Raw genomic sequence first — 113,925 nt, forward strand, 5'->3', positions numbered from 1 at the left:
TGCACGCGGTGCGGCCGACGGCCGACGCGGTGCGGGTCGCCCGCGCCGTCGAGGGAGCCGCGTGAGCACCCCGCGCGACGAACACGAGGAGGCGGCCGCCGACATCGCGGCGGTCGAGCAGGCCAACACCGCGTTCTACGAGGCGATGGAGCGCGGCGACCTCGACGAACTCTCCGGGCTGTGGCTGCCCGGCGAGGACCTCACGGTGTCCTGCGTCCATCCGGGCTGGCCGGTGCTCACGGGCCGCGGCGAGGTACTGCGGAGCTATGCGCTGATCATGGCGAACACGGAGTACATCCAGTTCTTCCTCACCGATGTCGGGGTCGCCATGACCGGCGACACCGCCCTGGTGACCTGCACCGAGAACATCCTCAGCGGTGGCCCCGCGGAGGAGGGAAACTCGCTCGGACCGCTCGTCGGCCAGCTCGTCGTCGCCACCAATGTGTTCCGGCGCACACCGGACGGCTGGAAGCTCTGGTCCCATCACGGCTCCCCCGTACTGGCCGAAACCGGTGAGGAAGAGGACGAAGAACCTACTGCCTGAGCGGGCGGAGCGGATTGCGGGGATTGAGTCCCCCGGCCACGGGGTATACGCGGCTACCAACCCCCTGCCGGGCCGGTCCGTGCCCCCGCGGGCGGGCCCTGTCGGTGCTCGCGGGTAGATTCGAAAGACGGCACCGCACCGCCCGCACGCGGCCAGGTGCCTCCAGAGACGACGAACAGCAGGAGTGATTCGCGTGGATCGTGTCGCGCTGCGCGGCCTCAAGGCCCGTGGGCACCACGGTGTCTTCCCCCGGGAGCGGGCAGAAGGCCAGACCTTCATCGTGGACCTGGTGCTCGGCCTCGACACCCGCCCCGCGGCAGCCGCCGACGACCTGTCGAAGACCGTGCACTACGGCGTGGTGGCGGAAGAGGTCGTCGATGTCGTCAAGGGTGAACCCGTCGATCTGATCGAGACTCTCGCGGAACGCATCGCGCAGCAGTGCCTCAAGCACGAAGGGGTCGAGGAGGTCGAGGTCGTCGTCCACAAGCCGGATGCCCCGATCACCGTCCCGTTCGACGACGTGACCATCACCATCACCCGGAGCCGAGCATGACTGCATTTTCCACCGAGGGGCAGAGCGACCCGACCGTACAGCCGGTTCCCGCCGCAGTCGTCGAGCAGGTCGACGCGGCCGACGTCACCCTGTCCAACCCCAAACGGGCCGTGATCTCCCTCGGCTCCAACCTCGGCAACCGGCTGGAGACGCTCCAGGGCGCCATCGACGCCCTGGAGGACACCCCCGGCCTCCGGGTCAAGGCGGTCTCCCCGGTCTACGAGACGGAGCCCTGGGGCGTCGAGCCCGGTTCCCAGCCCTCGTACTTCAACGCGGTGATCGTCGTGAAGACGACTCTGCCCCCGTCCTCGCTCCTGGAGCGCGGCCAGGCCATCGAGGAGGCCTTCGACCGCGTCCGCGAGGAGCGCTGGGGGCCGCGCACCATCGACGTCGACATCGTGTCGTACGCCGAGGTGGTCTCCGACGATCCTCTGCTGACCCTCCCGCACCCGCGCGCCCGTGAACGCGCCTTCGTGCTCGCTCCGTGGCACGACGTGGACCCGGAGGCCCAGCTCCCCGGCGCGGGCCCCGTGGCCGACCTGCTGGCCGGTGTCGGCCGCGAGGGTGTGCTTCCCCGGCCCGACCTGGAACTCCGTCTCCCCGAGTAGTCGTTAGGCTCAAGGACGACCGGTCACGGTCGCCCAGCACGGGCGACCTGCACGGGGCGACCGGCACGGCAACGGCGACGAAGGGCGGCACTCTCGGTGAAGCAACTACGGCTCGGGCTCCTGGCCGGACTCTTCGCCGGCGCCGGCGTGCTGTCCTGGGGCGCGGCCCGCCTCTGGGACTCCCTGGGGACCCTGCCGAGCGTCCCTCTCGCCGCGCCCGTCGTGCTGGCCGTGATCGCCGTCGTCCTGCTCGCCACGGCCCTGTCGATCCGGGCACGGCTGCGCGCCCAGCGGGAGCGCCGCCCGGGGGCGAAGGGCGTGGAGCCGATGATGGCGGCGCGCGCCCTGGTCTTCGGCCAGGCGAGCGCGCTGGTCGCCGCGCTCGTCGCGGGGATGTACGGCGGCACGGGCGTCTTCCTGCTCGGCTTCCTGGACGTCCCGCCCCGTCGGGACCAGGCCATCTACGCGGGCGCGGCCGTGCTGGCAGGCTTCGGCGTCATCGCGGCCGCCCTGTTCCTGGAGCGCGTCTGCCGCCTCCCGGAGGACGGCGACGACGACAGGAACACCGCCCGGGCCGCGTGAGAGCAACCCCTGCCGCGCCGTGAGGTGCCAGGGCACGCACGCGCCGCGGCCCGCTCCGGACGAACGGCTCTAGCGCGCCATGATGAGGCTCATCGCCTCGGCGCGCGTGGCCGGATCGCGCAGCTGGCCACGGACCGCCGACGTGATCGTCTTGGCGCCGGGCTTGCGGATGCCCCTCATCGACATGCACATGTGCTCGCACTCGACGACGACGATGACCCCCCGCGGCTCCAGTATCGCCATGAGGGACTCGGCGATCTGGGTGGTGAGCCGCTCCTGGACCTGGGGCCTGCGGGCGTAGACGTCGACCAGCCTGGCCAGCTTCGAGAGGCCCGTGATCTTGCCGCTGGTCGCCGGGATGTACCCGACGTGGGCGACACCGTGGAACGGCACCAGGTGGTGCTCACACGTGCTGTACACCTCGATGTCCTTGACCAGCACCATCTCGTCGTGACCGAGGTCGAACGTGGTCGTCAGGACGTCCTCGGGCTCCTGGTGGAGGCCGGCGAATATCTCCTTGTACGCACGTGCCACCCGGCCCGGGGTCTCCCGCAGCCCCTCACGGTCAGGGTCCTCCCCCACGGCGATGAGGAGCTCCCGTACGGCCGACTCGGCCCGCTTCTCGTCGAATACGCCGATCGAGCCCTGCCCGTCCAGCGTCACCGGGTCGGTCATCTGTGCCTCGTTCCTCTGTGCAGTCACATGCGCGGGCCCACCCGGACCTCACGGAAGTCGGCAGGCAACGCAGGCATACGGAAAAGCCGCGCCCCCACAGGCTAGAACCTGGGGGGCGCGGCATCCATTCCGGGCCTGGTGGGGCCCCCGTGACAGGGGCCACACCTGGTCGGGCAGAGTCAGCTCTCGGGGCGGTCCTCGGGGAGCGCCTCCGGTGATGAGCTGCCGGTGTTCTTCGTGATGTCCGTCGGAGCGATCTCCGGAGTACCCGAGCCATTGGCAGAGCCGTTGGTGAGGGCGAGCTCCTTGGGGGAGAGCACGGGCGGACGCGTCGACGGGGTACGCCGGGCTGAACCGGTCCACGCCGGGCGAGCCGGGCGCCTCACGATCGGGGCGAAGATCTCGGCGATCTGCTCCTTGTTGAGCGTCTCCTTCTCGAGAAGCTCGAGGACCAGGGCGTCGAGGATGTCGCGGTTCTCGACGAGAATCTCCCACGCGTCGTTGTGCGCGGTCTCGATGAGCTTCTTGACCTCTTCGTCGACGAGCGCCGCGACCTCTTCCGAGTAATCGCGCTGATGGCCCATCTCCCGGCCCACGAACGGCTCGGTGTTGTCTCCACCGAACTTGATCGCGCCGAGACGCTCGGTCATGCCGTACTGCGTGACCATCGCGCGGGCCGTGGCGGTGGCCTTCTCGATGTCGTTCGCAGCACCGGTCGTCGGGTCGTGGAAGACCAGCTCCTCGGCCGCGCGCCCGCCCAGCATGTACGCCAGCTGGTCGAGCATCTCGTTGCGCGTCGTGGAGTACTTGTCCTCTTCCGGGAGCACCATCGTGTAACCGAGGGCACGGCCGCGGGAGAGAATCGTGATCTTGTGGACCGGGTCCGACTGGGGGGAAGCCGCCGCGACCAGGGCGTGTCCGCCCTCGTGGTACGCGGTGATCTTCTTTTCCTTCTCGGACATGATCCGGGTCCGCTTCTGCGGGCCCGCCACGACGCGGTCGATGGCCTCGTCGAGCATGTGGTTGTCGATCAGCTTCTTGTTGCTGCGCGCCGTGAGGAGCGCCGCTTCGTTCAGCACGTTCGACAGGTCGGCACCGGTGAAGCCGGGCGTCCGACGCGCGACCGCGTTGAGGTCGACGTCCTCCGCGACCGGCTTGCCCTTCTGGTGCACCTTGAGGATCTCGAGGCGGCCCTGCATGTCCGGCCTGTCGACGGCGATCTGCCGGTCGAAGCGTCCGGGACGCAGCAGCGCCGGGTCCAGGATGTCCGGCCGGTTCGTGGCGGCGATCAGGATGACGCCGCCCTTCACGTCGAAGCCGTCCATCTCGACGAGCAGCTGGTTGAGCGTCTGCTCGCGCTCGTCGTGACCGCCGCCCATACCGGCACCGCGGTGCCGTCCGACGGCGTCGATCTCGTCGACGAAGACGATCGCCGGGGCGTTCGCCTTGGCCTGCTCGAAGAGGTCACGCACTCGGGACGCACCGACACCGACGAACATCTCGACGAAGTCGGAACCGGAGATCGAGTAGAACGGGACGCCCGCCTCGCCTGCGACGGCGCGAGCGAGCAGCGTCTTACCCGTACCGGGCGGCCCGTAGAGCAGGACACCCTTGGGGATCTTGGCGCCGACGGCCTGGAACTTCGCCGGCTCCTGGAGGAATTCCTTGATCTCGTAGAGTTCCTCGACGGCCTCGTCCGACCCCGCCACATCGGCGAACGTCGTCTTCGGCGTGTCCTTGGTGATGAGCTTGGCCTTGGACTTGCCGAACTGCATGACCTTGGAGCCGCCGCCCTGCATCTGATTCATCAGAAACAGGAACACGACCACGATCAGGACGAAGGGCAGCAGGGAGAGAAGGATCGAGACGAACGGGGACTGCTTCGACGGCGAGACGGTGTAACCCTTCTCGATGTCACCGCTCTCGAACTTCTTCTGCAGCGTGTCGGCCAGCTCGACACCCTGGTTGCCGATGTAGCTCGCCTGGAACTTGCTGCCGGACTCGCCCTTGAGCTTTTCCTTGTCCTTCAGCTCGATCTTCAGGATCTGTTCGTCACCGGTGGTGAGCTTGGCCTCCTCCACCTGGTTCTTACTGATCGCCTGGATCACCTTGCCGGTGTCCACCGTCTTGTAGCCGCCGGACGAGCCGACGACCTGCATCAACACGACCACGGCGAGGACGGCCAGCACGATCCACATGACCGGCCCACGGAAGTATCGCTTCACGTCCATCCATACGGAGCGAAGTCGCCCCGTCCCTCCTGCCCGTAGGTAAATGCTGCTGTGAGAAAAGACTGTTCTTCGGACGGTACCCCAGCATTGTCACCCGTGACCGCAGGGGAGGTCCGGCAAACCCGTCTTCGAAGGCTCCAACGGCCCGAACGCCACAAGGGTTCCCGGGACTCCGGCCGGGTTCGGCCGGGCGCCCCCGGTTCCACCGGTGCCGCCGGTTCCTGTCGGGGCGGTGGCCTCAGCCGCCGTAGACGTGAGGCGCGAGCGTACCGACGAAGGGGAGGTTGCGGTACTTCTCCGCGTAGTCCAGCCCGTAGCCGACGACGAACTCGTTGGGGATGTCGAAGCCGACCCACTTCACGTCGATCGCGACCTTCGCGGCGTCCGGCTTGCGGAGCAGCGTGCAGACCTCCAGGCTCGCGGGTTCACGCGAGCCGAGGTTGGTCAGCAGCCAGGACAGCGTCAGACCGGAGTCGATGATGTCCTCGACGATCAGGACGTGCTTGCCCTTGATGTCGGTGTCGAGGTCCTTGAGGATCCGGACGACGCCCGAGGACTGCGTGCCGGCTCCGTACGAGGAGACGGCCATCCAGTCCATGGTGACGGGGGTGGACAGCGCGCGGGCCAGGTCCGCCATGACCATCACCGCGCCCTTGAGCACGCCGACGATGAGCAGGTCCTTGCCCGCGTACTCCGCGTCGATCTTCGCTGCCAGCTCGACGAGCTTCGCGTCGATCTCTTCCTTGGTGAGGAGCACCGACTGAAGGTCGGTGCCCATGTCCTTCTCGTTCACCCGCGTCTCTTTCTCTGCCCTGCCGGCCGGACTCTTCCCCGGGCCGGACCGGCGTTTCGCCTGCACTTAAGCCGCTTGCGCTTCAGCTCTGCCGAATCACCAGTCTGCCACCCTGCCGCCGCACCTCGACGCGGCCGGGCAGGTTGATGGCGCCCTGGCCCCGCCAGCCGGTGATGAGCCGGTCGACTTCCTCGATGTGGCGGGCGAAGAGCGAACCGGCGGGGGAACCGGCGTCGATCACGGCCCGGCGCAGCACCCGGCGGCGTACCGCGGGCGGCAGGACCGAGAGCTTGGCGCACTCCAGACGTCCGTCGTCGTCGCGGACCGAACGCGCCGCCTCGGCGGCCCAGGTGTCGAGGGCGTCCGCGTCGTCGCGGGAGAGCTGCGCCGTACGGGCGAGGGCCTCCACGACCCCCTTGCCCAGCGCCTTCTCCAGGGCGGGCAGGCCCTCGTGGCGCAGCCGGGAGCGGGTGTAGGCGGGGTCGATGTTGTGGGGGTCGTCCCAGACGGGGATCGACTGGACCAGGCAGGCCTTGCGGGCGGTCTGCCGGTCGAGCTGGAGGAACGGGCGGCGATAGCGGCCGGCGGGGCCCGACGCCGCGGCCATCCCGGACAGCGAACGGATGCCCGAACCACGGGCGAGGCCCAGCAGGACCGTCTCGGCCTGGTCGTCGCGGGTGTGGCCGAGGAGCACGGCGGCGGCGCCGTGGCGTTCCGCGGCGGCGTCCAGGGCCGCGTAGCGGGCGTCGCGGGCGGCGGCCTCGGGGCCGCCGTCGCGGCCCACCCGCACGGCGACCGCCTCGACCGGGTCGAGGCGCATCTCGGCGAGGCGGGCGACGACCTCGTCGGCGCGGAGTCCGGAGCCGGGCTGGAGGTTGTGGTCGACGGTGACGCCGCCGGCGCGGACGGGAAGCTTGCGCGACTCGAAGGCGAGGGCGGAGGCGAGGGCCATGGAGTCGGCGCCCCCGGAGCACGCGACGAGCACCAGGGGGGTCTCCGGCCGTTCGGGAAGCGCGGAACCGCGCCCGCCCGACCCTGCTTCGGCGAACTCGCCGCGTGCGGCCTGTTCGGGGTGGCGGTTGTATTCGGTGACGACGTCGTGGAGTACGCGGCGGACCGCCAGGCGTATCGCCGCGACCGCAGGATGGGGACCCATGTCCGGTGCCCTTCGGGGTGAAGTTTTGGGGGGTGCCTCCGAGTGCACGGAACGGAGTCCCGTCACTCAGAGTGCGTCGATGGTGACAGAGCCAAGCTGTCCATCGAGCATTGCACGCCTTCCCATGCCCCTATGGTCCCTCGGATGGGTGATTGGAGAGGCAATCTCGCGCCACCGGGCCGCCCGGGATCACGAGTCCGCTTTACGGTGCACCCTCGCCACCCAGTCCGCCGGTGCCGCGATCTCGGCCTTGGTGGGGAGGGTGTTGGGGGAGGTCCACACCCGGTTGAAGCCGTCCATGCCGACCTCGTCCACGACGGCGCGCACGAACTTCTCGCCGTCGCGGTACTGCCGGAGTTTGGCGTCGAGCCCCAGGAGCTTGCGCAGCGCCAGGTCCAGCCGGCTCGCGCCACGCGCCCTGCGCTGCTGGAACTTCTCCCGGATCTCGGCGACGGAGCCCACCACATCGGGGCCCACACCGTCCATCACGAAGTCCGCGTGTCCTTCGAGCAGGGACATCACCGCGGTGAGGCGGCCCAGGATCTCGCGCTGGGAGGGCGTCTGGACGATCTCCACGAGGCTGCGCCCGCCGTCGTCGCCCTCCTCGCCCTCGGGGCGGCTGCCTCCCGAGAAGGCCTGCGCGGCCTCGCGGAGGCGTTCGAGCATCGTCATCGGGTCGACGTCGGTCTCGTCGAGGAACGACTGGATTTCGCCCTGCAGATGGTCCCGGAGCCAGGGGACCCCGGTGAACTGGGTGCGGTGCGTCTCCTCGTGGAGGGCCACCCAGAGCCTGAAATCGTGCGGGTCGACCTCGAGTTCACGTTCGACGTGGACGATGTTGGGGGCCACCAGCAGCAGCCTGCCGCCCCCCTTCGAGGACGCGGGCAGCTCCCGGGTGGCGGGGGCGAAGGTCTCGTACTGTCCGAGGACCCGGGAGGCCAGGAACGACAGCAGCATGCCCAGTTCGACACCGGTCACCTTGCCGCCGACCGCGCCGAGCACGGCGTTGCCGGGCCCGCTGCCGCGACGGTCCTGCATCTTCCCCAGCAGCGGACGGAGCAGCTCACGGAAGCCCGCCACATTGGCCCGGATCCAGCCGGCCCGGTCGACGACCAGGACCGGGGTGTCCTCGGGTTCGTGCCCCTCCGGGATCATCCGGGTGAACGAACGGACGTGCTCCTCCGAGGCCTTGGCATGCCGCCGGAGCTCCGCGACCACGGCGCGGGCCTCCTCACGGCTGATCTCGGGACCCGGCCGCACGAACCGGGCCGCAGTCGCGACCGCGAGATTCCAGTCGACCATCTCGGCACCACCGATGCTCGTCATGCGTCAACCGTACGTGAGGTGGTCGCTCCGTGGTGGGGTGTCAGCCGCTCACCGGGTGCCCTGGGTGAGCGTGGTGGCCAGGGCGTCGAGAGATGCCTCCGCGTCGTCGGCCGATGTGGTGCCCGAGGCCAGGAAGGCGAAGGTGAGCAGCCGGCCCTGTGCGTCGACCGCGGTCCCGGCGAGGCTGTTCACCCCCGTGAGGGTGCCCGTCTTGGCCCTGATCAGGCCGGTCGCCCGGGACGTCGCCGCATAGCGGTCGCCGAGCGTGCCGCTGAATCCGGCGACCGGCAGGCCGGTGAGTACGGGGCGGAGCTCCGGGTGATCGGGTCCCGCGGCGAGGGCGAGCAGCCGGGCCAGGAACCCCGCCGTCACCTTGTCCGCGCGGTCGAGGCCGCTGCCGTCTGCGAGCCGGGCACCGCCCAGGGGCAGACCCAGCGACTTCAGCCGGGCGGTGACTGCCCGGCGGCCCCCGGCGAAGGAGGCGGGCTCCCCGGCCTTCAGCGCGGTCTGTCGCGCCAGGGCCTCGGCGATGTCGTTGTCGCTGTTGGTCAAGGCCCGCTCCACCAGGACGGAGAGCGGCTTCGACAGATGCGTCGCCACCGTCCGCGACTCGGCCGGGGCCCGTCCGGACGCGGGGTCGGACCGGGTGGTCACACCGGCGTCGTCGAGAAGGCCGGCGAAGGTGCGCGCGGCGTCCCCCGCCGGGTCGTCCGTACGGGGAGCCGGCCCCCGGTGGCTCCCGTCGAGGCGGCCTTCGTCGGCCATGAGCGCGCTGACGGGCGCGATGTTCTCGTTCGGACCGATGGGGTGCAGTGCCGGCCCGGAGTAGCGCGACGCGTCGTACAGCAGCCGCACGGGTCCGGCGCCGGCGTCGCGCAGGGAGCGCGCCGTGCCGGCTGCCAGGGCGCGCAGGGCCGCCTTGTCCAGGGTGGGGTCGCCGCCGCCGACGAGGGTGAGGGTCCGGGAGTCCGGGGACAGCTTGACCGTCGTCGCGATGCGGTGGGCGGGGCCGAGCGCGGAGAGCGCGGCGGCGGCCGTCGCGATCTTCACCGTGGACGCGGGGGTCATGGGCGTCGCCGCGCCGCGGGCGTAGAGCTGTTTCCCGGTCGCCGCGTCGACGACCACGGCGGTGCGTACGGTGCCGAGGGCGGGCGCGTCCAGCAGGGGCGTGAGGGCGGCGTCCAGGCCGCTCGCGCCCGCCGGGGCAGTGAGGCCGTCCGCGGTGCCGAGGGCCCTCAGGACGGCCGGAGCGCTGGCGGCGGGCCGCGGACCGTCCGGCGTGGCCCCTTCGTGATGTGCGCCACCTGCGCGCTGCAGGGCGGCGGCCCGGTCCCGCTCGGCCTTACGCTGACCGGAGTCCCAGGGACCGGTGGCCAGGACGGCACCGGCGGCGACCACCAGGCCGAGCACCGCGGAGCCTGCGACGAGCCGGAGGTCGTTCCGTCCGCTCCCACGCTTCAGGTACTTCGGGACCTTCCACTTGCCCCGCCTGTTCAACGGTCCGTCCGTCGGTTTCTCCACCGGCTCGGCCACCGTTGACCAGCCCCTTTCGCGAGCACTCATCTGCGTGAGGGACACTTAACCACCAGTCGTATGTGTTGATCATGGAGGAGCCACCCGTGGAGTTCGACGTCGTTATCGAGATTCCGAAGGGTTCGCGGAACAAGTACGAGGTGGACCACGAGACCGGTCGGATCCGTCTGGACCGTCGACTCTTCACCTCGACCAGTTACCCGGCGGACTACGGTTTCGTCGAGAACACCCTCGGCGAGGACGGCGACCCGCTGGACGCGCTGGTCATCCTGGAGGAGCCGACGTTCCCCGGCTGCCTCATCAAGTGCCGCGCCATCGGCATGTTCCGGATGACCGACGAGGCCGGCGGCGACGACAAGCTGCTGTGCGTCCCGGCGTCCGACCCCCGGGTGGAGCACCTGCGCGACATCCACCACGTGTCGGAGTTCGACCGCCTGGAGATCCAGCACTTCTTCGAGGTCTACAAGGACCTGGAGCCCGGCAAGTCCGTCGAGGGTGCCGACTGGGTCGGCCGCTCCGAGGCGGAGGCCGAGATCGAGGCCTCCTACAAGCGCCTCGAGGCGCAGGGCGGGAAGCACTGACGTAATCCCACGGTTCCGCCCCCGGGCGGGACGGCGCGGATCGCGGCGCATGGGCCGACCGGCCCAGCCGGTCGTACGGACAACGGGCGGCGCACCTTCACCGGTGCGCCGCCCGTTGCGCGTGGCGGCCCATGTCCGTGCACATACTGGGCAGAAGCGCTCCGTAACGAGCGGTCGCGGAGGAACGAGGTCGAGTGGTGGCGGAACAGGGCGGTCCGGAGGACCAGAAGCCCCAGTCCGACGAGGCGCGCAGCGCCTTCGTCCCGCCGGCCGGTGTGGAGCAGCCCGCGGCGCCGTCCGAGGACGACCATCCGACATCGGAATTCGCCCTTCCGGCCGGAATCCAGAGTGATCCGTCGGGGTCGTCCGGCCCCGGTCCCGGGCCGGGGAGCGGGCCGGGGTCCGACACGCTCTCGTCCGCCTTCGTCCCGCCGAGCGGGTACGACGCACAGCAGCAGCCGCCGGCGTTCACTCCCGCGCACGGCATTCCGATGGTCCGGCTGACCAAGGAAGCTCCCTGGCAGGACCGGATGCGCACGATGCTGCGCATGCCGGTGACGGAACGTCCGGCACTCGAGAGCGTGCAGCAGACCGACGACTCGAGCCCCGCCGTGCCGCGCGTGCTCGACCTGACCCTGCGTATCGGGGAGCTGCTCCTCGCGGGCGGCGAGGGCGCCGAGGACGTCGAGGCCGCGATGTTCGCGGTGACGCGCTCGTACGGACTCGACCGCTCCGAGCCGACGGTCACCTTCACCCTGTTGTCCATCTCGTACCAGCCGTCACTGGTCGACGACCCCATCACGGCGAGCCGCACGGTGCGCCGCCGGGGCACCGACTACACCCGGCTGGCCGCCGTGTTCCGGCTGATCGACGACATCACCTCGGCGGAACACGTCGAGGTCTCGCTGGAGGAGGCCTACCGGCGCCTCGCCGAGATCCGCCGTAACCGGCACCCGTACCCGGGCTGGGTGCTGACGGCCGCCGCCGGTCTGCTCGCCGGCTCGGCATCGGTGCTGGTCGGCGGTAACGCGCTGGTCTTCGTCGTGGCGGCGGCGGGCGCGATGCTCGGCGACCGGCTGGCCTGGCTCTGCGCCGGGCGCGGGCTGCCCGAGTTCTACCAGTTCATGGTGGCTGCCATGCCCCCCGCCGCGATGGGCATCGCCCTGACCCTCACCCATTCGACGGATGTGCGGCCCTCCGCGGTGATCACCGGTGGACTGTTCGCCCTGCTGCCCGGACGGGCTCTCGTCGCCGGGGTGCAGGACGGCCTGACCGGCTACTACATCACCGCGGGAGCCCGGCTCCTGGAGGTCATGTACTTCTTCATCGGCATCGTGGCGGGCGTCCTGCTGATGCTCTACCTGGGCGTCCAGCTCGGTGCGCAGCTCAACCCGGAGGCGCGGTTCGTCGCCAACGACCGTCCGGCGCTCCAGATCCTGGTCTCGATGACCCTGACACTGGCGTTCGCCATCCTGCTCCAGCAGGAGCGGTCCACGGTGCTGGCGGTGACCCTCAACGGGGGCGTGGCCTGGGTCATCTTCGGCGCGATGGCCCGCGAGGGCGGTATCTCGCCGGTGGCCGCCACGGCGGTGGCAGCCGGCCTGGTGGGGCTGTTCGGCCAGCTGTTCTCGCGCTACCACTACAGCTCGTCGCTGCCCTACATCACGGCTGCGATCGGCCCGCTGCTGCCCGGTTCGGCGACCTACTTCGGTCTGCTGGGCGTCGCGCAGAACGAGGTGGACACCGGTCTCGGCTCGCTCTTCACGGCGGTCGCCACGGCGCTGGCGATCGCCATCGGCGTCAACCTGGGAAGCGAGATCTCCCGGCTCTTCATGCGGGTGCCGGGCGCGGTCGGGGGCGCGTCCCGTCGGGCGGCCAAGCGGACCCGCGGCTTCTGACACGCGCGCGGCGCCCCGGCCCCTGGGCGGATTCTCGGGGGCCGGGGCGCCGTCGGTGCGCTCGGGAGGGTCAGCGCCTGTCCTGCCACCCGTACTGACCCGGGTCGCCCTCCTGGCTGTCGTCCGGGCCGGCCGCGGGGCGCTCGCCGTAGGGTCCGCCGGTGTACGGGCCGGGCTGCTGCCCGCTGCCGTACCCGGCGTCGTATCCGCCGTTGTACGGGGCGGCCTGGGGGCTGCCGTACTGACCGGCCTGGTGGGCGTCGCCGTACTGAGCGCCCTGGTGGGCGTCGCCGTACTGACCGGCGCCGTACTGGGCGCCCTGGCTGCCGTACTGACCACTCTGGCCGCCGCTGTACTGCCCGCCGTACTGACCGCCCTGCTCCGGGCTGTACTGCCCGCCGTACTGACCGCCCTGCTCCGGGGCGTACTGCCCCTGAGCCCCGCCGTACTGACCGTTGCCACCCTGCGGCGCACCGTACTGGCCGTTGCCACCCTGCGGCGCACCGTACTGACCGTTGCCACCCTGAGCCCCGCCGTACTGACCGTTGCCACCCTGAGCCCCGCCGTACTGACCGTTGCCACCCTGCGGCGCACCGTACTGACCGGCTCCGTACGGGGCGTCCTGGCCGCCGTACTGGCCGTTGCCGTACTGCGCGCCCTGGCCGGTGCCGTACGGGGCCGGCTGGTCGCCGGTGTGCCGGTACGCGGCAGGGCCCTGGCCGTCCTCGTCCGCTCCGCCGTAGGGGCCAGCGGCGGGCCCGCCGTCCAAGGGGCCCTCGTCGTCCCCTCCGCGCGCGGCGGCTTCCTTCTTCGACCTGCTGCGCGCCCGCAGGAACTCGATCGCGATCGGCACCACGGAGACCAGCACGATCAGGATGAGGATCATCTCGATGTTCTCGTGCACGAAGTCGATCTTGCCGAGGACCGCGCCGAGCAGCGTCACGCCGACGCCCCAGAGCACGCCGCCGATGATGTTGAACGTGATGAACGAGCGGTAGTCCATCCGGCTCACACCGGCGATGATCGGCGTGAAGGTCCGGACGACGGGCACGAAGCGGGCCAGCACCAGCGACTTCGGGCCGTACTTCTCGAAGAACTCGTGGGCCTTCTCGACGTTCTCCTGCTTGAAGAGACGGGAGTCCGGGCGCTTGAAGAGCGCCGGCCCCACCTTGCGTCCGAAGAGATAGCCGACCTGGTCACCGATGATCGCCGCCAGGGCGATCAGGAGGCAGACCAGCCACAGCGGGTACTTCAGGTCGCCCGTCGTCACCAGCAGGCCCGTGGTGAACAGCAGGGAGTCGCCGGGGAGGAAGAAGCCGATCAGAAGCCCGGACTCGGCGAACACGATCAGCAGGAGGCCGGGAAGCCCGAAGGTGTTGAGCAGATAATCCGGGTCCAGCCAGCTCGGGCCGAGCGCAAGCGTATTCAAGGGTCCGGGCTCCAGGGTTGGTCGATGTGCGCGGCTGCGTGGCCGCCCCAAGCTATCAACGCTGAGGCGGACGCCTGGGTTCCACTGGCGTAAGCAAGGATGCGCGCGGAACGAACCGGGGCAAAGCTTTCCGCAGGAGGTGCCTCATCATGAGCATCGAGGACTACGGCGGCGGACAGACGCCCCAGGCGGACGTCCTGGTCGTCACCACGAACGACGTACCCGGACACCAGGTGACGCAGGTCATCGGCGAGGTGTTCGGGCTCACGGTCCGCTCCCGCCACCTGGGCAGCCAGATCGGCGCCGGCCTGAAGTCGATGATCGGCGGCGAGCTGAAGGGGCTGACCAAGACGCTCGTCGAGACCCGCAACCAGGCGATGGAGCGGCTCGTCGACCAGGCCCGGGCGCGCGGCGCGAACGCGGTGCTGATGATGCGGTTCGACGTGAGCGAGGCGGCCGACGTGGGCACCGAGGTCTGCGCCTACGGCACGGCGGCCGTGATCAGCAGGTCCTGACCGGCTCCCTCTCCCCCTCTTCCATCCCCCCGGAGGTCCCGCATGCCCACGCCCGTCAACGTCGCAGTCGTCTACTACTCCTCCACCGGCACCGTCTCCACGATCGCCAAGGCCATCGCCCAGGACGCCGAGCACGCCGGCGCACAGGTACGCCTGCGCAAGGCCGCCGAACTCGCCCCCCAGGCGGCCATCAACTCCAACCCGGTCTGGGCCGAGCACGCCAAGGCGACCGCCGGCATTCCCGAGGTCTCGCCGGACGACATGGTCTGGGCGGACGCGGTGATCTTCGGTACGCCCACCAGGTACGGCAATGTCACCGCCCAGCTCAAGCAGTTCCTCGACACGCTGGGCGGCCTCTGGCAGGCGGGGCAGCTGGCCGACAAGGTCTACAGCGGTTTCACCGCCAGCAGCACCACACACGGCGGCCAGGAGTCCACCCTGCTGGCGCTGTACAACACCGTGTACCACTTCGGCGGCATCCTGGTCCCGCCCGGTTACACGGACGCCACGAAGTTCGTGGACGGCAATCCGTACGGCACCTCCCATGTCTCGGGGCAGGGCGACATCCCGGTCGGCGAGCAGACCCTGACCGCCGCGCGGGTCCAGGCGGAGCGCGTCGTGAAATTCACCCGGGCCGTCAAGGCCGGGCTCGCGGCCGAGAACTGAGGAGTCCGCCCATGCCGCTCCACAAGGGTCCGCACGGCGGGGCCGCTGCGTCCGACGAGCACCGCAGACTCGCCCTCAACCCGTTCTTCGGAGAGGCCGATCCGACCGCCCCGATGGTCGCGGCGCCGCCGACGCACCGCCTCCCCGACGGCCCGCTGCCGCCGTCGACGGCCTACCGGCTCGTCCACGACGAGCTGATGCTCGACGGGAACTCCCGGCTCAATCTCGCGACCTTCGTCACCACCTGGATGGAACCCCAGGCCGGTGTGCTCATGGGCGAGTGCCGGGACAAGAACATGATCGACAAGGACGAGTACCCGCGCACCGCCGAGCTGGAGCGGCGCTGCGTGGCGATGCTCGCCGACCTCTGGAACACCCCCGATCCGGCCGCCACGGTGGGCTGCTCGACCACGGGTTCCAGCGAGGCATGCATGCTGGCGGGGATGGCGCTGAAGCGCCGGTGGTCCACCAGGAACGCCGACCGCTATCCGGCGTCCGCCCGGCCCAATCTGGTGATGGGCGTCAATGTGCAGGTGTGCTGGGAGAAGTTCTGCACGTTCTGGGAGGTGGAACCCCGCCAGGTCCCGATGGAAGGCGAGCGCTTCCATCTGGACCCGCAGGCGGCCGCCGAGCTGTGCGACGAGAACACCATCGGTGTGGTCGGGATCCTCGGCTCCACCTTCGACGGTTCGTACGAGCCGATCGCGGAGCTGTGCGCGGCGCTGGACGACCTCCAGGAGCGCACGGGCCTGGACATCCCGGTCCATGTGGACGGGGCGTCCGGCGCGATGGTGGCGCCGTTCCTCGACCCGGACCTGGTGTGGGACTTCCGGCTGCCCAGGGTGTCCTCGATCAACACCTCGGGGCACAAGTACGGCCTGGTCTACCCGGGCGTGGGCTGGGCGCTGTGGCGTTCACCGTCCGAGCTGCCCGAGGAGCTGGTCTTCAGGGTCAACTACCTGGGCGGCGACATGCCGACCTTCGCGCTGAACTTCTCCCGGCCCGGCGCGCAGGTGGTCGCGCAGTACTACACGTTCCTGCGGCTGGGCCGGGAGGGTTACCGGGCTGTTCAGCAGGCGTCCAGGGACATCGCGGGACACCTCGCGGACGGGTTCGGGTCCCTGGACGACTTCAGGCTCCTGACCCGGGGTGACGAACTCCCGGTGTTCGCCCTGACGACGCAGCCGGAGGTGAAGGCGTACGACGTCTTCGACGTGTCCAGGCGGCTGCGGGAGCGCGGCTGGCTGGTGCCCGCCTACACCTTCCCCGCCAACCGCCAGGACCTCTCCGTGCTGCGCGTGGTCTGCCGCAACGGCTTCTCCTCGGATCTCGCGGAGCTGCTGCTGGACGACCTGCGCGGGCTCCTGCCCGAACTGCGCGCCCAGGCACACCCGCTGAACCGGGACCGGGCGGCCCAGACGGCCTTTCACCACTGAGGGGACCGGACCACCAGGAACCTGATCAGCGCACATCCCCGGGGCCTGTGGCGAAGGGATTCTCCTGTCCCTCGGCGAGCACCCCGACGAACGGTTCGCCCTCACCCGCGAAGGTGTACGCCCCCGCCTCGATCCGCGCGATCAGCCCACGGGTCCACTCGGCCCCCGTGTCCGCCGAGTGCACCCACATGTTCATGATCTCGCCGATGTGCCCGAGCGACTCCGGGCCGTCCTCCGGCGTGTAGTGCTCCGTGACCGTGGCCCGCCAGCCCTCGATGGCGGCGATGCGCTTCCTCAGGAGCTCCACCGCCTCGGCCCGCTCCAGGTCGACCATGCAGCCCAGGGCCGCCGAGAGCACGTCCACGCTCTTGTCGTACGAGGTCAGCGAGGCCCGCAGCAGGGTGAAGTACTCCTGGGTGCCCGCGTCGGTGACCTCGTACTCGGTGCGGGGCGGGCCTCCGGCCGTGGACGGGGCGACCTCGTGGGCGAGGAGCATCCCCTGCTTCGCCATCTGCTTGAGTGCGTGGTAGATCGACCCGGGCTTGGCCGTGGACCACTCGTGGGCGCCCCAGTACTCCAGGTCGTTGCGCACCTGATAGCCGTGCGCGCGGCCGTGCTGACGCACGGCACCCAGGACCAGGAGACGGATCGCCGACATACCACTCACCCTTTGTAGTCAACTTTGACCAGGGTAGCCCGCCCCTGTGGACCCATCGGGCCGGGCCCTTTCCTCGGTCCGCGCGTCGGAAAGGGTCAGAAGGGGAAGACCGTGCGCCCGTGCTGCACCGAGATCCACTTCCGGGTGGTGAACGCCTCCACGGCGGCCTCGCCGTTCAGCCGCCCCATGCCCGACCGTTTCTCGCCCCCGAACGCGACCGCCGGGTCGTCCTGCACGGTCGCGCCGTTCACATGGAACATCCCGCCCCTGATGCGCCTGGCGAACCGCACCCCACGCTCCGCGTCCGCCGTGTGGACGGCGCCGCTGAGCCCGTAGGGGCTGTCGTTGACGATGCGGACGGCGTCGTCCTCGCCGTCGAACGGCACCAGGAGCGCCACGGGCCCGAAAATCTCCTGCTCCAGCAGTGGCGATCCCTCCGGCAGCCCGGTCAGCACGGTCGGCTCGACGAGGCTGCCGTGTGTGCGGCCCCGCACGAGTGCGGTGGCACCGGCCTCGATCGCCCCGTCCACCAGCGCGGTGAGCGCCTCGGCCTGGAACGCGTCGACGACCGGCCCGATACGGGTGCCGGGGTCACGCGGGTCCCCCGAGACGAGGGCGGCCACCGCTGCGGTGAACCGTCCGGTGAACTCCTCCTCCACGGCACGGTCCACCAGGATGCGGTTGGCGGCCATGCTGACCTGGCCCTGGAACAGGAAGCGGCTGTAGACGGCCGCCCGGACCGCGTGGTCGAGGTCGGCGTCCTCCAGCACGACCAGGGCGCTGTTGCCGCTCAGTTCGAGGATGGTCCGCTTGAACAGCCCGGCGGCGACGGCGGCGACATGACGGCCGACCCGGTCCGAACCGCTGAACGAGATCACCTTGGGCACGGGGTGCTGGATGAAGGAGTCACCGATCTCGGCGCTGTCGGTGATCAGGACGTTGAGGAGCCCCGCGGGCAGCCCCGCGTCCTCGAAGATCCGGGCGACCAGGCTTCCGCCGGCGATCGGGGCGTTCTGATGGGGCTTCACCACGACCGCGTTGCCGAGCGCGAGCGCGGGGGCGACGGTCTTCATCGTCACCAGGAAAGGGAAGTTGAAGGCACTGATCACACCGATGACTCCGACCGGCAGCCGGTAGACCCGGTTCTCCTTGCCGTCGGCGGCCGAGGGCAGCAGCTGGGCCGAGGGCCGCATCGTCTGTCCCACCGCCTCGCGCAGGAACTCCTGCGCGGTCCGCACCTCGAATTCGGCCCTCGCCCTCGTGCCGCCGAGCTCGTCGATGATCAGCTCGGTGATTTCGTCGCGGCGCTCCCCGACGAGCCGCACGGCGTTCTCCAGAACGGCGCGCCGCGCATGAGCGCCGGCCACCGCCCATTTCCGTTGCGCGCGTTCGGCGGCCCGGTAAGCAAGGTCGACTTCCGCCGCGGTGGCCACGGTGACGGAGCAGAGTTTCTCGCCGCTGTAAGGATTGAAATCGATGATGTCCCACGCACCGTTGCCGGTCAGCCACTCGCCGTCGATGTACTGGCGGGCCAGTTCACTGGGGAAGGACATGCAATCCCTTACTGCAGGCGCAGACTCCTGTCGGTCACTCATCGTACTGGCGAATCACGTCAGTTGAAGGAGTCCCCGGAGAAGATCCCGGCTCTCCTCGGGGCCCGGGCTGTCCTCGTGGAGGCGGACCATGGCCTTTTCGTACTGGGCGACTTCTTCGGCCTTGTCCAGATAGAGCGCACTTGTCAGCTGCTCCAGATAGACGATGTCCGACAGATCGGATTCCGGAAAACGCAGCATCGTGAATGCCCCGCTCTCACCGGCATGACCGCCGAAGCTGAAGGGCATCACCTGGAGAGTGATATTCGGCTGCTCCGACATATCGATCAGATGCCGCAATTGCGCACGCATCACCTCACGCCCGCCGTACGGGCGGCGCAGCGCCGCCTCGTCGAGCACTGCGTGGAAGCGCGGGGCACGTTCGGAGACCAGCGCCTTCTGCCGCGCCAGGCGCAGCGCGACCCTGCGGTCGATCTCGGCCGCCGGGGCACCGGGCATGCCGCGCGCGACGACGGCATGGGCGTACGCCTCGGTCTGCAACAGCCCGTGGACGAACTGGACTTCGTAGATCCGGATGAGCGAGGCCGCCCCTTCCAGTCCGATATACGTCTGGAACCAGCCGGGCAGCACATCGCCGTAACTGTGCCACCAGCCCGCCACGTTGGCCTCACGGGCCAGGCCGAGGAGTGAATCCCGCTCCGCCTCGTCCGTGACTCCGTACAGCGTGAGCAGATCCTCGACGTCCCTGGCCTTGAAGCTCACCCGTCCCAACTCCATGCGGCTGATCTTCGATTCGGAGGCGCGGATGGAGTAGCCGGCCGCCTCACGGGTGATGCCCCGCGACTCGCGCAGGCGCCTGAGCTGTGAACCCAGGAGGATGCGCCGCACCACAGAACCACTCGACTCGCCTGCCGACACCGGCTTCCCAGCCCTCCCCATCGCTTCCCGTGCTTCGGGGTCCCCCCGAACCCCGGAGGCGGATTCTGCCACCAAAACGCTTCACCCCGTACTCATTCGATTACAGAGATGGCAAGACTTTCCGAAAGCTTCAAAACTGTGAAGCGGAAGAAATGTCTCGAACCGGTACGCTACCGGGCAGACCCCGCGCGTGCACGTGCATCTGCCCTTGCATCTGCCGTACGCATTCGGAACCATGGGCCCCGCGCACCTGCGTGCTCGTTCGTGTTGTGCCGCTGTACCCGCAGTGCCCGCCAGAAGCAGTGCCGCTACAGCCGCGAATCCCGGGAGTGCCTCGCATGGGGACGAATGGATCGACGATGCTCGAGCCGTTACGGCAGGGGCTTCCGCCCATCGACCCCTCGGCGGTCGCCGGCTCGGCCTCCTGCACGCTCCCGGCCCGGTTCGAAGCGGTGGGCGGCGCACGGAGGTTCACCCGTACGACGCTGAACTCCTGGGATCTGGGCGACCGCTTCGACGATGTCGCCCTGGTCGTGTCCGAGCTGGTCACCAACGCGCTGCGGCACGCCCTTCCGGCCGATACGGCGCGGGAGCGGCAGGACTCCTCCGTACGGCTGCACCTGATGCGCTGGTCATCCCGCCTGGTGTGCGCGGTGCGCGATCCCAGCGAGAAGGGGCCGGTCGCGGGCGAGGCGCCGGATTCGGCCGAGTGCGGCCGGGGCCTGTTCCTCGTCGAGTCGTTCAGCGACTGCTGGGGCTGGCACCCCTCCCCCGTACCGGTCGGCGACACCCCGCCCGACGGAAGGTTCGGCAAGGTGGTCTGGGCCCTGTTCCGGCTGACGGACCACACGGCGACGGAGCGCCTCGTCCCGGTCGACGCGTACCCCGACAGCCTGTAGTACGGCGCACCCCGGCACATACGGGCGTGCGCCCGGGCGACGCCCCGCGATCGGCCGCCGTACGCGGGCCGCGGCGTGCCGTGCGCTCAGCCGCCCGCGGCGAGGTGGTCGAACTCCCCGTCCTTGACGCCCAGCAGCAGCGCCTCGATCTCCGCCGGCGTATAGACCAGCGCGGGCCCGTCGGGGTGGCGCGAGTTCCGCATCGCCACATTTCCGCCGGGCAGTTTCGCGAACTCCACGCATGATCCCTGTGAGTTGCTGTGTCTGCTCTTCTGCCAGACGACCCCGCGAAGCTCTGTGGCCGCCATGCCGTTGTACACGTGGTGCACAGGACGCTCCCCGAGTTGCAAGGTGCAAGTGTCAACTAGCTCGGATCATAGCTGTGTTCATATGCCAATGCATGAGCAGATGCACGTGCACGGCGGGTGCGCACGCGATTACAGTTTCACCCCCGATCCCCCGGCCCTCTGTTCACCCGTCTTCCACCTCTATGAGGAACAGACGAACGACAAGCCAATTAGGCTCCCACTTCCCCGAGTTGCTCTCTTCACCCCTGGTAGCTTGGCGCGGTCTTTCGGCAGTGAATCCACAAGGGGGAAACTCACCTATGGACAGGTTTCCGCGCTCCGTCGCTCTTGTCGCCGCAGGTCTCGTCGTCGCGTTCGCTCTGACGGCGTGCGGCAGTGACGATCCCGCCGGTGACAAGGCCCCGGACACCGCATCGAGCTCCGGGCAGCCCTCGTCACCCGGAGCCGGCGGCGAGGAGGGCGGCTCCGGGGGTGCGGACGCCGCTGCGCTGGAGGGGACCTGGACGGGCACGGCCGACGGCGGGCCCGTCACGCTCTCGGTCGCCTCGGGCAAGGTGGCGCTCTCGGCCGGCCGGCACATCTGCCAGGGCGAGGTGAAGGACATGGGCGGGGTGATGATCGCGCTGAAGTGCCTCGACGGGAACACCGACCGCACGATGGGCTCCGTCGAGTCCAACGACGGCGAGAAGCTCGTCATCTCGTGGGAAGCCGGGGCCGAGGACACCCTGTCCAGGGCCGACCTCTCCGAGCTGCCCACGGACCTGCCGGATGTGCCCGCTCCCTGACGCCCGCTGCCTCAGGCCCGCCCGCTGCTGATCTCCAGCGCCCGCGAGAAGTCCTCCAGAGCACGGAGCAGCAGGGTGGCCCCGTTGCGTACGAAGGAGTCGGGCGGCGGCCCTTCGGCGGTGTCGCGGCGCGCGAGCGCCTCCCTGACCGGGGCCCAGTCCGGGACGCGGCGTTCCCGTACCGCCTTCGCGCCCTCCTCGGTGGCCCGGCGCAGCGCGTCGGCCAGCCCGGCGGCCTCGGGTACGGGGGTGGCGGAGGCGGCGGGCAGATGGGCCTCCATGAGCATGGCGACGCGGCCGAACTGGGCGAGCGCGTCCTGGGCGTCCGCGGCGGAGGTCCGGGAGATGCCCCGGTGGCGTACGGGTTCGTGCTGGGCCGTCTCCAGCGCCTCCTGCCAGGCGACGCGTGCCTCCCGGGTGGTGAGGAGGGTGGCGCGCACCTCCTCCAGGGTCCTGGACGCGGGATCGGCGTACCGGTCGAGGACCGTGGCGGCGTAACGCCCGTCCGTGATCAGCCAGGTGGCGAGCCTGTCGCGCAGCCGCGGGGTCTCCCAGGCCGGGTAGAGGGCGTACGCCACCATCGCGAGCAGACCGCCCAGGAGGGTCAGCACGACCCGCTCGGGCACGGTCTGGGACCAGTCGTCGCCCGCCATCCCGAGCAGGAAGACGACGTAGGCGGAGACACAGACCTGGCCGACCGCGTACCCGGTGCGCATCAGCAGGTACATCAGGGCGGCGCTGACGAGGGCGAGCGCGGCGGAGAGCTGCGCGTTCGGATGCGAGGCCTGCACGATGCCGGTGGCGAGGGCGACGCCGATCACGGTGCCCATGAAGCGGCCCACGGACCGCGAGTACGTGTGGGTGAACTCCGGGCGCATCACCATCACCGCGGTCATGGGCGCCCAGTAGCCGTGGCCGAACGGCAGCGCCAGACCCATGAGGTAGCCCACCGCGGTCACTGCCGAGACGCGGACCGCGTGACGCAGGACCGTCGATCCCCGGCGCAGTTCGCGGCGCATGGAGCGATGGACGACGGGGACCAGCTTCAGCAGAGTCGGCCGGCGGCGGTGCGGGACGAGCGGCTCGCCGGGCGTCCGGTCGTCCGTGCCGGTCCCCTCGGCGATCTCGATGACGTCGGCGAGCAGCGAGGTGAGCCGGTCGGCGGCCCTGCGCGGCGGGCCGGTGAGGATCACCTCGGTGTCGGGGGACTTCAGCACGGAGAGCGCCGTCTCGTCGAGCCGCACCGGGTCGCCCTGGCGGACCGCCCGGGCGGCGGAGTCGAGCAGGGATCCGGCGGCGCCGAGGATCTCCTGCGCCCAGTAGCGTTCGGGGCCCTCGGCCGGGACCCCCAGGGCGGGGTCCGCCAGCGAGGCGAGGACCGGCCGCAGCCGCTCGGCGACGCCGCGCGCGCCGTGCAGGTCGGCGGGGCGGCGCCGGGCCTGGCGGGGGGTGACGGCGGCGGCGTTGCGCGCGGTCATCAGCGGCACGGGGTCGAAGGGCGCCACCGGGTCGTTGCGCAGCCTGCGGGCGTAGTCGGCCTCGGCGGCCAGGGCGTCCGCGAGCGCGTCGCGCTGGGCACCCCATCTGCGGACCGGGAACAGCACGATCAGCGCCGCCTGGACGAGCCCCCCGAACGCCATCATCGCGGCGTGGGCGGCGGCGTCGGCGGCCGAGGTGGGCAGGGTGACCGTGACCAGCATGATCGCGACGTTCGAGCCGGCGATGATGCCGGCCGTCGAACCCGCCGCCCACGCCATCCCCGCGGTGAACGTCCAGAGGATCAGCAGGGCCAGGAACAACAGGGTGTGGGACACGCTGAGATAGCCGACGAAGGTCGACACGGCCAGGCTGGCTCCGGAGACCAGCGCGAGGACCGGCCGGGGGCGCCAGCTGCGCTGGAAGCTGGCGATGGCCGCCTGGTGCGCGCCGAACGCGGAACCGGCGGCGATCACCGGGCCGAAGAGCGCCAGGCTCACCCCGACGACGAGCGCGAGGCCCGCGGCGCCGCGCAACGCGATGAGCGGTTCGAGACGCCGCCGCTCGATCGTCAGCCCCGAGCGGGCGGTCTCCTTCAGCGCCCGGAGCCAGCTCATGGACCGAGCCTAGCCGGAGGACGGACAACCCAGACTTATGCCGCTCCGCCGACCTATCGGCGGATTTCCGGCCCTCGCCCGCCCATCCGGGCCCGGTCGGCCGCGGCCGTGCCGTGGTTCCATCCCTCCGCGTCGGTCGCCCCGCGCAGCCGGGTCGTGGTGGTCCTCGGGAACATCTGCTCCGCCGTGTCGGTGACGGCGACGTCCCGGGCCGCCAGGACCGGCAGCAGGGCGCCGGCGTCACCGTCGCGGCCTTCCGCACCGGTCTGCGAGCCGGCCGCGGCGGTGACCCGCTCGGTGTCAGCCGCCAGGCGGCTGCCCAGGCGCTGGGCGTACGCCATCAGGAAGGACTGCCGGAAGGTCTTGGTCCGTCTGCGCCCGCCGGCCCGCTGTCCGGCCTCCGCCTTCGTCATCGCCGCGGTGCCCTGCACCAGCAACGAGGTGAAGAGCAGTTCCACGGCCTCCAGGTCCGGCTCGAAGCCCACGACCGTGGTGAAGCCGAGATCACTGTTCCAGACGGCACGGCAGCGGTTCGCCGAGGCGACGGAGTCGAGCAGGACGGCCTTGGCGCTCTCGTACGGGGCGTCGACCCCGATGCGTACGGCACCAGGGGTGTCGGCGCTGTGCGTACGGGCGGCGAGGAGCGCCTCGTCGATGCTGTGCCGGGCCATCAGCTCCTGCGCCTTGGTGGTGAGCGCCTCGGCCTCCTCCGGGAAACCCGTCGCCTCCGCCTTGGCCAGCAGCGCCCGGATCCTGGTGAGCATGCGCGGTTCACCGTGGGCCGGCGGCCGGTACGGAGCGTCGGCCGCCGCGCCGGGCACCGGCCCGACCGGCTCGACGACCGGGAGCCGCAGCAGCAGGCGGTACAGCTCCAGGAGCGCGGAGGCGTACGTGAAGCGGTCGGGCCGGTTGCGCGGCGCCGGAGCGGGCATGGCGGCGAGCTGGTCCGCCCAGCGCGGGGGCAGCCGGGCGTAACCCGCCGTCTCCCCCGTGATCAGGGCGGAGGCCAGAGCGGCGCCGTCCTCGTCCAGCTCACGGCGGACGGTCCGTACGACGTCGGCGGGCTGCCAGCCGCGCGTCCAGGCGCGCCGGACGAACTCCTGGCCCCGCCGGTGCAGCTCCTCGTCGGCGGACGGGTCCGCGGCGAGGAGGGAGGCGCCGGTGTCCAGGCCCGCGTCGCCTTCCGAATACAGGGCCGCGGCACACGCCCGGTCGATCACCGATTCCATCCGGCCAGCGTAAGGGCTGTCCCCCGGGCGGCCGGGCGCTCAGTGTTCGCCGGGGAGCAGGACGAGCTTGCCGCGCACGTGTCCGGCCTCGCTCAGTTCCTGGGCCCGTGCCGCCTCAGCGAGCGCGAAGGTCCGCTCCACGGGGATCCGCAGACCGCCGACCGCGGCCGCCTCCGCGTACTCCGCGAGCCGCCTGCCCTCGTCGGGACCGCTCCCGCCGCCCGCGGAGAAGGCCACCCCGTAGTGAGCCGCGTCCGGGTCGGCGATGGTGGTGATCCGGTCGGCCGTACCGCCGCGCAGCTCGACCGAGTCCGCCAGCGCACCCCTGCCCGCCACGTCGAACACGGCGTCCACGCCCTGCGGCGCGGCTTCCCGCACCCGGTGCACCAGCCCCTCCCCGTACGCCACCGGGACCGCGCCGAGCACCCGCAGATAGTCGTGGTTGGCCGGTGAGGCGGTCCCGATGACCGTGGCGCCCCGGGCGGCGGCCATCTGGACGGCGGCGGAACCGACCGCGCCGGACGCCCCGTGCACCAGCAGGGTCTCGCCCGCGGCCACCGCGAGTTCGTCGAGCACCCGGGCGGCGGTCGCGGTCGCCACGGGCAGCGCCGCCGCCTCCGCCCAGCCCAGCCCCTCGGGCTTGGGCGCGACGGAGCCCACGTCGGCCAGGACGTACTCCGCGTAGGCGCCGGTCGTGCTCCGGCCGAGGACCTCGTCGCCGACCGCGAACTCCGTGACACCGTCACCGGTCTCGTCGACTGCACCGGCGAACTCGCTGCCGGGCGTGGCGGGCAGGGGGGTGGGGAACGCCGCCTCCATCCAGCCGTTGCGGATCTTGTGGTCGACCGGATTGACCCCGGCGGCCCTGACCTCCACCCGGATCTGCCCGGGGCCGGCGTGGACGTCGTCGACCCGGGCCGGACGCAGAACCTCGGGCCCGCCGAACTCCTCGTACACGATCGCTTCCATCACCGTCTCCTCCACGCCTGCCGTGGCCCCGGTGCGCCCCGCGCGCACCACACTCCGATCCTCGCGGCAGCCGGGCGCGTCCGCCCGGCGAGGCGGGGCCCCTGTCAGTGGCGGGTGCAAGACTCGGCCCATGACCGAACGCTGGGCTCTGGCCGTCGCGGAAGGCGGCGGCGCGCTCCTCGCGCCGCTGACGCGCGAAGGCCTGCCCGCCGGTCCCGTACTGGCCGAGCCCGACCTCGCCCAGTCCGTCCGTTCCCGGCCCGGGGTGGCCCGCTGGGTCTGGCGCTCGACGGCCGGCGTCTACCCCCGGCTGCTCGCCGCGGGCGTGCGGGTCGACCGGTGCTACGACATCGAGTGCGCCGAGCTGCTGCTGCTCGGCCACGAGGGGCGGCTCGGGGAGCCCCGATCCGCGGCGGCGGCCTGGGCACGGCTGCGCCGGGCTCCGGTGCCGCCCGATCCGCCGCCCCGCTCGGCGGAGCCCGGCTCCCAGTCCTCCCTCTTCGAGCCGCGCTCCGGCACCGATCTGCCCTTCGAGGCGCTGATCGAGGTCTACGCCGAGCAGCTGCGCCGCCACGAGGCGACGGAGCACCCTGGCAGGATGCGGCTGCTCACGGCCGCCGAGTCCGCGGGCATGCTGGTCGCCGCCGAGATGAACAGATCCGGGCTCCCCTGGCGCGCCGATGTCCACCGTGAGGTGCTGGACGGCCTGCTCGGCGAGCGTTACGCGGGCGGTGGCGAGCCCCGGAGACTGGCCGAGGCCGCGGAGGAGGTGTCGGCCGCCTTCGGCAGACGGGTGCGGCCCGATCTGCCGGCCGATGTCGTGAAGGCGTTCGCGCAGGCCGGGATCAAGGTCAGGTCGACCCGGCGGTGGGAGCTGGAGGAGCTCGACCACCCGGCGGTGGAACCGCTGATCCGCTACAAGAAGCTGTACCGCGTCTGGACGGCACACGGCTGGAGCTGGCTCCAGGACTGGGTGCGTGAGGGCCGCTTCCGCCCCGAGTACCAGCCGGGAGGCACGGTCAGCGGGCGCTGGACGACCAACGGCGGCGGGGCGCTGCAGATCCCCAAGGTGATACGCCAGGCGGTCGTCGCCGACGAGGGCTGGCGGCTGGTGGTGGCGGACGCCGACCAGATGGAGCCCCGGGTGCTGGCCGCGATCTCCCGCGACCGGGGGCTGATGGAGGTGGCCGGACACGAGGGCGACCTCTACAAGGCCCTGTCCGACCGGGCGTTCCACGGCGACCGCGACCACGCCAAGATCGCGCTGCTGGGCGCGATCTACGGGCAGACCTCGGGCGACGGCCTGAAGAACCTGGCGGCGCTGCGGCGACGGTTCCCGCACGCCGTCGGCTACGTCGACGACGCGGCCAGGGCGGGCGAGGAGGGCCGTCTCGTCCGCACCTGGCTGGGGCGCACGAGCCCGCCCGCCGCCGGGGCGGAAGAGGACGGGGAGGCCGGCATCCCGCAGGAGAGCGACGAGCCCCCGGCCGGGGAGAGCACCGGCACCTACGGCTTCACCCCGGGCTATGCCTCGCCGAACGCCCGGGCGCGGGGCCGCTTCACCCGCAACTTCGTGGTGCAGGGAAGCGCGGCGGACTGGGCGCTGCTGCTCCTTGCGGCGCTCCGGCAGAGGCTCACCGCCGAGGGGATGCGGGCGGAGCTGGTGTTCTTCCAGCACGACGAGGTGATCGTGCACTGCCCGGCCGGGGAGGCGCCCGCGGTGGTGGAGGCGATCCGCGAGGCCGGTGAGCTGGCGGGCCGCGTCACGTTCGGGGAGACACCGGTGCGGTTCCCCTTCAGCACGGCGGTCGTCGAGCGCTACTCGGACGCGAAGTGACGGCACCGCCCGCTGCGAGGGGCCGCCCGCGCTGGGCCACGCCGGAAGCCCGGACCGGGGACGGAGTCCCGGCCCGGGCCGCTGCCGCGTATCTACCCGCGCTCCCACAGCGCGGGGACCAGCGGCGGTTCCCACCCGGCGATGGCGGAGTGTGCCTGGAGACAGCGGAAGGAGACGCCGTCGTAGGTCACCCGGTCACCGGCCCGGTAGGAGGTCCCGGCCCTCCAGGTGCCGCCCGGCGGATCGGTGGGCGGATCGGTGGGCGGATCGGTCGGGTCCGGCTGCTGGTCGACATCGAGCACGAAGTCGAAGGTGCCCTGCCGCCCGGACCCCGCGGTGCGCACGTTCATCAGCAGCGCCGGATCGTAGAGGGCGTCGGTGGCGTTGCGCGGTTCACCCGGGAAGTAGAGCTGGGTGGTGAGCACGGGGCGCCCCGGCGCCTGGGCCTTCACATGGACGTGCCGGGTGCGCCCGGGATACAGGCCCGCCACCACCGTGGTGAGCGTGAAGGCCCCCTTCGCGTCGGTGAACTGGTGTCCGCGGAAGGCGAACCCGCTCATGTCGTACGCCCCGCCGGCGTCCGCCTGCCAGAAGTCGAGGAGCACTCCCGGCAGTGGCTTGCAGGCCCTGCCGAACACATACCCGCTGACGGTGAGCGGGGTGCCGGGGGTACCGGACGTCACCAGGCTGGTCCTGAGCGGGGAGTCGGGCTTGAAGTAGGGCCCCTCCATCTGCTCGGGGGTGGGGTCGTCCCCGTCGTCACAGGCGGGCGTGAGCGCCAGGGGGGCGCCGCCGGCGCCGGTGTCACGGGCCAGGGCGATGCCCCCGCCCGCGATCAGCGGCACGGCGCTCGCCGCGACGGCGGCCCGCAGGAGGTTCTTGCGGCTGATCGGGCGGCCGGGAGGTCCGGCCTCGGAGGATGAACTCTCGGTCATGGCTGCTTCCTCGGTGTACGGGGTTTCCCCGGACGCGGGTGTCTTGTGAGCCTCGGCTGCGCGCCTCGTGCGCGGAGCGGCCGTCAGACCCGCTGCCAGAGCGCGGGCACGTTCGGCGGCTGCCAGCCGGCCTGCGCCTGGTGGCCCTGCAGACAGCGGTAGCTCGCACCGCCGTACGTCACCATGGCGCCGGCGGCGTACGTCGTCCCCGCGGCCCAGGTGCCGCCCGGCTCGGTCGGCGGGTCGGTCGGATCGGTGGGCGGGTCGGTCGGCGTACCGCTGGTGACGAGGGTCAGTCCGTAGGCGGCCAGTGCCGGGTTGACCGGCTGGTAGTACGTCGTACCGCCCTGTGAGCAGTTTCCGGAGCCGCCGGAGGTGACTCCCTGCGCCTGGCTGCCCGAGATGAACGAGCCTCCGGAGTCACCGGGTTCGGCGCAGACACTGGTGCGCGTCACACCGGAGATGGTGCCCTCCGGGTAGGTGACGCTGGTGCCGTGCTGCTGGATGGTGCCGCAGTGCCAGCCGGTCGTGGAACCGGAGCGGCAGACCGAGGAGCCCACAACGGCCTGGGTGGACCCGGTGACGGTGACATCACCGTTCCCGTATCCGTTCACCAGGGCGCGGGGCGTCCAGTTGGCGTTGGTGGCGACCCAGGCGTAGTCACGGCCGGGGAAGGTGGAGCCCTGGAAGGAGCCCTGGGCCTGCTGGTTGGACCCGGTGGTGGTGACACCCGGCGTTCCGCAGTGCCCTGCGGTGACGAAGCCGTTCTGGGTGCCGCGCTTGACGGGGAAGCCGATGGAACAGCGGCCGGTGCCGTTCATGTAGTACGCGTCGCCGCCGCGCAGATCCGCGTAGGTGCGCGGCTGTTCGGCGGAGCGGTTGACCTGTACGAGATCGCGGGAGACCCCCGCCCCCGCCAGGAAGCTGTCCGCCGCCGACGTACGGGCGGCGTTGACGACCACGCGGTTCGTGCGGACGTCGACGTACCAGGACGGCACGTCCTTCGGTGCCTTCTTGAGCGCCACCGCGTCAAGCGCCGCCTTGGCGGCTTCGAGGCGGTCCAGGCCGTGGCCCACGACCTCCGCGCGGGCTCCCGCGGCGGTGATCCGCCCGACGTCGGCGCGGTCGGTGGTGGCGACGACGAGGACGGCGGCCCCGTCGCTCAGCCGGGCTCCGGCGAAGTCCGCGCCGAGGGACTTCTCCAGCGCCGCCGCGACGGCCGCCGCCCGGTACTCGTCCGCTATCCGGTCCTTGGCCTCGTCGGCGTCGAGGCCGAGGTCACGGCTCATGGCTTCGATCAGTCCCGGCGAGAGCCGGTCGGCGGCGGCAGGAACGGCGCCGGCCGGCTGGTCGGCCGAGGCGACACCGGTCAGACCGGCGAGGGCGAGCGCGCCCACCGCCACGGCGGCGGCTCCTGCGGCGAACGCGCGTCTGCGGAGCACGGTTGTCTCCACGTCACTCTCCTTGTGTTCGGGGGGCGTCGGGCTCCGGGGGAGCGGAGCCCGGGTGCGAACTGCCGAAAAGGTAGCCGCGAACAGGCCGGGGACAGGAGATCCCGTCCGCCCCCTACCACCGCGTTATGGGGCGCGCCCGGAGCCGTGCCCGGGCAGGGCGCCGCACCGCTATAGGCTCCGGCCATGGCGACGCACGAGCACGAGATCACCGAGCCCGTCGACCTCTGTCTGTCCGACGGCAGCCTGAACCCGGCGGCGGTCGGCTGGTCCAGGAAGCCGCTGCACCGGGCCAATCTGCGGGGCTGGGGCCGGACGAAGCGGTGGGAGTACTGGTGCGTGACCACGCCCACCCATCTGGTGGCCCTGACGGTGAGCGACCTCGACTTCCTGGCACTGAACACGGTCTACGTGCTGGAATTCGGCCCCGGAGGACGCGAGTTCGAGTGCTCCTCGATCGTCCCCGCCGGCCGGGGCGTCCACCTCCCCGACACCGTCGCGGGGGCACCGGGCTCCGAGGACGTGGTCGTCGGCCCCGCCCGCCCGACCGGCGGCAAGGTGCGCGTCGAGATCCGTGACGAGAACGCCGGCACGAGGCTCCGGGCCCGGTGTCTGACCCCGGAGCGGCTGCCGCTGGAGGTCGGCCTCCTGGTGTCGCGGCCGGAAGGACACGAGTCGCTCTCCGTCGTGGTGCCGTGGAGCGAGCAGCGCTTCCAGTACACCTCCAAGCACACCGCGCTCCCCGCCTCCGGCCGGGTGCGGATCGGCAACGATCTGCTGACGTTCGGCGGGGAGGACACCTGGGCCGTCCTGGACCACGGCCGCGGACGCTGGCCTCGTACGGTCGACTGGAACTGGGGCGCCGCGTCCGGCCGTACGGACGGGCACACGGTCGGCCTCCAGTTCGGCGGACGCTGGACGGAGGGCACCGGCTCCACCGAGAACGGCCTCTGTGTGGACGGCCGGCTCACCAAGATCGGCGAGGAGCTGGACTGGCGGTGGTCCGTCTCCGACCCCCTGGCCCCCTGGACCCTCCGTACGCCCTCGTCCGGCCAGGTGGACCTGACGTTCACGCCGTTCCACAACCGGGCCGTGCACACGGACGTCGGCCTGATCGCCAACCGCACCGACCAGTGCTTCGGTCACTACGACGGCCGGATCCGTACCGACGAGGGGACCGAGATCGCCGTGGAGCGGCTGCTGGGCTGGGCCGAGGACGTCCACATGCGCTGGTGACTCCCCCGCGCGGGACGGCACGGGTAGGTTTCCCCTCATGCATATAGGCCCGCTCCTGGGCTCGGGACGCACCGCCGACGTGTACGCACTCGACGGCCCCTGGGTCCTGCGCCGCTACCGCGACGGCATCGACGCCACCGGTGAACTGGCCGTGCTGTCCTACCTCTCGGCCTCGGGCTACCCCGTCCCCCGCATCGGCCCGCCGGCCGAGGAGGCGCTTCCCACCGATCTGGTGATGCGCCGTCTGACCGGGCCGACGCTGGCCGAGGCGCTGCGGGCGGGCACGGTCACCGAGGGGACGTGCGCCGAGCTGCTGGCGCGGCTCCTGCGGGAGCTGCACGCGCTCCCTCCACGGCTCTCCCAGGACCCGGATGACCGGATCCTCCACCTGGACCTCCACCCGGAGAACGTCGTCATGACCTCCGGCGGCGCCGTGGTGACCGACTGGCTGACGTCCGGTGAGGGCCCGCCCGAACTGGACCGAGCCATGACATCGGTGATCGTGGCTCAGGACGCCCTCGATCCCACGTCCCCCGCCGGCGATCAGCTCCGGGAGCTGCTGGCGGCGCTGCTCTCCCGGTTCGCGGACGACGGCGGCGTGCCCGCCGACGCCCTCGCCCGCGCCACCGCCCTGCGTGCGGCGGACCCTCGGCTCACCGCGCACGGGACGGCGGTGCTGGACGAGGCGGCGGAGCTGGTCGCCTCGCTGGCGGCCTGACGTCGCTCCCGGGGCCGGTCAGCCGTTGAGCGCGTACACCAGAGTGACCACCGGGAAGGGCCACACCACCGCGCCGAGCAGGGCCAGCCGGCCCATCGGGGTCATGCGGCTCAGCGGAGGCGAGCGGTACAGGCCGGTCAGTACGGCCGCCCCCGCGGCGAGAACCCCGGCCGCCCCCAGCAGGAACGCCACGGGTGACTCACCGGAGGCAGCGCCCCACACCGACACCATCAGCACCATGCACCCGAGGAAGAACAGCGCGGCGAGGGGCACGGACCAGATCAGGGCGACCAGGAGTACCTGGCCGTTCGTGGCGGGACGGGGGCGGGGCGCGGGCGCCGTGGAGGCGGGAGCGGGGAGTGCGGGGAACATGCGCGGGCTGCCTTTCAGCACTGCGGAGTACGTGCCTCCACTCTGCGGCGGCCGGCTCCCCGCGGCATGCGCGCGCATACTCAGGTCCTGCGGGCCACGGCACTCATTCCCCGGGGGAGGGCGCGCTGCGGCTGCCTACGGGCCCGTCACAGCCGGGAGTCCGGACGGCCGGCCCCACTCGCTCCACGATCCGTCGTACACGGACACCTCGCCGTAGCCGGCGAGTTCGGCACCCAGTGCGAGGACGCATGCGGTGACGCCCGAGCCGCAGCTGACGACCAGGCGCTCACGCTCGCCGAGCAACGCGCCGAACACCGCGCGCAGTTCGGTGGCCGGGAGCATCCGGCCGTCGCGCTGGATCTCCCCGAACGGCAGGTTCAGCGCCCCCGGCATGTGGCCCCGGCGGAGCCCCGGCCGGGGCTCGGCCACCGTACCGGCGAAGCGTTCCCGGGTACGCGCGTCGAGAACAGCCGATCCCGGGTCGGCCAGGGCGGCCGCCACCGCATCGCTGCCGACCAGCATCCCCTCACGGGGGCGGGCGGTGAAGTCCCCGGTACGCCCGGCACAACCGGGAGCAGGACCCTCCTCCACCGGAAGCCCGGCCGCGGCCCAGGCGGGCAGTCCGCCGTCGAGCACCGCGACCCGGCCGAAGCCCATGGCGCGCAGCATCCACCAGGCGCGGGCACCGGAGTAGACACCGGCGGCGTCATAAACGACGACGGTGTCGGTGCCGTCGACCCCGAGGGCGCGCATCTCCTCGGTGAAGCGCCGGGCGCCGGGCATCGTGTGCGGCAGTGGCACGGTGTGGTCGGACATCGCGCCGTCGATGTCGAAGCGCCGGGCCCCCGGGATCCGCCGCTCCGTCGCGCGGTGCGCTCCCACCGATGCGTCGAGGACCACGAGCCCACCCAGCCGTGCCGCGAGCCATTCGGGACCGACGAGCGGCCCGGGCAGGCCCCCCGCGTCGTCTCCGGTCATGACTGTCCGCCCTCCTCCGCCCTTACCAGCCGTCCGATCCTAAGCCCGGGTCAAAAGCGCCTCAAGCGATCCGGATCTTACGGAGCAGCGCCCAAGTGGCCGCCGCCCAGGGCTTTTTCATCACCGTACGCCCGGTTGCCAGGCCGAGGGATCTGCGTACCATCGAGCTCCAACGGCGGCACACTCCACAGGACGAGAGCGCTCTCAGAACGCTCCTGCCCCTCCGCCGGCTCCGTGTCCTGTTCTCCCCCCACAGAAAAGGTACGCAGACATGGCCTCTCACCGCGCACGCAGATGGTCGCCCGTCGGGCTGGCTCTCCTGCTCTCCGCCGCACTCGTCGCCGCGTTCCTCCTCACCACCACCGGGCCGGGCATCCACCGGGCGGACGCCGCCGCGCAGACATGGGCCGACGAGTTCGACGGCGCCGCCGGCAGTGCTCCGGACTCATCGAAATGGACCCTGGAGAAGGGAGGCTCGGGCAACGGGAACAACGAGTTGCAGTACTACACGGACAGCACCCGGAACGCGTCCCTGGACGGGAACGGCAACCTGGTGATCACCGCTCACCGGAACAGCGACTCCGGCCTCCAGTGCTGGTACGGCACCTGCCAGTACACCTCCGCCCGGCTGAACACCGCGCAGACGTTCACCCAGGCGTACGGCCGCTACGAGGCCCGGATCAAGATCCCGCGCGGCCAGGGCATCTGGCCGGCCTTCTGGATGCTCGGCGACGACCTCGGCAGTGTGGGATGGCCGAACAGCGGCGAGATCGACATCATGGAGAACGTCGGCAAGGAGCCGGGCACCGTCCACGGCACCATCCACGGCCCCGGCTACTCGGGCGGCGCCGGCATCGGAGCCGCGTACAGCCTGCCGGACGGCCGGGCCTTCGCCGACGACTTCCACACCTTCGCGGTGGACTGGAGCCCTAACGCCCTGGTCTGGTCGGTCGACGGCCAGACCTACCAGACGCGCACCCCCGCCGATGTGAACGGCAACAAGTGGGTCTTCGACCATCCCTTCTTCATCGTCCTGAACCTGGCCGTGGGCGGTAACTGGCCCGGCAGCCCCGATGGTTCCACCTCTCTCCCCCAGACGATGACCGTCGACTACGTACGGGTCTCCGCCTCGGACGGTTCCGGCGGCGGCTCGGGTACGCCCGGCCCGATCAAGGGCATCGGCGGCATGTGCGTCGACGTCGCCGGCGCCTCGGACGCCGACGGCACCCCGATCCAGCTGCACGGCTGCAACGGCGTCGACGCCCAGAAGTGGACCTTTGCCGACGACGGATCCGTACGGGCCTTCGGCAAGTGCCTGGACGTGCGGGGCGGTTCCACCGCCGACGGAGCAGCCGTCCAGCTCTACACCTGCAACGGGACCGGGGCACAGAAATGGGTCCACACCCAGGCCGGCGACCTGACCAACACCGGGGCGGACAAGTGCCTCGACGCCACGGGCGGCTCCTCGGCCGACGGCACACGGCTCCAGATCTGGACCTGCACCGGCGCGGCCGGCCAGAAGTGGACCGTCGGCTGACCACCGGGGCCGCCAAGGTCCGCACCGTCGGCACCCTGCGCGACGGGGGACGGGCGCAGGCCTTCCGGTCCCGTCGCCGCTGATCACCCCCTGCTCGAAGGCCGTCCACGCGGCGACGCCGGACGGCAAGGTGTACGGCTTCGCCTACGCCGACGTGGCCGACTCACCTCGCACCTCCAGGACACCGCGCCCACCGGGGGGCTGACGCTGACGCCGTTCTGGACGGCGGCCGGTGTCCGCTCCCCCATCGGCGTACGGAAGCCCCAGGTCACGGGGGCCTGGGGCTTCCGTACGCCCGCATGTCGCGCCGGCCCGAGTTCGGCATCCTCGCCCTGCTGCCCCTGTGGCTCCGGTACGCCCTGGGGCATCCAGTACGCCCTGGGGCATTCCGCGGTCCGACCGGGCTGATGGTCTTCGTCGGGAGAGACCACGGGCAGCGCGGCGACGCACGTGACCCCGGCGCAGGCCCCAGCACAAGCAAAAGCCCCAGGTCACGGCGAGTGAGTCCTGAGGCTTCTACAGAGCCGCCTTCGGGATTCGAACCCGAGACCTACGCATTACGAGTGCGTTGCTCTGGCCAACTGAGCTAAGGCGGCACGCTCTGGCGCACCATGGTGCGGTCAGCAGCGACGCCAAGTCTACACAGTTTCCAGGGGTGCTCCGCACCACCCGGCGCCGCTGCCGTATCCGCAGGTCAGGTGCACTTCTTGCCGTCCTTGGGCGGCGTGCCCTCCAGGAGGTAGGTGTTGATCGCCGTGTCGACACAGTCGCTGCCCCGGCCGTACGCCGTGTGCCCGTCGCCCTCGTAGGTCAGCAAAGTGCCGGAGGAGAGCTGCTCCGCGAGGGACTCGGCCCACTTGTACGGGGTGGCCGGGTCCCGGGTGGTGCCGACCACGACGATCGGGGCGGCGCCCTCCGCCTCGGTGCGGTGCGGGGTGCCGGTGGGGTCCACGGGCCAGGAGCCGCAGTTCAGCGCGGCCCAGGCGAAGCCCCTGCCGAAGACCGGGGATGCCTTCTCGAATTCCGGGACCGCGTTCTCCACCTCTGCGGGGCCGGCGAAGGCGGGGGCCAGGTCCAGGCAGTTCACGGCGGCGTTGGCGAACATCAGATTGGCGTACTCGCCGCTCGGCTCGCGCTCGTAGTAGCTGTCTGCCAGCGAGAGGAGGCCGGCGCCGTCACCGCGCTGAGCCGAGGCGACGGCCTCGCGGAGCTGGGGCCAGGCGGACTCGTCGTACATGGCGGCGATCACACCCGTGGTCGCCAGGGATTCGGTCAGCTTCCGGGTCTCACCGGTCGGCACCGGCTCGGCGTCCAGATCACCGAAGAGCTTCTTCAGGGCGGTCGCGGCCGCCGTGGTGGACGTGGTGCCGAGCGGGCAGTCGGCCTGCTTCACACAGTCCGCGGCGAACGACTGGAAGGCCGTCTCGAAACCGGCGGTCTGATCGCGGTTGATGTCCACCGCGGGGAGCGAGGGGTCCATCGCCCCGTCCAGGACGAGGCGCCCCGCCCGGGCGGGGAACAGATCGGCGTAGGTCGCGCCGAGGAACGTGCCGTACGAGGCGCCGACGTAGTTCAGCTTCTCGTCTCCGAGCAGGGACCGCAGGATGTCCATGTCACGCGCCGTCTCGACCGTGGACACATGCGGAAGGATCTTGCCGGAGCGCTTCGCGCAGCCGTCGGCGAACTTCTTGAAGGACTTGTTCAGCTCGGTGACCTCGCCCTTGTCGTCCGGAGTCTGGTCGACCTGGGTGTAGGCGTCCATCTCCTTGCCGGTGAGGCACTCGACCGGTTCGCTGCGGGCCACTCCGCGCGGGTCGACGGCCACCATGTCGTACCGGGCGCGGACCGGGGCGGGATAGCCGATGGCCGCGTACCCCTGGAGGTAGCCGACGGCCGAGCCGCCGGGACCGCCGGGGTTGACCAGGAGCGAACCGATCCGCTTGCCCGGTCCGGTGGCCTTCTTCCGCGAGACGGCCAGTTTGACGTCCCCGCCGTCGGGCTTCGCGTAGTCGAGCGGTGCCTTCATCGTGGTGCACTGGAAGCCCTCCACGCCGCAGTCCCGCCAGCGCAGCTTCTGCGCGTAGTACGGCTCGAGTTCCTCGGCGACGGCCGAACCCGTCGCCGACGCGCTCGGCGCCGAACTTCCGCTGCTGCAGCCGGAGACGAGGAGGCCGGCAGTGCCGAGCGCGGTGGCGAAGATGCGTAGCAGGCGCCTGGTGTCCATCCCCGGAGCGTAGCCGCCGTGTGACGACTCGTCCGATTCCCTGCTCATACGGGTGAATTCGCACCCCGGGGCGGTCCACAGGTGGACGCCGGCTCAGCCCGCCCGGAGCGCGACCGCCATGGCCTCCACGGCAAGCAACGGCGCGACGTTACGGTCGAGGGCGCGGCGGCAGGCGATCACGGCCTCTATCCGGCGCAGGGTGCGCTCAGGGGTGGACGACTCGGCGATCCGGTCGAGGGAGTCCCGGACGTCGGTGTTGGCGAGGGCGATCCGGGAGCCGAGCTGGAGTGCCAGCACATCGCGGTAGAAGCCGGTGAGCTCGCTGAGCGCGAGGTCCAGGCTGTCGCGCTGCGTACGCGTCCTGCGGCGCTTCTGCCTGTCCTCCAGCTCCTTCATCGCACCCGCCGTCCCGCGAGGCATCCGGCCCCCCGCGACGCCGCCGAGCGCCGCCTTCAGGTCGTCCGTCTCCTTGACGTCGACCTCCTCGGCGACCTGTTTGGCATCGTCGGTCGCCGTATCGATCAGCTCCTGGGCCGCCTTGAGGCAGCCGCCGACGTCATGGACGCGCAGCGGAAGCTTGAGCACGGCGGCGCGGCGGGCACGGGCCCGCTCGTCCGTCGCCAGGCGTCGCGCCCGGCCGATGTGCCCCTGGGTGGCACGGGCGGCCGACGCGGCCCGCTCGGGGTCGATGCCGTCCCGCCTGATCAGCACCTCGGCCACGGCGTCGACCGGGGGCGTACGGAGCGTGAGGTGACGGCAGCGGGAGCGGATCGTGGGCAGCACGTCCTCGAGGGAGGGCGCGCAGAGCAGCCACACCGTGCGGGGCGCGGGCTCCTCCACCGCCTTCAGCAGGACGTTGCCCGCGCCCTCGGTGAGGCGGTCGGCGTCCTCCATGACGATGACCTGCCAGCGGCCCACGGCGGGGGACAGCTGGGCACGGCGGACCAGCTCACGGGTCTCCTTCACACCGATCGAGAGCAGATCCGTCCGGATCACCTCGACGTCGGCGTGGGTACCGATCAGGGCCGTGTGGCAGCCGTCGCAGAAGCCGCAGCCGGGAGCCCCGCCCAGGGCGCGGTCGGGGCTGGTGCACTGGAGCGCGGCGGCGAAGGCACGGGCGGCCGTGGACCTGCCCGAGCCGGGCGGGCCCGTGAACAGCCAGGCATGCGTCATCTTGGAGCCGGGCGGCACCGGCTCACCTGCGGACACGGCGGTCACCAGGACATCGGCGTCCCGGGCGGCGGCACCGAGCTGCTCCTGCACCCGGTCCTGTCCGACCAGGTCGTCCCAAACGGTCATGGTCACCGCCCTTCCGGTGGCGTGGTGCTGGAACGCCGGAACCCCGGCGCCTCCCTATTGTGCGGGAAGGGTCCGACAGTCCCGGCGTTCCGAGCCCGCGCCCGGCGTCCGCCCGTCAGCGGCGGGGCCGGCGTCCGCCGCGTCCGGAGCCGCCCTGGTCGTCGTCGCCCCCGAGCAGTTCGTCGGCCAGGGAGGGCAGATCGTCGAGCGGCGTCTCCTCGGCCCAGTCGGGACGCGGACGCTTCTGGCGACCGGAAGCACCCTGCGCCGCCGGCCCCGCCTGCGGGTCGTCGCTGATCTGGGGCAGCTCGCGTGTCCGCTCGTTCTCGCTCTCGGGGCGGGAGGCCCCGCGCTCGTCACGGAAGACACCCGGCGGAACCCGGTCCGACGGGCTCCCGTCACGCACGGGCGGCAGGACAGCGGTCTCGTCCGCGTCGCGCACCGGCGGCAGGACAGCGGTCTCGTCCGCCTCGGGCGCCGGGCGGTCCGGCCGGGCGACCGGCACGGGCTGCGTGATCTCGTTCGGGTTCACGACCGGGGTCGGGACGGTGAGCTCGTTGTCCGGCACGGTCGGCCCGGCGGACCGGGACCCGGACTCCTGGGTACGCTCCGCGGCGGCGGCAGCAGCCGCCTCCTCGGCGCGGGCAGCCGCCTCGGCCTCGGCACGGCGGCGGGCCTCCTCGGCCCGCACCAGCACCTCCTCCGCCTTGCGCTGCTTCTCCAGGCGCAGTTCCTCCGCCTCCTTGCGCAGCCGCGCCTCCTCCTGGGCCTGCAGGCGCAGCCGCTCCTGCTCGGCCTCGCGCACCCGCTCCTCGGCCTCGAGACGGGCTCGCTCCTCCTCCGCACGGCGGCGGGCGTCCTCGGCACGCTGCCGTGCCTCCTCGGCCTGCCGTTCGGCCTCGCGCTGCCGCGCCTCTTCCTCCTCGCGGCGCCTGCGCTCCTCCTCCTCGGCGCGGAGCTTGGCGAGCTGAGCCTGCCGCTCGCGCTCCAGCCTCTCCTCCTCGGCCTTGCGCGCCGCCTCTTCCTCGGCCTTGCGCCGGGCTTCCTCCTCGGCGGCCTTGCGTGCCTCTTCCTGGGCCTTGATCTCGGCCTCGGAGAGCGGAAGCAGCCGGTCGAGCCGGTGGCGTACGACCGTGGTGACCGCTTCCGGCTCCTGCCCGGCGTCCACCACCAGGTAGCGGGCCGGGTCGGCCGCCGCGAGGGTGAGGAAGCCGGACCGCACCCGGGTGTGGAATTCGGCCGGCTCGGACTCCAGCCGGTCGGGCGCCTCGGTGAAGCGTTCCCGCGCCGTCTCCGGGTCGACGTCCAGAAGGACCGTCAGGTGCGGTACGAGACCACTCGTCGCCCAGCGCGAGATCCGGGCGATCTCGGTCGGGGCGAGGTCACGGCCCGCGCCCTGGTAGGCCACGGACGAGTCGATGTAGCGGTCGGAGATCACGATCGCGCCGCGCTCCAGCGCCGGGCGGACGACCGAGTCCACGTGCTCGGCCCGGTCCGCGGCGTACAGCAGCGCCTCGGCCCGGTTCGACAGACCGGCCGACGACACGTCCAGCAGGATCGACCGCAGGCGCTTGCCGACCGGGGTGGCCCCCGGCTCGCGCGTCACGACGACCTCATGGCCCTTGGCGCGGATCCATTCGGCGAGCGCCTCGACCTGGGTGGACTTGCCGGCTCCGTCGCCGCCCTCCAGGACGAGGAAGAAGCCGTTCGCCGCGGGAGTGACGGGGGTGTCGCCGCCGCGCAGCGCCTCACGCAGGTCGCGGCGGAGCGGCACACCGGCACGGTCGTCGGTCCTGGCGAGGACGGTCACCGCGACGGGCAGCAGAAGCGCGCCGACGAGCATCAGCGTGAAGGCCGCGCCGCCGTGCGCGAAGACGAAGTCGCCGGACCCCAGGCGGTGCCGTCCGATGGCGGCGGCGAGCAGCGGTCCGCCCACCGCGCCGAGCGCGACCAGTATCCGGACCACGGCCTGAAGGTGCTCGGTGGCCCTGGCCTGCCGGAACGCCTCCGTCTCCTGATCGATGACCGTGTGCCCGATGTTGGCGGCGACCCCCGCCGCGTAACCGGCGAGCAGTGCGATCAGCAGCCCGGTGGCGGTGTCGGGCACCAGGCCGAGCGCGAGGAGCGCCACGCCCGTGACAGCGACCGCGAGGGCCAGCAGCCGGCGACGCGACAGGGCGGGCAGCACCTTCCGCGCGGTTCGGATACCGAGCGCGGTGCCACCGGTCAGGGCCAGGATCAGCAGCGCGAAGGTGGCGGGCCCGCCATCGAGGTCGGCGGCGTGCAGCACGGAGACGCCCGCTGCGGCGGCGATGGCCCCGGCGACCGCGGCACACGCGGCGACGACCAGCGGGATGCTCCCGGTGCGGCCCTTGTCGGACCCCGTCGCGCCGGCCGGCCGGCGCAGGCCCTCCAGGGGCGAGCGCGGTCGGGGCGTCCGGGTGGCCGGAAGCTGGAGGAAGTACAGCGTCGAGACGGAGGCGGCGAAGAGCCCCGCCGCGATGTAGGACCCGAGGGCGGCCTGGTGGAAGGAGAACCAGTCGAAGCCGGTGCCCAGCAGTTCACCGATCAGCGCGGCGACCACCAGCACGACCGCGGCCGCGGGGACCGAAAGGAAGTTCGTCCGCAGGGAGAGCCTGCGGAGGGCGTCGAGGTGGTCCGGCAGCGGGCGCACGGCGGCGCCCTCCGGGGGCGGGGCGGGAAGCAGCGCGGGAGCCGCGCTCTCCTTGGCCACCGCCCACAGCCGTTCGCCGGCACCTGCCACGAAGACGGTGATCAGGATCATCATGAGTGCCTTGTCCGGCATCCAGTCGATCCACAGGGGCGCGACGACCAGCAGGGCGAGCCGCAGCGCGTCCGCCCCGATCATCAGCCAGCGCCGGTCGATCGGACCGCCGGGCGCCGTGAGCGCCGTAAGGGGTCCCAGTAGTACGGCTCCGAAGAGCACGGTGGAAAGAATCCGGGCGCCGAACACGGCGGCGACGGCAAAGGCCGCCCCGCGGTATCCGGCCCCGAAGGAGCCCTCGAGGACCGCCGCCTGCAGCGACAACAGCACAAGCACAAGAAGGGCGAGTGAATCGCCGATACTGCCGACGAGCTGGGCGCTCCACAACCGCCTGAGCGGGGGAACACGCAACAGGGCTCGTACGGCGCGCTCGCGTGAGTCTGCGGCAAGTGTGTCGGAGGTGGGGCTCACGACCGGTGGCTGCTCGGCTCGCGTCATCCGCCCAGCCTATCGGGAGCGGTGCGGTGGCCGGGGGCCGCGTCCGAACATATGCCCAACGGGAACGCCGTCCGCCCTCGCGACAACGCCGGAAGGGCCGGGTCTCCCCGGCCCTTCCGGCGTACGTGCACGGCTGACCGCCTGCTCCCGCGGCCGGCTGCCGACGGACAGCTCGCGGTCAGCTCTCCTCGGAGGGGGCCGCAGCGGTCTTCTTCGCCGCGGCGGTCGCCTTCTTCGCCGGCGCCTTCTTGGCGGCGGTGGTCTTCTTGGCGGCCGTCGTCTTGGTGGCGGTGGCCTTCTTGGCGGTCGTCTTCTTCGCCGCCGTGGCCTTCTTCGCGGTCGCCTTCTTGGCCGGAGCCTTCTTCGCCGTCTTCTTCTTCGCCGGGCCCTTCGCCCGCTTCTCGGCGAGCAGCTCGTAACCGCGCTCCGGCGTGATGTCCTCGACGCTGTCGTCGGTCCGCAGCGTCGCGTTCGTCTCGCCGTCGGTGACGTACGCGCCGAAGCGGCCGTCCTTCACCACCACCGGGGACCCGCTCACGGGGTCCGTGCCCAGCTCCTTCAGCGGCGGCTTGGCGGCGGCCCGGCCCCGCTGCTTGGGCTGCGCGTAGATCGCGAGGGCCTCATCGAGCGTGATGTCGAAGAGCTGGTCCTCGGAGGTCAGGGAACGCGAGTCCGTGCCCTTCTTGAGGTAGGGCCCGTAGCGGCCGTTCTGCGCGGTGATCTCGACGCCCTCGGCGTCCTCGCCGACGACCCTCGGCAGGGACATCAGCTTGAGCGCGTCTGCCAGCGTCACCGTGTCGAGCGACATGGACTTGAAGAGTGACGCGGTCCTCGGCTTCACCGCGTTCTTGCCCGTCTTCGGGGTGCCCTCGGGGAGCACCTCGGTGACGTACGGGCCGTAGCGGCCGTCCTTCGCGATGATCTGGTGACCGCTCACCGGGTCGGCACCGAGCTCGAAGTCGCCGCTCGGCTTGGCCAGCAGCTCCTCGGCGAGCTCCACGGACAGCTCGTCGGGTGCCAGGTCCTCCGGCACGTCCGCGCGCTGGTGACCCTCGGAGTCCTTCTCACCGCGCTCGATGTACGGGCCGTAGCGGCCGACGCGGAGCTTGATGTCGTTGCCGACGGGGAACGAGGAGATCTCACGGGCGTCGATCGCGCCCAGGTCGGTCACGAGTTCCTTCAGACCACCGAGGTGGTCCCCGTCGCCGTTGCCCGCGGCGGAGGCCGCGCCCGCGCCGGTCGTGTCGTCACCCGTGCCGAAGTAGAAGTGCCGCAGCCACGGCACGGACTGCGCCTCGCCCCGCGCGATGCGGTCGAGGTCGTCCTCCATACGGGCCGTGAAGTCGTAGTCGACGAGCCGGCCGAAGTGCTTCTCCAGCAGGTTGACCACGGCGAACGAGAGGAACGACGGCACCAGGGCCGTGCCCTTCTTGAACACGTAGCCGCGGTCGAGGATGGTCCCGATGATCGATGCGTACGTCGACGGGCGGCCGATCTCGCGCTCTTCGAGCTCCTTGACCAGCGAGGCCTCGGTGTAGCGGGCCGGCGGCTTGGTGGCGTGGCCGTCGACCGTGACCTCGTCGGCGGTCAGCGCGTCGCCCTCGGCGACCTGCGGCAGCCTGCGCTCACGGTCGTCCAGCTCGGCGTTCGGATCGTCCGCGCCCTCGACGTACGCCTTCATGAAGCCGTGGAAGGTGATCGTCTTGCCGGACGCGGAGAACTCGGCGTCCCGGCCGTCGCTCGCCCGGCCACCGATCTTGACGGTGACGGAGTTACCGACGGCGTCCTTCATCTGGGAGGCGACGGTCCGCTTCCAGATCAGCTCGTAGAGCCGGAACTGGTCGCCGGTGAGGCCCGTCTCGGCCGGGGTGCGGAAGCGGTCGCCCGAGGGGCGGATCGCCTCGTGCGCCTCCTGCGCGTTCTTGACCTTCCCCGCGTACGTGCGGGGCTTGTCGGGCAGGTAGTTCGCACCGTACAGCTGTGTGACCTGCGCCCGGGCCGCTGAGACCGCGGTGTCCGAGAGGGTGGTGGAGTCCGTACGCATGTAGGTGATGAAGCCGTTCTCGTACAGCTTCTGCGCCACCTGCATCGTGGCCTTGGCCCCGAATCCCAGCTTCCGGCTGGCCTCCTGCTGGAGGGTCGTCGTACGGAAGGGTGCGTACGGCGAGCGGCGGTACGGCTTCGACTCGACCGAGCGGACCGCGAACGCGGAGTCGGCGAGCGCCGCGGCCAGGGCGCGGGCGTTCGTCTCGTCCAGGTGCAGCGTCTGTGCGGAGCCCTGTTTGAGCTGCCCGTCGGGACCGAAGTCTCGGCCCTGGGCGATGCGGCGCCCGTCGACCGCGCTGAGGCGGGCGGTGAGCGTCGAGGGGTCGGAGAGGTCACCGGCGCGTCCGGTGGCGAAGGTGCCGGTCAGGTCCCAGTACTCGGCGGAACGGAAGGCGATGCGCTCGCGCTCCCGCTCGACGACGAGGCGGGTGGCGACCGACTGGACACGGCCCGCGGAGAGCCGCGGCATGACCTTCTTCCACAGGACCGGCGAGACCTCGTAGCCGTAGAGGCGGTCGAGGATGCGGCGGGTCTCCTGGGCGTCGACCATGCGCTGGTTGAGCTCGCGCGGGTTGGCGACGGCGGCCCTGATCGCGTCCTTGGTGATCTCGTGGAAGACCATCCGGTGGACCGGGACCTTGGGCTTCAGGACTTCCTGCAGGTGCCACGCGATGGCTTCGCCCTCGCGGTCCTCATCGGTGGCGAGGAAGAGTTCGTCGGATTCGGCGAGGAGCTGCTTGAGCTTCCTGACCTGGGCTTTCTTGTCTGCGTTGACGACGTAGATCGGCTGGAAGTCGTTCTCGACGTCCACGCCGAGGCGGCGTACCTCACCGGTGTACTCGTCCGGCACCTCGGCGGCGCCGTTCGGCAGGTCGCGGATGTGCCCGACGCTCGCCTCGACGACGTATCCGGGGCCGAGATAGCCCTTGATCGTCTTCGCCTTGGCAGGCGACTCGACAATGACGAGTCGGCGGCCTGCGGTCTCGCTGGTCGGGGACAACTTCGCTCTTCTCTCCGGTCGGCACTCGTGGGGCATCCGGGCAGCGCTCTTACGCTGCCCGCGGTGCTGTCGCTGCGGAGTGTGACGGTACAACCCGCCCCCGTGTCAAACGGCAAAAGCCCGCAACGGCCACTCGAACGGTAACCCGACTTCCGCCATTCCTGCCGCCCGGACCGCCCGGTCCGCTCCGCGCACGGCTGTCGCCTGCGGGTTTCGCGGTCATGCGGGGGAACCTGCGGGAACGGCCGGCCGGCGGCCGACGCCCCCACGGGACAAGCGGATCAGACGCTGGTGAAGCACCACACGCCGAGGACGAGGAAGAGTACGCCGAAGAGGGCGGCGAGGGCGGTGGAGGCGACAGGGCTCACACCGAGCGCGACCGGCGCGCGCTGGATGGTGCGCGCCCCCGTCCAGACGAGGAGAGCGACACCGAACAGCGCGAAGGCCGCACCGGCGAATACCGCGGTGACACTCTCCATGTCCGTACCCCTCACGCTCGGGCCTGCGGGCGCCTCGGCCCTCGGCAGAGGGGAGGCTGCCACGCCGGGGCGGCCTCGGCGCGAACCCCGGATGAACGCCGTGCGGCCGCCCGGCGAACGGCCGTGAGCGGAACCCGCGCGCCGCTGCGGGGCGGCACGCGGGCGGACGTTCAGCCCCAGGTCGGAGGGGTGTTGAGCGGCGGGACGCACGGCTCCGGCATACGGAGCGGAGCGTCGAGGAGGCCCGGGGAGACAGGCGCCCCGGGCTCTCGTCACCGCACGGGAAGGCGTCAGCGCACGGGGTCCAGGAAGCCTTCCTCCACCAGCAGCCGGATCGCCTGTGGGGTGCGGTCGCGCAGCAGCACCGGGTCCTCGGCCATCAGCTGGGCGATGGCGTCCAGGATGCGCCCCGCGGGCAGCGATCCGTCGCACACGCCAGCGAACCCGGCCCCGACGGCGTCGACCTTGGTCGCCCGGCGCATCCCGCGGTGCTGACGCAGCACCACGTGCTCGGGATCCTCCGCCCCCGGCAGCCCGACCTGCTCCTGCACGACCTCCTGGGCAAGCGTGAAGTGCGCGGCGAGCAGCGCCGCGTCGTCGTGTTCCCGCAGATAGTCCTGCCGTACGAAATGGGCCTCGACGGCAGGCCCGAGGGGCTGCTCGATCGAGTGCGGCCACTCCTCGGCGACGAGCGAGGGATTTCCGGCAGCGGCAGCGGCGGACTTCCGGAGTGTGATCCAGCCGAAGCCGACGGCCTTGGTGCTGCGGGCCTCGAACTCGTCCAGCCACGCCTCGTACCGCTCGGTGTACAGCGCGGGGTCGGTGCGGTGGTCGCCGCTGTCGCGCAACCACAGCTCGGCGTACTGCGTGACGTCCTGCACCTCGCGCTGCACGATCCAGGCGTCACATCCGGCGGGCACCCAGGAACGCACCCGGTCCTGCCACTCCTCGCCCTCCACGTGCTGCCAGTTGGCGAGGAACTGCGCGTATCCGCCCTCGTTGAGCCGGTCCCCGGCCTCCTGCACGAGCGCCCGGCACAGATCGTCGCCGCCCATGCCGCCGTCGCGGTAGGTCAGCCGGGCGCCGGGCGAGATGACGAAGGGCGGGTTCGACACGATCAGGTCGTACGTCTCCGTACCGACCGGCTCGAAGAGGGACCCCTCCCGCAGGTCGGCGGGGGCGGCCCCGGACAGCGCGAGGGTGAGACGGGTGAATTCGAGGGCGCGCGGGTTGACGTCCGTCGCGGTCACCCTCGTGGCGTGCTGGGCGGCGTGCAGTGCCTGGATGCCGGAGCCCGTACCGACATCGAGTGCGGAGGCCACGGGCCTGCGCACGGTGATCCCGGCGAGCGTGGTGGAGGCACCGCCGACGCCGAGGACGACGCCCTCGTCGTGCGAGCCGATGCCGCCGGCCCCGCCCACGGCGCATCCCAGGTCGGACACGATGAACCAGTCCTGGCCCTCGGGCCCGCCGTAAGGCCGCACGTCGACGGTCGCTCTGACCAGGTCGCCCTCGCGAACCACCCAGCCGTCCTCCACGCACTCCTCCAGTGGGAGGGCCGCGGTGGCCGCGGGGGCCGGAACTGGGCGCTGCAGAAGGAACAGCCGCACCAGCGTGTCGAGCGGCGAGCCCCCGCGGGTGGCCCGGAGCGCCGGGACGGTCTCACTGCGGGCGAGCGCCGTGTACGCGGGCGCGCCGAGGCGTTCCAGGAGGCCGTCGGCGGTGAAGGCGGCGGCAATCAGGGCTGCGCGGAGCCGGGGGGCACGATCGGATGCGGGAAGGCTGGGCGTACTCACCCGACCATTGTGTCCGCTCCCGCCGACAACGGCAGCGGCCGGGCGTCCAGGGGGACGGCCGGCCGCTGCGGATGCCGGTGCGGCGCTGTGCGCCGTTACGACTCCTGGCTCGACTTGTCGCCGGCCTTCTCGTCGCTCGACTTGTCGCCGGCCTTCTCGTCGCCGGCCTTGTCGTCGCTTGCCTTCTCGCTTGCCTTCTCGCTCGGCGAGGGGGACGCCGGGGCGGACGGAGCGGAGGCGGGCGGGGCCGAGGCAGTCGGCTTCTGGCAGCCCTTCTGCTTGGCCATCGCCGAGCCGACCTCGCCGGACTGAAGCTTTTTCAGCGCCTGGTCACCGTTGGTGCTGATCTTGTTCAGCTCGTCGGCGATGTCCTTGAGACCGTCGGCGAACTTCGCCTGGTCCTTCGTGTCGAGCGCGTCGACCTTCGTCTTGAGGTCCGCGTAGGCCGCCGAGGAGGCGTTGAGCTCCTTCACGGCCTCCTTCTGGGTGGTCTCCCCGCCGTCCACGGGCGGTGCGCCCGCCGACTGCACGGCCGTGCCCAGCGCCTTGTAGGCCCCCGAGATCTGCTGGAAGGCTGCCGAGTCGGTCTTCTGGACGTCAGCGGGCTTGCTGTTGTCCGCAGTCTGCTGCTGGATCGCGGCATTGGCGTTCGCGATCTTCTGCAACTGCGGCTGAACCTGGTCGCAGACCTTCTTCGCCCAGTCGTTGACCTTGTTGTCGCTGTCGTCGCTGCAGCCCGACAGCGTCAGTACGAGTACCGCACCGCCGGACAGTGCGGCTGCAAGCTTCTTGTTCACCGGATTGGGTCCCTTCCAAGGCTCTCGGCCCCGGAACTTACACGCCGAACGGGCGGCAATCAGGCGGCGTACGTCCGATATATATTTCTTTGCAGCCATTTGCACCAAGGGTAACGAGGGAGATACAACTCACCCGCGCACTAGGACACATGTCCGAAGTGCCCTGCCGGAGTGCCCTGCCGGTCGCGAGACGACAGGACGCGGAGCGGCGGACGGCACATCAGAACGCGCCGCCCGCCGCCGTGCTGAGCGGGTGTCGGATACGGACCCACTCCGCCCATGACCTGTCGTGTCAGGAAACAGCGGCAGGACCGGTGGACTTGGCAGGGCCGCCTCCGCCGCCCCCACCGTCATCGCCGCCCGGGCCGCCACTGTCGCTGTCACCCACGGCGATTCCCCGCCGTTTGGACACGTAGACCGCGCCGATGACGACGACGATGGCGATGACGGCCACCAGGGCCCGCACGCCCGGACTCGCGTCGTCCCCGTAACTGAACTGAACCACCGCGGGGGCGATGAGCAGCGCCACGAGATTCATCACCTTGAGAAGCGGGTTGATGGCGGGGCCCGCCGTGTCCTTGAACGGGTCGCCGACCGTGTCGCCGATGACCGTCGCGGCATGGGCCTCGCTGCCCTTGCCGCCGTGATGGCCGTCCTCGACGAGTTTCTTGGCGTTGTCCCACGCACCCCCGGAGTTGGCGAGGAAGACGGCCATCAGGGTGCCTGTGGCGATCGCACCCGCGAGATACGAGCCGAGTGCACCGACCCCCAGGGTGAACCCCACCGCGATCGGTGCCAGGACGGCGAGCAGCCCGGGCGTGGCCAGCTCGCGCAGCGCGTCCTTGGTGCAGATGTCGACGACACGGCCGTACTCCGGCTTCTCCGTGTAATCCATGATCCCGGGGTGCTCCCGGAACTGCCGCCGCACCTCGTGGACCACGGCCCCCGCCGAACGGGAGACCGCGTTGATGGCCAGTCCGGAGAAGAGGAAGACGACCGCGGCCCCGAGGATCAGGCCGACCAGGTTGTTCGGCTGCGAGATGTCCAGGCTCAGCCCGAGCTCCCCCGCCTGTGCCCCCACATCGCCGACAGCGGTGGCGATGGCGTCCCGGTACGAGCCGAAGAGCGCGGCCGCGGCCAGGACCGCCGTGGCGATCGCGATGCCCTTGGTGATGGCCTTGGTGGTGTTGCCGACGGCGTCCAGGTCGGTGAGCACCTGGGCTCCCGCACCCGTGACGTCCCCGGACATCTCGGCGATGCCCTGTGCGTTGTCGGAGACCGGGCCGAAGGTGTCCATCGCGACGATGACACCCACGGTGGTGAGGAGGCCGGTGCCCGCCAGGGCGACCGCGAAGAGCGCGAGCATGATCGACGTACCGCCGAGCAGGAACGCCCCGTAGACGCCGAGACCGATCAGGAGCGCGGTGTAGACGGCCGACTCCAGGCCGATGGAGATCCCCGCGAGCACGACGGTGGCGGGTCCGGTCAGCGAGGACTTCCCGATGTCCCGGACGGGACGCCGGCTGGTCTCGGTGAAGTAGCCGGTGAGCTGCTGGATCAGGGCGGCGAGCACGATCCCGATGGCCACGGCGACCAGGGCGAAGACGCGCGGGTCGCCGCCGTGCGAGGTGATGGCGTCGTCGGTGACGCCGTCCAGCCCGGCGTACGAGGACGGCAGATGGACGAAGACGGCCACGGCCACGAGCGCGAGCGAGATCACGGCGGAGACGAAGAACCCGCGGTTGATGGCGCTCATCCCGCTCCGGTCCGCACGCCAGGGCGCGACCGCGAAGATCCCGATCATCGCCGTGACCACCCCGATCGCCGGGACGATCAGCGGAAAGGCGAGCCCCGCGTCACCGAAGGCGGCCTTGCCCAGAATGAGCGCGGCCACCAGCGTCACGGCGTACGACTCGAAGAGGTCGGCGGCCATGCCCGCGCAGTCACCGACGTTGTCACCCACGTTGTCGGCGATGGTGGCGGCGTTGCGCGGGTCGTCCTCGGGGATGCCTTGTTCCACCTTGCCCACCAGGTCGGCGCCCACGTCGGCGGCCTTGGTGAAGATACCGCCCCCGACCCTCATGAACATGGCGATCAGCGCGGCGCCGAGGCCGAACCCCTCCAGTACCTTGGGCGCGTCGGCGGCATAGACGAGTACCACGCAGGAGGCACCGAGCAGGCCGAGGCCCACGGTGATCATTCCGACCACACCACCTGTACGAAAAGCGATCTTCATCGCTTTGTGTGAAACGGTGGTGAGATCTTTCTCCGGTTCTCCTTCCGCCGGCGTCGCCTCACGCGCGGCGGCGGCCACACGCACATTGCTGCGTACCGCGAGCCGCATACCGATGTATCCGGTGGCCGCCGAGAAAAGCGCACCCACCAGGAAGAACAGCGAGCGCCCCGCGCGCTGCGACCAGTTGTCGGCCGGGAGCAGCAGGAGCAGGAAGAACACGACGACAGCGAAGATGCCGACGGTACGCAACTGCCGGGCAAGATAGGCATTCGCTCCTTCCTGGACGGCCGCCGCGATCTCCTTCATGCGTTCGGTGCCTTCACCCGCCGCCAGCACCTGGCGTGCGAGCAACTTGGCCACGACCAGCGCGGCCAGGGCGACGACCGCGATGACCACGACGATCAGCCGGTTGCTGTCGGTGAGTGCGGCGGCCGCGAGTGAGGTGGACCGGCCGGAAGGTACGGGAACGTGCGTCAGTTCTGCCAGTGGGGTGATGAAGAACTCCGCCATACGTCCTCCTTGACGCTGAGCGCTCAAGTCGTGGACGGATTGTAGGGAGCGGAGCCTGATCAAAACAGTGGGTGGTCGATGAAATCGACTTTCGTCCACCCAATGGCAAATGATCTCGCTCGAACGTGAACCCGATTGCAGTAATGGGGCAGGCGCATGACACACACGGAATTGTCGTAGATCATTGACCGAGCGGAAATAAAAAGGCCCTGCTCAGCAGGGCCGGAAAACGTGATCAGGTTCGGTGGGCCAGGGGCCGACCAGAGTCTTACCGAAGTCAGGTCAGGTCAGGTCAGGTCAGGGAAGCACGACCGCGGGAGTCGTCGGCCAGGACATGCGGATCACTCCACCGTCCGCGCCCGTGCGGACTTCCACGTCGTCGACCAGTCCGCTGATGACCGCGAGACCCATCTCGTCCTCGCTGTCGGCCTCGGTCTCGGGGTCGTCCGGGCCTCCACCGCCGTGCGCTCCCGTCACCGAGGCGCCGTTTCCGGGGGCGACGTGCCCGTCGCCGACCTCGATGGAGAACGCCTTCTCCTCCTCGGTCAGAACGACCGTGACCGGGGCGGCGATGTCATGGCTACGGTGCAGCCCCACGGCCCGGCTGCACGCCTCACCGACCGCGAGCCTGACCTCGTCGAGCACCGCCTCGTCGACACCGGCCCGGCGCGCCACGGCGGCTGCCACGAGGCGGGCCGTCCTGACGTGTTCGGGCTGAGCGCTGAAGCGGAGTTCAACGGTTGGCATGCCATCCCCCTCGAACGTACGGGCGTGCGTCTCAGGGGCCCGGGCGTGGCGCCCGGCACCCCTGCTCTCATTCTCCTCCGGGAACCGACGAAGCCGGCAGCCGACCACTTGGTCGACCGCCTGCTCGTGGCGGCCTGTCTGCTGCCGCCTGTCGGTCCGTCACAGCGTGCCTGCCGGCCTTGGAGCTGCCGACCTGCACCGACGGGTCAGTCGGTAGCCGCGACAGCCTCGTCGACCGTGGTGTGGATGGGAAACACCTTGGTCAGACCTGTGATCCGGAAAATCTTGAGAATGCGCTCCTGGTTGCACACCAGGCGCAGCGAGCCCTCATGGGCCCGGACACGCTTCAAGCCGCCCACGAGCACGCCGAGGCCGGTGGAGTCGAGGAAGTCGACGCCTTCCATGTCGACAACCAAGTGGTAGCTGCCGTCATTCACCAACTCGACCAACTGCTCGCGCAGCTTGGGCGCGGTATACACATCAATCTCGCCACCGACCTCGACGACCGTACGGTCGCCACCAGGCCCGGACACATTGCGAGTCGACAGGGACAGGTCCACGGATCCTCCAGCACCTTGCTATCGAGCGGTCGCCCCTCGGTCTCCCCGACGGAGGCCAGGGGACGGATCGCCAGCCGCGATGGCATTCAATCACTTACCAGCAGCCATGCACGACGCCTTGGGACCATTGTCCGTCACGCCAGTGACACACTCGGTGCCGATGGCCAAGAATCACCGCCCCAGTCGACCACCCGAGAACGCGGGCTCGCGCCCCTCTCCCACGGTGGTTCTCGACCGGCTCGCCGCAGCGGCGGGCCGGGCAACGCGCATCACTCATACGGAGCACCTGCCCCCGCGTGCGGGAACCCATGCCCTCTGGCCCGATCGCATCCGGCCGGAAGTGGTCTCGGCAATCGGACGGGCCGGAATCGACCATCCGTGGACGCATCAGGCCGCTGCGGCCGAGCACGCCCTGGACGGCGAGTCCGTGGTGATCGCCACCGGGACGGCGTCGGGCAAATCTCTCGCCTACCTCGCTCCGGTGCTGAGTACCCTCCTCGACGGCTCCCATGCTCCGAACGGCCGCGGCACCACCGCGCTCTACCTCGCCCCCACCAAGGCTCTGGCCGCCGACCAGCGCCGCGCGGTGAAGGCCCTCGCGGAACCCCTCGGCGCCGCGATCCGGCCGGCCGTCTACGACGGGGACACGCCGGTGGAAGAACGCGAATGGGTGCGCCAGTACGCCAATTACGTCCTGACGAACCCCGACATGCTGCACCGGGGCATCCTCCCGTCCCACCCCCGCTGGGCCTCCTTCCTCCGCTCCCTCCGCTTCGTCGTCATCGACGAGTGCCACACCTACCGCGGCGTCTTCGGCTCCCACGTCGCCCAGGTACTCCGCCGTCTCCGTCGTCTCTGCGCCCGCTACGGCTCCGAACCCGTCTTCCTCCTCGCCTCCGCCACGGCGGCGCAGCCCTCGGTCGCCGCCGGCCGTCTCACGGGCCTGCCCGTCAAGGAGGTCGCCGACGACGCCTCGCCCCGGGGAGAGCTGGTCTTCGCCCTCTGGGAGCCTCCGCTGACCGAGCTGCACGGCGAGAAGGGGGCCCCCGTACGCCGTACCGCCACGGCCGAGACCGCCGACCTCCTGACCGACCTGACCCTCCAGGGCGTGCGCTCCGTCGCCTTCGTGCGCTCCCGGCGCGGCGCCGAGCTCATCTCCCTCATCGCGAAGGAGCGGCTCGCCGAGGTGGACCGCTCGCTGCCCGGGCGCGTCGCCGCCTATCGCGGCGGTTACCTGCCCGAGGAACGCCGGGCCCTGGAACGAGCACTGCACTCGGGAGATCTGCTCGGCCTGGCCGCCACGACCGCCCTGGAGCTCGGCATCGACGTCTCGGGCCTGGACGCCGTGGTCATCGCCGGCTACCCGGGCACCCGTGCCTCCCTCTGGCAGCAGGCCGGTCGCGCCGGACGCTCGGGGCAGGGCGCCCTCGCCGTCCTCGTGGCCCGGGACGACCCGCTGGACACCTTCCTCGTCCACCATCCCGAGGCGTTGTTCCAGCAGCCCGTGGAGTCGACCGTCCTTGACCCCGACAACCCGTACGTCCTTGCTCCCCACCTGTGCGCCGCGGCCGCGGAACTCCCGCTCACGGAATCCGATGTCGAGCTCTTCGGCCCCGCGGTACCCGAGCTCCTGCCGCAGCTGGAGGCAGCGAAGCTGCTGCGCAGACGTACGACGGGCTGGCACTGGACCCGCCGTGAACGCGCCGCCGACCTCACCGACATCCGCGGCGGGGGCGGCCGTCCGGTCCAGATCGTCGAGGAGGGCACCGGCCGGCTGCTGGGCACCGTCGACGAATCAGCGGCGCACACCGCCGTCCACGAGGGTGCCGTCCATCTCCACCAGGGCCGGACGTATCTCGTCCGCGCGCTGGACCTGGAGGATTCAGTGGCCCTGGTGGAGGAAGCCGTCCCTCCGTATTCGACCAACGCCCGGGACACGACCGCGATCGCCGTGCTGGAGACAGACACCGAGATCCCTTGGGGCGATGGGCGTCTCTGCTTCGGCTCCGTCGAGGTCACCAATCAGGTCGTCTCCTTCCTGCGCCGCAAGCTGATCACCGGGGAGGTCCTGGGTGAGACCAGACTCGACCTGCCGCCCCGCACCCTGCGCACCCGTGCCGTGTGGTGGACGGTCACCGAGGACCAGCTCGATGCCGCCCGGATCACCCCGGAGATTCTCGGCGGGGCCCTGCACGCCGCCGAGCACGCCTCCATCGGGATGCTGCCGCTCTTCGCCACCTGCGACCGCTGGGACATCGGCGGTGTCTCCGTTCCGCTTCACCCCGACACGCTCCTTCCCACGGTGTTCGTCTATGACGGCCACCCGGGTGGTGCGGGCTTCGCGGAGCGCGCCTTCCACACGGCCCGTACGTGGCTCACGGCGACGCGCCAGGCCATCGCGTCCTGCGAGTGCGAGGCGGGCTGCCCGTCCTGTGTCCAGTCCCCCAAGTGCGGCAATGGCAACGAGCCCCTGCACAAACGGGGCGCCGTACGCCTCCTGACCGAACTGCTCAGAACCGCACCGTCCGAGCCCGGGGAAGCCCTTCCGGCGGAGAGCCCGACGGATTCGCGGCCGGAGAGCCCGGAGGGCCCGCGACCGGAGAGCCCGACGGATTCGCGGCCGGAGAGCGCCGCGGGATGAGGCCACGCGGGTGACCCGGCTCCTCGGCGGACGACGGCACCGGGTGCGGGGGCGGCGAGGGGCCCGGCGGGCCCGCCCTCGACCTGACCTCAGGTGCGTACGGGCCGAAGCGCGCCCGGACCGTCACGTCGGCGATCTCCCCCAGCACAGCACAGCGCACTATCTCCGCCCCTTGGGCCGAAGCCACCTCTCCGGCGGCCCCGCACGCGGTCTCCACACCCCGCAACGCCTGGTCGGCCGCGGCGAGCGCGGCCAGATCCGCCGCACCGCCGGCCTTGTGACGGGCGGAGACGGCCTGTCCGAGAGCGAGCACCGCCGCGAACACCACGCAGAGCGCCGCGGTCACGACGGCCGTCCAAACCGTTGCCAGCCCCCTGTCCCGTGTCTCAGGGCAGGCCTTCGTCCCCCTCACGGCTCCGCCCCCACCGTGTCCTCGGCCAAGGCGACCGCCTCGGCGCTCAGCGTCAGGCCCAGTGGTCCGGGCCCCGGCGTCGGCGCCTCCACCCGGACCCGCCACAGCCCCCCGGTCCGCTCCACCGCGACCCGAGCCCGGCCCGGCGCCGCCTCCTGAGCCGCGGACCGCACCGAGTCCTCCGGCTCCGACCGTGCCGCGGCCCGCGCGCCGGCACGCGCGGCGTCCACACAACGGATCTGGTCCGATGCGGCAACCAGCGCCCAGAGAAGGGCGAGGACGAAGGCCACCAGCACGGGGAGGGCCATAGCCGCCTCCGCCGTCACCGTTCCCCGGTCGTCGCTCGGGGCTTTTCGCAGCTCCTCAGAACTTCGCATCGAGGGCGTCCTTGATCAACGACTGCAAGGCCGACAGCACCGCCCCGCTGGTAACCACCTTGTAGAGCACCGCCGCGAACGCGCAGGCGGCGATGGTCCCCACCGCGTACTCGGACGTCGTCATCCCCCTGTCGCCGTCCCGGGCCCGGACACGCGTGCCGAACCTGGCCTCCCACGCACGACGCAGCGCGCTCAGGGACCGCACCATGGCTTTCCTGTTCATCTCAACCCCCATGTCCACGAATTACGTTGTCTCGTCCAGAACCTCGGTCCGGCACTTCGAGCAAGCCGGAGCCGGGCCTCCGCTGCCTCTCGATGCCGGCATCCGGGCATACGGCTGCTCCCACTCAGCCGCGGTGCAACAGGCCGGTCGCCAGCCCGATCACCACCGGCGCCACACCCACGGCCAGAAAGGCGGGCAGGAAGCAGAGCCCCACCGGTGCGGTGATCAACACCCCGGCCCGCTGGGCGCGCGCTACAGCAGCACTCGCCCGCTCGGCGCGCATCTCATCGGCCAGCCTGGAAACCGGTTCCGCGGCCGGAGCCCCCGTCGACGCGGCACGCTCAAGACAGCGGGCCAGCGGCGCGGCACCGGGCAGCTCCCCGAACCGGCCCCAAGCCTCCGCGGGTTCGCCGCCGAGCAGAATCTCGGCCGCTGTCCGGGCAAGCCGCTCCCCGACCGGACCCCCGATGGATTCCCCGACCGCCTCCGCCGCCTCCCGCGGCCCGGCGCCTGCCGAGAGGCAGGACGCCAACAGATCCGCGGTGATCGGCAGCTGCCGGGAGACCATCGCAGCCTCCGCGTCCCTGCCGCCGTTTCCACGCCCCCTGGAAGAGCGCCGCCACCGCCGAACGCCGTACGCCGCCGCGAGACCGGCCCCGCTCCCGGCCACTCCGCCGACGAGGATCCAGACGCCTGCCCAAACGGCCAGGAACACGATCCACCGCCGAGTTCCGCTCCACTCGGGTGGCGACAGGCCCATCCATCTCGGCCCCGGGCCACTCACGGAGCACCCGGCCAGCAGCGCCCCCCGTCTGCGTATCGCCCGATCATGCCGCCGGCCTGCGACCGCGAAGGCGAGATACGCGGCCGAGCCCAGCGCCGTCCCCATCGCCCCGGCCACCACCAACGCGTCCCCCGCCCCTGGCACCCCGCTCATGCCGCCTCCCCCGTCCGCACGATCCGCGATGCCCAGAACAACCCCGCAGCTTCCAGCAGCCCACCCGTCGCCAGGCAGACGAGTCCGGCCGGGCTGTGCAGCAGCACCTCCAGCGGATCCGCTCCGAGCGCCGCTCCCAGCCCCAGGCCCGCCACCGGCAGCAACGCCAGGACCACCACGGTCGACCAGGCGCCCGCCAGCTGGGCCCGCAGCTCCTCCCGCCGCCGCCTCTCGGCCCGCAGTGCGCTCTCCAGTCGCGCCAGGCCGGCCGCGAGCCCCGCACCGCCGTCCACCGCAACCCGCCAGCAAGCGGCCATGCCCGCGAGCCCGTCGAGACCGGGCCCTGACGCCGCCTGCCGCAACGCACCCGGCACATCGCCACCGAACCGCGCGGCGGCCAGCACGGCGGGCTCGGCGACGCCCGGTGCACCGGCGTTCCGCGCTGCGGCGAGCAACGCCTGCCCGGGCTCGTGCCCGGCCCGCAACTCGCCGACCACCGCCCCACAGAGCGAGGTCACCGCGTCGGCCGCCTCCTCACGCTCACGCCGCCGTGCCCGACGAAGCAGCCAGCGCCGCACGAGTGGTACCGCCACAGCGCCCGCGAGCAGGGGAAGCACCGATTCACCCAGCGCAGCGAGAAGAGCCGCCACAGGGGCACACAGCCATTCACGCCGCCCGGCGAAGACCGCGCGGGCCGCGGACCACGCCTCCGGCCCCCACGGTTCCCCCCGCCGAGCTGTCAGCACCCGAGCGCGCCGCGCCCCTGGATCCCGGGCCACGGCCAGAGCGCCCGCCAAGCCCGCGCAGCCGGCCAGGAACAACGCGGGCACCTGGGTCAGCGCCTCGGAACCCCCCGGGGTCACGGCTTGTCTCCGATCAGTGCCCCGAGCCTCTCCCAGCCCCGCTCCGGCTCGAACCCCTCGGTACCCCAGCGCAGCGCGGGCACAGTGACGACCAGGCCTGCGGAATTCCGTTCGAGCACGTGCACTTCGGCCACACGCCGCCGCCCGCCTCTGTCGCGTACCAGGTGAACGACCACTGACAGCGCTGCCGCCAACTGGCTGTGCAGAGCGGCCCGGTCGAGGCCGGCAGCCGTCCCGAGCGCCTCCAGACGCGCCGGAACGTGCTCGGCCGCATTGGCGTGCACCGTGCCGCAGCCGCCTTCGTGCCCGGTGTTGAGCGCTGCCAGAAGCTCCGTCACCTCCGCGCCCCTGACCTCTCCCACCACCAGCCGGTCAGGACGCATGCGCAACGCCTGGCGTACCAGGTCCCGCAGCGTCACCTGCCCTGCCCCCTCCTGATTGGCGGGCCGTGACTCCAGACGGACCACGTGCGGGTGATCCGGGCGCAGTTCCGCCGAATCCTCGGCCAGCACGATGCGCTCCCGTTCACCGACCGCCCCCAGCAGACTCGACAGCAGAGTCGTCTTCCCGGCGCCCGTACCTCCGCTGATCAGATACGAGACCCGGGCCTCCACCAGGGCTCTCAGCAGCCGATCACCGCCGGGCGGGACCGTCCCCGCCGCGACGAGCTCGGCAAGGGCGAAGGCGCGGGGGCGCACCACACGCAGCGAGAGACACGTCGATCCGACGGACACCGGCGGCAGTACGGCGTGCATACGCGTCCCGTCCGGCAGCCGCGCGTCCACCCACGGCCGGGCGTCGTCCAGCCGTCGTCCCGCTCCCGCGGCGAGCCTCTGAGCCAGTCTCCGGACCGCCGCCGCATCCGGGAAGACGACCCGGGTCAGCTCCAATCCGCCGCCACGGTCCACCCACACCCGGTCCGGAGCGGACACGAGCACATCGGTCACCGCAGGGTCTGCGAGGAGTTGCTCCAGCACCCCTGTGCCGACCAGCTCCCCCCTCAGCTCCTCGGCCGCGCCGAGCACCTCCGCGTCACCGAGCAGACGGCCCTGCTCCCTCAGCGCGGCAGCCACCCCCGCAGGAGTGGGCGCCACACCGCTCCGGGCCAGTCGTTGACGTACGGCATCAAGCAGCGCGTCGGTCATGACGGCACTCCCCCGCGAGACCGGACCGGGGCAGCGTCCGGACGGGCCGGGACATCCGCCAGCTCCCAGAAGGCCGTACAGAAGCGGGCCAGCGGACCGCGGGAATTCCCACCCGGGGGCACACCGCTGTCCTGAGCCGAAGCCAGCGCCGGCTCCGCGGGCAGGTCACCGACGAGCGGCAGGCCCAGCGTCCGCGCCAGCCACTGCTCGTCCAGGCCCGCGGTGTAGGGCCCCCGCGTGACGACCCGTAGATCTTCCAGCGCCGTGCGGGCCACACTCGCCACGCGCTGCGCCGCCGCGACCGCTCTCAATTCCCCGGGCACGACCATCAGACCTACGTCGAGCTGCGCCAGCGCCTCCGTCACGCTGTCGTCGAACCGGCGCGGAAGATCGACGACCACCACTCCACCCAGCCGACGAGCGGCGGCGAGCACCGACCGCATGGCCTGGGGCGGAACGGTCACTTCATCGTCCCGACCCCAGCTGAGCACCCGCAGCCCGTGCAATGCCGGCAGCGACTCCTCCAACGCGCCTCCGCCCAGCCTCCCTTTCGAACGGGCGAAATCCGGCCACCGCAATCCCTCGGATTCCTCACCGCCGAGCAGGACATCGATCCCGCCGCCCAAGGGGTCGCCGTCGATCAGCATCGTCCGCCGGCCCGACCTCGCGGCTGTTACGGCGAGTGCGCAGGCCAGCGTGGACGCGCCGGAGCCGCCCCGGCCCCCCATCACTCCCACCGTGAGCGCAGGCCTGCCCACGCCCTCCACCGCATTGGCGATCTGGTCGACGAGCCAGCCTTCGGAAGCGGGCAGTCTCAGCACGTATTCGGCCCCGATCTCCACCGCGCGGCGCCAGACGTCGGGGTCCTTCTGGTCCCGCCCGACGAGCATCACGCCGGGCCTGCGTGGCACCCCACGGCATCTGCGCGCCGCGTCATCACCGACCAGGACCATCGACGCCCGGTCCCAGCCGCCTCTCTCCCCCGGAGGCCCGTGCCGCACCTCCGGTACCGCCCCGGCCGCCGCGCACAACCTGAGCAGATCGTCCAGCAGATCCGGGTCCTCGGTGAGGATCAGCGGGCCGTCCCGCCGCCCTTCGGCGCTCGACGGACCTTCGCCCGCGAAAGATCCAGCCACGATCTCCGCCCCTCTCACTGTCTCCTCCAGTGCGGTTTCGCGGCGATCTCGAACGCTTCCGAGACGCGCGATTCCGGAACCCGCGGACTTCGCGGGTGGAATCAACATGCAACGTCACGGAAAAAGATGTAGATCTTGCTCAAAAACTGTGGACAACTCAAGCGTTGTGAATATCTCGGTAGCTCGTACAGGGGACTTTCACAGCGCAGCCCTTCCGCTACGCACGGTGACGGGGCATGATCGAGAGGACCGGCGTGAGAGGGCGGTCGACACCGGCGACACAGAGGAAGGGCCTGAACTCCTGGCCGCAAAACGCATCCGGACATGCGACGACCCCCGCCGGGGGGGAGAGCGGGGGTCGTCCCCACGGCCGACTCGGGGGGGGGAGGAGCCGGACCGGGGTTAGCACGGTCGCGAACGATCCGTGACTTCCATGGTGTACCCGAGCCCCTTCTCAAGCAAACCCACCTGCCGGATTTTAGGCCGAATGGCGGGCCCCTATGCTCACCTTTGTGGAAAACTGCTTCTCGCCGCGCTCAGCAGCCTTCTTTGACCTGGACAAGACGGTCATTGCGAAGTCTTCGACACTGACCTTCAGCAAGTCCTTCTACCAAGGTGGGCTGATCAACCGTCGTGCCGTACTGCGCACTGCGTACGCACAGTTCGTGTTCCTCGCCGGGGGTGCCGATCACGACCAGATGGAGCGGATGCGTGAATACCTCTCAGCGCTCTGCAAAGGGTGGAACGTCCAGCAGGTCAAGGATCTGGTCGCCGAAACCCTGCACGACCTGATCGACCCCATCATCTACGACGAGGCCGCGACCCTCATCGAGGAACACCACACCGCCGGGCGCGATGTGGTCATCGTTTCGACATCCGGCGCCGAAGTCGTCGAACCCATCGGAGAACTGCTCGGCGCCGACCGGGTCGTGGCGACCCGGATGGTCGTGGGCGACGACGGCTGCTTCACCGGCGAGGTCGAGTACTACGCCTACGGACCGACCAAGGCCGCGGCGATCAGGACGCTCGCCGCATCGGAGGGGTACGACCTGTCACGCTGCTACGCGTACAGCGACTCCGCCACCGACGTGCCCATGCTGGAGTCCGTGGGATACCCCCACGCCGTCAACCCGGACCGGGCCCTGCGGCGCGAGGCCACACTCAGAGAGTGGCCGATTCTCGTCTTCGACCGTCCGGTCCGACTCAAGCAGCGTCTGCCCGCTTTCTCGATGCCACCGCGGCCGGCGCTCGTGGCGGCAGCAGCACTGGGTGCGGCCGCGGCGACCGCAGGGCTCGTCTGGTACGCCAATCGTCGCCGCGCAGCCGCGCCCATCACCTGACAGTGGGGGTCGAGGCCAGTCGGAGCCGCCCTCGGCCCAGCATGTCTGACTCGCTAGCATTTGAACATAAAAGTAAAGAAAAGCGGCCAGGGCTTCCGCTCCCCCTTGTCCCGGAGTACAAAGGATGCAACGGCCCGCGAGACCAAGGACATCCGCGAGGATCACCTTTACGCAGTAGGCCCCACGGACCGAGCACGAAAGTCGAGCACCCACGCGACGTCGACCCGTCGATTACGGGCCAGCCGCACCAGGTGACGGGCAAAGAACCCGACCTGATGGGCATACAACGAGGACGCTTGGTAACTGGGCGGACGTGCCAGCGGCGGTACCGGAACCGGTACCGCCGCAACCCTTCCGTAACCTGCCGACACAGCCGCATCTCGCCACGCGCCCGGCCGTACAACTCGTGCGACCAGACTGCGGCCGACGAGGCTCAGGCCGCGCCGCGCTGCAGCGCCTCGCACACAGCCGTGGATTCCCGGACGCCCAGTTCCACGGAGCGTCCGCAGTGAGCGATCCAAGCCGCCATACCCTCCGGCCTGCCGGACAGATAACCTTCGAACGCCGCCACGTAAGCCGCGCGCCCCTGTTCCGCATGACCGACTTCGGCAGGGCAGATCGACTTGGGATCGAGCCCGCTGCCGATCAGCACGATCCGCTCGGCGGTCCGGGCGACCAAGCCGTTGTGCGACCCGAAGGGGCGCAGCGCCAGCAGTTCGCCGTGGACCACCGAGGACGTCACGAGCGCGGGCGCCGAGCCGCCGGCGATGATCAGCTGCGACAGCCCTTCGAGACGTCCGGCCACCTCGTCCGCGCCCGGCACGGCCGCTTCGATCAACGGCTCGTCGACCGGCTCGCCCACCAGTCGCGGCCTGCCGACCGCCTCGTCCGGAGTCGCGCCGCCCGCCGCCACCAGATGCAGGCGGGCAAGCACTCTGAGCGGTGACTGCCGCCAGATCGAAAGCAGTTGCCCCGCCTCCGCCGTGAGTCTCAACGCGGCCCCGATGGTGCGGACCTCGTCCTCGCCGCTGAAGTCCGTGCGGCGGCGGACCTCCTCGAGATTCCAGTCGGCACCCGAGAGCGCCGCCGAACCGCGAGCTCCGCGCAGGGCCGCCTCCGCGGTGACCTCGTTGCTGCGGCGCCGCATGACCCGGTGCCCGTAGACCCGGTCCACGGCCTTGCGTACGGAGTCCACCGCGTCGGAGACCCCCGGCAGGTCACCCAGGGCGGCAAGCGGGTCAGGGGAAGTCGTACTCATAAGTAGCGAGGCTACGCGCCCCTGCCACGGATACCGCCCCGGAGTGGCCTTCTTCACCAAGGATGACTGCGGCGTGCGATGGGACCGCTACCCTAGGTGAACATGAAGATCGCTTTCGTAGGGAAGGGCGGCAGCGGCAAGACCACGCTGTCTTCGCTCTTCATCCGCCACCTCGCTGCCAATGAAGCCCAAGTCGTCGCGGTGGACGCCGACATCAACCAGCACCTCGGGGCCGCCCTCGGCCTGGATGAGAGGGAAGCCGCCGCCCTGCCGGCCATGGGCGCCCACCTGCCCCTCATCAAGGATTACCTCCGCGGCGACAACCCCCGCATCGCATCCGCCGCGACGATGATCAAGACGACACCGCCCGGGGAGGGATCCAGGCTCCTGCGCGTCTGCGAGGACAACCCGGTCTACGACGCCTGCGCCCGCACGGTCCGACTCGACGACGGGGAAATCCGGCTGATGGCCACCGGACCGTTCGACGAGTCCGACCTCGGCGTCGCCTGCTACCACTCCAAGGTCGGGGCGGTCGAGCTCTGCCTCAACCACTTGGTCGACGGACCCGACGAATACGTCGTGGTCGACATGACGGCAGGGTCGGACTCGTTCGCATCGGGAATGTTCACCCGCTTCGACATGACCTTCCTCGTCGCCGAACCGACCCGGAAGGGCGTCTCCGTCTACCGCCAGTACAAGGAGTACGCGCGTGACTTCGGTGTCGCCCTGAAGGTGGTGGGCAACAAGGTGCAGGGGGAGGACGATCTGGACTTCCTGCGCGCCGAGGTCGGCGACGACCTGCTGGTCGGCGTCGGTCAGTCCGACTGGGTCCGGACGATGGAGAAGGGCCGTCCGGCCCCGTTCGAACTGCTGGAAGCAGACAACCGGATGGCGCTGCAGGCCCTGCAGGACGCCGCGGAGGACTCGTACGGGTTGCGCGACTGGGAGCGCTACACGCGGCAGATGGTGCACTTCCACCTGAAGAACGCGGAGAGCTGGGGCAACGAGAAGACGGGTGCCGACCTGGCTGCCCAGGTCGACCCCGCCTTCGTCCTGCAGGAGCACCGCGCGGAGACGGGCGCCACTCAGCCGGCCTGACCGGACGGAGCGGCGCCGGAGGGTCTACCCCTCTTCCGCGTCGCCGTCGGCCCCCTTGCCTGCCGGCTGATCCGCCGGCCTGGCAGGCACGGGGCTGCCTGCGGGCTTGCCCGGGGCCGTACCCGCGAGGAACGCGGTCCAGCCGGGCTTGGGCTCCTGGCCGACCTTCAGCGTCCCGAGCCTGGCGAGCGTCGCCGGATCCTGCGCGTCCAGCCAGTCGGCGAGCTGACGGAAGGAAACGCACTGCACGTCCTGCTTGGTGCACACCGTCTTGATCGTCTCCTCGATGGCGCGCATGTATGTGCCGCCGTTCCAGGATTCGAAGTGGTTGCCGATGATCAGGGGAGCTCGGTTCCCGCTGTAGGCGCGATCGAACGCCTGAAGCAGACCGTCCCGCATCTGGTTGCCCCAGTACTCGTGCTTGTCCGGGTCACCCTGCGTCGTACCGGACTGGTTGAACATGAAGTTGTAGTCCATCGAAAGTGTCTCGAACGCGCGGCCCGGCACGGGGACGAGCTGCAGGGGGAGGTCCCAGATTCCGTCCTTCTTCGCAGGCCAGACCTGGTTTCCGATGCCACTGGAGTCGTAGCGGAACCCCATGGTGCGTGCGGCCGCGACCATGTTCTTCTGCCCCTCCAGACACGGGGTGCGAGCGCCGATCAGTTCCTTGTCGTAGTCGAAGGGCAATGGCGCTTCACCCTTGAGGTCCGGGGCGTTGGTCTTCCAGCTCTTCACGAACAACTTCGCCTGACGGATCTCGCTCTTCCACTCGTCGACCGACCAGGTGCCGACGCCCCCGTCCGGGCCGCAGAAGTGCCCGTTGAAGTGGGTGCCGATCTCGTTGCCTTCCAGCCACGCGGCCCGCAGTTCCGTCAGCGTGTTGCGGATTCCCTCGGCGTCGTTGAACCCGATGTCGGAACGGCCCGCCGAATGCTGCGGGGGGTCGTAGAGCTCCTTCTTCTTCTCCGGCAAGAGGTACACGCCGCTGAGGAAGTACGTCATCTTGGCGTCGTACTTCTTCGCGACCGAGCGGAAGTGCGAGAACAGCTTCTGACTGTCCTCGCCCGCACCGTCCCAGGAGAACACCACGAACTGCGGAGGCTTCTGGCCGGGCTTGAGGCGCTTCGGGACCGGAAGTTTCGGCTGGGCTCCCGTGAAGGCGGTGGAACCGTCACCGATGAGCTTGACGGCGCCCTTCGGTGCCGCTGCCGGAGAGTTCTCCTCCCCGCCGGGTGCGGACCGCTTGCCGGCTCCGGGTGCTGAACCGGCGGCCCCCGTACCTGGGCCCGAGCAGCCGGCCAGGCTGGTGATCAGCGCCGTGACCACGGCACCCAGGGCGATCCGCTTCGTGGCGGCCATCATCCGTCCACCCTCTTCCTTGCAGGATTCATGCGTTGAAGTGCCGACACGGCGCGGTCAACCTCACACGCAGCTCCCCTGGAATCAGTACGACAAGCCGGATGAAAAGCTGCTTATTCACTGAGAAGAGTGACTGAATGGGCTATTTGCTCGAAAGCGTGGACACCATTCTTTACTCTCCATTACGATTCGTTTACGGAGAGTTGAGAAATCCCGCCGTTGTACCCCACCGCTGCACGCCGTGAACTACGGCCGCCGTCATTTCACATACCGCGACCGCGCTGCCCCGGAGGAGACGGGAACATGTCTGCCTGCGTCCCCACTCGTAACGACCACTCGTCCCGCAGTTCACGCCCTTCCCGGGCCTCGGGATTCAAGCGACCACACAGCCCGCCGCCCCACCGCGGACGCTTCCACGTCTCGGGTGCGGATCTGTCCGCATCGATCACTGTCTTCCTGATCGCCGTTCCCATGTCGCTCGGTCTCGCTGTCGCCATGGACGCCCCGCTCGCCGCCGGACTGGTTTCCGCGGCCATCGGCGGCATCGTCGCCGGACTGCTGGGCGGCACACCACTCCAGGTCAGTGGCCCGTCGGCCGGACTGACCGTAGTCACAGCAGAGTTGATCCAGATCTACGGCTGGCGCACCACGTGCGCGATCACCGTCGGTGCGGGACTCCTGCAGATCGCGCTGGGCTCGCTGAGGGCGGCCCGCAGCGCCCTTGCCGTCAGCCCGGCCATCGTGCACGGCACGCTCGCCGGCATCGGTGTGGCCATCGCTCTTGCCCAGCTGCACATCGTGTTCGGCGAGGTGCCTCGGAGCTCCGCCCTCGACAACGTCCTGTCACTCCCCTCCCACCTCTCGCACTTCGAGCCGGCCGGGCCCCTCGTCGGAGCCCTGACCATCGCCCTTCTCGTCACGTGGCCGCGCCTGCCCGGCAGGATCGGAGCGGCACTGCGCAGAATTCCTGCCGCGCTCGCCGCCGTGGTCATCGCGACGGCTGTCGCCGCCGCGGCGGCGCCCGGCATCGCCCGGGTGGACCTGCCCTCATGGCACTCGCACGCACTGCCTGAAATGCCACGGGGCCCGGTGGCGGCCCTGGCGACAGCCGTGTTCACCGTCATGCTCGTCGCGAGCCTCGAATCCCTGCTGGCCGCTGTCTCGGTGGACAAGCTGGCCGCCGACCGCGCGACAACCACGGCCAAGGACGGGTCGACACCGCACGCCCCTGTGAAGCGGTCGGATCTCGACCGGGAGTTGCGGGCCCAGGGCGTCGCCAACGCGGTATCGGGACTCGCCGGAGGACTGGCCGTATCGGGCGGCGCGGTGCGCAGCTCCGCGAATGTGCGGGCGGGCGCGACGAGCCGCGCCTCCACCGTGCTGCACGGCGTCTGGGTGCTGCTGGCAGCCGTACTGCTGGTCACAGCCCTGGAGTGGATCCCTCTGGCAGCCCTCGCCGCGCTCGTCATGGTGGTCGGGGTCCAGATGGTCAGCTTCGCCCATATCCGCAAGGTCCACAGACACCGGGAGTTTCTGGTGTACGGCGCCACGATCAGCGGCGTGATTCTGGCCGGGGTGCTCGAAGGGGTGGCGATCGGCATCGTCGTGGCGGTGGCCGTCGCCCTGCACCGGCTGGCACGCACGAGGATCACCGTGACCGAGCAGGACGGCCGCTATCTGGTGGCTGCTCGCGGCCAGCTGACCTTTCTGGCCGTTCCGCGGCTCAGCCGCGTGCTCGGTAAGCTCCCGCAAGGGGTCGACGCGGTGGTCGAGTTGGACGGCTTCTTCATGGACCACGCGGCGTACGAGACGATCCAGGACTGGTATGCGGCGCAGACCGCGCTGGGCGGCCGGATCGAGTTCACCGGGCGCTCGGGGGGCCGCATCGCCGAGCCTGCGTCGGCCGCCCATTCCTGCTGCCGCCCGTGGACGCCGTGGCGCAACCATCACTGCCACGACAGCGTGCAGGACACCGCGCCGTCCACCGCAGCCCCTGCCTCGCACGTCGTCTCGAAGGCTGCTCCTCCCACGGCTCCGAAAGGCCCTGCGGGCCACCGGCACGGCGCCCATCGGCTTCTCAGCGGCCTCAGTTCATTCCAGCGCACCACCGCCCCGCTGGTCCGTGAGGAACTGGCCCGGCTGGCCGCAGAGGGGCAGCGGCCTTCCCAGCTGTTCCTCACCTGCGCCGACTCCCGTCTGGTCACCAGCATGATCACCGCGAGCGGCCCGGGAGACCTCTTCACCGTGCGGAACGTCGGCAATCTGGTGCCGCCGCCGTGCGCAGGGGACGCCGAGACCAATGACGACTCCGTCGCCGCCGCCATCGAGTACGCGGTGGATGTCCTGGAGGTCGAGTCCATCACCATCTGCGGCCACTCCGGATGCGGGGCCATGCAGGCCCTGTTGAAAGCCGAGCCGGAGACGCCCCGGACACCGCTGTGGCGCTGGTTGCAGCACGGTCTGCCGAGTCTGGAGCGCATGCGCTCCCCTCACCACTCCTGGGCGCGCATCGCCGGACGGCTGCCCACCGATGCGGTGGAGCAGCTCTGCCTGACCAATGTGGTGCAGCAGTTGGAGCACTTGCGTGCACACGAGTCGGTGGCCCGCCGGCTGGCGGCGGGGACCCTGCAGCTGCACGGCATGTACTTTCATGTCGGTGAGGCGCAGGCTTATCTGCTGACCGAGGGCGCCAGTTCCGGCACGGGGCCCGACGAGGTCTTCGCCCGGGTCGCCCCGGGCGCGGTGTGGGGAGCCGAGCCGGGCATCGATACACCGCACCCCGCTCCGGGTACCGCCGTCGGCGCCTGAACCACTCACACGCCCGGTCCGTGAGACCTTGTGGTCCCGCTTTCGCACCGCACAGCGCTGCTCGCGAGAGCGGGACGTGTGGCTCCCCACACGAGGCACAGGTCTAAACCAATTTCCGGCAGACACTTGTCACCTGGCCCGCAGCCTGATGAGCTGTCCCCCGGGACACAACGGACACCCTGGGAATGGGAGATGTCGTGAGCAACGAAAGTCTGGCCAATCTGCTCAAGGAGGAGCGGCGGTTCGCACCGCCTGCCGATCTGGCTGCGAACGCCAACGTGACCGTGGAGGCGTACGAGCAGGCCGAGGCGGACAGGCTGGGCTTCTGGGCCGAGCAGGCCCGCCGCCTGACCTGGGCCACGGAACCGACCGAGACGCTCGACTGGAGCAACCCGCCCTTCGCGAAGTGGTTCGCGGACGGCAAGCTCAACGTCGCGTACAACTGTGTGGACCGTCATGTCGAGGCGGGCAACGGCGACCGCGTCGCCATCCATTTCGAGGGTGAGCCCGGTGACAGCCGTGCGATCACCTACGCGGAGCTGAAGGACGAGGTGTCCCGCGCCGCCAACGCGCTCACCGAGCTCGGTGTCGGCAAGGGCGACCGGGTCGCCGTCTATCTGCCGATGATCCCGGAAGCCGCCGTGGCAATGCTGGCCTGCGCCCGTATCGGCGCGGCGCATTCGGTGGTCTTCGGCGGTTTCTCCGCCGATGCGATCGCCGCCCGTATCCAGGACGCCGACGCCAAGGTCGTCATCACCGCCGACGGCGGCTACCGCCGCGGCAAGCCCTCGGCCCTAAAGCCCGCGGTGGACGACGCCGTCTCGCGCATCGACAGCGTCGAGCACGTCCTCGTGGTCCGGCGCACCGGGCAGGACACCGCCTGGACCGAGGGCCGGGACGTCTGGTGGCACGAGATCACCGTCCGGCAGTCCGCCGAGCACACGCCTGAGGCCTTCGACGCGGAGCAGCCGCTCTTCATCCTCTACACCTCGGGGACGACGGGTAAGCCGAAGGGCATCCTGCACACGTCCGGGGGTTACCTGACCCAGACGGCGTACACCCACCACGCGGTCTTCGACCTGAAGCCCGAGACGGACGTGTACTGGTGCACCGCCGACATCGGCTGGGTCACCGGGCACTCGTACATCGTCTACGGACCGCTGGCCAACGGCGCGACCCAGGTCATGTACGAGGGCACGCCCGACACGCCCCACCAGGGGCGCTTCTGGGAGATCGTCCAGAAGTACGGCGTGACGATTCTCTACACGGCGCCGACGGCGATCCGGACGTTCATGAAGTGGGGGGACGACATCCCCGCCAAGTTCGACCTGTCGTCGCTGCGTGTGCTCGGTTCGGTCGGTGAGCCGATCAACCCCGAGGCATGGATGTGGTACCGCAAGCACATCGGCGCCGATTCCTGCCCGATCGTGGACACCTGGTGGCAAACCGAGACCGGCGCCATGATGATCTCTCCGCTCCCCGGGGTCACGGCGACCAAGCCCGGCTCCGCCCAGCGTGCCCTGCCCGGCATCTCCGCCACGGTCGTCGACGACGAGGCCCATGAGGTGCCGAACGGCGGGGGCGGCTATCTCGTCCTCACCGAGCCGTGGCCGTCGATGCTCCGCACCATCTGGGGCGACGACCAGCGCTTCCTCGACACCTACTGGTCGCGCTTCGAGGGCAAGTACTTCGCGGGCGACGGTGCCAAGAAGGACGAGGACGGCGATGTCTGGCTGCTGGGCCGGGTCGACGACGTCATGCTCGTCTCCGGGCACAACATCTCGACCACCGAGGTCGAGTCGGCCCTCGTGTCGCACCCCTCGGTCGCCGAGGCTGCCGTGGTCGGGGCCAACGACGAGACGACCGGTCAGGCCATCGTCGCCTTCGTGATCCTGCGTGGGACGGCCACCGCCTCGCAGGAGCTGGTCGCCGAGCTGCGTAATCACGTCGGCACCACGCTGGGGCCGATCGCCAAGCCCAAGCGCGTCCTGCCGGTGGCGGAGCTGCCGAAGACCCGTTCCGGCAAGATCATGCGCCGTCTGCTGCGCGACGTCGCCGAGAACCGCGAGCTGGGCGATGTCACCACGCTCACGGATTCCTCGGTCATGGCACTCATCCAGACCCAGCTGCCTTCCGCCTCGTCCGAGGACTAGACGGGCCGGAGAAGACGGAGGCGGGTCACGGCAGGCAGGCCCCCGTCCCGGACCTGGAGCCTGAGGCGGACCCACTCGCACGACCCCGAAGGGGCACCCGGAACCACCCGGGTGCCCCTTCGGGGCGCCGGGGGCAGGTCAGAGACGTACGGACGCCGGTGCGTGCCGTCGCGCGGGACGCACCACATCCGGATACGTTTCCGACAGCCCAGGTAGAGTGGTGATTTCTTCGGCGAAGCGCGTCGGCACAAGCACGTCCCGCCGGGGAGCACGTACGAACGCCGAGCACGGCGCGAGCGACAACAGCACAAGAAAATCTCCACAGGGGCGCCGGGAAGTCTGGTCGGCATGTGTATCCGCCATGCCATCACTGCCGTAACCCGACCCGGAGGTCTTCCTCGTGGCCCCGCCCGTCCCCCCTTCCGGCCGCCGCACCCTGCTCGGCCGTCTTTCCCTCCCCGAGCGCAATTACGTCGCGGAGGCCCTGCGCACCGAGACGGTCGGTGGCGTCCTCCTGCTGGTCGCGGCCGTCACCGCGCTGCTGTGGGCCAATACCTTCGGCTCCTCGTACGCGTCCGTCAGCCATTTCCACTTCGGTCCCGAAACACTGGGACTGCATCTTTCGGTGTCCCACTGGGCGGCCGACGGGCTGCTCGCGATCTTCTTCTTCGTCGCGGGCGTCGAGCTCAAACGGGAGCTGGTCGCCGGCGAGCTCCGCGACCCCCGGGCCGCGGCCCTGCCCGTCGCGGCAGCGCTCTGCGGCATGGCCGTCCCCGCCGTCGTCTACACACTGACCGCCGCACTCGGCGGAGGGTCCCTCGGCGGCTGGGCCGTCCCCACGGCCACCGACATCGCGTTCGCGCTCGCCGTACTCGCGGTCATCGGTACCTCGCTGCCGTCGGCCCTGCGCGCCTTCCTGCTGACGCTCGCCGTCGTCGACGACCTCTTCGCCATCCTCATCATCGCGGTCTTCTTCACCGAGGACCTCGACTTCCTGGCCCTCGGCGGGGCCTTCGCGGGTCTGGCCGTCTTGTACGTGCTGCTGCGCGCCGGAGTGCGGGGCTGGTACGTCTATCTGCCGCTCGCCCTGGTCATCTGGGGACTGATGTACAACAGCGGCGTCCACGCGACGATCGCCGGCGTGGCCATGGGCCTCATGCTGCGCTGCACCAGGCGCGACGGTGAGACGCATTCCCCGGGCGAACACATCGAGCATCTGGTGCGCCCTCTGTCGGCCGGCGTCGCGGTTCCGCTCTTCGCTCTCTTCTCGGCGGGTGTCACCCTCAAGGGCGATGCCCTGGCCGGCGTCTTCACCCGGCCCGAAACGCTCGGCGTGGTTCTCGGTCTGGTCGTCGGCAAGACCGTGGGCGTCTTCGGCGGCACATGGCTGGTCACCCGCTTCACGAAGGCCCAGCTCAACAAGGACCTCGCCTGGGCAGACGTCTTCGCCGTAGCCACACTGGCCGGTATCGGCTTCACCGTTTCGCTGCTCATCGGGGAGCTCGCCTTCACCGGCGACGACGACATGATCAACGACGTGAAGGCAGCGGTGCTCATCGGTTCCGTGATTGCCGCCGTACTCTCCGGTGTACTGCTCAGACTGCGGGTACGCAGATACAGGGCGCTGTACGAGGCCGAGGAGATCGACGCGGACGAATCGGGGGTGCCCGACGTCTACGAGCAGGACGACCCCGAGTATCACCTGCGCATGGCCGCGATCCACGAGAGGAAGGCTGCCGAGCACCGTCGCCTAGCCGAACGGGCGGGGGCAGCGAGCAGCAAGCCGGACAGTCCGGCATGATCTGACATCGGATGTACGGAAGAAGAGAGGGAGTCAGGGATGAGCGACCCCGGCAACTACGCGGGCAGTACCGATCGTAGTCTCGGACAGCTGTTCGCTTCGGCGACCGCTGAGATGTCCGCGTTGGTCCACGACGAGATCGCGCTGGCCAAGGCCGAGATGCGACAGGACGTCAAGCGCGGCGCGATCGGCAGCGCGGCCTTCATCGTCACGGGTGTGCTGATCCTCTTCGCGATCCCCGTGCTGAGCTTCGCCGCGGCCTACGGCATCCACAATCTCGGGCTCGGGCTCGCCTGGTCGTTCCTGATCGTCGGTGGTGCGTTCATCCTGCTGGGGATCCTGCTCGCCCTCTTCGGGTACGCCAAGTTCAAGAAGGTCAAGCCGCCGGAGAAGTCCATCGCTTCGGCCAAGCAGACCGCAGCGGTGCTCCAGGGCGTCAAGCCCCACCCCCGCCCCGTCGCCGGCGCGCGTGCGATCGAACAGGCACAGGGCAGCACACTCGCGGACAGGGCCATCGAGCACCGTCCCGTCCAGGACGACGCGGTCTCTGTGACACGCTCCTCCACATGACCGACCCCGATTTCAGCGCATCCGGCCCGGTGGGGCCGCTGGGGCCGGCTGCCGGTTCCGGCAGCCCTGTCCGCATCGACGGGCCTTGGACCCACCGTGATGTGGCCGCCAACGGCGCGCGCTTCCATATCGCCGAGCTCGGCGACGGGCCGCTGGTGCTGCTGCTGCACGGCTTCCCGCAGTTCTGGTGGACCTGGCGCCATCAGCTGACCGCCCTGGCCGACGCCGGATACCGGGCGGTCGCGATGGACCTCCGCGGGGTCGGCGGCAGTGACCGTACGCCCCGGGGGTACGACCCCGCGAACCTGGCGCTCGACGTCACCGGCGTGATCCGCTCGCTCGGCGAGCCTGACGCGGCGCTCGTGGGGCACGACATGGGCGGCTATCTCGCCTGGACGGCGGCTGTGATGCGGCCGAAGCTGGTCCGTCGGCTCGTGGTGTCGTCGATGCCGCATCCGCGCCGATGGCGTTCCTCGATGCTCTCGGACTTCTCTCAGTCCCGAGCCGGCTCGCACGTGTGGGGCTTCCAGCGCCCGTGGGTGCCGGAGCGTCAGCTCGTCGCGGACGACGCGGCGTTGGTGGCCCGGCTGATCCGCGACTGGTCGGGGCCGCGCACACCCGGCTTCCCCGACGACCTGACCACGGACGTCTACCGGCGCGCGATGTGCATCCCCTCGACCGCCCACTGCTCGATCGAGCCGTACCGTTGGATGGTCCGCTCACTGGCCCGTCCGGACGGCGTCCAGTTCAACCGTCGGATGAAGCGTCCGGTACGTGTACCCACCCTGCATCTCCACGGCTCGCTCGACCCGGCGATCCGGACCCGTAGTTCCGCGGGGTCCGGCGAGTACGTCGAGGCACCGTACCGGTGGCGACTTTTCGACGGTCTGGGGCACTTCCCCCACGAGGAGGATCCGGTCGGCTTCTCGGCCGAACTCATCAACTGGCTCAAGGATCCTGAGCCCGACCGGTAGCCGACGGGCACAGTTGTCCGACGAACAGCCAATTGCCTGCCGCATAAGCCAATTGGCTGACTCGCGCACGATTACCGACCTTGGGTCACGGGCAGACGTCGAGGTATGGGCTGGACGCGCGACTTCAATGACGCAGCACGCAACCGCCGCTCGACCGCTCCTGCTGGTCCGAGCAATCATGAGGGGGGCGGCTCCCTGAGCCGGGTGCACGATGTGAGCGATTTCCATGATCTCCGGCTGGGCATTCCGCGCATTCTCCACCGCCGGGCCCGCTGGGTCTCGGCGCGCCTGCGCCATCCCCGCGGATGACGCGACAGCCGTACGACAGCACGCCACGTACGGTCCCCGGCCCGTTGCGGACCGGGGACCGTACGTGGCTTCCGTACGCCAGGGGCAGGTGACCCGGGCTCCCCGGTGCCCGCCCCTACGGACGGCTCAGAGCGCGCAGCCCTGGCTGTCGACCTGCTGGGCCGTGGACCTGCCGAGCTCGATGTCCTCGCGGATCTCGTCGGCCGTCAGCGCGTAACCCGTGTCCGGATCGTCGAGCGACTTCGCGAACACCACTCCGTACACCTTCCCGTCCGGAGTGAGCAGCGGGCCACCGGAGTTGCCCTGGCGGACGGTCGCGAAGAGCGAGTACACGTCGCGCCGCACGGTGCCCCGGTGGTAGATGTCCGGACCGTTGGCGTCGATACGGCCCCGGATGCGCGCCGAGCGCACGTCGTAGGCGCCGTTCTCCGGGAAGCCGGCGACGATGGCGCTGTCACCGCTTCCCGCGTCCTTGTCGCTGTCGGTGAAGCGCAGCGGCTCGGCGTCCAGGTCCGGGACGTCCAGTACGGCGATGTCCCGCTGCCAGTCGTAGAGGACGACCTTGGCGTCGTACAGCCGGCCTTCGCCGCCGATCTGGACGGTCGGTTCGTCGACGCCGCCGACCACGTGGGCGTTGGTCATCACCCGGCGGTCGGAGAACACGAAACCGGTCCCCTCCAGGACCTTTCCGCAGCCCGGGGCCATACCGACGACCTTGACGATGGACTTCTTCGCGCGGGCTGCTACAGGGCTCCCCGCCAGCGCGGGGTCCGGCGGTTCGACGGCGGTGATGGGTTCGTTGGCGAACGGGCTGAAGACCTGCGGGAAGCCGTTCTGCGCGAGGACGGACGAGAAGTCCGTGAACCAGTTGGAGGCCTGATCGGGCATCACCCGCGAGACCCCGAGCAGGACCGAGGAGTTACGGACCTCCTTGCCCAGCGTCGGCAGTGACGTGCCGGCCAGCGCCGAGCCGATCAGCCAGGCCACCAGGAGCATGGCCACCACGTTGACCAGGGAGCCGCCCGTGGCGTCCAGGGCCCGTGCGGGCGACCAGGTGATGTACCGGCGGAGCCGGTTGCCGAGGTGGGTGGTGAACGCCTGGCCCACCGAGGCGCACACGATTACGATCACTACCGCGACGATGGCGGCGGTGGAGGAGACCTCCGACCCGTCGGTCACCTGGTCCCAGATGACCGGCAGCAGGTAGACGGCCACGAGTCCGCCGCCCAGAAAGCCGATCACGGACAGGATGCCGACGACGAAACCCTGGCGGTAGCCGATGACCGCGAACCACACGGCGCCGACGAGCAGCAGGATGTCCAGCACGTTCACCGTCTATAGCCTCGCAGATTCGTCACCTGGCCCGTCCGGTTCGACGGGGTCCGGGCCGGGCCCGGAACAGCGCAGCACGGGAGTCAGCCTGTCATGCGCGCCAGTCGAGCGGCACCTGCCTGGTCCTGTCCCAGGGGCGTTCCCACCCCGCGTAGTGCACAATCCTGTCGATCACTCCGGCTGTGAATCCCCACACAAGGGCGGATTCGACCAGGAACGCGGGGCCTTCGTGGCCGCTGGGATGGACGGCTGTCGCACGGTTGGCGGGATCCGTGAGATCCGCCACGGGCACGGTGAAGACCCGGGCGGTCTCGGCCGGGTCGACGGCTCCCACCGGACTGGGCGTCCGCCACCAGCCGAGGACGGGTGTCACGACGAAGCCGCTCACCGGGATGTAGAGCCGGGGCAGCACACCGAAGAGCTGGACACCGCTCGGATCGAGCCCGGTCTCCTCCTCGGCCTCCCTCAGCGCGGCCCTGAGCGGCCCTGTGGTGGTGTGGTCGCCGTCCTCCGGGTCGAGGGAGCCCCCGGGGAAGGACGGCTGGCCGGCATGGGAGCGCAGGGTCCCGGAACGCTCCATCAGGAGCAGCTCCGGACCGCGCTCGCCCTCACCGAAGAGGACCAGGACGGCGGACTGGCGCCCGGCGCCGCTCTCAGGCGGCAGGAAACGGCTGAGCTGGTGGGCCCGCACCGTGCGCGCCGCCCGGGCCACGGGCTCCAGCCAGCCGGGCAGGCCGTCGGTGGTCACGGTGAGCGCGCTGTCCTGGGGCATGCTCGTCCCGGTGGTGGCCGCGTCGGCTGCGGCCCGTGTCCTCTGTGCGTGCGTCATGGGCACCCCCGTCGTTCCAACGCCTGTCGTCGGCCATTTCGTTCCGCACGGACCTGCTCGGGCAGGCCGGTCCCTCACCCGGCTCCGAGCGGCGGTGCGGGACTGCCCGGGTAGTCCGGGGGCGGGCTGAGGCGCTGGCCCGGATAGCCGCCCATCTCGTACTTCAGGAGCTTCTTCGCCTTCTCGGGGTCCGTCTCGCCCTCACCGTAGGCGGGGCAGAGAGCGGCGATCGGGCAGGCTCCGCAGGCGGGCTTGCGGGAGTGGCAGATGCGGCGGCCGTGGAAGACCACGCGGTGCGAGAGCATCGTCCACTCGCTCTTCGGGAAGATCGCGGCGATCTCGGCCTCGACCTTTTCCGGGTCCTCCTGCTCGGTCCATTTCCATCTGCGGACCAGTCGGCCGAAGTGGGTGTCCACCGTGATCCCGGGGACACCGAACGCGTTGCCGAGGACGACGTTGGCCGTCTTGCGCCCGACGCCGGGCAGCTTCACGAGATCCGCCAGGCGGCCGGGGACCTCTCCGCCGAAGTCGTCCCTGAGAGCGGCCGACAGGCCCATGAGGGAGCGCGCCTTGGCCCGGAAGAAACCGGTCGGCCGGATGATCTCCTCCAGCTTCTCGGGAACGGCGGCGGCCATGTCCTCGGGCGTCGGATAGGCGGCGAAGAGGGCCGGGGTGGTCTGGTTCACCCTCAGGTCGGTCGTCTGGGCGGAGAGGACCGTGGCCACCAGGAGCTCGAACGGATTGCGGAAGTCCAGCTCGGGGTGGGCGTACGGGTAGACCTCGGCGAGCTCGCGGTTGATCCGGCGGGCACGGCGGACCATCGCGAGATGCGACTCAGGCTTCGCGGACTTGCCCGACGGTGCTCCCGTCGGACGATTTGCAGCTTTTTTCATACCTCGTGCGGCCTGTTCGCCCACAGCGGAATTCCTGTCTCCCGACACCCCATCAGCCCCCTTGGCCTGCGCTCTCACCGGCGTTCCGGACACCCGGCCAGCCTAGAGCCAGGGGCTGACATCCGCCCCGGTCACTGCGTATCCACGCCCGATCGGCCCCCTGCCGTAGGGTCCGGCACGCCCGTGCGTCAAACTGGTTTGTGATCGATCGCACTGTTTTACCGTCCGGCATCATGGAAACGACGCTTCCCTGAACAGGCCGACAAGGAGAGAACTCGTGGACGACGTTCTGCGGCGCGCCCCGCTTTTCGCGGCGCTCGATGACGAGCAGGCCGCGGAGCTCCGCGCCTCGATGAGTGAGGTGACCCTCGCACGCGGCGACGCGCTGTTCCACGAGGGCGACCCGGGGGACCGCCTGTACGTGGTCACCGAGGGCAAGGTGAAGCTCCACCGCACCTCTCCCGACGGGCGGGAGAACATGCTGGCCGTCCTCGGCCCCGGCGAGCTGATCGGGGAGCTGTCGCTCTTCGACCCGGGCCCGCGCACCGCGACCGCGAGCGCGCTCACCGAGGTCAAGCTCCTCGGCCTCGGTCACGGAGACCTCCAGCCCTGGCTGAACGCCCGCCCCGAGGTGGCCACCGCGCTGCTGCGCGCCGTCGCCCGCCGCCTGCGCAAGACCAACGACCAGATGTCCGACCTGGTCTTCTCCGATGTGCCGGGCCGCGTCGCCCGTGCGCTCCTCGATCTGTCACGCCGCTTCGGCGTGCAGTCGGAGGAGGGCATCCACGTCGTGCACGACCTGACGCAGGAAGAGCTTGCCCAGCTGGTCGGCGCCTCCCGCGAGACGGTCAACAAGGCGCTCGCGGACTTCGCGGGCCGCGGCTGGCTGCGGCTCGAGGCGCGCGCCGTGATCCTGCTGGACGTGGAGCGGCTGGCGAAGCGGTCCCGCTGACCCACCGCCCCGCACACTCGCCGAAAGGGCCCCACCACCGGTGGGGCCCTTCGCATGTTCCCGGGCCGGTCAGGTTCGGCGTCCCGGGCCGGTCCGGTTCAGACCAGGCCGTGCTCGGTCAGGTACTCCAGCTGGGCCCGCACCGACAGCTCCGCCGCCGGCCACAGGGAGCGGTCCACATCCGCGTACACCGCCGCCACCACCTCGGCGGGCGTCCGGTGCCCCGCCTCCACGGCCGTCTCCACCTGGGCCAGGCGGTGTGCCCGGTGGGCGAGATAGAACTCGACGGCACCCTGCGCGTCCTCCAGCACCGGCCCGTGCCCCGGGAGCACCGTGTGCACCCCGTCGTCGACGGTCAGCGAGCGCAGCCGCCGCAGGGTGTCCAGGTAGTCCCCGAGCCTCCCGTCCGGGTGGGCGACCACGGTGGTGCCGCGCCCGAGGATCGTGTCGCCCGTCAGCACGGCCCGGTCGGCCGGCAGGTGGAAGGAGAGGGAGTCCGCCGTGTGCCCCGGTGTGGGGACGACCCGGAGCTCCAGCCCTCCCGTGGTGATCACGTCGCCTGCTGCGAGTCCCTCGTCGCCCAGCCGCAGCGCCGCGTCCAGGGCGCGCACCTTCGTGCGTGTGAGCTCGGCAAACCTGGTTGCGCCCTCCGCGTGATCCGGGTGGCCGTGGGTCAGCAGGGTGAGACCGACGCGCCTGCCCGTCCGCTCCACGGTGTCGACGACGGTCCGCAGATGTACGTCGTCGAGCGGACCCGGGTCGATCACCACGGCCAGGTCCGAGTCCGGTTCGGCGACGATCCAGGTGTTCGTGCCGTCCAGGGTCATCGCGGAGGCGTTGGGGGCCAGAACGTTGACCGTACGAGTGGTGGCGGGGCCGGACAGGACCCCGCCGCGGGGCTGTCCCGGCAGTGCGGCCGCGTCGCTCACGAGGCCACCCCGGGGTCCGCGCCCTCGGCGGCGGAGGGCAAGTCGGACCCACCCGCCGTCGGGACGTGTTTGGTGAACTCGTCGTGGCCCGGCCAGATCAGCACCAGCTCGTCACCCTCCATACGGGCCTCTGCCAGCACGGGAGCGAGGTCCTGGGCATCCGCCGCCTTCAGCGCCTCCGCGGCCGTCCCGTACGGCCTCAGTGCCCGCAGGGTGGCCACCGTGGGCGGCATCATCAGCAGTTCGCCCTTGTCGTAGCCGTCGGCGGCGTCACCGGGCCGGATCCACACCGTCCGGTCGGCCTCGGTGGAGGCGTTCCGGGTGCGCTGGCCCTCGGGGAGCGCGGCCACGAAGAACCAGGTGTCGTAGCGGCGCGGCTCGAAGGCAGGGGTGATCCAGCGCGCCCACGCCCCCAGCAGGTCGGAACGCAGCACCAGACCCCGGCGGTCCAGGAACCCCGCGAAGGACAGCTCCCGGGCGACGAGGGCCTCACGGTCGGCCTCCCAGTCGGCGCCCGTGGTGTCGCTCACGACGGTGTCGGCGGTCGGGCCGGCCAGCAGGACGCCCGCCTCCTCGTACGTCTCACGGACCGCGGCGCAGACGACTGCCTGCGCCTCGGCGGCCGTGCCGACACCGAGGCGGCCGGCCCAGGTGTCCAGGGACGGTCCCGCCCAGCGCACGAGGTGGTCGTCGTCGCGCGGGTCGACCCCGCCACCCGGATAGGCGTACGCACCGCCGGCAAAGGCCATGGAGGTCCGCCGGCGCAGCATGTGCACGAAGGGACCGGCGGCGTCCGGACCCGCTGTGTCGTCCCGGAGCAGCATCACGGTGGCCGCGCGCCTGGGGGTCACGGCTGTCAGCTCGCCGCTGGCGAGGGCCCGGATCCGGGCGGGCCATTCCGGTGGGTACCACTGACCGTTGGACATGGCCGGAGGCTATCCGGAACCGCGCCGATGTTCGAGGGCCCCGGACACAGATACCTGCCCCTTACACACGGATCCCGCCCGGTCGCGGGACCGGACGGGATCTGCGGCAGTGCGGAATCAGGCGTCGACGAGCTCGACCTGGACCTCGACCTCGACCGGTGCGTCGAGCGGCAGCACGGCGACGCCGACTGCGCTGCGGGCGTGCACACCCTTGTCGCCCAGGACCGCGCCCAGGAGCTCGCTCGCACCGTTGACGACCCCGGGCTGCCCGGTGAAGTCGGTGGCGGAGGCGACGAAGCCCACGACCTTGACGACCCGGGCGATCCGGTCCAGATCGCCGGCGACCGACTTCACCGCCGCCAGGGCGTTCAGCGCACAGGTCTTCGCCAGCTCCTTGGCCTCGTCCGGCGTCACCTCGGCGCCGACCTTGCCGGTCACCGCGAGTGTGCCGTCCACCATCGGGAGCTGGCCGGAGGTGTAGACGTACACCCCCGACTGCACGGCCGGCTGGTAGGAGGCCAGCGGCGGTACGACGTCCGGGAGCGCCAGGCCGAGTTCGGCGAGCTTCGCCTCGACGGCGCCCGCCACTACGGCTTCTCCCGCTTCAGGTAGGCCACGAGCTGCTCGGGGTTGTTCGGGCCGGGAACGACCTGGACCAGCTCCCAGCCGTCCTCGCCCCAGGTGTCCAGAATCTGCTTGGTCGCGTGCACGAGAAGGGGCACGGTCGCGTATTCCCACTTGGTCATGAGCCGACTGTAATGCCTGGCACAGGCGGCCTCGTGCGTAGCCTGCCTGCCGACTGGTTAGGCTCGAAGACGTGAGCAGGTTCCAGGTCGTCAGCGGCAAGGGCGGGACCGGTAAGACCACGGTCGCCGCCGCACTCGCGCTCGCCCTCGCGACCGAGGGCAGGCGCACTCTCCTCGTCGAGGTCGAGGGCAGGCAGGGCATCGCCCAGCTCTTCGAGTCCGAGCCACTCCCCTACGAGGAACGCAGGATCGCCGTGGCCCCCGGCGGCGGGGAGGTCCACGCGCTGGCGATCGACGCCGAGCGCGCGCTCCTGGACTACCTCCAGATGTTCTACAAACTGGGCAGCGCGGGCCGGGCGCTGAAGAAGCTCGGCGCGATCGACTTCGCCACCACCATCGCTCCGGGGGTCCGCGACGTCCTGCTGACCGGCAAGGCCTGCGAGGCCGTACGCCGCAAGGACAAGCAGGGCAGGTTCGTCTACGACTACGTGATCATGGACGCGCCCCCCACCGGCCGGATCACGCGCTTCCTCAACGTCAACGACGAGGTGGCCGGGCTGGCGCGGATCGGCCCGATACACAATCAGGCGCAGGCCGTGATGCGGGTCCTGAAGTCCCCCGAGACCGCGGTCCACCTGGTGACACTCCTGGAGGAGATGCCGGTCCAGGAGACGGCGGACGGCTTCGCCGAGCTGCGCGCCGCCGAACTGCCGGTGGGCCGGGTCGTCGTGAACATGGTGCGGCCCCACCTGCTGGACGAGGACGCGCTGCGTACGGCCTCGGGCGGCCGGCGCAAGGAGATCGCCAAGACGCTCACCCGGGCCGGCGTGACAGGTTCCGCCGGGCTGGTGCGACCGCTCGTCGCACAGGCCGCCGAGCACGCCCAGCGCGTCGGCCTGGAGCGTGAGCAGCGCGCGGTGCTGGCCGGGCTGGGACTGCCCATGGCCGAGCTCCCGCTGATGGGCGAGGGAGTGAGCCCCTCGGCGCTGCACGAACTGGCGGCGGAGTTCCGCAAGCAGGGCATGGGCGACGACACCGCGGACGCGGCGGAGCAGAGAGCCCGGGGCGGGAAGCGACGCGGATCCGGAGAAGGGCTGGGGTCATGACGCTGGGCACGGACATCGCACCGGGGCTGGAGACCGACGCGCTCCTGGACGACCCGGAGATCCGCATCGTCGTGTGCTGTGGTTCCGGGGGCGTGGGCAAGACCACGACCGCGGCGGCTCTCGGCGTACGGGCGGCGGAGCGCGGGCGCAAGGTCGTCGTCCTCACTATCGACCCGGCCCGCCGGCTCGCCCAGTCCATGGGCATCGACCAGCTGGACAACATCCCGCGCCGGGTCGAGGACATCGAGGGCGAGGGCGAGCTGCACGCGATGATGCTCGACATGAAGCGCACCTTCGACGAGACCGTCGAGGCGCACACGGACGCCGAGCGGGCGCGCGCGATCCTGGAGAACCCCTTCTACCAGTCCCTGTCGGCCGGGTTCGCGGGCACGCAGGAGTACATGGCCATGGAGAAGCTCGGCCAGCTGCGGGCGCGCGACGAGTGGGACCTGATCATCGTCGACACCCCGCCGTCCCGTTCCGCGCTGGACTTCCTGGACGCACCGAAACGTCTCGGCTCCTTCCTGGACGGGAAGTTCATCCGTCTCCTGATCGCTCCGGCGAAGATCGGCGGGCGGGCCGGGATGAAGTTCCTGAACGTCGGGATGTCGATGATGACGGGGACGCTCGGCAAGCTGCTCGGCGGACAGTTCCTCCGCGACGTACAGACCTTCGTCGCCGCGATGGACTCCATGTTCGGCGGGTTCCGTACCCGGGCCGATGCGACGTACAAGCTCCTCCAGGCGCCCGGCACCGCGTTCCTCGTGGTCGCGACACCGGAACGGGACGCGCTGCGCGAGGCCGCGTACTTCGTGGAACGGCTGGCCGCGGAGGAGATGCCGCTGGCCGGCCTGGTCCTCAACCGGGTGCACGGAAGCGAGGCCGCACGGCTCTCCTCGGAACAGGCGCTGGCAGCCGCAGAAAATCTTGAAGGCGTCGGCATTGTGGATCAGACGGCCGGGAAGGCTGGCCTTGGTGATGCGGACCCGTTGTCCGCCACCTCTCCCGATGCCCCGGAGCCGCTCTCCCCCGAGCGCAGCAACGAGCACGCCCCGTACGAGCCGTCACAGCAGGAGCCGCCCCAGCACGAACGGACGACGCGTCCGTCTGAGCCCGAGCCTCACGGCCGTGGCCGGAAGTCGCCTGACCCGTCCGGACCAGCCGCTGACCCAGAAGTCACGGACACAGAACCCGCGCCCACAGAAGAAGCAGACAGGCACAGCACGTCCGTCACGGACGTCGTAGCCACCGAGGTATCCATCGAGCAGCTGACCGCAGGTCTGTTGCGGCTGCACGCCGAGCGGATGCACGTCGTCGCACGCGAGCAGCACACCCGGGACCACTTCAGCACGCTGCACCCCGAGGTGCCGGTGGCCGAGGTGGCCGCGCTGCCCGGCGACGTCCACGATCTCTCGGGCCTCAGGGCCATCGGGGAACTGCTCGCGACCGGTTCCGCTTCCGCACCGGCCGGAGCTGTTTAGGACCACCACCGGGCGTGCCCCCGGGCCGGTCCGTGCGGCGCTGCCCGCACCTACCCCACAGCGGCGAACGTCTCGTGCAGTTCGTCGTCGTGCAGACCGTCGTCATGCAGGCCGTCGTCCAGACCCACCGCTGCCGGCAGCATGCCCGTGGACCGCTCGTACTCACTGCGCGCGGTCTCCAGCAGGCGGCGCCAGGACGTGACGGTGGGCCTTCGGCGCAGCAGTGCGCGGCGCTCCCGCTCAGTCATTCCGCCCCACACGCCGAACTCGACGCGATTGTCCAGCGCATCGGCCAGGCACTCGGTCCGCACCGGGCAACCGGTGCACACCGCCTTGGCCCTGTTCTGCGCTGCCCCTTGTACGAACAATTCATCCGGATCGGTAGTGCGGCAGGCTGCCTGCGCACTCCAGTCGGTTACCCAGCCCATGCCGGCGCCGTCCTCTCCCGAATCGAGGCTCCCCCACGGCGGTAGCGGCATATTCACCGCTGCCAGTTGAGGACGTTACGGAAGGTGGGGACAGCACAACACCCCCTTCGGGCCCAATCTTGAATGGTCCGAACGGACTATGCGTACGCGGCAGATCACCCAGGGGAGTGACGGGAGGACATGCGCGACCTTCCCGACAGAATCCGGACAGAAACCCCAAGTCGCAACGGACATTCAGTGACGCATGAGGCGAATTCGGGAACGCCTCGGCAGGTGGCTGAATTCCGTTGAGGGGCATGCAAGGGGGTTGATGCAAAACCGGACTGCTGTGACAGTTGAGAGCAGCTTAGGCCAAGGCCTATACGCGTGTCCGGCGAATGAGAACGTAGGCTGCCCCCATGCCAAAGAAGCGCTCAGGCGGGGGTCTGACGACGACCCAGCAGGCCGCCAAGTTCCTCGGTGTCGCCGCGCTCTCCGGAGCTGTACTGGCCGGCATCGCACTGCCGGCCGCCGGCGCACTCGGGCTCGCCGCCAAGGGGACGGTCGAGGGATTCGACGAGATCCCTTCCAACCTCAAGACTCCGCCGCTGAGCCAGCGGACCACGATCCTGGACAACGAGGGCGGTGCGATCGCCACGGTCTACTCGCGTGACCGCACCGTCGTCCCGCTCAAGGACATCTCGCCGTACATGCAGGACGCGATCATCGCGATCGAGGACTCGCGCTTCTACGAGCACGGCGCGGTGGACCTCAAGGGCATCCTGCGCGCGATGAACCGCAACGTGCAGGAGGGCGGTGCCGCGCAGGGCGCCTCGACTCTCACCCAGCAGTACGTGAAGAACGTCTTCGTCGAGGAGGCCGGTGACGACCCGGACAAGGTCGCCGAGGCCACGCAGCAGACCTTGGGCCGCAAGGTCCGGGAGCTGAAGTACGCGATCCAGGTCGAGGAAGAGCTCGGCAAGAAGAAGATCCTGGAGAACTACCTCAACATCACCTTCTTCGGGCAGCAGGCCTACGGGGTCGAGGCGGCTTCCCAGCGCTACTTCTCCAAGCACGCCAAGGACCTGAAGATGGAGGAGGCCGCGATGCTGGCCGGCCTCGTCCAGTCGCCGACCCGGTACGACCCGGTCAACGACACGGAAGAGGCGACCAAGCGGCGCAACACCGTGCTGCGGCGCATGGCCGCCGTCGGAAGCATCTCGGAGGCCGAGGCCGAGAAGGCCATCGCCAGCCCTCTGGAACTGAAGGTCAGCAGGCCGAAGAACGGCTGCATCACCGCTGTGAGCGGCGCCGGGTTCTTCTGTGACTACGTACGCAAGACGATCCTGACCGACCCGGCCTTCGGGAAGACCGACGAGGAGCGCGCCAAGCTCTGGAACCTCGGCGGGCTGACCATCAGGACCACACTGTCGCCGCGTGCGCAGCAGGCCGCCAACGAGGCCGCGACCTCGAAGGTCAACAAGGACGACAAGGTCGCCGCCTCGGTGGTCCAGGTCGAGCCCGGCACGGGGCAGATCCTCTCGATGGGCCAGTCCAGGCCCTACGGACTGGACCAGAACAACCACGAGACGGTCCTCAACCTCGCGGTCAGCAACAAGATGGGCGGCAGCACCTACGGCTTCCAGGTCGGTTCGACCTTCAAGCCGATCACCGCGGCGGCCGCCCTGGAGAAGGGCGTCAGCCCGGCGCAGAGCTTCGACACGCCGTGGAAGACCTCCCTTCCGCTGGACACCTACAAGCGGTGCGACGGCGGGCCCGCCGGCGGCGGTCAATGGTCCGTACAGAACGAGATGGAGTCCGAGAAGGGCTCCTACGACATGACCGAGGCCCTCGGGAAGTCCATCAACACGTACTTCGCGTTGCTGGAACAGAAGGCCGGCCTGTGCGAGACCCTCACGATGGCCAAGAAGGTCGGCTACCAGCGCGGTAACGGCGAGCCGCTCACGGAGAACCCTTCCATCACGCTCGGCACCACGGAGAGCACCCCGCTCGCCATGGCCACCGCGTACGCCGCGTTCGCGAACCGCGGCACCTTCTGTACGCCGATCGCCATCAAGTCCATCACGGACACCAACGGCAAGAAGCTGGAAGTTCCCAAGTCGGCCTGCTCGCGGGCGATGAGTGAGAAGACCGCCGACACGATCAACCAGATGCTCAAGGGCGTGATCGCGGACGGCACCGGCCAGCAGGCAGGACTCAGCGACCGCGACAACGCGGGCAAGACGGGTACGACCGAGAACCGCGTGGACGCCTGGTTCGTCGGCTACACGCCGAACCTGTCCACGGCGGTGTGGGTCGGTGCCGACATCGGCAAGAAGGTACCGATGTACGACATCACCATCGGCGGCCAGTACTACGACAAGGTCTGCGGCGGCTGTCTCCCCGGTCCCATCTGGAAGACCGCGATGACCGGTGCGCTGAACGCCTCGGAGACCCCCTCCTTCAGCCCGGTCGAGGTGCCGCGCGCCAAGGAGAAGGAGAAGGACGAGAAGAAGGACAAGGGCCGCCGCGAGGACAACGACGGCGGCGACGACAACGACAAGCCCGGCGCCGACCCCATCGGCGGCATCACCCTGCCGCCCGGCATCATCGGTGGGAACGACGGCGGCGGGCGCGGTGGCAACGGTCCCTGACCGTTCGGACCGCGCGGCGACGTGATGACGGAGGAGGGGCGCCCCGAGCCGGGGGCGCCCCTCCTTTCGCGTCCGTCTCTCAGCCCGCGAGGAGCCTCTTCACCGTTGCGGCGACCCGGCCTCCGTCGGCGAGCCCGGCCACCTTCGGGTTGACGATCTTCATGACGGCGCCCATGGCGCGGGGCCCCTCGGCACCGGCGCTCCTCGCCTCCTGGACGGCCTGCGCGACGATCACGTCCAGCTCGTCGTCGGTGAGCTGCTTCGGCAGGTACGCGTCGAGCAGCTCGCCTTCGGCCTTCTCCCGTTCGGCCTGCTCCGTCCGGCCGCCCTGCGCGAAGGCCTCGGCCGCCTCGCGGCGCTTCTTCGCCTCCTTGGCGATCACCTTCTGCACCTCGTCGTCGGAGAGCTCGCGCGACGTCTTGCCGCTGACCTCTTCCTTGGTGATCGCGGTCAGGGTGAGCCGGAGGGTGGACGAGGTGAGCTCGTCACGCGCCTTCATGGCCGTGGTGAGGTCTTCCTTGAGCTTGGACTTGAGCGTGGTCATGCGGCGATTGTGACAGGTACGGGGCACCTGCCGCCCGCCTGTTTTCGTCCCACCACGCCGTTTCTGCGACGATGGCCCCATGCGCGCACGCTACGGAGTACCCCTGAAAGCAACGGCAGTCGGCGCAGCAGTCGGTGCCGCCGGCCTCGTCTACGCGGCCGGATTCGAGGCACGCTCGTTCCGCCTCCGCCGGATCACGATTCCCGTACTCCCGCACGGGGCACGCCCGTTGCGCGTGCTGCAGGTCTCCGACATCCACATGGTGAGCGGCCAGCGCAAGAAGCGCGCCTGGCTGCAGACACTGGCGGGCCTCCGCCCCGACTTCGTCGTCAACACCGGCGACAACCTCTCCGACCCGGAGGCCGTGCCTGAGCTGCTCGACGCGCTCGGCCCGCTGATGGAGTTCCCCGGGGTCTACGTCTTCGGCTCGAACGACTACTACGGCCCGAAGCTCCGCAACCCCGTCCGCTACCTCCTGGAGAAGACGCAGGGCAAGCACGGGCTCAACGGCAACGCGCCGGCGGTCGGCGCCGTCCACAACCCGTGGGAACCCATGCGGGACGCCTTCGACGAGGCGGGCTGGCTGAACCTCTCCAACACCCGGGGCCGCATCAAGGCCGACGGGCTCGAGATCGCGTTCACGGGCCTGGACGACCCCCACATCAAACGGGACCGTTACGCCGAGGTCGCCGGCGGACCCGAGACGGGCGCGGACCTGTCGATCGGCGTCGTCCATGCCCCGTACCTGCGCTCCCTGGACGCCTTCACGGCGGACGGCTACCCGCTGATCCTGGCCGGCCACACCCATGGAGGCCAGCTCTGCATCCCCTTCTACGGGGCCCTCGTCACCAACTGCGACCTGGACACGGACCGGGTGAAGGGCCTCTCCGGCCACACGGTCGGCGAGCGGCGCGCCTACCTCCACGTCTCCGCGGGCTGCGGCACCAACCGCTACACCCCGGTCCGCTTCGCCTGCCCGCCCGAGGCGACCCTGCTGACGCTGACGCCGCGCGACTGAGGTTCCCCGCCCTGGGCGCAAAAACCGGATTTCGCCTGTGGGCGCCGGTGGGCTAAAGTAATCGATGTCGCCGGGACAATCGGTGGACATCGGGGTGTAGCGCAGCTTGGCAGCGCGCTTCGTTCGGGACGAAGAGGTCGTGGGTTCAAATCCCGCCACCCCGACAGCTGAAACACCAGGTCAGGGGCCTGATCCACTAAGTGGATCAGGCCCCTGACTCGTCCCTGGGGGCATCTTGGGAGCCAAGTGCGGGATGCGGCTCCCAGAGGGTGCGCGTGGGGCCAACTGTGGAACGGGGCTACCCCAGGGCCGTACCTGTCCTTCGCTCGGCCCGCTCGGCTCATGCCGCTCGGCCGTCAAAAGACAGGGAGGAATCATCTTCATAGCTGTTGGCCGAGCGCGCCGATTCCGCTGCCCGACCGGCAGGGAGGGACTGCGGCTCAGCTCCCAGCGCGTCGATACCCCACGGGCCTCTCACTCACCTTCACGATCACCCCGGCATCGACAAGATCTCGAAGCACCTGGCGTGCCCGCTTCTTCCCGATCGCCACATCAGCGGGACGGTATCCCGCTCCGAACAGGGCAGCCAGGACGCGTTCGGCATCCCATGTCCCCTGGAGGGCCTGGATGGCCTCGCTAAGGATCTCAGCGTGCGTTGGGGTGCTGCTCACATGTCCTCCGCAGTTGCCTACAAACTCACCCTGAAAATAATCGCCGGTCGGGCACTCAGGTTGCCCATATGGCGCATTCACTCGCCCGGTACAGGGCGATCGCGTGGCCGTCGGGGTCGGCCGTGAGATAGAGCTTGCCGATGCCCGGCTCGTCCTCCGCCCAGCGCCCGGCGTGGCCCGCCGCTTCGAGTTCGGCGACCCTGCGCCCGAGGGCTTCCTCGCCGGCGGTGCGCAGGGCGGTACGGCGCAGGCCCGGCTTCTCGGCGGCGGTCAGCACGAGGCTGTGGTGCTCGTAGTCGTCGAAGGTGCGCAGGTAGACGGAGTCGCCGTCCTGCCCGTTGACCGTCAGGCCGAGGTAGTCGGTGAAGAATCCGACGCTGCCCTCCAGGTCCGGAGTGAGCAGTTCGGCGTGGCCGACATGGGCGATGTCACCGAGAGGGGGAGTCATCTGCGGCTCCTTGCCGGGACGGTTCGGGGGATGAGGGGGCTGTCCGCTCGGGGCGCGGGAAGACGGTGCCGTCGAAGATCTTCCGCGCGGTACGCACCACGGCGGTGCGCCTGACGGCAGGGCTGCCGTCCGCGCCCGTGCCGACACCGGCCTCGATGTCGATGAACCCGGTGGGGTGCTCGATGCGCAGCCGGTCGCCGTACGGGGGGAGATGGGCGATGTCCTCGGCGACGCTGCCGGGGACGCGCAGGCCCGCCGCGACGCCGGCGGCGCCGAGGACGCCGATGGAGGTGTGGCAGCGGTGCGGGATGAAGGTGCGGGTCGTCACCGCACCGTCCTTAACGGGCGGGGCCAGCAGGCTGAGCTTGGGCACCGTCGTGTCGTGTACGTCGCCGAGGCTCATCAGGGGGCCCGCTTCGAGGCGGATCCGCTCTAGGCGCTCACGCAGGGCGCTGTTCCCCTCGAGCTCCCCCGGCGTCTCGTAGCCCGTGATGTCCAGGGCGTGTGCCGGGATGAGGACGGTCGGCATGCCGTTGTCGACGCAGGTCACCGGGGTGCCGGCGATCACTTCGCGAGCCCGGCCGGTGGGCAGCAGCGGGCCGCCGCCCTGCGCGAACTCGATCACCACCGGTGCGGCGGTCCCGGGCACCCCGGAGATCCTGGCCGCACCGGTGTAGTCGACGCGCCCGCCGGAGGTGGGAAAGGACGCCGTGGCCAGGTCGCCGGTGTTGACCATCCGGATGCGTACGGACGTCTGCCCCTCCCGGGCGGTGACCAGGCCCCGTTCCACGGCGAAGGGACCGACCCCGGCGAGCAGATTGCCGCAGTTCTGCCGGCCGGACACCTCGGCGGTGTCCACGGCGACCTGGAGGAAGAGGTAGTCCACATCGATGTCCGGGTCCTCCGGCACGGAGATGACCGCGACCTTGCTCGTGAGCGGGTGCGCGCCGCCGAGACCGTCGATCTGCCGCGGGTCCGGGCTGCCCATGATCCGCAGCAGCAGCTCGTCGCGGGCGGCCGGCGCACGCGGCAGGTCGTCCGCCAGGAAATAGGCCCCTTTGGACGTGCCGCCCCGCATCAGGAGGCAGCGGACCTCCGCCGGTCCGCCGGTCACGCCCCGGCCTCCCTGGCGTGGTCCTCGTACGAGGTGTACCGCACGCCGAGGACTTCGAGCTTCTCGCGCAGTCCGTAGCGGTCCAGCCCGAGTTGGCCCTCCAGGAAGGCTGCGCGTGCCTTGGCCTCCTTGGCCTCTCGCGCCTCGGACGCCTCGGCGGTCTCGCGGACGCGCTCACGGGGAACGGCCACCACGCCGTCGTCGTCGGCCACGATGACGTCGCCCGGACGGATCACCTGGCCCCCGACGACGACCGGGACGTTGACGGAACCACCGGTCGCCTTCACCGTCCCCTGGGCGGACACGGCCTTCGCCCACGCGGCGAAGCCCATGTCCCGCAGCTCCTGGGTGTCGCGAATGCCCGCGTTGATCACCAGCCCGCGTACCCCGCGTCGTTGGAGCGCGGTGGCGAACAGCTCTCCGAACATGCCGTCGGTGGACGGGGACGTGGTGGTGACGACGAGGACGTCGCCCTCGCCGCACTGCTCCACCGCCGCATGGATCATGAGGTTGTCGCCGGGCCAGCTGAGCACGGTGACCGCGCTGCCCACGATCCGCACGCCCTGTTGCACGGGGCGCAGTTCGGGGCCGAGCAGGCCGGTGCGGCCCATCGCCTCGCTCACTGTGGCGACGCCGTACGGTGCGAGCGCCTCGATGTCCCGCGCGTCCGCCTTCGGCGGTCCGGTGACGACGACGCCGCTCATGCCGGCGACTCCGTGGTCCGCGCCGTCTCGGTCTTCATGGCTGAACTCTCCTTGCTGGACAGGGCGTCGGCCCACCAGCGCGGCGCGCCATGCGCGCAGTGCGTCGATCAGGCGCCGCGCGTCACCCGCGCAGTGCCTCGATCACGCTCGCCAGGTGGGAGCGGACGGCCGCTTCGGCCGCCTGCGGCTCCCTGGCCCTGATCGCGTCGATCATGGCCAGGTGTTCACTCAGGGACTGCTGCGGGCGTCCGGGCCTCAGGGCGAGCTGGAACCTGTGGCGCACCAGCTGGCCGTTCAGCCGCTCCAGGAGCGACACGGCCGTCCGCTGTCCGGAGAACTCCCTGACCATGGCGTGGAGCTCATGATTCAGGTCGGAGTAGAGCATGGGCTCGCCGTCGTCGACGGCCTTGGTCATGGCCTCGCCGACCGCCGTGAGCCGGTCGAGCTGCTCGGCGTCGGCCGCGACGGCCGCCTTGGCCGCGCAGAGCCCCTCCAGGGCCATGCGGCACTCGGTGATGGCGACGGCTTCGTCGACGCTCACCACGCGAACCCGTGATCCGCGGTTACGGATCCGCTCGACCAGGCCCTCCGACGCCAGCTCGATCAACGCCGCTCTGACGCCGGCCCGTGTCACACCGAACTGCTCGGCGAGTTCGTTCTCCACCAGCCGCTGGGCCGGTGCCGTCTCGCCGCGCAGAATCGCCTGCCGCAGTTGGGTCAGGGCCAGCTGCCTGGCCTGTTCCCCGCTGGTCGGACCGGCTTGGTTCGGCATCGTTGCCCCCCTGAGTGAGTGCCTGTCGAACCTAAAACTCGAGGAACAGGATTGTCAACGATTCTGTTTGCCATATTGCCGGAAACCCAGGGGGCCGGGGCCGGCGGGGAGAACCCGCTCCCGTCACACGCATGGGCCCGGTTCCCTCTCGCTGCGAGAGGGAACCGGGCCCATGGAAGTCGTGCCGGCGGCACGGTGGCGGCTGCGCGGCATCCTCGGCGCGCGGCCGTCAGGGGTGGATCAGGCAGCAGCCGCCGTGGCACCCTCGGCGACCTGGCGGAGCACCTCGGTCAGCGAGGTGACGACCTCGGCGTCGTCCGCCGGGTGGAGTTCGGCGAAGCGGGTCACGGAGCCGGGGATGGAGAGCTTGGCGTCCGCCAGGACCGCTCCGCCCGCGAGACCGGCCGCCTTGCGGGCCTCGTCCTGGGCCCACACGCCGCCGAACTGGCCGAAGGCGGTGCCGACCACGGCGACCGGCTTGGCGGTCATGGCGCCGGCGCCGTACGGGCGGGACAGCCAGTCGATGGCGTTCTTCAGGACCGCCGGCATGGTGCCGTTGTACTCGGGCGAGAACAGGAGGAACGCGTCGGACCGGCCGGCCGCCTCGCGCAGCTGGGCGGCGGCAGCCGGAACGCTGCCCTCGACGTCGATGTCCTCGTTGTAGAAGGGGACGTCCACGAGGCCCTCGTACAGCTCGACCTCGGCGCCCTCGGGCGCGTGCTTGACGGCCGCCTCGGCGAGCTGGCGGTTGTGGGAACCGGCGCGGAGGCTGCCGACGAGGGCGAGGATGCGTACAGACATGGAGGAGCTCCCGGGAGACGGAGACTGCAGAAGTAAGCGGACCGTAGTCCGTTTAAAGTTGTACCACCTAAACGGACCGTGGTCCACTTCCGTCCGCCCGGGGCTACCCTGAAGCCATGACCGCTCCCCTGCCCCCGCCGCCCGGGCCGCCCGACACCGGCGAGGCGCGGACGAATCTCACGCTCGCCGGAGTGGGCGAACCCGAGATGCTGCGGGCGGACGCGGCGCGCAACCGGGCGCTCCTGCTGGACGCCGCCTCACGCCTCCTGGCTCACTGCGGGGTGGCGAACCTCACCATGGAATCGGTCGCGGCAGCCGCCGGAGTCGGCAAGGGCACGGTCTTCCGGCGCTTCAAGGACCGCACCGGCCTGCTCATCGCGCTCCTGAACCACCGCGAGGCCCTGCTGCAGGCCGCCTTCCTCTCCGGGCCGCCCCCCATGGGTCCGGACGCCCCCGCGGCCGAGCGGCTGCACGCCTTCGGCCCGGCCCTGATGCGCCACGAGCGCGATCACCACGAGCTGATCCTGGCCTCCCGCACCGACCCCCTGCGCACCTACGAGGTCCCCGCGCAGCGGCTGAGGATCAGCCATGTCACGCTGCTCCTGCGCCAGGCGAATGCGGCGGGTGAGCCCGAACTGCTCGCGCACACGCTGCTCGGATCGATCGACACGCCCCTCGTCCACCATCTGACCTGTGAACGCGGCATCGGCGTCGACAAGCTGGAACAGGGCTGGCACGAGCTCCTCAGCCGTTACGGGGTGGCGCGCTGAGGGCGGCCCGCACCTGGACCAGGGCGTGCGTCCCGCTCGTACGCCACTCTTGGCCGGAGCGGTCCAGGCCCTCCTGGATCCGCGGATCGAGGCCCACGACGACGTCGGACTTCAGCGTACGCAGCGCGGCGACTGCACTCGGGAAGTACGCCGTCAGGTCGGCGAACGGCGTGGTCGCCGGCCACAGCCGGTCGCCCACCAGGCGGCGGTAGTTGAGGTCACCCTTCAGGATCGTCAGCGTGGCCGCGCCGAGCTCCGCCCGGAGCTCCTCGGGCATCCGGTCGTACGGGAACGGGGAGCAGAAGAACGGGTGCGTACGGACCTCGATCCGGCCCGCCCCCATGGCCTCCCAGACCCGGACGCCGATCTCTCCCGCCTCACCGGGGGCGCTGTTGAGCCGGCGCAGGCAGTCGACGACATCGGCCGTCATGGCATCGGAGACGTAATACGGGGCGGGCTTCACATGGAGCACCACCCGGTCGGCGTGGCCGTGTTCGAGAAGGTGGTCGATGAGAACGAGGTCGGGGATCAGCTCACGCCCGGTGTTGTCCGCGATGACGGCGACGATCGCCGGGGACCCGGCGGGCAGGAGCGACCACAGCAGCGCACTGTCGTCGGCGACCAGAGCGGGGTCGGCCTCGCCGGGGGTGGATTCGCCAGGGGTGGATCCGCCGGGAGTGGATCCACCGGTCGCGGCGCGGAAGCCGAGATCGGCACGGTTCCCCCAGAGCGAGGCCTGGAGCAGAGCTGCCGCCCGCTCGGCGGCGGAGGCGCCGGCGAGGTCGTCCAGCGAGCGGAGTTCCTCCTCGACCGTGGAACCGAGCAGTTCCGCGCGCTTGAAGGAGGCGAAGGGATCGACGCCCTGCCACGGCCCCTCGTCGAAGTACCCGACGGCTCCCAGAAGCCTGCGGTAGAAGTAGCTCTCGCCCCAGAGGAACGGGGCGTCGAACCACGGACGCCCGAAGTGTTCCTGCCCCCACCCCAGCCAGAGCTCACGGTCCGGGCTGCCGGGAGCGAGCGGTTCGACGACCCCGTGGACGATCTCGTGGAGCAGGGTGTCCAGGGCGCGGTGCTGCCGGGGGCCGTACGGGAAGGCTTCGCGCACCTGCTCGATCAGGGCCGGGTGGCGCTCGGCCATGACGCTCCGGGCGAAGCTGCCAGGCTTCCCGCACGTGATCACAGAGGGGAGGCCGATGTCCCCCACGGCCCGGGAAGTCGCTCGCGTATCGCCCATATGCCCAGTCTGCCCTGCCGGCGGAACCCGCTCCTCCCCCGACGGTGAGCGCGTCCACCGTCAGCCCCGGCAACCGGCGGTCAACGCCCGTGGCGGAACCGGCACATGGAGGCCCCAGGGCCTGGTTACGATATGGAACGGCTCAGATGACTTACCCCAGGAAAGGGAACCCGTACCCATGCCGGCCGAGACATTCGAGTTTCAGGTAGAAGCTCGCCAGCTCCTGCAGATGATGATCCATTCGATTTACTCGAACAAGGATGTATTCCTGCGTGAGCTCATTTCCAATTGTTCGGACGCGCTGGACAAGCTGCGGCTCGAATCTCTCCGTGACGACACGCTCCAGGCGGACACGTCCGACCTGCACATCGCCATCGAGGCCGACCAGGAGACCCGCACCCTGACCGTGCGCGACAACGGTATCGGGATGTCGCACGACGAGGTCGTGCAGCTGATCGGGACGATCGCGAATTCCGGTACGGCGAAATTCCTCCAGGAATTGAAGGAAGCCAAGGACGCCACCGCTTCCGAGGAACTCATCGGGCAGTTCGGTGTCGGGTTCTATTCGAGCTTCATGGTCGCCGACGAGGTCACCCTGGTGACCCGGCGCGCGGGCGAGGACACGGGCACGCGCTGGCAGTCCAGCGGTGAGGGCACCTACACCGTCGAGTCCGTCGACGACGCGCCGCAGGGCACCTCTGTCACGCTGCGGCTCAAGCCCGAGGACGCCGAGGACAAGCTCTTCGACTACACCTCGCCCTGGAAGCTCAGGGAAATCGTCAAGCGCTACTCGGACTTCATCACCTGGCCGATCCGCATGGCGGCGGTTACGGGCGAGGAGGGTGCGGAGCCCGGGACCGAGACGGTCAACTCGATGAAGGCCCTGTGGGCCCGGTCGAAGGATTCCGTGACCGATGAGGAGTACAGCGAGCTGTACAAGCACATCAGTCACGACTGGACGGAGCCGCTCGAAACCATCCGCATGCAGGCGGAGGGAACCTTCGAGTACCAGGCTCTGCTCTTCCTGCCGTCGCACGCGCCGCAGGACCTGTTCATGCAGGACCACAAGCGTGGGGTCCAGCTCTACGTGAAGCGCGTATTCATCATGGATGACTGCGAAGCGCTCATGCCGACGTATCTCCGCTTCGTGAAGGGCGTGGTCGACGCACAGGACCTTTCCCTCAATGTGTCGCGCGAGATCCTCCAGCAGGACCGCCAGATCGAGATGATGCGGCGCCGTCTGGTCAAGAAGGTGCTCTCGACGGTGAAGGACATGAGGTCCGCCACCCCCGAGAAGTACGAGACGTTCTGGAAGGAGTTCGGCCGGGTCCTCAAGGAGGGGCTGTTCCAGGACTTCGAGAACCGCGACGCGATTCTCGAGATCTCGTCGTTCGCCTCGACCCAGGACGAGGAGGGGCTGACCACCCTGCGTTCGTACGTCGAGCGGATGAAGGAGGGCCAGGAGCAGATCTACTACATGACGGGTGAGTCCCGCGCGGCCATGGAGAGCTCGCCGCACATGGAGGCTTTCCGCGCCAAGGGCTTCGAGGTCCTGCTGCTGACCGAACCCGTCGACGAGGTCTGGGTGCAGTCCGTGCCCGAGTTCGACGGCAAGCCGCTCCAGTCCATCTCCAAGGGTGAGGTCGACCTCGACACCGACGAGGAGAAGAAGGAGGTCGAGGCCGAGCGGGAGAAGCAGCAGCAGGACTACGCCGGTCTGCTGACCTGGATGACCGAGCAGCTCGGTGACACCGTGAAGGAGGTACGTCTCTCCTCGCGGCTCACCGTCTCGCCGGCCTGCATCGTCTCGGACACGCACGATGTCACCCCTGCGCTGGAGAACATGTACCGCGCCATGGGCCAGGAGGTGCCGCAGATCAAGCGCATCCTCGAACTCAACCCCTCGCACGCGTTGATCAGCGGGCTGAACAAGGCGTACGCCGAGCAGAGCGGCGAGGAGAGCGCCCGCACCGAACTGGCCGAGACCGCCGAGCTGGTCCACGGGCTCGCGCTTCTCTCGGACGGCGGGGAGCTGAGTGACCCCTCGCGCTTCAGCAGGCTGATGGCGGACCGTCTGGAGCGCACGCTCTAGTCCACGGACCGCCCCCGACCCACTGCGGCCGCCAGGATTCCTGGCGGCCGCAGTCGTGTGCGGGGTGACGTGTGTGGTGCGGGGCGAGCGTGTGGTGCGAGAGCGGTTGTGAAGGCGGGGCGCCGGCGCGAAGTGGCTGACGTTCGAACAGAAGGCGGGCCCCCGAGGGTGACTCAGAGGAGTCGCCCCGGATGCCGAAGAGGCCCACAACTTCACCCTTCCGAGAGCCAGTTGCAGGTTTATCTACGCGCGGAGCATCGACGGCCGAACGATCCTTCGGGCATATCAGACGACTTTCCCCGCGACCATTACCGCCGGGTACCGGGAGCTGCTACAAACGTGCACGCCCCACGAACTCCCCACTCACCCCCCACATTTCGAAGGGCTGGCAGCCATGTCAGTACGAACCTTCCGGGCGTCCCTCACCACCCTCGCGATCGCAGCCGTGGCCGCACTCGGCCTCGCGCAACCGGCATCCGCCGCAGGCGACAACTACGTCGCTCTCGGTGACTCCTACTCCTCCGGCGTCGGCGCCGGGAGCTACACCTCCGAGAGCGGTGACTGCAAACGCAGCACCAACGCATACCCCTACCTGTGGAAGAACGCGAACGCCCCGTCGTCGTTCACGTTCGTCGCCTGCTCGGGGGCGACGACGGCCTCCGTGTCCAGCGGTCAGCTGGGCGCGCTGAGCTCGTCGACCACGCTCGTCAGCCTCACCGCCGGCGGCAACGACGTCGGGTTCGCGGACGTCATGCAGACCTGTGTCCTGCAGAGCGAGGCCGCCTGCGTGACCCGGGTGAACACAGCGGTCTCCGAGATGGAGAACGCGCTGCCCGGCAGGCTCGACTCCCTCTACGCGGGTATCCGTTCACGAGCGCCGCAGGCCCATGTGGTGGTCCTGGGCTACCCGCGCTTCTACAAGCTGTCGGGCACCTGCATCGCCGGCCTCACGGAGACCGAGCGCGGGGCCATCAACAACGCGTCGGACGTACTGAACGGGGTGCTCGCCAAGCGGGCGGCCGACGCGGGGTTCACGTATTCGAGTGTGGTGGACGAATTCACCGGGCACGAACTCTGCTCGGGTGACGCGTGGATCCACAGCGTCTCCATCCCGATCACCAACTCGTACCACCCGAAGGCCATCGGGCAGTCGAACGGCTACCTTCCGGCCTTCGACTCCGTGGCGTAGCACGCCTGGAGAGAGCCCGCCCGGCGCACGCCGGGCGGGTCCGCCACACGCCGGGCGGGTCCGCCACACGCCGGGCGGGTCCGCCGCCGAGGTCCGCGACGCCCGGCGGGCGGCCCCCGCTCGCTGCGCTCCGGACTCAGTACCGCTCGACCAGGTGCTCCCGGCCGGCGGGGGGCTCGTAGGGCTCGGGCCAGAAATCCGTCACCCCGGAGATCCTGCCGTCCGCGTCGAACGTGAAGAAGTGGATGGCGTGCGTCTCGTCCGGCCCCACGGTGACGAGCGTCCGGACAGCGGCCTGCCGGCCTTCCCCGTCGGCCACTGTCCGCTCGATCCGGACGTGCCAGTCCCCCGGATACTCCTGGTTGAACCGGACGAAGCGCTCCTTGCCGAGGATGCGCTCACGGCTCTGCGGCAGTTCGTACACCACGTCGTCGGCGAGGGTGGCGGCGAACGCGCCCCAGTCGCGGGCGTCCGCCGTGGCCCAGTACGCCTCGACGGCGGCTCGCACCTCGGCCGTGCCCCATGCCTCGCCCGGACTGTCAGCCATATCGGTCATGCTCCCGAGTGTGGACCCCGCCACTGACAGTCGGCCGCGGCGCGGCTCCGGTCAGCCGCTGACCGGCCGGGACGCCTTGACCGAGTACATCATCGGGATGCGCGGGCGGCCGGCGGGGAAGCGGTAGTAGCCGTCGGCATGCCGCACCAGCGCCGGGTAGCGGGCGAAGAGCGAGGCGTCGTGTTCGTGCAGGAACTCGATCCGCAGCCCGGCCGCCGCCAGCGCCGAGACGACCTCGCCCACGGGGTGCTGCCACTCGACGCTACGGTTGTGGACGGTGGCGGCATCGAAGTCGGCGTACGTGCCCGGCGACTCCTCCACCCAGGGATCGCGGCTGAAGTAGTCGTACGCGATCGTCGAGCCGGTTTCGTCGTCCAGGCAGTCGGTCAGCGGGTGGAACTCGGCCAGGTAGAGGAATCCGCCGGGCGCGACCAGTGAGGCCACGACCTCCGCCCAACGGCCGACGTCGGGAAGCCAGTTCAGGGCTCCGATGCCGGTGTAGACGATGTCGTACGCGGAGTCCGGGACGGCTTGCGCGGCGTCGTACACGTCGGACGCGACGAACGTCGCCCGTTCCGGCGTCAGACCCAGCGACCGGGCCAGGTCACGGGCGGTCTCGACCGCGGGTTCGGAGAAGTCGAGGCCCACGACCTGGGCGGCGCCGTGGCGCGCCCACGAGAGGGTGTCGAGCCCGATGTGGCACTGCAGGTGCAGCAGGGTACGGCCGGTCACGTCACCGACCTCCGCGAGCTCGAATCCGCGGAGAGCGTCCTTGCCCGCCCGGAAGGCCTCCAGGTCGTAGTAGTCACTGGCCGCGTGGATGGACACGCGCTCGTCCCAGCGTGCGCGGTTGGCCTCGTGCCAGTCGTCGGGCGTCGGTGCGTACATGCCGTGAAAGTTACCCACAGGCCGGTGGTGCGTGCGAGCGGTTATCCACAGGCCGCCCGGCATCGTGGTCACATCGGGTTGGATGGGCTCATGAGCGACACACAGAACGACGCATCCGTGCCGGAGCGGGAGCAGGAGCCGCCGCAGTGGGAGCAGCGCTTCCGCGCTGCGCGGGTGTCCCTGCCCGACTGGGCCGAGGACGCCCCCGACCGCGCGCTCTTCGTCTCCAACGCCACCGGCACGTACGAGCTGTACGCGTGGGACCGCGCGACCGGGAAGCAGCGCCAGGTCACGGACCGGCCCAACGGAACCACCGACGGTGTTCTGACGCCGGACGGCCAGGCCGTCTGGTGGTTCGCCGACACCGACGGCGACGAGTTCGGGGTGTGGATGCGGCAGCCCTTCGACGGCGGTGCGGACGAAGAGGCCACGCCCGGTCTCGAACCCTCCTACCCGGCCGGGCTCGCGATCGGCCGCGACGGCACAGCGGTGGTCGGCCGCTCGACCGACGAGGACGGGACGACCGTTCATCTGGTGCGCGCCGGGGCGGAACCGGTCGAGATCTACCGGCACCGGGAGTCCGCGGGGGTGGGTGACCTCTCCCACGACGGGACGCTGATCGCCCTGGAACACACGGAGCACGGCGACGCGATGCACTCGGCGCTGCGGGTGGTACGCCCCGACGGTTCGACGGTCGCCGAGCTGGACGACACCGAGGGCGGCACGAAGGAGCTCGGCCTGTCGGTGCTGGGCTTCGCCCCGGTGGTTGGTGACACCCGGCTGCTGGTCGGGCATCAACGGCGTGGGCGGTGGGAGCCGATGATCTGGGACCCGGTCGCGGGCACGCAGACCGACCTGCCGGTCGATCTGCCCGGTGACGCCGGCGCCGAGTGGTATCCGGACGGGTCCGCGCTGCTGATCGAGCACAGCTTCGAGGCCCGCAGCGAGCTGTGGCGGTTCGAGCCGGGCGCCGCCGGGCCGGTGCGGGTCGAGACACCCGCCGGGACGGTGTCGGGCGCCACGGCCCGCCCGGACGGCTCGGTGGAGTATCTGTGGTCGTCGGCTGCCCAGCCGCCCGCGGTGCGGTCCACGACGGGCTCCGTCGTCCTCGACCCGCCGGGTGCCAAGGCTCCGGCCTCGGTGCCGGTGCGGGACGCCTGGGTGGACGGCCCCGGCGGCCGCGTCCACGCGCTGGTGCAGACCCCCGCCGGTGACGGCCCGTTCCCCACGGTCTTCGAGATACACGGCGGGCCCACCTGGCACGACAGCGACGCGTTCGCGTCGGGTCCCGCCGCGTGGGTGGACCACGGCTTCGCGGTGGTGCGCGTCAACTACCGCGGGTCGACGGGATACGGGCGCGCGTGGACGGACGCGCTCAAGCACCGGGTCGGGCTGATCGAGCTGGAGGATGTCGCGGCCGTCCGGGAGTGGGCGGTGACGTCGGGACTCGCGGACCCGGAGCGGCTGGTGCTGGCCGGTGGCTCGTGGGGCGGTTACCTGACCCTTCTCGGGCTGGGTACGCAGCCGGATGCCTGGGCCCTCGGCCTTGCCGCTGTCCCGGTCGCCGATTACGTCACCGCCTACCACGACGAGATGGAAGCGCTGAAGGCGATGGACCGCACCCTGCTGGGCGGGACCCCGGAGGAGGTGCCCGAGCGCTTCGAGGCCTCGTCCCCGCTGACCTACGTGGACGCCGTGCGCGCCCCGGTCTACATCTCGGCCGGCGTCAACGACCCGCGCTGCCCGATCCGCCAGGTGGAGAACTACGTGGACCGCCTCGCGGCCCGCGGCGCGGTCCACGAGGTCTACCGCTACGACGCGGGACACGGCTCACTCGTCGTGGAGGAGCGGATCAAGCAGGTGCGGCTGGAGCTGGACTTCGCCCTCCGCCATCTCGGGCAGGGGCAGGAGGGGAAGAAGCCGGCCGCATAAGGCCCGGATAAATGGTGCACCCCGCTCCGGGGGCCCGGAGCGGGGAACCGTACCTTGGAGGGGTGTACCGGTTCCTGCTGACCCCGCGGTGGTGGGGGATCAACCTCTTCGTCGTGCTGGCCATCCCGTTCTGCGTCTTCATGGGCACATGGCAGCTCGGCCGTTTCGAGGACCGTGTGCAGTCGCACGAGGAGGCCGAGGAGCGCCCCGACCCGGGCACCCGCTCCCCGGCACCGCTCGACGAACTGCTCCCCGTCAGCACGGACACGTCCGGCCGCCCGGCTGTGGCGAAGGGGACGTACGCCGATCAGTTCCTGGTCCCCGGACGTGAGCTGGACGACCGTGACGGCTTCTACGTGCTGGATCTGCTGCGCACCGACAGCGGCAAGGCGCTGCCCGTCGTGCGGGGCTGGCTGGCGGGCAGCCCCGGCAGCACCGAGGTGCCCGAGGCCCCGGCCGGCGAGGTCACCGTGACCGGCGATCTGCAGGCCTCCGAGAACAGCGGCACCACCGGTGTCGACCTCAGCGGCGGACTCCCCGAGGGCCAGCTCGGCATGATCAGCGCGGCGTCCCTCGTCAACGTCGTGCCGTACGACGTCTACGACGCGTGGGTGACCCTGCCCGGGCCGGAGGCGGGAGGCACGGGTGACGGTGGCCTGAAGCCCGTTCCCGCGGCGGCGGCCCAGGGCAGCGGGCTCGATCTGAAGGCCTTCCAGAACCTCGGCTACACCGGTGAGTGGTTCGTCTTCGGCGGCTTCGTGCTCTTCATGTGGTTCCGGCTGATGCGCCGCGAGGCGGAGGCCGCGCGCGACATACAGCTGGGGCTCGCGGCCGACGCCGACTGACGCGCGACCGGGGCCGGGCCGGGGCAGGGCAGGACGGGCTGACGGGGCCCCACGACAGACGGGGCCGGCGGACCGCAGCGGCGGCGGCAACGCCGTCCACCACGACAGCGACAGCAACGGGCAGCAGGGGCACGCCGGAACCCGAGAAGGTCCTGGCGGCCCGCTGCCCGTACCAGCCGAGGTTCTCGCGCTCGCCGAGGACGAGTACGGCGGCGCCGTGTCAGCGACCTGCGCCAAGGGCTCGCGCCCGGAGCGCCCGGCCCGTGCCGCGCCTGCCCCGGCCAGGGTCCTTCGACCGGGTCGGGCCCGGCCTGACCCGGGCGGGCGGACTCAGGACGCGTCCAGTACACCCGTGCGGTAGATCGTGCCGGCGCACGCGTTGGCGATCGTGGTCTCCGCCGTCGGCGCGCCGGCCTCCGGGGTGTGGGTGACCGAGATGCTGCCGTCCGCCGGGCCCTCGTCCGCGCTGCCGAACTGCGCTGCCGTGTCCGTCGTCCCGGTGTCGCTTCCCGTCGTGCCCTCGCCGCCGCCTCCGCCGCCGTCCGTGGGCGTCGGGCTGGGCGAACCGCCGGTGGTCGGGCAGGTGTCCGAGGGCACCCACGCGAAGCGCACCTCGTACGTCATCGCCGGCTTCAGGAGTACGGCACCCGGCTCCAGCGAGGGATCGGGCAGACCGGCCGCCGGGTCGCCCGCGGTGTGCTGCACCACGGTGATCTTCAGCGGGTCGGCGGCACCCGCCGCCTGGAAGCCGACGGTGCCGTTGGTGGTGACCGAGCAGGATTTGCCGGAGACGTTGGCGATCTTGAAGGTTCCGTACACCGTGCCGTCCGAGTTGGCCGCGCCCGCGTCCGCGGAGGCCACACCGAGCTGGTCGGGGGCGCAGGCCGTGGCTGCGGCCACATCGGCACCCGGGGGATCGTCCCGGCCCTCGGCCCCGCTGCTCTCGGCGCCCGGGTCCGTCCCCCGCGACGGAGCCGCGGAGTTCCCCGTCTCGCCCTCGGCGCCCTCGCTCCGGCGGTCCTCGGGCCCCGCCGTCTTCCCGCCGTCGGCCTCGGTGCCCGCGTCCTCGCCGCTGCCTCCCTGCGCCTGCTCGCCGTGGCCGGCGATGGCGGGGCTGGCGGTGGCCGAGCCGTCCGAATTCGCCACGTGGACGAATGCGGGAACCGCCGTACCGATCAGCAGCGCCGCCGCCGCCGCGCCCACCACACCCTGGCGCCGCCTGGCGCGCCGGGCGGGCACCGCGCGATGCAGATGGTCGAGGGTGCCGTCGGAGGGCTCCAGGCCCTGGACGGCGCCCCGCAACATGCGGCGCAGCGCGACCTCGTCCATACCCTCTCCACCGGGACCGCCGACCACACCGCCGGACCCGCCGGCGAAGGCACCACCGCCCCCGCCGCCGAAGAGCTCGGTCAGCGTGCCGCCATCACCGGGCTCGGCGTCGGCGCCACCCACGTCACGGCCGCCCTCTTCCGGAGCGGCGGTCCCTGAGGCGGCTTCCGCACCGTCGACCGCTTCCTGCTTCCGTTCACCGTCCGGCTCCGGATCGGTGTTCGGGATGCTTTCCGGCCCGTGGTTCACAATTCCGTTTCCAGTCCGGTCATCGTCGTGCCTGTGCTCGGGCCCGCTCATGCCTGCGCCTCCATCACCACGCGCAGTGCCGCAATGCCCCGGGAACCGTACGCCTTCACCGAACCGAGCGATATCCCGAGCGTCTCGGCGACCTGGGCCTCCGTCATGTCCGAGAAGTAGCGCAGCACCAGCACCTCGCGCTGGCGGCGCTGCAGTCCCTTCATGGCCTTGATCAGCGCGTCCCGCTCCAGCTGGTCGTACGCGCCCTCCTCCGCGCTGGCCATGTCGGGCATCGGCTTGGAGAGGAGCTTCAGCCCGAGGATGCGCCGGCGCAGCGCGGAGCGCGACAGGTTGACCACGGTCTGGCGCAGGTACGCCAGCGTCTTCTCCGGATCGCGCACCCGGTTCCGCGCCGAGTGCACCCGGATGAAGGCCTCCTGCACGACGTCCTCGCAGGACGCGGTGTCGTCCAGCAGGAGCGCCGCGAGGCCCAGCAGCGAGCGGTAGTGGGCGCGATAGGTCTCGGTCAGATGGTCGACCGTCGTTCCTGCCGCCACCGTCTCCTCAGCGCCCTCGCGCTGCGAAGGCAGCCGGGTGGAGCGCGCGGCGGGCATGGGCGCGATCACCGGCATACCGCCGGCCGCGCGGGGCCTCCGGAGCGGACGCACCGAAGCGCCTCGCAACGGGCCCACCACTGTGATGTCGAGAACCTCTGCCACGCCAGTTGGACACGCTTCCCCCCGTCAGGGTTGTACGCGTACGGCACCGCGTTCGATGCTGTGCGACATGCCCTCATTCGTACCTGCTCTTCCCCAAATGCCCCGAAAACGCATCCAGCCACGCAAGAAGTGACGACAGAGACGCGTAGCGCCCGCCTAGCGGTTGCGGAGGGCGAGGAGATCATCGTCGGATATGACAACGCCCCAGCTCAAGAGGTTCAGACCAGCAAGTTACCCACAGGGCGCACACAGATCCTACAAAACAGGTTCGATCAGGTACGGGGAAATTCGCCTGCCACCGATTCGGCGATCTGGGCCACGTTGAGAGCGGCGCCTTTTCGGAGATTATCGCCGCAGATGAACATCTCGACGGCGCGCGGATCGTCCATCGACTGCCGCACCCTGCCCACCCAGGTCGGGTCGGTGCCCACGACATCGGACGGCGTGGGGAAGTCACCGGCCGCCGGGCTGTCGAAGAGCACCACCCCGGGCGCGGTCGCCAGGACCTCGTGCGCCCTGGCCACGGCCACCTCGTTCTCGAAGCGGGCGTGCACGGACATGGAGTGCGTCGTGACGACGGGCACGTACACACAGGTCGCCGTGACCTTGAGGTCCGGCAGTCCCAGGACCTTCCGGCACTCCTCGCGGATCGCCAGCTCCTCGGACGACCAGCCGTCCCCGGCGTCCGTACCGGCCCAGGGCACCACGTTCAGCGCGACCGGGGCGGCGAAGGGGCTCTTCTCGCCGTCACCCAGTGCCCTCCGTACGTCACCGGGGCGGGTGCCCAGCTCCGTACCCGCCACCAGGGCCAACTGCTCGCGGAGCACGGCGACTCCGTCCCGGCCCGCACCGCTCACCGCCTGGTAGGACGAGACGATCAGCTCGCGCAGCCCGAATTCGGCGTGCAGCGCGCCGACCGCGACGATCAGCGACAGGGTCGTGCAGTTCGGGGACGCGACGATGCCGCGCGGTCGCAGCCGCGCGGCATGGGGGTTGATCTCGGGTACGACGAGGGGAACGTCGTCGTCCAGGCGGAAGGCGGCCGAGTCGTCCACGACCACCGCGCCCTTGGCGGCGGCGACCGGCCCCCACTGCGCGGACACCTCGTCCGGCACCAGGAACAGGGCGACGTCCACGCCGTCGAACACGTCCTCGGTGAGCGCGAGGACCTCGGTCTCCTCGCCGCGTACGACCAGCTTGATGCCGGCCGCACGCGGGGAGGCGATCAGCCTGACCTCGCCCCAGACGTCCTCGTGCTGCGAGAGGATCTGGAGCATGACGCCGCCGATCGCACCGGTCGCGCCGACGACCGCGAGCGAAGGGCGGCGTCCCGTCATCGGCCGGTGCCCCCGTAGACGACGGCCTCGTCGGAGTCGCTGTCGAGTCCGAAGGCGGTGTGCACGGCGCGCACGGCCTCGTTGACGTCGTCGGCCCGGGTGACCACCGAGATGCGGATCTCGGACGTCGAGATGAGCTCGATGTTCACACCGACGTTCGACAGCGCCTCGAAGAAGCCCGCGGTGACGCCGGGGTTGGTCTTCATGCCCGCACCGACGAGGGAGATCTTCGCGATCTGGTCGTCGTAGCGCAGCGACTCGAAGCCTATGCCGGCGCGGTTGCGCTCCAGGGCGTCGATCGCCTTGCGGCCCTCGGCCTTGGGCAGGGTGAACGTGATGTCCGTGAGCCCGGTCGAGGCGGCGGAGACGTTCTGCACCACCATGTCCATGTTGATCTCCGCGTCCGCGATGGCGCGGAAGATCGCTGCGGCCTCGCCCGGCTTGTCGGGAACCCCGACGACCGTGACCTTGGCCTCGGAGACGTCGTGGGCGACTCCGGAGATGATGGCGTGCTCCACCTGCTGGTCCCCTTGCGGCTCGTTGCTGACCCAGGTGCCGCGCAGTCCGGAGAAGGACGAGCGGACGTGGATCGGGATGTTGTAACGGCGTGCGTACTCGACGCAGCGGTGCAGCAGCACCTTGGAGCCGGACGCCGCCAGCTCCAGCATGTCCTCGAAGGAGATCCAGTCGATCTTCCGGGCCTTCTTCACGACCCGGGGGTCGGCGGTGAAGACACCGTCGACGTCGGTGTAGATCTCACAGACCTCCGCGTCCAGCGCGGCGGCCAGCGCGACGGCGGTCGTGTCGGAGCCACCGCGACCGAGGGTCGTGATGTTCTTGCCCTCCTGGCTCACACCCTGGAACCCGGCGACGATGGCGATGTTGCCCTCGTCGATGGAGGTCCGGATACGGCCCGGCGTGACATCGATGATGCGCGCTTTGTTGTGGACCGAGTCGGTGATGACACCGGCCTGGCTGCCCGTGAACGACTGGGCCTCGTGGCCCAGGTTCTTGATCGCCATGGCCAGCAGGGCCATGGAGATCCGCTCTCCGGCGGTCAGCAGCATGTCGAACTCACGCCCTGCAGGCATCGGGGATACCTGCTCGGCGAGATCGATCAACTCGTCCGTCGTGTCGCCCATCGCGGACACCACGACAACCACCTGGTTGCCGTTCTTCTTGGCGTCCACGATTCGCTTGGCGACGCGCTTGATGCCTTCGGCATCGGCTACGGAGGAGCCTCCGTACTTCTGCACGACAAGGCCCACGTGCGCTCCTCGCTCAATAATGGTGCGGTCGGCTCAGTTTAACGAGCAGTCCGGAATCAACCCGTCGGTACCGGATGGTGAGATGTCCCGCCCACCACCCGGAACGGCATGTCGCTCCGAACTGCTCGTACCGGGCTGTTGCCCACTGGCCCGATCCGCACGCCTCTTTGTGTCCCAGGACACAACAGACGCAGCCGTCGCACAAGCCACGGAGGGCCGCTACAGGACCGGCCGCAGGCCCAGCGGCCCCGCGATCTCCTCGGCCATCACGCGCCCCGCCTCCTCGGCCAGGTCCCCGTCGCCCGGGTCCTGGTCGGTGTCCAGGCCGTCGAGCTCCTGGAGCGGCTGGTTCAGCCGGATGTGGGCGATCAGCGACTGGAGCGCACGCAGGGCCGCTGACGCGGTGGAGCCCCAGTTGGAGAAGTACGAGAACTGCCACCACCACATGGCCTCCGCCGTGCGGTCCGCCTCGTAGTGCGCGAGGCCGTGCCCGAGGTCCGTGACCAGGTCGGCCAGGTCGTCGGAGATGCGGTGGGGCACGGGCGCCTTGCGCGGCTCGTACGGGTCGAAGACCTCGGAGTAGACGTCGATGGGCTCCAGCAGCTCCGCGAAGCGCTCACGCAGCCCGTCGGCGTCCGGCTCGGCGCCGAGGTCCGGCTCGTAGCGCTCGTCCGGGAGGATGTCCTCGTACGCGCCGAGTCTCCCGCCGGCCAGCAGGAGCTGGGAGACCTGGAGGAGCAGGACCGGAACGGCCTCCTCGGGCTCCTCGGCCTTGGACACCTCGGTGACCGCGACGATGAAGGTCTTGATCTGATCCGCGATCTGGACGGCGAAGTCGTCCGGATCCTGCGTGACGGAGTTCAGCGTGGCGTCAGACATCGAGGAGACCTCCCGTGGGCACGGTCGCGAACGGTGGGTAGAACATAGCGCCGCCGCGCGTAAAGCCGCAGTCAGATGCCGGGTCACACATCGAGCAGCCGCCTCCCCTCGAAGGCGCGGCCGAGGGTGACCTCGTCCGCGTACTCCAGGTCGCCGCCCACGGGCAGCCCGCTGGCCAGCCGGGTGACCCGCAGGCCCATCGGCTTGACCATCCGGGCGAGGTACGTCGCGGTGGCCTCGCCCTCCAGGTTGGGGTCGGTCGCCAGGATCAGCTCCGTGATCGAGCCGTCCGCGAGCCGGGCCAGCAGCTCCCTGATCCGCAGGTCGTCGGGACCGACGCCCTCGATCGGGCTGATCGCGCCGCCGAGCACGTGGTAGCGGCCCCGGAACTCACGGGTCCGCTCGATCGCCACGACGTCCTTGGGCTCCTCGACCACGCAGATGACCGAGCGGTCACGGCGCGCGTCCCGGCAGATGCCGCACTGCTCCTGCTGCGCGACGTTGCCGCAGATCTCGCAGAAGCGGACCTTGTCCTTGACCTCGAGGAGGGCGTGGGCCAGACGGCGTACGTCGGTGGGCTCGGCCTGCAGGATGTGGAAGGCGATCCGCTGCGCGCTCTTGGGACCGACGCCCGGCAGCCTGCCCAGCTCGTCGATCAGCTCCTGAACCACGCCTTCGTACAACGGAACGCCTCTCCTTTTTCCTGCTCGTACCGTATCGGGTACGGGTGGGTAGCTACAGGGTCAGAACGGGAGGCCCGGCATGCCGCCCAGGCCCTGGGCCAGCGGGCCCAGCTTCTGCTGCTGGAGCTGCTGGGCGTTCTCGTTCGCCGCCTGGACCGCCGCGACCACGAGGTCGGCGAGCGTCTCGGTGTCCTGCGGGTCCACGGCTCCGGGATCGATCACCAGGGCGCGGAGCTCGCCGGACCCGGTCACGGTGGCCTTCACGAGACCACCGCCCGCCTGTCCGTCGACCTCGGTCCTGGCCAGCTCCTCCTGGGCCTCGGCAAGATCCTGCTGCATCTTCTGGGCCTGCTGGAGCAGCTGCTGCATGTTGGGCTGGCCACCACCGGGAATCACGGTCACTCCTGGCACTTCGACGACGGATTGTTTCGGTATGCCGAGCCTACGTGTTCGTCCGACGCCGCGCCCCACCCGCCGGGGACCAACTCTTTCGGGTGAGATCTGAAAACTGCCTGCCGTGCTCCTATACCTGACCAGAGGCCGTGCCCAGGCGGGAATCCCGCGATTTCGACCCCGCGGCCCACCATTCGGCGGTAGGAAGAGCATGCGTATCCGTACCCATACGCACAGCGAAGGTAACGCAGAGTTACACGGGTGGGGCCCCGGTCATATGCCGGTACCGGCCCCCTCCGTGACCGAGAACCGTGCCGATCCGCGTCGATACGCGCCGAACGCAGAGTGCAGAGGAGTGCCCCGGTGAGTCAGCCGGAGATGCAGCCCGAGGGGCCGCCCCGCAAGGAGCCCGGCGCGGGATCCGGTGCAGGCACCGGAACCGAACGGTCCGGTTCGAGCCCCCGGGACCTGACCGGCCGCGCCTTCCCCCTCGGCGACTGGGGTGAACCCGCCGAGCGGCTCGACGAGCTCTACCGGTGGGTCGAGGCCGGTGCCATGGAGACCGCCGACTGGTATCTGCGGGACCGGGTCCGCAAGCGGCGTACGGCCAGGCTGCTCCGGCTCGGCACGGCGGCGGGGGTGGTCGCGGGCGCGGCCCTGCCGCTGCTCGATCTGACCGGGGAGCTGCACGGGTCGGCCGGCTGGGGCTATCTGTCGCTGCTGCTGGGCGCCGCGTGCATGGCGTGCGACCGGTACTTCGGCCTGACCTCCGGCTGGATAAGGAATCTCGCGACGGCACAGGCCGTGCAGCGGCGACTGCAGGTGCTCCAGTTCGACTGGTCCTCCGAGTGCGTCCGTGAGGTGCTCGGACCGACGGAGGGCACCGCCAGCGAGGCCGCGGAGCGGTGCCTCGGGGTGCTGCGACGCTTCTCCGAGGACATCACCGAGCTCGTCCGCATGGAGACGGCGGACTGGATGGTGGAGTTCCGGGCCGGACCCGCGCCCATGGGCATGCAGTCGCTGGTGACGGGCGGCCCCGGCGGCCGTCCGGAGCCGGGGTCCTCACCGGGCCGGCTCACCATGCCTGCGGCGGTCAGGCCGAACATGCCGCGCCAGCGGCCGCCGGAGCCGCCGCGCTGATGCCGGACCCGGAGCCGCCGCGCTGATGCCGGACCCGGAGCCGCCGCGCCGAAGCCGGATGCGCCCCGCTGACGGAGCAGGGCGGCCGGCGCCACCGGTCAGCTGAAGATGATCATCGAGCCCTGCGCGAGGCTGCGGGTGGCCGCCGCGTGCAGGCCCAGCCAGACGTGCCGCTCCCGGGCGAAGGGGCTCTCGTCGTACGGGACCGGGGCGGCCGGCTCCTCCAGCGAGGTGGGGCCGGCGGGCGGGAGCGGGGCCGCCGGCGGGTTGGCCGGGTCGATGCCGATGGACGGGGCGACGAACTCCAGCTCGCGCAGCAGGCCGTGGGAGGAGCCCAGCGGGCCTCCGCCCTCCAGGAGCTGGTCGTCGGAGAGCGGCCGGGGGAAGTCCACCGGGACGTACGCTCCGGCGTGGTCGTAGTGCCAGACCAGGTGCGACTCCTGCGCGCTCTGCTCGAACATCTCCAGCAACTGCTCGTAGTCCCCGCCCAGTTCGTCGACGGGCGTGACGGCGAGGCCGCTCAGCTGGAGCAGGTAGGCGCGGCGCAGGAAGTGCAGGGCGTCGTAGTCGAAGCCCGCGACCGGGGCGACGTCCCCGGTGAGTCCCGGCATGTAGGCGTAGACCGGCACAGGCGGCAGGCCCGCCTCGGTCAACGCCTTGTCGTAGACGGCGATCTCTTCGGCGAACGGATTGTCGGGGCTGTGGCACAGCACATCGACGAGGGGGACCAGCCACAGGTCACAGGCCACGAAATCTCGCTCTCCAACGGGTTCGTGCGATGGTCGGGACAGCGTAATGCGGGCGCGACCCCGCGCACAGGGTGCGGGCCCCGCAGCCCTGCGCGCTCAGGTGCGGCCCGGGTGCGGGGGGTCGTCGGCGGCCAGCCGGTCCGCCCATTCCAGCCCGTGCGTGTAGTAGCCGTCCAGCACCGCTCGTACGGCCGGTCCGTCGGCGGCCGCGATCGCCTCCACCAGTTCCTGGTGGCCGTTCCACAGCCAGTCGCGGAGATCGCCGTCCCCCCGCAGGTACGGGACGGCGAAGGCCCAGGCCTGCATCCGCAGCCGCTGCAGGAAGTCGCTGATGTAGGCGTTGCCGACGACGGCACCGAGCTCCCGCCAGAACCGCAGGTCGTAGCCGATGAGGATGTCGAGGTCGCCGCCGCGCGCCGCCCGTGCGGCCTCCTCGCCCCTGCGGCGTACGGAGACGAGGGCGGCCCGGTGCGCGCCGATCACGGCGGGCGCCGAACCGGACCCGTCGAAGATCCGCCGGAAGACCCCGTCTATGACCAGCGCCCGCGCCTCCACCATCGCCCGGTAGTCGGCGACGGAGAATTCGCGGACCCGGAAGCCGCGGTGCTGGTCGGATTCGAGCAGGCCCTGCGCGGAGAGGTCGAAGAGCGCTTCCCGGACGGGGGTCGCGGACACCCCGTACTGCTCGGCGATCTGCTTGACGGTGAACTCCACCCGTGGCCGCAGACGCCCCGCGAGCACCTCGTCACGCAGCGCGTCGGCGATCTGCTGGCGCAGCGTACTGCGGGTCACACCTCCGCCCGCACCCATGGCGCCCCCTCCCGTTCTCGGCTCGGGTCACCTTAGACCGACCGGTGGACGGGGGGCGGCGCCGCGTCGGGGCCGCTCACGGTGTGCGTGTGCCTGCTCTACAGCGTGTGCTCGTCGGCGACCGAGAGGGCCGCGTCCAGGGCCGCGAGTCCTTCCTTCGCCTCGGCCTCGGTGATGTTGCAGGCGGGGACGACGTGGGTGCGGTTCATGTTGATGAAGGGCCAGAGACCGTGCTTCCTGCAGGCCGCGCCGAAGGCCGCCATCGGGGCGTTGGCCTCTCCGGTCGCGTTGTACGGGACCAGGGGCTCGCGGGTCTCCCTGTCGCGGACCAGCTCCAGCGCCCAGAAGGCGCCCAGGCCGCGCACCTCACCGACGGACGGGTGGCGCTCGGCGAGCTCCCGCAGGCCGGGGCCGAGGACGTGCTCACCGAGGTGTGCCGCGCTCTCGACGACCTTCTCGTCCTCCATCACGTTGATCGTCGCGACAGCCGCGGCACAGGCCAGCGGATGGCCGGAGTAGGTGAGCCCGCCGGGGTAGGGACGGGTCTCGAAGGTGGCGGCGATCTCGGCGTTGATCGCGACGCCGCCGAGCGGCACGTAACCGGAGTTGACGCCCTTCGCGAACGTCATGAGGTCCGGCACGACGCCGTCGTGGTCCGCCGCGAACCACTTCCCGGTGCGCCCGAAACCGGCCATCACCTCGTCCAGCACGAACACGATCCCGTACCGGTCGCAGATCTCGCGGACGCCCGCGATATAGCCGGGCGGCGGCGTCATGATGCCCGCCGTGCCGGGGATCGTCTCCAGGACGACGGCGGCGACGGTGGCCGGGCCCTCGAAGGCGAGCGTGTCCTCCAGATGCTGGAGCGCGCGGGCGCACTCCTCGGCCCCGGTCTGCGCGTAGAACGGTGACCGGTAGAGGAACGGCGCCCAGAAGCGGACGACACCCGCGGAACCGGTGTCGGACGCCCAGCGGCGCGGATCGCCGGTGAGGTTGATCGCCGTGGCGGTGGCGCCGTGGTACGAGCGGAAGGCGGAGAGCACCTTGGGGCGCCCGGTGTGCAGCCGGGCCATGCGGACGGCGTTCTCCACGGCTTCGGCGCCGCCGTTGGTGAAGAAGATCTTGTCCAGGTCGCCGGGGGTCCGCTCGGCGATGAGGCGTGCCGCCTCCGAACGCGCCTCGACGGCGAAGGCGGGGGCGAACGTGGCGAGCCTGCCGGCCTGCTCCTGGATCGCCGCCACGACGGTGGGGTGCTGGTAGCCGATGTTGGTGAAGACGAGACCACTGGTGAAGTCCAGGTAGCGGTTGCCGTCGTAATCCCAGAAGTACGCCCCCTCGGCGCCGGCGACGGCGAGCGGGTCGATCAGGCCCTGGGCGGACCAGGAGTGGAACACATGGGCGCGGTCGGCGGCCTTCACGGCCGCGCCCGCTGCGGAGTCGACGTACGGGGCGCGAGGGGCATCGGTGCTCATGCGGCGAGCGTATGCGGGGGCGCGGGGCGTGCTCCATGGCCACTGTGTACGGCGTGGGCCGCACGGCTCGGCAGGGTGTCGGGTCCACGGCCGCGACCGGTCGATCCATTGACAGCATACTGTCGTCATGACAGCCTTCTGTCATGGAGCTGAACAAGGCATCCGTCTTTCCTCGATGGAGGTCACCATGACCGGCAAGAGCGTCCACCTGGCCGTCTACGACACCTTCGCCGACTGGGAGCCGGGCTTCGCCACGGCCCAGCTCACCGACCACGGCCACACCGTGCGGACCGTCGGCCTCACCACCGCGCCCGTCACCACCATGGGCGGGATGCGCGTCCAGCCCGACCTGACGCTCGACGGCCTGGCGCCCGGCGACAGCGAGCTGCTGATCCTCACCGGCGCCTCGCTCTGGGACACCGGCGACGCGCTCGCCCCCTTCGCCCGCGCGGCACGGGACTTCCTGGACGCCGGTGTGCCCGTGGCGGCCATCTGCGGGGCGACCGCGGGGCTGGCCCGCGAGGGGCTGCTCGACGACCGCTCGCACACGAGCGCCGTCTCCTTCTATCTCGCCGCCACGGGATACGCGGGCGGCGCGCACTACGTGGAGGCCGACGCGGTGACGGACGGCGGCGGGGCGTCCCGCGGCGCTCTCGTCACGGCGGGGCCGACCGAGCCGGTCGCCTTCGCCCGCGAGATCTTCGGGCTGCTCGGGGTGTTCGGGCCGAAGCAGCTGGACGCCTGGTACCGGCTCTTCCACGACTCGGACGCGAGCGCCTACGAGGAGCTGAACAAATGAGCGGTACGGCGGACGGGAAGGCCGACGACCCCTCGCTGCTCAGCCGCACCGCGATCGGGGTGTTCCGGCTCAACGGCCGGTTCCTGTCCGTCGCCGAGGAGCTGGCCGGGCCCGCCGGGCTCACGGCGGCCCGGTGGCAGGTCCTCGGCGCGGTCCTGACCGAGCCGCTTCCCGTGTCGGGGATCGCCCGCGCGATGGGGATCACCCGGCAGAGCGTGCAGCGGATCGCCGACCTGCTGGTCGACCGGGGTCTCGCCGAATACGTCCCGAACCCGGCCCACCGGAGGGCCAAGCTGCTCCGGCCCACCGAGGAGGGCCGGACGGCGGTGAGCCGGATCATCCCCGCCCACGCGGAGTTCGCGGCGCGGCTGGCCGGTGCGCTGGGCGAGGAGGAGTTCGCACGGACCGTCCAGGTGCTGGAGCGGCTCTCCGACGCCATGGACACGCTGTCGTCCCCGGCCGCACAGCAGCGGGCACCGTCCGGGGGCTGAAGGGCGGTCCCCGGGCACCCGCGCCGCTATTCTCGACCCACGGTCCGCCATGGCCGTACGGGGGAGGAAGCGCACCATGGAGAAGCTGGGCTCCGGCGATCCGCAACGCGTCGGCGGCTACCGCCTGCTGGGCCGCCTCGGCGTCGGCGGGATGGGCCAGGTGTTCCTGGCCCGCTCGGACCGGGGCCGCACCGTCGCACTCAAACTGGTACGCCCCGAGCTCGCCGAACTGCAGCACTTCCGCGACCGGTTCCGCGCGGAGGTGCAGGCCGCCCGGCGGGTCGGCGGTTCCTGGACCGCGCCGGTGCTCGACGCCGGAGTGGACGCCGCGGTTCCGTGGGTGGCCACCGGTTACGTCGCGGGCCCCTCGCTCCACCGCGTCGTCTCGGGCCTTCCGGGCGCCCGTGTGGCCGAATCCGGGGCGTACGGCCCCCTCCCCGAGCGCTCCGTACGCATCCTG

The 113,925-nt window shown here is 70.7% G+C and carries 101 protein-coding genes, 2 tRNA genes and 3 pseudogenes (2 of these 106 running past the window's edge); 41 read left to right on the forward strand and 65 right to left on the reverse strand.

The annotated features are described in order from the left end of the window. The 5 genes from folP to AB0P41_RS24935 all read left to right on the forward strand — a co-directional run. Positions 1–65, forward strand: the final stretch of a protein-coding gene (gene folP / locus AB0P41_RS24915; RefSeq protein WP_365934252.1) for a dihydropteroate synthase. It extends 796 nt beyond the left edge of the window; only the last 65 of its 861 coding nucleotides appear in the window; its start codon lies off the left edge, out of view; its stop codon occupies positions 63–65. Continuing rightward, on the forward strand, positions 62–544 hold the full coding sequence (locus AB0P41_RS24920) for a nuclear transport factor 2 family protein (RefSeq protein ID WP_356713803.1): 483 nt from the start codon (positions 62–64) through the stop codon (positions 542–544). Before folP ends, AB0P41_RS24920 begins: the two co-directional genes overlap by 4 nt. 193 nt (positions 545–737) lie before the next feature. Further along, complete coding sequence (gene folB, locus AB0P41_RS24925; RefSeq protein WP_356713804.1) at positions 738–1,097, forward strand: dihydroneopterin aldolase; 360 nt, start codon at positions 738–740, stop codon at positions 1,095–1,097. Then, a complete protein-coding gene (folK, locus tag AB0P41_RS24930; protein ID WP_356713805.1) occupies positions 1,094–1,705 on the forward strand; it encodes a 2-amino-4-hydroxy-6-hydroxymethyldihydropteridine diphosphokinase in 612 nt (203 codons plus the stop codon). The genes folB and folK overlap by 4 nt, the downstream gene beginning before the upstream one ends. Before the next feature lie 96 nt (positions 1,706–1,801). After that, complete coding sequence (locus AB0P41_RS24935) at positions 1,802–2,287, forward strand: DUF3180 domain-containing protein (protein WP_356713806.1); 486 nt, start codon at positions 1,802–1,804, stop codon at positions 2,285–2,287. 69 nt (positions 2,288–2,356) lie between these two features. On the opposite strand, the gene folE is transcribed toward AB0P41_RS24935, so the two are convergent. From folE to dacB, 6 genes are all read right to left on the reverse strand, one after another. After that, positions 2,357–2,962 carry a GTP cyclohydrolase I FolE gene (gene folE / locus AB0P41_RS24940; protein WP_365934255.1) on the reverse strand — a complete coding sequence of 202 codons (606 nt, stop codon included), beginning with the start codon at positions 2,960–2,962 and terminating at the stop codon, positions 2,357–2,359. Between the two features lie 179 nt (positions 2,963–3,141). Then, the gene (gene ftsH / locus AB0P41_RS24945; protein WP_356713808.1) at positions 3,142–5,193 is read right to left on the reverse strand and encodes an ATP-dependent zinc metalloprotease FtsH; all 2,052 of its coding nucleotides are present in this window, start codon (positions 5,191–5,193) and stop codon (positions 3,142–3,144) included. Between the two features lie 238 nt (positions 5,194–5,431). Next, positions 5,432–5,971 (reverse strand): hypoxanthine phosphoribosyltransferase, encoded by a 540-nt coding sequence (hpt, locus tag AB0P41_RS24950; RefSeq protein WP_014155504.1) that lies wholly within the window; start codon positions 5,969–5,971, stop codon positions 5,432–5,434. 97 nt (positions 5,972–6,068) lie between these two features. Then, on the reverse strand, positions 6,069–7,142 hold the full coding sequence (gene tilS, locus AB0P41_RS24955) for a tRNA lysidine(34) synthetase TilS (protein ID WP_365934257.1): 1,074 nt from the start codon (positions 7,140–7,142) through the stop codon (positions 6,069–6,071). A gap of 189 nt (positions 7,143–7,331) precedes the next feature. Further along, positions 7,332–8,468 (reverse strand): zinc-dependent metalloprotease, encoded by a 1,137-nt coding sequence (locus AB0P41_RS24960; protein WP_356713810.1) that lies wholly within the window; start codon positions 8,466–8,468, stop codon positions 7,332–7,334. 48 nt (positions 8,469–8,516) lie between these two features. Then, a complete protein-coding gene (gene dacB / locus AB0P41_RS24965; protein ID WP_365934259.1) occupies positions 8,517–10,031 on the reverse strand; it encodes a D-alanyl-D-alanine carboxypeptidase/D-alanyl-D-alanine-endopeptidase in 1,515 nt (504 codons plus the stop codon). 56 nt (positions 10,032–10,087) lie between these two features. Between dacB and AB0P41_RS24970 the strand changes: the two genes are divergently transcribed. Together AB0P41_RS24970 and AB0P41_RS24975 are read left to right on the forward strand one after the other, a co-directional pair. Beyond that, the gene (locus tag AB0P41_RS24970) at positions 10,088–10,582 is read left to right on the forward strand and encodes an inorganic diphosphatase (RefSeq protein WP_356713812.1); all 495 of its coding nucleotides are present in this window, start codon (positions 10,088–10,090) and stop codon (positions 10,580–10,582) included. A gap of 194 nt (positions 10,583–10,776) precedes the next feature. Continuing rightward, complete coding sequence (locus tag AB0P41_RS24975; RefSeq protein ID WP_356713813.1) at positions 10,777–12,480, forward strand: threonine/serine exporter family protein; 1,704 nt, start codon at positions 10,777–10,779, stop codon at positions 12,478–12,480. Positions 12,481–12,550: 70 nt separating this feature from the next. Here AB0P41_RS24975 and AB0P41_RS24980 read toward each other — a convergent pair whose 3' ends face one another. Next, on the reverse strand, positions 12,551–13,909 hold the full coding sequence (locus AB0P41_RS24980) for a VTT domain-containing protein (protein ID WP_365934261.1): 1,359 nt from the start codon (positions 13,907–13,909) through the stop codon (positions 12,551–12,553). Between the two features lie 149 nt (positions 13,910–14,058). Here AB0P41_RS24980 and AB0P41_RS24985 point away from each other — a divergent pair, with 149 nt between their 5' ends. The 3 genes from AB0P41_RS24985 to AB0P41_RS24995 are packed head-to-tail and all read left to right on the forward strand — an operon-like array spanning position 14,059 to position 16,526. Then, a complete protein-coding gene (locus AB0P41_RS24985) occupies positions 14,059–14,424 on the forward strand; it encodes a YbjQ family protein (protein ID WP_104786954.1) in 366 nt (121 codons plus the stop codon). 42 nt (positions 14,425–14,466) lie between these two features. After that, a complete protein-coding gene (gene wrbA, locus AB0P41_RS24990) occupies positions 14,467–15,090 on the forward strand; it encodes an NAD(P)H:quinone oxidoreductase (protein WP_365934263.1) in 624 nt (207 codons plus the stop codon). Positions 15,091–15,101: 11 nt separating this feature from the next. Beyond that, positions 15,102–16,526: a glutamate decarboxylase gene (locus tag AB0P41_RS24995; protein WP_365934265.1), complete on the forward strand. Its 1,425-nt coding sequence runs from the start codon at positions 15,102–15,104 to the stop codon at positions 16,524–16,526. A gap of 25 nt (positions 16,527–16,551) precedes the next feature. Here the strand turns inward: AB0P41_RS24995 and AB0P41_RS25000 are convergent, their stop codons facing one another. From AB0P41_RS25000 to AB0P41_RS25010, 3 genes are all read right to left on the reverse strand, one after another. Continuing rightward, positions 16,552–17,184 (reverse strand): PadR family transcriptional regulator, encoded by a 633-nt coding sequence (locus AB0P41_RS25000; RefSeq protein WP_356713818.1) that lies wholly within the window; start codon positions 17,182–17,184, stop codon positions 16,552–16,554. Between the two features lie 95 nt (positions 17,185–17,279). Next, the gene (locus AB0P41_RS25005) at positions 17,280–18,737 is read right to left on the reverse strand and encodes an aldehyde dehydrogenase family protein (protein WP_365934267.1); all 1,458 of its coding nucleotides are present in this window, start codon (positions 18,735–18,737) and stop codon (positions 17,280–17,282) included. A gap of 54 nt (positions 18,738–18,791) precedes the next feature. Next, positions 18,792–19,676: a helix-turn-helix transcriptional regulator gene (locus tag AB0P41_RS25010; protein ID WP_356713820.1), complete on the reverse strand. Its 885-nt coding sequence runs from the start codon at positions 19,674–19,676 to the stop codon at positions 18,792–18,794. Between the two features lie 317 nt (positions 19,677–19,993). Here AB0P41_RS25010 and AB0P41_RS25015 point away from each other — a divergent pair, with 317 nt between their 5' ends. Beyond that, on the forward strand, positions 19,994–20,554 hold the full coding sequence (locus AB0P41_RS25015; protein WP_365934268.1) for an ATP-binding protein: 561 nt from the start codon (positions 19,994–19,996) through the stop codon (positions 20,552–20,554). An 86-nt stretch (positions 20,555–20,640) separates the two neighbouring features. Here AB0P41_RS25015 and AB0P41_RS25020 read toward each other — a convergent pair whose 3' ends face one another. Further along, positions 20,641–20,883 (reverse strand): DUF397 domain-containing protein, encoded by a 243-nt coding sequence (locus AB0P41_RS25020; RefSeq protein WP_033296523.1) that lies wholly within the window; start codon positions 20,881–20,883, stop codon positions 20,641–20,643. A gap of 278 nt (positions 20,884–21,161) precedes the next feature. On the opposite strand from AB0P41_RS25020, the gene AB0P41_RS25025 reads away from it, so the two are divergent. Next, complete coding sequence (locus tag AB0P41_RS25025) at positions 21,162–21,647, forward strand: hypothetical protein (protein WP_365934270.1); 486 nt, start codon at positions 21,162–21,164, stop codon at positions 21,645–21,647. Between the two features lie 11 nt (positions 21,648–21,658). Here the strand turns inward: AB0P41_RS25025 and AB0P41_RS25030 are convergent, their stop codons facing one another. Genes AB0P41_RS25030 through AB0P41_RS25040 form a run of 3 tightly spaced genes read right to left on the reverse strand, consistent with a single transcriptional unit; the run spans position 21,659 to position 25,938 of the window. Continuing rightward, a complete protein-coding gene (locus tag AB0P41_RS25030; protein ID WP_365934271.1) occupies positions 21,659–23,740 on the reverse strand; it encodes an FUSC family protein in 2,082 nt (693 codons plus the stop codon). A 53-nt stretch (positions 23,741–23,793) separates the two neighbouring features. Next, positions 23,794–24,969 carry a DUF2786 domain-containing protein gene (locus AB0P41_RS25035; protein ID WP_365934273.1) on the reverse strand — a complete coding sequence of 392 codons (1,176 nt, stop codon included), beginning with the start codon at positions 24,967–24,969 and terminating at the stop codon, positions 23,794–23,796. A gap of 39 nt (positions 24,970–25,008) precedes the next feature. After that, positions 25,009–25,938 (reverse strand): NADP-dependent oxidoreductase, encoded by a 930-nt coding sequence (locus tag AB0P41_RS25040; RefSeq protein WP_356713825.1) that lies wholly within the window; start codon positions 25,936–25,938, stop codon positions 25,009–25,011. 130 nt (positions 25,939–26,068) lie between these two features. Here AB0P41_RS25040 and AB0P41_RS25045 point away from each other — a divergent pair, with 130 nt between their 5' ends. Beyond that, positions 26,069–27,775, forward strand: coding sequence for a bifunctional 3'-5' exonuclease/DNA polymerase (locus tag AB0P41_RS25045; RefSeq protein ID WP_365934274.1), 1,707 nt, complete (start codon positions 26,069–26,071; stop codon positions 27,773–27,775). A gap of 92 nt (positions 27,776–27,867) precedes the next feature. On the opposite strand, the gene AB0P41_RS25050 is transcribed toward AB0P41_RS25045, so the two are convergent. Together AB0P41_RS25050 and AB0P41_RS25055 are read right to left on the reverse strand one after the other, a co-directional pair. Continuing rightward, a complete protein-coding gene (locus tag AB0P41_RS25050; protein ID WP_365934275.1) occupies positions 27,868–28,710 on the reverse strand; it encodes a carbohydrate-binding protein in 843 nt (280 codons plus the stop codon). Positions 28,711–28,793: 83 nt separating this feature from the next. Then, a complete protein-coding gene (locus tag AB0P41_RS25055) occupies positions 28,794–30,164 on the reverse strand; it encodes an alpha-lytic protease prodomain-containing protein (RefSeq protein ID WP_365934277.1) in 1,371 nt (456 codons plus the stop codon). A gap of 183 nt (positions 30,165–30,347) precedes the next feature. On the opposite strand from AB0P41_RS25055, the gene AB0P41_RS25060 reads away from it, so the two are divergent. Next, the gene (locus AB0P41_RS25060; protein WP_356713830.1) at positions 30,348–31,397 is read left to right on the forward strand and encodes a DUF2804 domain-containing protein; all 1,050 of its coding nucleotides are present in this window, start codon (positions 30,348–30,350) and stop codon (positions 31,395–31,397) included. Between the two features lie 37 nt (positions 31,398–31,434). Beyond that, positions 31,435–32,115: a phosphotransferase gene (locus AB0P41_RS25065; protein WP_365934279.1), complete on the forward strand. Its 681-nt coding sequence runs from the start codon at positions 31,435–31,437 to the stop codon at positions 32,113–32,115. A gap of 18 nt (positions 32,116–32,133) precedes the next feature. On the opposite strand, the gene AB0P41_RS25070 is transcribed toward AB0P41_RS25065, so the two are convergent. Both AB0P41_RS25070 and AB0P41_RS25075 read right to left on the reverse strand, forming a co-directional pair. After that, positions 32,134–32,487 carry a hypothetical protein gene (locus tag AB0P41_RS25070; protein ID WP_356713832.1) on the reverse strand — a complete coding sequence of 118 codons (354 nt, stop codon included), beginning with the start codon at positions 32,485–32,487 and terminating at the stop codon, positions 32,134–32,136. Positions 32,488–32,622: 135 nt separating this feature from the next. After that, positions 32,623–33,465, reverse strand: coding sequence for a sulfurtransferase (locus tag AB0P41_RS25075; RefSeq protein ID WP_365934280.1), 843 nt, complete (start codon positions 33,463–33,465; stop codon positions 32,623–32,625). A 271-nt stretch (positions 33,466–33,736) separates the two neighbouring features. Between AB0P41_RS25075 and AB0P41_RS25080 the strand changes: the two genes are divergently transcribed. Both AB0P41_RS25080 and AB0P41_RS25085 read left to right on the forward strand, forming a co-directional pair. Continuing rightward, positions 33,737–35,002, forward strand: a complete 1,266-nt coding sequence (locus AB0P41_RS25080) for a family 16 glycosylhydrolase (RefSeq protein ID WP_356713834.1) — start codon at positions 33,737–33,739, stop codon at positions 35,000–35,002. Positions 35,003–35,096: 94 nt separating this feature from the next. Then, positions 35,097–35,221 (forward strand): annotated as a pseudogene (locus AB0P41_RS25085) (glycosyl hydrolase); the annotation flags it as partial. A 303-nt stretch (positions 35,222–35,524) separates the two neighbouring features. Here the strand turns inward: AB0P41_RS25085 and AB0P41_RS25090 are convergent. The 11 genes from AB0P41_RS25090 to AB0P41_RS25140 form a co-directional block, all read right to left on the reverse strand. Continuing rightward, positions 35,525–35,598: transfer RNA gene (locus AB0P41_RS25090), tRNA-Thr, on the reverse strand. Between the two features lie 98 nt (positions 35,599–35,696). After that, complete coding sequence (locus tag AB0P41_RS25095) at positions 35,697–37,226, reverse strand: alpha/beta hydrolase (protein WP_356713835.1); 1,530 nt, start codon at positions 37,224–37,226, stop codon at positions 35,697–35,699. A 93-nt stretch (positions 37,227–37,319) separates the two neighbouring features. Beyond that, on the reverse strand, positions 37,320–38,525 hold the full coding sequence (locus tag AB0P41_RS25100; protein ID WP_356713836.1) for a DNA polymerase III subunit delta': 1,206 nt from the start codon (positions 38,523–38,525) through the stop codon (positions 37,320–37,322). Between the two features lie 115 nt (positions 38,526–38,640). Continuing rightward, entirely contained in the window at positions 38,641–41,748 is a 3,108-nt protein-coding gene (gene tmk / locus AB0P41_RS25105) for a dTMP kinase (RefSeq protein WP_365934282.1), read from the reverse strand. A 178-nt stretch (positions 41,749–41,926) separates the two neighbouring features. Beyond that, positions 41,927–44,794 carry a type I DNA topoisomerase gene (gene topA / locus AB0P41_RS25110; RefSeq protein WP_356713838.1) on the reverse strand — a complete coding sequence of 956 codons (2,868 nt, stop codon included), beginning with the start codon at positions 44,792–44,794 and terminating at the stop codon, positions 41,927–41,929. A 281-nt stretch (positions 44,795–45,075) separates the two neighbouring features. Further along, entirely contained in the window at positions 45,076–45,273 is a 198-nt protein-coding gene (locus AB0P41_RS25115) for a hypothetical protein (RefSeq protein ID WP_365934284.1), read from the reverse strand. A 290-nt stretch (positions 45,274–45,563) separates the two neighbouring features. Next, complete coding sequence (locus AB0P41_RS25120; RefSeq protein ID WP_365934286.1) at positions 45,564–47,069, reverse strand: methyltransferase; 1,506 nt, start codon at positions 47,067–47,069, stop codon at positions 45,564–45,566. Positions 47,070–47,164: 95 nt separating this feature from the next. Then, positions 47,165–47,866, reverse strand: a complete 702-nt coding sequence (locus AB0P41_RS25125) for a small secreted protein (RefSeq protein ID WP_365934288.1) — start codon at positions 47,864–47,866, stop codon at positions 47,165–47,167. A 292-nt stretch (positions 47,867–48,158) separates the two neighbouring features. After that, the gene (locus AB0P41_RS25130) at positions 48,159–50,612 is read right to left on the reverse strand and encodes a sodium-translocating pyrophosphatase (RefSeq protein WP_365934290.1); all 2,454 of its coding nucleotides are present in this window, start codon (positions 50,610–50,612) and stop codon (positions 48,159–48,161) included. Positions 50,613–50,909: 297 nt separating this feature from the next. Then, complete coding sequence (locus AB0P41_RS25135) at positions 50,910–51,359, reverse strand: ATP-binding protein (protein WP_356713843.1); 450 nt, start codon at positions 51,357–51,359, stop codon at positions 50,910–50,912. Between the two features lie 206 nt (positions 51,360–51,565). Continuing rightward, positions 51,566–51,919 carry an STAS domain-containing protein gene (locus AB0P41_RS25140; RefSeq protein ID WP_003967428.1) on the reverse strand — a complete coding sequence of 118 codons (354 nt, stop codon included), beginning with the start codon at positions 51,917–51,919 and terminating at the stop codon, positions 51,566–51,568. Between the two features lie 79 nt (positions 51,920–51,998). Between AB0P41_RS25140 and AB0P41_RS25145 the strand changes: the two genes are divergently transcribed. Beyond that, on the forward strand, positions 51,999–54,560 hold the full coding sequence (locus tag AB0P41_RS25145; protein WP_365934292.1) for a DEAD/DEAH box helicase: 2,562 nt from the start codon (positions 51,999–52,001) through the stop codon (positions 54,558–54,560). Positions 54,561–54,621: 61 nt separating this feature from the next. Here AB0P41_RS25145 and AB0P41_RS25150 read toward each other — a convergent pair. The 7 genes and pseudogenes from AB0P41_RS25150 to ssd form a co-directional block, all read right to left on the reverse strand. Next, a pseudogene (locus AB0P41_RS25150) lies at positions 54,622–54,972 on the reverse strand (Rv3654c family TadE-like protein); the annotation flags it as partial. Further along, complete coding sequence (locus tag AB0P41_RS25155) at positions 54,969–55,349, reverse strand: TadE family type IV pilus minor pilin (protein ID WP_365934294.1); 381 nt, start codon at positions 55,347–55,349, stop codon at positions 54,969–54,971. The pseudogene AB0P41_RS25150 and the gene AB0P41_RS25155, both read right to left, overlap by 4 nt. Further along, complete coding sequence (locus AB0P41_RS25160) at positions 55,336–55,557, reverse strand: DUF4244 domain-containing protein (RefSeq protein WP_356713921.1); 222 nt, start codon at positions 55,555–55,557, stop codon at positions 55,336–55,338. Before AB0P41_RS25160 ends, AB0P41_RS25155 begins: the two co-directional genes overlap by 14 nt. Positions 55,558–55,696: 139 nt before the next feature. Further along, positions 55,697–56,461: a type II secretion system F family protein gene (locus AB0P41_RS25165; RefSeq protein ID WP_365934387.1), complete on the reverse strand. Its 765-nt coding sequence runs from the start codon at positions 56,459–56,461 to the stop codon at positions 55,697–55,699. 44 nt (positions 56,462–56,505) lie between these two features. Further along, a complete protein-coding gene (locus tag AB0P41_RS25170) occupies positions 56,506–57,348 on the reverse strand; it encodes a type II secretion system F family protein (protein ID WP_356713922.1) in 843 nt (280 codons plus the stop codon). 20 nt (positions 57,349–57,368) lie between these two features. After that, positions 57,369–58,517, reverse strand: coding sequence for a TadA family conjugal transfer-associated ATPase (locus AB0P41_RS25175; RefSeq protein ID WP_365934296.1), 1,149 nt, complete (start codon positions 58,515–58,517; stop codon positions 57,369–57,371). Continuing rightward, positions 58,514–59,653, reverse strand: a complete 1,140-nt coding sequence (ssd, locus tag AB0P41_RS25180) for a septum site-determining protein Ssd (RefSeq protein WP_365934298.1) — start codon at positions 59,651–59,653, stop codon at positions 58,514–58,516. The genes AB0P41_RS25175 and ssd overlap by 4 nt, the downstream gene beginning before the upstream one ends. 500 nt (positions 59,654–60,153) lie before the next feature. On the opposite strand from ssd, the gene AB0P41_RS25185 reads away from it, so the two are divergent. Then, positions 60,154–60,993, forward strand: a complete 840-nt coding sequence (locus AB0P41_RS25185; RefSeq protein ID WP_365934300.1) for an HAD-IB family hydrolase — start codon at positions 60,154–60,156, stop codon at positions 60,991–60,993. A gap of 433 nt (positions 60,994–61,426) precedes the next feature. Here the strand turns inward: AB0P41_RS25185 and AB0P41_RS25190 are convergent, their stop codons facing one another. Further along, positions 61,427–62,251, reverse strand: a complete 825-nt coding sequence (locus tag AB0P41_RS25190; RefSeq protein ID WP_365934302.1) for an oxidoreductase — start codon at positions 62,249–62,251, stop codon at positions 61,427–61,429. Positions 62,252–62,353: 102 nt separating this feature from the next. Here AB0P41_RS25190 and AB0P41_RS25195 point away from each other — a divergent pair, with 102 nt between their 5' ends. Continuing rightward, on the forward strand, positions 62,354–63,349 hold the full coding sequence (locus tag AB0P41_RS25195; protein WP_365934304.1) for an ATP-binding protein: 996 nt from the start codon (positions 62,354–62,356) through the stop codon (positions 63,347–63,349). 24 nt (positions 63,350–63,373) lie between these two features. Here the strand turns inward: AB0P41_RS25195 and AB0P41_RS25200 are convergent, their stop codons facing one another. Then, positions 63,374–64,711 (reverse strand): hypothetical protein, encoded by a 1,338-nt coding sequence (locus tag AB0P41_RS25200; RefSeq protein WP_365934305.1) that lies wholly within the window; start codon positions 64,709–64,711, stop codon positions 63,374–63,376. 300 nt (positions 64,712–65,011) lie between these two features. On the opposite strand from AB0P41_RS25200, the gene AB0P41_RS25205 reads away from it, so the two are divergent. The 6 genes from AB0P41_RS25205 to AB0P41_RS25230 all read left to right on the forward strand — a co-directional run bounded on the left by AB0P41_RS25205 (position 65,012) and on the right by AB0P41_RS25230 (position 73,323). After that, positions 65,012–67,516, forward strand: coding sequence for a SulP family inorganic anion transporter (locus tag AB0P41_RS25205; protein ID WP_365934307.1), 2,505 nt, complete (start codon positions 65,012–65,014; stop codon positions 67,514–67,516). A 185-nt stretch (positions 67,517–67,701) separates the two neighbouring features. Then, complete coding sequence (gene acs / locus AB0P41_RS25210; RefSeq protein ID WP_365934309.1) at positions 67,702–69,669, forward strand: acetate--CoA ligase; 1,968 nt, start codon at positions 67,702–67,704, stop codon at positions 69,667–69,669. Between the two features lie 400 nt (positions 69,670–70,069). Beyond that, entirely contained in the window at positions 70,070–71,470 is a 1,401-nt protein-coding gene (nhaA, locus tag AB0P41_RS25215) for a Na+/H+ antiporter NhaA (RefSeq protein WP_365934311.1), read from the forward strand. 39 nt (positions 71,471–71,509) lie between these two features. Further along, the gene (locus tag AB0P41_RS25220; protein WP_356713857.1) at positions 71,510–72,040 is read left to right on the forward strand and encodes a phage holin family protein; all 531 of its coding nucleotides are present in this window, start codon (positions 71,510–71,512) and stop codon (positions 72,038–72,040) included. Beyond that, a complete protein-coding gene (locus AB0P41_RS25225; RefSeq protein ID WP_356713858.1) occupies positions 72,037–73,014 on the forward strand; it encodes an alpha/beta hydrolase in 978 nt (325 codons plus the stop codon). Before AB0P41_RS25220 ends, AB0P41_RS25225 begins: the two co-directional genes overlap by 4 nt. A gap of 105 nt (positions 73,015–73,119) precedes the next feature. Next, on the forward strand, positions 73,120–73,323 hold the full coding sequence (locus AB0P41_RS25230) for a hypothetical protein (protein ID WP_356713859.1): 204 nt from the start codon (positions 73,120–73,122) through the stop codon (positions 73,321–73,323). Between the two features lie 126 nt (positions 73,324–73,449). Here AB0P41_RS25230 and AB0P41_RS25235 read toward each other — a convergent pair whose 3' ends face one another. The 3 genes from AB0P41_RS25235 to nth form a co-directional block, all read right to left on the reverse strand. Continuing rightward, on the reverse strand, positions 73,450–74,655 hold the full coding sequence (locus AB0P41_RS25235) for a MarP family serine protease (protein ID WP_356713860.1): 1,206 nt from the start codon (positions 74,653–74,655) through the stop codon (positions 73,450–73,452). A 91-nt stretch (positions 74,656–74,746) separates the two neighbouring features. Further along, on the reverse strand, positions 74,747–75,427 hold the full coding sequence (locus AB0P41_RS25240; RefSeq protein WP_356713923.1) for a CoA pyrophosphatase: 681 nt from the start codon (positions 75,425–75,427) through the stop codon (positions 74,747–74,749). Positions 75,428–75,558: 131 nt separating this feature from the next. Continuing rightward, positions 75,559–76,377: an endonuclease III gene (gene nth / locus AB0P41_RS25245; RefSeq protein ID WP_356713861.1), complete on the reverse strand. Its 819-nt coding sequence runs from the start codon at positions 76,375–76,377 to the stop codon at positions 75,559–75,561. A 277-nt stretch (positions 76,378–76,654) separates the two neighbouring features. Here nth and AB0P41_RS25250 point away from each other — a divergent pair, with 277 nt between their 5' ends. Next, positions 76,655–77,329: a Crp/Fnr family transcriptional regulator gene (locus tag AB0P41_RS25250; protein WP_031090867.1), complete on the forward strand. Its 675-nt coding sequence runs from the start codon at positions 76,655–76,657 to the stop codon at positions 77,327–77,329. A gap of 98 nt (positions 77,330–77,427) precedes the next feature. Here AB0P41_RS25250 and AB0P41_RS25255 read toward each other — a convergent pair whose 3' ends face one another. The 4 genes from AB0P41_RS25255 to AB0P41_RS25270 all read right to left on the reverse strand — a co-directional run bounded on the left by AB0P41_RS25255 (position 77,428) and on the right by AB0P41_RS25270 (position 79,930). Next, positions 77,428–78,258 (reverse strand): MBL fold metallo-hydrolase, encoded by an 831-nt coding sequence (locus AB0P41_RS25255; protein ID WP_356713862.1) that lies wholly within the window; start codon positions 78,256–78,258, stop codon positions 77,428–77,430. Next, positions 78,255–79,184, reverse strand: coding sequence for an NUDIX hydrolase (locus AB0P41_RS25260; protein WP_365934314.1), 930 nt, complete (start codon positions 79,182–79,184; stop codon positions 78,255–78,257). The genes AB0P41_RS25255 and AB0P41_RS25260 overlap by 4 nt, the downstream gene beginning before the upstream one ends. Positions 79,185–79,301: 117 nt before the next feature. Continuing rightward, on the reverse strand, positions 79,302–79,772 hold the full coding sequence (locus AB0P41_RS25265; protein ID WP_356713864.1) for a RidA family protein: 471 nt from the start codon (positions 79,770–79,772) through the stop codon (positions 79,302–79,304). Next, positions 79,772–79,930, reverse strand: a complete 159-nt coding sequence (locus tag AB0P41_RS25270; RefSeq protein WP_019992579.1) for a DUF4177 domain-containing protein — start codon at positions 79,928–79,930, stop codon at positions 79,772–79,774. The genes AB0P41_RS25265 and AB0P41_RS25270 overlap by 1 nt, the downstream gene beginning before the upstream one ends. Positions 79,931–80,001: 71 nt before the next feature. Between AB0P41_RS25270 and AB0P41_RS25275 the strand changes: the two genes are divergently transcribed. After that, positions 80,002–81,036 (forward strand): ArsA-related P-loop ATPase, encoded by a 1,035-nt coding sequence (locus tag AB0P41_RS25275; protein ID WP_365934316.1) that lies wholly within the window; start codon positions 80,002–80,004, stop codon positions 81,034–81,036. Further along, positions 81,033–82,517, forward strand: coding sequence for an ArsA-related P-loop ATPase (locus AB0P41_RS25280; RefSeq protein WP_365934318.1), 1,485 nt, complete (start codon positions 81,033–81,035; stop codon positions 82,515–82,517). Before AB0P41_RS25275 ends, AB0P41_RS25280 begins: the two co-directional genes overlap by 4 nt. 50 nt (positions 82,518–82,567) lie before the next feature. On the opposite strand, the gene AB0P41_RS25285 is transcribed toward AB0P41_RS25280, so the two are convergent. After that, entirely contained in the window at positions 82,568–82,945 is a 378-nt protein-coding gene (locus AB0P41_RS25285; RefSeq protein ID WP_202076055.1) for a WhiB family transcriptional regulator, read from the reverse strand. Between the two features lie 398 nt (positions 82,946–83,343). Between AB0P41_RS25285 and AB0P41_RS25290 the strand changes: the two genes are divergently transcribed. Further along, complete coding sequence (locus tag AB0P41_RS25290) at positions 83,344–85,578, forward strand: transglycosylase domain-containing protein (RefSeq protein ID WP_356713870.1); 2,235 nt, start codon at positions 83,344–83,346, stop codon at positions 85,576–85,578. Positions 85,579–85,657: 79 nt separating this feature from the next. Here AB0P41_RS25290 and AB0P41_RS25295 read toward each other — a convergent pair whose 3' ends face one another. Next, positions 85,658–86,122 carry a GatB/YqeY domain-containing protein gene (locus AB0P41_RS25295; RefSeq protein ID WP_356713871.1) on the reverse strand — a complete coding sequence of 155 codons (465 nt, stop codon included), beginning with the start codon at positions 86,120–86,122 and terminating at the stop codon, positions 85,658–85,660. A 79-nt stretch (positions 86,123–86,201) separates the two neighbouring features. Here AB0P41_RS25295 and AB0P41_RS25300 point away from each other — a divergent pair, with 79 nt between their 5' ends. Both AB0P41_RS25300 and AB0P41_RS25305 read left to right on the forward strand, forming a co-directional pair. Next, positions 86,202–87,140, forward strand: coding sequence for a metallophosphoesterase (locus AB0P41_RS25300; protein ID WP_356713872.1), 939 nt, complete (start codon positions 86,202–86,204; stop codon positions 87,138–87,140). Between the two features lie 90 nt (positions 87,141–87,230). Beyond that, positions 87,231–87,304, forward strand: a tRNA-Pro gene (locus AB0P41_RS25305). 583 nt (positions 87,305–87,887) lie between these two features. Here the strand turns inward: AB0P41_RS25305 and AB0P41_RS25310 are convergent. The 5 genes and pseudogenes from AB0P41_RS25310 to AB0P41_RS25330 form a co-directional block, all read right to left on the reverse strand. Next, positions 87,888–88,259 (reverse strand): annotated as a pseudogene (locus AB0P41_RS25310) (VOC family protein); the annotation flags it as partial. Further along, positions 88,240–89,373 carry a 4-oxalomesaconate tautomerase gene (locus tag AB0P41_RS25315; protein WP_365934321.1) on the reverse strand — a complete coding sequence of 378 codons (1,134 nt, stop codon included), beginning with the start codon at positions 89,371–89,373 and terminating at the stop codon, positions 88,240–88,242. The gene AB0P41_RS25315 and the pseudogene AB0P41_RS25310, both read right to left, overlap by 20 nt. Further along, a complete protein-coding gene (locus AB0P41_RS25320; RefSeq protein ID WP_365934323.1) occupies positions 89,370–90,077 on the reverse strand; it encodes a 4-carboxy-4-hydroxy-2-oxoadipate aldolase/oxaloacetate decarboxylase in 708 nt (235 codons plus the stop codon). Before AB0P41_RS25320 ends, AB0P41_RS25315 begins: the two co-directional genes overlap by 4 nt. A 121-nt stretch (positions 90,078–90,198) precedes the next feature. Further along, entirely contained in the window at positions 90,199–90,849 is a 651-nt protein-coding gene (locus AB0P41_RS25325) for a GntR family transcriptional regulator (protein ID WP_365934325.1), read from the reverse strand. Positions 90,850–91,089: 240 nt separating this feature from the next. Beyond that, complete coding sequence (locus AB0P41_RS25330; protein WP_356713877.1) at positions 91,090–91,650, reverse strand: NAD(P)H-dependent oxidoreductase; 561 nt, start codon at positions 91,648–91,650, stop codon at positions 91,090–91,092. 116 nt (positions 91,651–91,766) lie between these two features. Between AB0P41_RS25330 and AB0P41_RS25335 the strand changes: the two genes are divergently transcribed. After that, positions 91,767–92,420, forward strand: a complete 654-nt coding sequence (locus AB0P41_RS25335; protein ID WP_356713879.1) for a helix-turn-helix domain-containing protein — start codon at positions 91,767–91,769, stop codon at positions 92,418–92,420. Here the strand turns inward: AB0P41_RS25335 and AB0P41_RS25340 are convergent. Beyond that, positions 92,395–93,558: a damage-control phosphatase ARMT1 family protein gene (locus tag AB0P41_RS25340; protein ID WP_365934328.1), complete on the reverse strand. Its 1,164-nt coding sequence runs from the start codon at positions 93,556–93,558 to the stop codon at positions 92,395–92,397. The genes AB0P41_RS25335 and AB0P41_RS25340 overlap by 26 nt on opposite strands. 274 nt (positions 93,559–93,832) lie before the next feature. Here AB0P41_RS25340 and htpG point away from each other — a divergent pair, with 274 nt between their 5' ends. Together htpG and AB0P41_RS25350 are read left to right on the forward strand one after the other, a co-directional pair. Then, positions 93,833–95,746 carry a molecular chaperone HtpG gene (gene htpG, locus AB0P41_RS25345; protein ID WP_365934330.1) on the forward strand — a complete coding sequence of 638 codons (1,914 nt, stop codon included), beginning with the start codon at positions 93,833–93,835 and terminating at the stop codon, positions 95,744–95,746. 394 nt (positions 95,747–96,140) lie between these two features. Further along, entirely contained in the window at positions 96,141–96,935 is a 795-nt protein-coding gene (locus AB0P41_RS25350) for an SGNH/GDSL hydrolase family protein (protein WP_356713883.1), read from the forward strand. A gap of 136 nt (positions 96,936–97,071) precedes the next feature. Here the strand turns inward: AB0P41_RS25350 and AB0P41_RS25355 are convergent, their stop codons facing one another. Both AB0P41_RS25355 and AB0P41_RS25360 read right to left on the reverse strand, forming a co-directional pair. Beyond that, complete coding sequence (locus tag AB0P41_RS25355) at positions 97,072–97,491, reverse strand: nuclear transport factor 2 family protein (protein ID WP_365934332.1); 420 nt, start codon at positions 97,489–97,491, stop codon at positions 97,072–97,074. Positions 97,492–97,542: 51 nt separating this feature from the next. Further along, positions 97,543–98,379 (reverse strand): class I SAM-dependent methyltransferase, encoded by an 837-nt coding sequence (locus tag AB0P41_RS25360; RefSeq protein ID WP_365934334.1) that lies wholly within the window; start codon positions 98,377–98,379, stop codon positions 97,543–97,545. Between the two features lie 90 nt (positions 98,380–98,469). Between AB0P41_RS25360 and AB0P41_RS25365 the strand changes: the two genes are divergently transcribed. Together AB0P41_RS25365 and AB0P41_RS25370 are read left to right on the forward strand one after the other, a co-directional pair. Further along, on the forward strand, positions 98,470–100,311 hold the full coding sequence (locus tag AB0P41_RS25365; RefSeq protein WP_365934336.1) for a prolyl oligopeptidase family serine peptidase: 1,842 nt from the start codon (positions 98,470–98,472) through the stop codon (positions 100,309–100,311). Positions 100,312–100,373: 62 nt separating this feature from the next. Beyond that, the gene (locus AB0P41_RS25370) at positions 100,374–101,156 is read left to right on the forward strand and encodes an SURF1 family protein (RefSeq protein ID WP_365934337.1); all 783 of its coding nucleotides are present in this window, start codon (positions 100,374–100,376) and stop codon (positions 101,154–101,156) included. Between the two features lie 330 nt (positions 101,157–101,486). Here the strand turns inward: AB0P41_RS25370 and AB0P41_RS25375 are convergent, their stop codons facing one another. From AB0P41_RS25375 to AB0P41_RS25405, 7 genes are all read right to left on the reverse strand, one after another. Continuing rightward, complete coding sequence (locus tag AB0P41_RS25375; RefSeq protein WP_356713888.1) at positions 101,487–102,785, reverse strand: hypothetical protein; 1,299 nt, start codon at positions 102,783–102,785, stop codon at positions 101,487–101,489. Beyond that, positions 102,782–103,357 carry a SigE family RNA polymerase sigma factor gene (locus AB0P41_RS25380; RefSeq protein WP_099173480.1) on the reverse strand — a complete coding sequence of 192 codons (576 nt, stop codon included), beginning with the start codon at positions 103,355–103,357 and terminating at the stop codon, positions 102,782–102,784. Before AB0P41_RS25380 ends, AB0P41_RS25375 begins: the two co-directional genes overlap by 4 nt. 359 nt (positions 103,358–103,716) lie before the next feature. After that, entirely contained in the window at positions 103,717–104,781 is a 1,065-nt protein-coding gene (locus AB0P41_RS25385) for an aspartate-semialdehyde dehydrogenase (RefSeq protein WP_365934340.1), read from the reverse strand. Continuing rightward, positions 104,778–106,049 (reverse strand): aspartate kinase, encoded by a 1,272-nt coding sequence (locus AB0P41_RS25390; RefSeq protein WP_356713891.1) that lies wholly within the window; start codon positions 106,047–106,049, stop codon positions 104,778–104,780. Before AB0P41_RS25390 ends, AB0P41_RS25385 begins: the two co-directional genes overlap by 4 nt. A 219-nt stretch (positions 106,050–106,268) precedes the next feature. Beyond that, the gene (locus tag AB0P41_RS25395) at positions 106,269–106,928 is read right to left on the reverse strand and encodes a DUF5063 domain-containing protein (RefSeq protein ID WP_124277692.1); all 660 of its coding nucleotides are present in this window, start codon (positions 106,926–106,928) and stop codon (positions 106,269–106,271) included. Positions 106,929–107,011: 83 nt separating this feature from the next. Continuing rightward, positions 107,012–107,611 carry a recombination mediator RecR gene (recR, locus tag AB0P41_RS25400; RefSeq protein WP_099173476.1) on the reverse strand — a complete coding sequence of 200 codons (600 nt, stop codon included), beginning with the start codon at positions 107,609–107,611 and terminating at the stop codon, positions 107,012–107,014. A gap of 60 nt (positions 107,612–107,671) precedes the next feature. After that, positions 107,672–108,007 carry a YbaB/EbfC family nucleoid-associated protein gene (locus tag AB0P41_RS25405; RefSeq protein WP_365934390.1) on the reverse strand — a complete coding sequence of 112 codons (336 nt, stop codon included), beginning with the start codon at positions 108,005–108,007 and terminating at the stop codon, positions 107,672–107,674. A gap of 360 nt (positions 108,008–108,367) precedes the next feature. Between AB0P41_RS25405 and AB0P41_RS25410 the strand changes: the two genes are divergently transcribed. Further along, positions 108,368–109,144, forward strand: coding sequence for an SLATT domain-containing protein (locus AB0P41_RS25410; protein ID WP_356713892.1), 777 nt, complete (start codon positions 108,368–108,370; stop codon positions 109,142–109,144). A 98-nt stretch (positions 109,145–109,242) separates the two neighbouring features. On the opposite strand, the gene AB0P41_RS25415 is transcribed toward AB0P41_RS25410, so the two are convergent. The 3 genes from AB0P41_RS25415 to AB0P41_RS25425 form a co-directional block, all read right to left on the reverse strand. Continuing rightward, positions 109,243–109,893, reverse strand: a complete 651-nt coding sequence (locus tag AB0P41_RS25415; RefSeq protein ID WP_356713893.1) for a hypothetical protein — start codon at positions 109,891–109,893, stop codon at positions 109,243–109,245. A 96-nt stretch (positions 109,894–109,989) separates the two neighbouring features. After that, entirely contained in the window at positions 109,990–110,703 is a 714-nt protein-coding gene (locus AB0P41_RS25420; RefSeq protein WP_356713894.1) for a GntR family transcriptional regulator, read from the reverse strand. A 98-nt stretch (positions 110,704–110,801) separates the two neighbouring features. Beyond that, positions 110,802–112,175, reverse strand: a complete 1,374-nt coding sequence (locus AB0P41_RS25425) for an aspartate aminotransferase family protein (protein WP_365934343.1) — start codon at positions 112,173–112,175, stop codon at positions 110,802–110,804. 187 nt (positions 112,176–112,362) lie between these two features. Between AB0P41_RS25425 and AB0P41_RS25430 the strand changes: the two genes are divergently transcribed. The 3 genes from AB0P41_RS25430 to AB0P41_RS25440 all read left to right on the forward strand — a co-directional run. Further along, entirely contained in the window at positions 112,363–112,974 is a 612-nt protein-coding gene (locus AB0P41_RS25430; protein ID WP_356713896.1) for a DJ-1/PfpI family protein, read from the forward strand. After that, complete coding sequence (locus AB0P41_RS25435; protein WP_365934344.1) at positions 112,971–113,465, forward strand: MarR family winged helix-turn-helix transcriptional regulator; 495 nt, start codon at positions 112,971–112,973, stop codon at positions 113,463–113,465. Before AB0P41_RS25430 ends, AB0P41_RS25435 begins: the two co-directional genes overlap by 4 nt. Before the next feature lie 76 nt (positions 113,466–113,541). After that, positions 113,542–113,925, forward strand: the beginning of a protein-coding gene (locus AB0P41_RS25440) for a serine/threonine-protein kinase (RefSeq protein WP_365934345.1). 1,353 nt of this gene lie beyond the right edge of the window; 384 of the gene's 1,737 nt are visible here — the first part of the coding sequence; the start codon lies at positions 113,542–113,544; its stop codon lies beyond the right edge, outside the window.

Origin of the sequence: Streptomyces sp. NPDC079167 (genome assembly GCF_040686735.1) — a bacterium.
Classification (GTDB): Bacteria; Actinomycetota; Actinomycetes; order Streptomycetales; family Streptomycetaceae; genus Streptomyces.

Excerpts from the sequence above, each read along its gene's own strand:
- folK (WP_356713805.1), top strand. The coding sequence starts at position 1,094 with ATGACTGCATTTTCCACCGAGGGGCAGAGCGACCCGACCGTACAGCCG.
- folE (WP_365934255.1), bottom strand. The coding sequence starts at position 2,962 with ATGACCGACCCGGTGACGCTGGACGGGCAGGGCTCGATCGGCGTATTC.
- ftsH (WP_356713808.1), bottom strand. The coding sequence starts at position 5,193 with ATGGACGTGAAGCGATACTTCCGTGGGCCGGTCATGTGGATCGTGCTG.
- hpt (WP_014155504.1), bottom strand. The coding sequence starts at position 5,971 with ATGGGCACCGACCTTCAGTCGGTGCTCCTCACCAAGGAAGAGATCGAC.
- tilS (WP_365934257.1), bottom strand. The coding sequence starts at position 7,142 with ATGGGTCCCCATCCTGCGGTCGCGGCGATACGCCTGGCGGTCCGCCGC.
- AB0P41_RS24960 (WP_356713810.1), bottom strand. The coding sequence starts at position 8,468 with ATGACGAGCATCGGTGGTGCCGAGATGGTCGACTGGAATCTCGCGGTC.
- dacB (WP_365934259.1), bottom strand. The coding sequence starts at position 10,031 with ATGAGTGCTCGCGAAAGGGGCTGGTCAACGGTGGCCGAGCCGGTGGAG.
- AB0P41_RS24985 (WP_104786954.1), top strand. The coding sequence starts at position 14,059 with ATGAGCATCGAGGACTACGGCGGCGGACAGACGCCCCAGGCGGACGTC.
- wrbA (WP_365934263.1), top strand. The coding sequence starts at position 14,467 with ATGCCCACGCCCGTCAACGTCGCAGTCGTCTACTACTCCTCCACCGGC.
- AB0P41_RS24995 (WP_365934265.1), top strand. The coding sequence starts at position 15,102 with ATGCCGCTCCACAAGGGTCCGCACGGCGGGGCCGCTGCGTCCGACGAG.
- AB0P41_RS25000 (WP_356713818.1), bottom strand. The coding sequence starts at position 17,184 with ATGTCGGCGATCCGTCTCCTGGTCCTGGGTGCCGTGCGTCAGCACGGC.
- AB0P41_RS25005 (WP_365934267.1), bottom strand. The coding sequence starts at position 18,737 with ATGTCCTTCCCCAGTGAACTGGCCCGCCAGTACATCGACGGCGAGTGG.
- AB0P41_RS25010 (WP_356713820.1), bottom strand. The coding sequence starts at position 19,676 with ATGGGGAGGGCTGGGAAGCCGGTGTCGGCAGGCGAGTCGAGTGGTTCT.
- AB0P41_RS25015 (WP_365934268.1), top strand. The coding sequence starts at position 19,994 with ATGGGGACGAATGGATCGACGATGCTCGAGCCGTTACGGCAGGGGCTT.
- AB0P41_RS25025 (WP_365934270.1), top strand. The coding sequence starts at position 21,162 with ATGGACAGGTTTCCGCGCTCCGTCGCTCTTGTCGCCGCAGGTCTCGTC.
- AB0P41_RS25030 (WP_365934271.1), bottom strand. The coding sequence starts at position 23,740 with ATGAGCTGGCTCCGGGCGCTGAAGGAGACCGCCCGCTCGGGGCTGACG.
- AB0P41_RS25035 (WP_365934273.1), bottom strand. The coding sequence starts at position 24,969 with ATGGAATCGGTGATCGACCGGGCGTGTGCCGCGGCCCTGTATTCGGAA.
- AB0P41_RS25040 (WP_356713825.1), bottom strand. The coding sequence starts at position 25,938 with ATGGAAGCGATCGTGTACGAGGAGTTCGGCGGGCCCGAGGTTCTGCGT.
- AB0P41_RS25045 (WP_365934274.1), top strand. The coding sequence starts at position 26,069 with ATGACCGAACGCTGGGCTCTGGCCGTCGCGGAAGGCGGCGGCGCGCTC.
- AB0P41_RS25050 (WP_365934275.1), bottom strand. The coding sequence starts at position 28,710 with ATGACCGAGAGTTCATCCTCCGAGGCCGGACCTCCCGGCCGCCCGATC.
- AB0P41_RS25060 (WP_356713830.1), top strand. The coding sequence starts at position 30,348 with ATGGCGACGCACGAGCACGAGATCACCGAGCCCGTCGACCTCTGTCTG.
- AB0P41_RS25065 (WP_365934279.1), top strand. The coding sequence starts at position 31,435 with ATGCATATAGGCCCGCTCCTGGGCTCGGGACGCACCGCCGACGTGTAC.
- AB0P41_RS25070 (WP_356713832.1), bottom strand. The coding sequence starts at position 32,487 with ATGTTCCCCGCACTCCCCGCTCCCGCCTCCACGGCGCCCGCGCCCCGC.
- AB0P41_RS25075 (WP_365934280.1), bottom strand. The coding sequence starts at position 33,465 with ATGACCGGAGACGACGCGGGGGGCCTGCCCGGGCCGCTCGTCGGTCCC.
- AB0P41_RS25080 (WP_356713834.1), top strand. The coding sequence starts at position 33,737 with ATGGCCTCTCACCGCGCACGCAGATGGTCGCCCGTCGGGCTGGCTCTC.
- AB0P41_RS25095 (WP_356713835.1), bottom strand. The coding sequence starts at position 37,226 with ATGGACACCAGGCGCCTGCTACGCATCTTCGCCACCGCGCTCGGCACT.
- AB0P41_RS25100 (WP_356713836.1), bottom strand. The coding sequence starts at position 38,525 with ATGACCGTTTGGGACGACCTGGTCGGACAGGACCGGGTGCAGGAGCAG.
- tmk (WP_365934282.1), bottom strand. The coding sequence starts at position 41,748 with ATGACGCGAGCCGAGCAGCCACCGGTCGTGAGCCCCACCTCCGACACA.
- AB0P41_RS25115 (WP_365934284.1), bottom strand. The coding sequence starts at position 45,273 with ATGGAGAGTGTCACCGCGGTATTCGCCGGTGCGGCCTTCGCGCTGTTC.
- AB0P41_RS25130 (WP_365934290.1), bottom strand. The coding sequence starts at position 50,612 with ATGGCGGAGTTCTTCATCACCCCACTGGCAGAACTGACGCACGTTCCC.
- AB0P41_RS25135 (WP_356713843.1), bottom strand. The coding sequence starts at position 51,359 with ATGCCAACCGTTGAACTCCGCTTCAGCGCTCAGCCCGAACACGTCAGG.
- AB0P41_RS25145 (WP_365934292.1), top strand. The coding sequence starts at position 51,999 with ATGGCATTCAATCACTTACCAGCAGCCATGCACGACGCCTTGGGACCA.
- AB0P41_RS25155 (WP_365934294.1), bottom strand. The coding sequence starts at position 55,349 with ATGCGAAGTTCTGAGGAGCTGCGAAAAGCCCCGAGCGACGACCGGGGA.
- AB0P41_RS25160 (WP_356713921.1), bottom strand. The coding sequence starts at position 55,557 with ATGGTGCGGTCCCTGAGCGCGCTGCGTCGTGCGTGGGAGGCCAGGTTC.
- AB0P41_RS25165 (WP_365934387.1), bottom strand. The coding sequence starts at position 56,461 with ATGGGGACGGCGCTGGGCTCGGCCGCGTATCTCGCCTTCGCGGTCGCA.
- AB0P41_RS25175 (WP_365934296.1), bottom strand. The coding sequence starts at position 58,517 with ATGACCGACGCGCTGCTTGATGCCGTACGTCAACGACTGGCCCGGAGC.
- AB0P41_RS25185 (WP_365934300.1), top strand. The coding sequence starts at position 60,154 with ATGCTCACCTTTGTGGAAAACTGCTTCTCGCCGCGCTCAGCAGCCTTC.
- AB0P41_RS25190 (WP_365934302.1), bottom strand. The coding sequence starts at position 62,251 with ATGAGTACGACTTCCCCTGACCCGCTTGCCGCCCTGGGTGACCTGCCG.
- AB0P41_RS25195 (WP_365934304.1), top strand. The coding sequence starts at position 62,354 with ATGAAGATCGCTTTCGTAGGGAAGGGCGGCAGCGGCAAGACCACGCTG.
- AB0P41_RS25200 (WP_365934305.1), bottom strand. The coding sequence starts at position 64,711 with ATGATGGCCGCCACGAAGCGGATCGCCCTGGGTGCCGTGGTCACGGCG.
- AB0P41_RS25205 (WP_365934307.1), top strand. The coding sequence starts at position 65,012 with ATGTCTGCCTGCGTCCCCACTCGTAACGACCACTCGTCCCGCAGTTCA.
- acs (WP_365934309.1), top strand. The coding sequence starts at position 67,702 with ATGGGAGATGTCGTGAGCAACGAAAGTCTGGCCAATCTGCTCAAGGAG.
- AB0P41_RS25220 (WP_356713857.1), top strand. The coding sequence starts at position 71,510 with ATGAGCGACCCCGGCAACTACGCGGGCAGTACCGATCGTAGTCTCGGA.
- AB0P41_RS25225 (WP_356713858.1), top strand. The coding sequence starts at position 72,037 with ATGACCGACCCCGATTTCAGCGCATCCGGCCCGGTGGGGCCGCTGGGG.
- AB0P41_RS25230 (WP_356713859.1), top strand. The coding sequence starts at position 73,120 with ATGGGCTGGACGCGCGACTTCAATGACGCAGCACGCAACCGCCGCTCG.
- AB0P41_RS25240 (WP_356713923.1), bottom strand. The coding sequence starts at position 75,427 with ATGCCCCAGGACAGCGCGCTCACCGTGACCACCGACGGCCTGCCCGGC.
- nth (WP_356713861.1), bottom strand. The coding sequence starts at position 76,377 with ATGAAAAAAGCTGCAAATCGTCCGACGGGAGCACCGTCGGGCAAGTCC.
- AB0P41_RS25260 (WP_365934314.1), bottom strand. The coding sequence starts at position 79,184 with ATGTCCAACGGTCAGTGGTACCCACCGGAATGGCCCGCCCGGATCCGG.
- AB0P41_RS25270 (WP_019992579.1), bottom strand. The coding sequence starts at position 79,930 with ATGACCAAGTGGGAATACGCGACCGTGCCCCTTCTCGTGCACGCGACC.
- AB0P41_RS25280 (WP_365934318.1), top strand. The coding sequence starts at position 81,033 with ATGACGCTGGGCACGGACATCGCACCGGGGCTGGAGACCGACGCGCTC.
- AB0P41_RS25285 (WP_202076055.1), bottom strand. The coding sequence starts at position 82,945 with ATGGGCTGGGTAACCGACTGGAGTGCGCAGGCAGCCTGCCGCACTACC.
- AB0P41_RS25290 (WP_356713870.1), top strand. The coding sequence starts at position 83,344 with ATGCCAAAGAAGCGCTCAGGCGGGGGTCTGACGACGACCCAGCAGGCC.
- AB0P41_RS25295 (WP_356713871.1), bottom strand. The coding sequence starts at position 86,122 with ATGACCACGCTCAAGTCCAAGCTCAAGGAAGACCTCACCACGGCCATG.
- AB0P41_RS25300 (WP_356713872.1), top strand. The coding sequence starts at position 86,202 with ATGCGCGCACGCTACGGAGTACCCCTGAAAGCAACGGCAGTCGGCGCA.
- AB0P41_RS25320 (WP_365934323.1), bottom strand. The coding sequence starts at position 90,077 with ATGAGCGGCGTCGTCGTCACCGGACCGCCGAAGGCGGACGCGCGGGAC.
- AB0P41_RS25325 (WP_365934325.1), bottom strand. The coding sequence starts at position 90,849 with ATGCCGAACCAAGCCGGTCCGACCAGCGGGGAACAGGCCAGGCAGCTG.
- AB0P41_RS25330 (WP_356713877.1), bottom strand. The coding sequence starts at position 91,650 with ATGTCTGTACGCATCCTCGCCCTCGTCGGCAGCCTCCGCGCCGGTTCC.
- AB0P41_RS25335 (WP_356713879.1), top strand. The coding sequence starts at position 91,767 with ATGACCGCTCCCCTGCCCCCGCCGCCCGGGCCGCCCGACACCGGCGAG.
- AB0P41_RS25340 (WP_365934328.1), bottom strand. The coding sequence starts at position 93,558 with ATGGCCGAGCGCCACCCGGCCCTGATCGAGCAGGTGCGCGAAGCCTTC.
- htpG (WP_365934330.1), top strand. The coding sequence starts at position 93,833 with ATGCCGGCCGAGACATTCGAGTTTCAGGTAGAAGCTCGCCAGCTCCTG.
- AB0P41_RS25350 (WP_356713883.1), top strand. The coding sequence starts at position 96,141 with ATGTCAGTACGAACCTTCCGGGCGTCCCTCACCACCCTCGCGATCGCA.
- AB0P41_RS25355 (WP_365934332.1), bottom strand. The coding sequence starts at position 97,491 with ATGACCGATATGGCTGACAGTCCGGGCGAGGCATGGGGCACGGCCGAG.
- AB0P41_RS25360 (WP_365934334.1), bottom strand. The coding sequence starts at position 98,379 with ATGTACGCACCGACGCCCGACGACTGGCACGAGGCCAACCGCGCACGC.
- AB0P41_RS25365 (WP_365934336.1), top strand. The coding sequence starts at position 98,470 with ATGAGCGACACACAGAACGACGCATCCGTGCCGGAGCGGGAGCAGGAG.
- AB0P41_RS25375 (WP_356713888.1), bottom strand. The coding sequence starts at position 102,785 with ATGAGCGGGCCCGAGCACAGGCACGACGATGACCGGACTGGAAACGGA.
- AB0P41_RS25380 (WP_099173480.1), bottom strand. The coding sequence starts at position 103,357 with ATGCCGGTGATCGCGCCCATGCCCGCCGCGCGCTCCACCCGGCTGCCT.
- AB0P41_RS25385 (WP_365934340.1), bottom strand. The coding sequence starts at position 104,781 with ATGACGGGACGCCGCCCTTCGCTCGCGGTCGTCGGCGCGACCGGTGCG.
- AB0P41_RS25395 (WP_124277692.1), bottom strand. The coding sequence starts at position 106,928 with ATGTCTGACGCCACGCTGAACTCCGTCACGCAGGATCCGGACGACTTC.
- AB0P41_RS25420 (WP_356713894.1), bottom strand. The coding sequence starts at position 110,703 with ATGGGTGCGGGCGGAGGTGTGACCCGCAGTACGCTGCGCCAGCAGATC.
- AB0P41_RS25425 (WP_365934343.1), bottom strand. The coding sequence starts at position 112,175 with ATGAGCACCGATGCCCCTCGCGCCCCGTACGTCGACTCCGCAGCGGGC.
- AB0P41_RS25430 (WP_356713896.1), top strand. The coding sequence starts at position 112,363 with ATGACCGGCAAGAGCGTCCACCTGGCCGTCTACGACACCTTCGCCGAC.
- AB0P41_RS25435 (WP_365934344.1), top strand. The coding sequence starts at position 112,971 with ATGAGCGGTACGGCGGACGGGAAGGCCGACGACCCCTCGCTGCTCAGC.